The sequence below is a fragment of the Sphingomonas arenae genome (assembly GCF_016924655.1).
GTDB lineage: Bacteria > Pseudomonadota > Alphaproteobacteria > Sphingomonadales > Sphingomonadaceae > Sphingomicrobium > Sphingomicrobium arenae.
The window spans coordinates 115344-227325 of the sequence record NZ_JAFFJU010000002.1; the positions used below are offsets into that span (position 1 = coordinate 115344).

The window sequence follows — 111982 nt, forward strand, 5'->3', positions numbered from 1 at the left end:
GTGGGCGTGGCAAGGATTGAACTTGCGACCCCTGCGATGTCAACACTCACGTAGAGGCTGTATGGAATACAAAACCATACGCGCTACTATCTTGGGTCACCCCTCTGTATCGCGCTGTATGGCAACAGAAAATACAGATTGCATGACGTTGCGCCCCGTTTTGCGCGCAGTATCCGTTCTCGTAATGTCCCGTCATAGCCCGCAATTTGTTACGCCCCGTTGGGCGCTACGTTTGTAGCGCGTGCGGAGGAACGAGTAGCTAGTGCGAGAAGGCAACCAGGCGATCATCATTATGTGTCTACTTAGGGGTGGGAGTCAGAAATACTCAGACCCCGATCTGCGTGTTATGGCTGCGGGGATGTTCGCTTCAGATACGCACTTTTCACTTGCGTGATGAGGAACGCATGCCAATCACAGTCGTATGATAGCTGACACGTTGGTGCCCGACGCAGTATGGGCAGAAGCTCCTGAAGATCCAGAAGAGGCGTTTCTTCATATCGCCTTAAGCGCCTATGAGCGTTTGAAGACATTGGAACGCGACGAAGCAGCCCGAGGTGAGCACCATTTTTCTGCTTGGAGGCGGCAGTATATACACGAGCTCTGCACTATCGCCGACCAATTCGGTATCGCGGGGCTGCCGAGCGTAAGCCAGGCCGAAAGTGCGAACGAGGGCAATTTCGATACTCTGCTCGCACGCGTGATCACACGTATCAGGGCTGCGAAGCGTTTAGATCTCCGTGCAGATACTGTGGTGCTTTCGATGCACACGAAAGCCGATATTCGGCAGCATCTGGAAGAGCTTCGTTCTAAGATTAACTCGTCTAACTTAAGTGACGATGTAAGGTCCGCGCTCCACAAAAAGGTCGATGCAGTCGAAGCCGAATTGGAGCATCAGCGGACGAGCTTACGTCCGCTATGGGTGCTCTCAGGAGCTCTAACAGCCGCCTGTGCTGCTGTAAGCGGCACCGCCGATTTGCCTGCTGCCATAAAGAACTTCAATGAAGTGCTTTCCATCGTCCACCACGAAAAAGCGACTGAGGAGCTAGCCAGTCGGCGCCTCCGAGAAGGACCTTTGATCTCTAACGAGCCGCGGTTGCAAATCACCGACCAAAGCGGAGGCTCAGAGGTCCAAGAATAGGAGATCATGGATGCCTGTGACGGAGGCTAAGCTCCGCGAGATACTGCCAGTTAATGCTGCAATGATCGGTGGCGAGGCTGAGTTTGCAAGGCGCCGCTACGAGTACCTCATCGCGCGTAGGGACCAGCTGATAGATCGTATGCGCTTCGGAGCTTTGGCTCTCAACGGCGCCTCACTTGTAGCTCTTTTCGCTGCTTTAGGCGGCGAGAATAACGCGGCGACCTGGCTCGGATTCACTCAAGAGAACGCGCGTCACTCGGCAATCGCGTTCGCGGTCGGCGCCATCTTGGCGGGCGTCTCAGTCGTAATAGACTCGAACCAATACAGATCAGAAGCTGGTGATGCGTTCGCAAGGCAAGCGGCCGCTTCCAGTCTCGCGGCAAGGCTGGAGGATCGGGCTACCGATCAATCGCTGCAAACCCTTGAGCGTGAAACGTTGGAATTCCAGGCTACACCTCTCGTCGACTTTCAACATTCAATCTGGTCGATAATCCTTCTAAATTTCTCAGGTGGAGCCTGGCTAGCTGGGATCCTGATTCCACTCGCCGCAAGCCTGACCTGTCGCTAGCAAGATGCTAGATCGAGCCTTCAAGAAGTCGTCAGACGTGAGAGGCTAAATCGTAGCGCCCAGTTTTGCGCTCCCATCTGAATACATGAGTCTACGGGAGCGGCCGCTAAGCCTTTGGTTTTGCTGAGGAAAATGGTGGGCGTGGCAAGGATTGAACTTGCGACCCCTGCGATGTCAACACAGTGCTCTACCACTGAGCTACACGCCCACTGCGCGAAGCCTCTAGTCGGGCGTTTCGCGGCTTGCAACCACCTTCGTGCGGCGATTGGCCCCAGCCCTGTCAGAGCCGCCCGTGCTGGTCCTCGCTCTGGAAGAGACGGTCCACCTCGGCGACCAGATCCTTCAGGTGGAACGGCTTGGACAGCAGCTTGGCTTCCGGCGCCGTCCGCCCGCTCTGCAGGGCGACCGCCGCGAACCCGGTGATGAACATCACCTTGATCGCCGGGTCGAGCACGCCGGCCTTCTGTGCCAGCTCGATGCCGTCCATTTCCGGCATGACGATGTCGGTCAGCAGCAGGTCGAACGATTCCGACTCCAGCAACGGCATGGCCTCCGTGCCGCAGCCGACCGCCTTCACCTCATAGCCGACACGCTGCAGCGCCCGCGCGAGATACTCGCGCATGGACGCATCATCTTCGGCGAGGAGAATCTTGACCATGACCGTCCATCTATGCGCCCAACTTTTAAGATTTTCCACCCGCAACCGTCAGTTGGGGCAACGGTTGATGGGGCGTCAGCATCGGCCTAAGCAGGACATCCGTGGATCGCACGCCCCTCCCCCGACCCTTTATAGCGGCTTCGCGGTCGGATCTGCCGGTGCTGCTGTCCGTTCCGCATTCGGGCCGCGAATATCCCGCCTGGCTGCTCGCCCAGGCCCGTGGCGGTCTGCGCACGCTGGAGCCGCTCGAGGATCCGCTGATTGATCGGCTCGCCTGGCGAGCCAAGGGTTTGGGTCTCGGTGCAGTGATCGCCCAGGCGCCACGCGCGGCGATCGACTGTAATCGCTCCCCGCAGGAACTGGACCCGGGCATCATTGCCATGCCGCCGGATGGTGATCCCGGTCCGCGCGCCCGCGGTGGGCTCGGCCTGGTGCCCGGACGGACGCCGCGCGACGGCGAGCTGTGGCGGCGCAAGGTCTCCCGCGACGAGCTGGAGCGCCGGCTGGACGAGGCCTACCGCCCCTACCACCGCGCTCTTGCGGAGGAGCTCGCCAGACTCCGGCAGCAGCACGGCGCCGCCCTGCTGCTCGACTGCCACTCCATGCCTCCCCGTGGCCAGCCCCTCCCCCGGATCGTGCTCGGCGACCGGCATGGGCGCAGTTGCGGTCGGTGGCTCGGGGAACTGGCCCGCCTCACCTGCGAGCAGGCCGGCTTCAGCACCGCCTTCAACGACCCTTACGCCGGCGGATGGATCGTGGAACAGCATGGCCGTCCCGACGAGGGAATCCATGCCCTGCAGATCGAGCTGGACCGAAGCCTTTATCTCGACGCCGGCTTGCGCAAACCCGGGCCCGGCTTCGACGCGGCTGCCCGATTGCTGGCCACCCTTGCGCGGACCCTCGGTCAGGCGCTGCTGGACACCTGCCACCCGACCGCGATCGCGGCCGAATAAAAATCGGCCACCCCGTCGCGAAGACGGGATGGCCGAGGTTCAGGGAGGAACGCACCCGGTGGGATGCGCTGGCCGACCACCGCGAAGGGGGCACGCAGCCGCCGGCACGACACTAAAGTGGGAAGCGCGCCAAGGCTCCGCAAGGCTTTCGCCTCAACGACTTGACGCGCCCTGCAAACGCTCCGTCAGGCCTGCGCGGCCGCCGGCTGGCCGAGCTGCGGACCGGCGAGCGGACCCTTTCCCTGCTGCACCTGCCGGCCGAAGATCTCGCGGATCTGCGCCAGGCTGAACAGGTGGGCGAAGATCAGGACCAGCATGCCGTTCTGGTTCATCTTGCGCAGTTCGTCGCCGCGCATGTCGCGCAGCTTCTCTTCGTCGACCATCTGGAAGCCGCGATAGACGAACGGCTGCTCGCCGCCTTCCGGCTGGATGGCGACCTCGCCCTCCATCAGCAGCCCGCTCTTGGTCAGTTCCTGCATGAACAGGCCCGTGCGCTGGCCGGCCTGCTCGAACTGCTCGCAGAACTGGAGAACGGCGTTGGTGGCCTCGCTCGGCTGCCCGTCGTTGAACAGCGCCTCGCCTTCCTCGAACTCGCCAACCGCGCCCGAGGTCGGGTCGAAACACAGCGATAGCTCGTCCGTGTCGGGCCGCAGCCGGGCCAGCATGAACGGGTAACGGCGCAGGTACGCCGGGATGTAGACGTTCGGCTCCGTGATTTTGCCGTCCTCGCCGATGAAGGTGTTCACACCCTCGTTGAGGCCCATCAGCGCCAGCGGAACCGGCTCATTGCCGGAGGAGAAGATGATCGGATAATGACGCTGCGCCAGCGCGAACTCGTCAATGGTCAGCGGCACTGCATGGACATGCCCGAGCTCCGGAATGTGGGTCAGTCGGCGCACCCGCGCATTGCCGTGCTGCTGGGAATTGAGCGGCTCAAGCTGCTTATACAACAAGGGCAAGCCGCTATTCGGCGCTGCAGTCGCCATTCGTTCGTCTCTCCTGGGTGGGGTCGGCGGTGGCCGCGGCCGGCCGCCGGGCCTCCGGTTGCCCCGCGGGCTCTATGCGGGCCCGTTCGCTCTGGCAAGTCTTGGAGCGGAGGTTCATGACGCGTTAAAGCCGGGCCGACCAGACGGCAGGACAATCGAGGGCGCCTGTTCCATTGTTGTTTTCCTCCCTGACCTTCCTGCCGACGGTTCTTGCCCTGCTGGGCATCGATCAGCCGCGCCTCGGCATCACGCGGGTCGTGGTGCAGGAACAGGTCACCATTCGGGTGCCGGTGGTCCGCGCCCGGCCCACCATCCCGGTGCGCTGGGTGGAAAAGAAAGGTCCGCGCTGCATCGCCTCGGACGCGGTGCTGGCGGCAACGCTGGCGGAAGGTCGCAGCATCGACTTCCACCTGCGGGATCGCCGCCGCATCCGCGCCAAGATGGACGGTGACTGCCCGGCGCTCGACTTCTACCGCGGCTTCTATCTCCAGCCCGACGACGACCGCATCTGCGCCGGCCGTGACGAGATCCGCTCGCGGATCGGCGGTTCCTGCCAGATCGAACGCTTCCGGCTGATGGTGCCGCGCCGGCCCAAGTAGCCGATTCCTTGACTTTGCCGGTATGCTGAAGCAGGGCGCGAAGCGCCTGCGGACTCGACGCGCCGGCCCCTCTTTTCCGGACTGGACAGAATGAGTTTCGCCGACCTCGGCTTATCCGACGAATTGCTGCGCGCCATCGGCGACAGCGGCTACGACACGCCCACCCCGATCCAGAAGGGCGCGATCCCGTCCGTCCTGATGGGCAAGGACCTCATCGGCATCGCGCAGACCGGCACCGGCAAGACCGCGGCCTTTGTGCTGCCGATGATCGACATCCTCGGCCACGGCCGCAGCCGGGCGCGCATGCCGCGCTCGCTGATCCTGGAGCCGACCCGCGAACTCGCCGCCCAGGTGGCCGAGAATTTCGAGAAGTACGGCAAGTACCACAAGCTCTCCATGGCCCTGCTGATCGGCGGCGTGCAGATGGGCGATCAGGTCAAGGCGCTGGAAAAGGGCGTGGACGTCCTGATCGCCACCCCGGGCCGGCTGATGGACCTGTTCAGCCGCGGCAAGATCATGCTCAACGACTGCAACCTGCTCGTCATCGACGAGGCGGACCGCATGCTCGACATGGGCTTCATCCCCGACATCGAGGAGATCGCCTCGCGGCTCCCGAAGCAGCGGCAGACCCTGCTCTTCTCCGCGACCATGCCGCCGCCCATCCAGAAGCTCGCGGCCAAGTTCCTGACCGACCCCAAGACGATCGAGGTCGCCCGCCCGGCCACCGCCAACACGAACATCGAACAGCGGCTGATCCAGACCCGCGCCGACAAGAAGCGCGAAGTGCTGCGCGACGTCCTCCGCCACGAGGAGGTCAAGAACGCGATCATCTTCTGCAACCGCAAGACAACCGTTCGGGAGCTCGCGACCAGCCTCAAGCGCTCCGGGTTCGCGGTCGGCCAGATCCACGGCGACATGGAGCAGCCTGCCCGCATCGCCGAGTTCGATCGCTTCAAGAACGACGAGATCAACATCCTCGTCGCCTCCGACGTCGCTGCTCGCGGACTCGACGTGAAGGGCGTCAGCCACGTCGTGAACTTCGACGTTCCCTGGCAGCCCGACGACTACGTCCACCGCATCGGCCGCACGGGCCGCGCCGGCGCAAAGGGTATCGCCATCACCATCGCCACTCGCGAGGACGGCGAAGCGGTCGCTCAGATCGAGAAGCTCACGGGCATGAAAATCCCGCGCGCGGGTCAGGCCGACGCCGAGGAACCGGCCGTGGCGGACGAAAAGCCCCGGAAGGCTCCGCGTTCGACAAAACCGGCTCGCGAGAAGCCGGTTCGCGAGGAAAAGAAGCGCATTCCGGAACAAAAGCGTGAAAAAGACGCCCCAAAAGACGCGCAAGTTGTCGCTCAACGTGACTCTGAGCCCGCCGACGAAGGCGGCTGGAACGGTCCGCTGCCGGGCTTCCTGACGGTCAGCCTCAGCTAAACCCTCCTGCACGGTGAACCGCCGCCGTTCTGGCGCGTCTCACCTGTCATGGCGGCGAAAAACGGCATCTTTCCCACCTTCTTCCTGTCGGGGTTCGAATGTTCGACCTTCGACTGGAAGGACCGGGGCCGCCGCGACATGGCGGCGGAACTGCGCCACTACGCCCACGCAGATGAAGACTATGCCATGCTCCCCTCGCTCGGCATCGCCGTCGCCCGCGAAGGCATCCCCTGGCCCCTCGTCGACAAGGGGAATGGCGAGTTCGATTTCTCCTGTATTCAGCCATTTCTGGCGGCGCAGCGGCGTCACGGCGTGCTGCCGATCTGGGATCTGTGCCACTACGGCTATCCCGATGGGCTCGACCCCTATTCGGACGCCTTCCCGAAGCGCTTCGCGGCCTACGCCAGAGCCGCCGCACGCCACGTAGCGGAGCACGCCCACCATGGCCCGCTCTGCTTCACGCCGATCAATGAACCGACCTTCTGGGGCTACATGGGCGGCGAATGGGGCTGGTGCGCCCCGTTCGGCAAAACGGCCGACGCCCGTCGCCGCTTCACCCTCGCCCTGGCCCGCGCTGACATTGCCGCAGTGCAAGCCATTCGCGAGGACTTCCCTGAAGCCCGTATGGTGCACATCGACCCCCTGATCTGGGTGGTCCCACCCCGCGACCGCCCCGACCTTGCAGAGGAAGCGCACCGAGAGGCGTATGAGGACGCCTACATCGCCTGGGATGTCATCTCCGGGCTCAAGAACCCCGAACTCGGCGGCAGCCCGGAGGTCATCGATATCCTCGGCTTCAACAACTACAGCTTCGGCCAGATGGAATATGGCGGGGGCGGCAAGCCAAACACGCCGCTCGAGTCGGGCGACCCCCGCATCCGCCCCGTTTGCGACCTGCTGGAGGAGGCCTGGGCGAAGTACCGGCGCCCCTGCATCATCGCGGAAACGTCAGGGCTGCATGGTGGCCGCCCAGATTGGCTCCGAGACATGATGTGCGAGGCGCTGGCCGCAGTGAACCGCGGGGTGGACCTCCACGGGATATGCCTCTTCCCTGCCGTCGACATGACCGACTGGCACACGGGCGAGTGGCTCCACATGGGCATCGCGGATGTGGAGGAGCTTTCCACCGGCGCCCTGATGCGGAGGCCCTTTCCGCCCTATGTGGAAGAGCTCCATCGCTGGCAGCGGCGTCTCAACCGCATCGAGACGGCCGACGAGAACCCCTATGATTCCCCCGTCGACCTCCAGGACATCATCAACGCGGCTCGCGACCTCCAGCTGCAGCCGGACCCCGACTGGCACTGATCGCTAGGCGGCCGCGCCGTCCTTGCGCCTGCACATGATGTATTGAGGCATTCCGAAGGAAGTGACCGCCTTGCGATCGATGATGAAGCCGAACCGCTCGTAGAAGTGGATCGCTCGCCTATTGTGCCGCACCACATTAAGCCACATCGGCTTGTCCGTATCCAACCAATCCATTCCGGCACGCATGAGGTCGGCCGCAACGCCCCTTCCGTGGAAGTCCGGATCGACCATCAGCCAGTCGAGTTCGCGGCTGTCTGGCGAGTGCACGGTGGCAATCACGTATCCTGCGAGCCGATCCTCGATGAAGGCGGCGGCGAGCATCTGGTGCGCGTTGTCGCAGGCTCCGAAAGCCGTGGCGGCACTGAGCCGCACCACATGGTCGATCCCCTCCAGCTGACGGGGTGTCAGGTTGTCCGCAAGGAAGGTCGAAGCCGTGGCGCGCCGCGTCAGTTCGGAAATGTCGTTCTCAGTGAGGCGTTGACGGGCAGCCCGGTCGGTCAGCAACGCCATCAAGGCCGTCCCCGGTAGCGCGAGAGAAAGGTCCGCGAATGACTTTCCAGCCGACCTTCGGCGATCGCGTCCCGAAGTCCCTGCATCACGCGCTGGTAGAACCACAGGTTGTGCTCCGTCATCAACATGGCGCCAAGGATCTCGCCCGAGCGGACAAGGTGATGGACATAGGCGCGGCTCCAGCCTGAGCAGGTCGGGCATGGACATCCGGGCTCGAGCGGTTCCTGGTCTTCGGCGAACCTCGCGTTGCGGATGTTGATTGGTCCATCCGCTGTGAATGCCTGCCCGGTGCGCCCTGACCGAGTGGGCAGCACGCAGTCGAACATGTCGATGCCCCGCCGGACCGCTTCGACCAGGTCGTCCGGCTTGCCTACGCCCATCAGGTAGCGCGGCTTGTCGGCCGGGAGCTGGTCGGGCGCGAAGTCGAGGCAGGCGAGCATCGCCTTCTGCCCTTCTCCGACCGCCAGCCCGCCGACGGCATACCCATCGAAGCCGATGTCGATCAGCCCGTCCGCGGACGCCTTGCGCAGCCCTTCGTCGAGCGCGCCCTGCTGGATGCCGAACAGCGCCGCCCGCTCCGCATGCTCGCCACCCCGGTCGAACTCCTCTCGCGACCGTCGCGCCCACCGGATCGAGCGCTCCATCGCCGCCTGCTGCTGCTCGCGGGGGGAGGTCGTCGGCACCAGCTGGTCGAACTGCATCACGATGTCCGAGCCGAGCAGCCGCTGGATCTCGACCGAGCGTTCGGGCGAAAGCATGTGCCGCGCGCCGTCGAGGTGGCTCTTGAAGGCGACCCCTTCCTCCGTGACCTTGGTCAAGTCGGACAGGCTCATGACCTGGTAGCCGCCGCTATCGGTCAGGATCGGCCGCTCCCACCCCATGAAGCGATGCAGGCCGCCCAGCCGCGCGACCCGCTCGGCACCCGGCCTCAGCATCAGGTGATAGGTGTTGCCCAGGATGATGTCGGCCCCGGCGGCGCGCACGTCAGCTGGCTTGACGGCCTTCACGGTTGCCGCGGTCCCGACCGGCATGAATGCCGGCGTACGGATCTCTCCGCGCGCCATGCGGATCACGCCGGTGCGCGCCTTGCCGTCGGTGGCGGTGATGGTGAAGTCGAAGCGGCTCATGAAGCCGGGCTCCTAGCCGTCTCCGCTCACCGCCGCTACATCCGCGGCGATGATCGAGACCTGGGTCTATCCCACCCTGACCGCAGTTGCCGTCCTCACCGGCTTCATCGATGCCATCGCAGGCGGCGGCGGACTGATCATGATGCCCGCGCTGCTGTTCACGGGCATCCCGCCGTTACAGGCGCTCGCCACCAACAAGCTCCAATCGATGTTCGGCACCATGATGGCGATGATCAACTATGGCCGCTCCGGCCTGATCGAGTGGCGCCGCAACCTGCCGAGCATGCTCCTCGTCTTCGCTGGCGCCGCTGCCGGCTGCCTGGTCGTCCAGAGCATCGAGGCACGCTGGCTCAACCTCATCATCCCGGTCCTGCTGATGGCCGTCGCCCTCTACGTGCTCGTCAGCCCGCGAATGACGGACGAGGATGCGCACCATCGCGTCACCAGCCGTGGCTACGCGCCGATCGGGGGGACCATCGGCTTCTATGACGGCTTCTTCGGACCCGGCACGGGCACCTTCTTCACCACCAGCCTCGTCGCCCTGCGCGGCTATGGCCTGACCAAGGCCACCGCCCTCACCAAGCTCCTCAACTGGACCAGCAACATCGCCTCCGTCGCGCTGTTCGCTTGGGGCGGACACATGCTGTGGCTGCTGGGCCTGTGCATGGCGGCGGGCGCGATGCTGGGCGGGTGGCTCGGCTCCCACACGGCCATGAAGTTCGGCGCCCGCCTGATCCGTCCCTTGCTCGTGGCTATCAGCCTGGCCATGACCGCTCGCCTGCTGTGGGGCTATTTCGCAGCCTAGAGGGTTGCGCCCGCTGGCTCGCCTGTCCACAAGCCGCGGCATGCAGCCAGACAAGCAGATGGCCTTCATCGTCGGCGCCCCGCGCTGCGGCACCACCACCCTGTCGAGCCTGCTTCGGCAGCACCCCGAGGTCTGCTTCTCCGCCGTGAAGGAGCCGCATTTCTTTCCACGCTTCGACCTGGACGCGATGAGCGACGAGGAACTGCGCAGCCTGGTGCGGCGCGACTATCTCGACCGCTTCTTTGCCGCCTGCGGTCCCGATCAGAAGGTCCTGGCGGAGGGCTCCGTCTCCTACCTCTACGCGCCCGAGGCGATGCGTGGCGTTCTCCGCCTGTGGCCCGACGCCAGGTTCATCATCGCCCTGCGTGACCCGCTGTCGATGATTCCGTCGCTCCATGCGCGCCTGCTGATGACCGGCGACGAGACGATCACGGATTTCGCCAAGGCCTGGGCGATGGTGCCCGAGCGCGCCGCCGGCCGAGCCATCCCGCGCAGCGCCGCCGACCCGCGCTGGCTCCGCTACGACGAGGCGGGCCGCTTCGGCACTCACGTCCAGCGCTTCTTCGACGTGGTCGGGCGCGAGCGGTGCCATGTCGTCTTGTTCGACGACCTCACCAGCAATCCGCAGGGCACCTACGCCGCGCTGTGTGGGTTCCTCGGGCTGGAGCCGTTTCCCGGAACCAGCTTCAAGGCGCGCCGCCAGCACTTCGCCTATCGCTGGGGCTGGCTGCAGCGCCTGCTCAAGCGGCCGCCAAAGGCTGTGCAATCGATGCTCGCTGGGGAGAAGTTCAACCAGCGCGAGGGCCAGCAGGCGAAAAAGGGCGCGATCATGCGGGTGCGCAAGCACCTGCTCGACTGGAACAAGGTGCCGGCCAAGCGCAAGGCGCTCGACCCCGCCGTTCGCCGGCAGATCGTGGATCGCCTGCGCGGCGAGGTCGTGATCCTGTCGCGGCTTCTCGACCGGGATCTCAGCCACTGGCTCGGCGGCGTACCAGAGGCGACGGGGCGCTGACTTCGCAGGTCGGAGCGCCTATATCCCTCTTATGATCAGCCCCGCTCAGGCCAGGCGGCAGACACGCATCGGGCTTAGCCTCGCTGCGCTGATCGTCGGCGCATGGCTGGTGCTGCACATCGGGGCGGTGTTCCTGCTTCCGCTGGATGGCCCCACCCTGTTTGCAGCCCCGCTCCTCGTTGCGGTCATCTGCTGGCTGAACGTCGGCCTGTTCATTGTCGCGCATGACGCGATGCACGGCTCGCTCGCGCCTGGTCACCCCAGCGTGAATCGCTTCTGGGGACGGCTCACCCTGCTGCTCTATGCGGGCTTCTGGATGGACCGGCTCCAACCCAAGCATTTCGACCATCACAAGCATGTGGGCACCGCGCGCGACCCGGACTTCTCCGAAACACACCCAGACCGCTTCTGGCCCTGGTACCTGCAGTTCTTTCGCACCTATTTCGGATGGCGCGAGTTCGCGGTGCTGTTCGCAGTGTCCTGGACCTACATCCTCGTGCTTGGCGCCCCGATGGAGAACGTCCTCCTGTTCTGGGCACTTCCCGCCATCCTCTCCTCGCTGCAGCTGTTCACCTTCGGCACCTTTCTGCCGCATCGGCATGAGGAAGAAGAGTTTTCCGATCACCACCGCTCGCGCAGCAACGACTATGGCTGGCTCGCGTCACTGCTGACCTGCTTCCACTTCGGCTACCATCGCGAACATCACGCCAGTCCGGGCACGCCCTGGTGGGCCCTGCCCGCAGAGAGACAGCGGCTGAAAGGACAGCTACAGGCCACGGCCTGATGTCCGTTGCGTCCCGCCACATCGCGCTGATCTGCCCGCCTTTCGCGGCTCACCTCCACACTTTCCGTGCCCTCGGCGAGGAGCTGGTCCGACGCGGGCACCGCGTGACCTTCGTTCTCAACGCCGGAGCGCCCGAGCGCATCGGCGACCTGGCAGTGCGCCATGTTCCCGTCCGCCCCCGCGATCCGCGGGTGGAGCAGGTTCTCGCCAATGCCGAGAGCCCGGCGGGACTGACCGGCACGCTGCGCACCATCGCCGAGAGTGCGGCACTGACTGACCAGCTCTTCGCGGGCGGACTAGACCTGCTCGGCGAAATGAGCGTGGATGCCGTGATCGCGGACCAGCTGGAGCCGGCCGGCGGGCTCCTCGGCCGGGCATTGGGTGTTCCGGTGATCAGCCTTGCATGCGCTCTGCCGATCAACAGCGCCCCGGGGGTGCCGCTCCCATTCCTGGACTGGCCCTACACTCCGCATCGTGCCGGCCGTCTACGCCGTACCCAGAAGATCGGCGATCTGCTCAGCTGGCGTCAGCGCCGCGTGCTGGAGCGCTGGTCGAGCCGCTTCGCCCTGCCCGCCTGTCGAACCCTCGAGGATTGCCTCGGCCCTGTGCAGATTGCCCAAGTGGTTCGCGGCTACGACTTTCCGCGCCCAGACCCGCTGCCGTTCGCACCCGTCGGACCCATCCGCAGCCCGGAAGAGGAGGGGCCTGCCGGTCTCCCCTTCGCTCCGGACGCCGGTCGCCCACTGGTGTTCGCAACCATGGGTACTCTGCAAGGGGGCCGACTGGAACTCTGGCAGGCCATTGTCCGGGCCTGCCGCGACGCCGGCACGCAGATCGTGATCGCGCACGGTGGCAAGCTTACCGACGCAGAGGCCGCAGCTCTCCGGGCAGACTATGCGGCGGCCTTCCTGTCTTACCGCTCGGTCCTGCGCCGTGCCGACCTTTGCCTTACCCACGGCGGCTCCAACACCGTGCTCGACGCGCTGGCCTGCGGCGTGCCTCTCGTGGTCCGCCCGATTGCCTTCGACCAGCCGGGGAACCTCGCCCGCATCGTCCACCACGGCCTCGGCGAGCGCATGGCCCCGATCACCCGCCCCGACCTGCTCGGCGCTCAGATCAAGCGCATGCTCATGGACAAGCGCTGTCGCGAGAACGCGCGAAAAATGGCGGGGGAGATTGCAGGGGCCGGCGGCCGCACCCGAGCTGCCGACCTGGTCGAAGCCGCCCTCTAGCGCTGCGGCAGCAGCAGGCTGCCGTCCCCATAGCTGTAGAAGCGGTAGCGCTGCTGGATCGCATGCCCATAGGCGCGCTGCATTGTCTCCAGCCCCATCAGCGCGCTGACCAGCATGAACAATGTGCTCTTGGGCAGGTGAAAGTTGGTGATCAGTCCATCGACCACGCGGAACCGACAGCCCGGCGTGATGAAGATGTCGGTGTCGCCTGCAAACGCCTGCACCCGCCCATCCTGGCTCGCCGCGCTCTCCAGCAGCCGCAGGGAGGTCGTCCCCACTGCGATCAGCCGCCCGCCAGCAGCGCGCGCCGCGTTGAGCCGCCCGGCGGTCTCCGGTTCGATCCGCCCCCATTCGGCATGCATCTTGTGCTCGGCCGTGTCCTCCGCCTTGACCGGCAGGAAGGTCCCCGCTCCCACGTGCAGGGTCAGCGTCTCGCGGCCGATGCCCGCCTCGTCCAGCGCGCCGACCAGCCGCTCCGTGAAATGGAGCGAGGCGGTCGGCGCGGCCACGGCCCCGTCTTCGCGCGCGAAGATGGTCTGGTAGTCGTCGGCATCCTGCGCATCGATCGGGCGCTTGGAGGCGATATAGGGGGGGAGCGGCATGGTCCCGGCCCGGTGCAGCAGCACCTCCACCGGCTCCTCGCCCAGGAACTCCAGCAGCACTGCCCCGTCCGCGCCCTTGTCGGTGACCTCCGCCTCGACGCCGCCGCCGAACGTCACAAGATCTCCCGCCCTCAGCCTCCGCGCATTGCGCACGAACGCCCACCAGCGCCGCAGGTCCTCCCGCTTGTGCAGCGTCGCGCCGATTGTCGCCTGGCCGCGGCGGCCCTCCAGTTGCGCGGGGATGACGCGGGTATCGTTGAACACCAGCACGTCGCCGGCCCGCAGCAATTGTGGCAAGTCGAGCACGCCATGGTCGCTGATCTGCTCGCCCGCAACGCACATCAGCCGCGCACTGTCCCGCGGCCGCGCCGGTCGGAGGGCGATCAGGTCCTGGGGCAGCTCGAAATCGAAAAGGTCGACGCGCATGGCGGGCGCAATAACCAGTTCCGCTCACCCTGAGTAGCGGCGGACGCCGCGTATCGAAGGCCTCAGGTGCTTCGATACGCTGCTTAGGCGGCTACTCAGCAGGAGCGGGATTACTGCTGCGGCTGCGGCTGTGGCTGCGGTGCCTCGACCGGCGGCGCTGGGGGTAGAGGCGGAGTCGGCGCATCGCCGATGCTCGCACGCAAGATCCGCGTAGGCTGTGCCGGCGGCTCGCCGACCGCGATCTGGTCGACATACTGCATGCCCGAAACGACGCGCCCGAAAACGGTATACTTGCCGTCCAGCGACACGCGCGGCGCGAACATGATGTAGAACTGGCTGTTGGCGCTGTCCGGGCTCTCCGCCCGGGCCGCTGCCATCGTGCCACGCAAGTGCGGCAACGAGTTGAACTCCGCCTTGACGTCGGGCAGCGGCGAGCCGCCAGTTCCGTCGCCCTTCGGGTCGCCGCCCTGCGCCATGAAGCCGGGGATCACGCGATGGAAGGTCAGGCCGTTGTAGAAGCCTTGATTCGCCAGCGTGCGAATGCGCTCCACGTGCAGCGGTGCGGCGTCGGGGCGGAGCTGCACCACGACCCGGCCACCGTTCGAAAGGTCCAGCGTCAGTCGGTTCGCAGGATCGGCCGCAATCTCTGCCGGAGCGACGATCGGCAGGCGCGGCTGCACCGGCACTGCCGGCTGCTGCGCCTGCGCCGCGGCGACCATCAGGCCGGTGGCAAGCGGCAGCGCGAACAAGGTCTTGAACTTCATGGGCTTGGACTACTCCCCGGCCAGCTTGGCGGCAACGTCAGCCACCACCGCGGATGGCACGAACTTGTCGATGGCGCCGCCGTAGCGCGCGATTTCTTTCACCAGCCTTGACGCGATCGGCTGCAGCGACACGTCCGCCATCAGGAAGACGGTCTCGATCCGGTCGTTCAGCTGCTGGTTCATGCCCGCCATCTGATATTCGTATTCGAAGTCGGCGACCGCCCGTAAGCCACGGAGGATCAAGGACGCCCCCTCGCGCTCGGCGAAGTCCATCAGCAGCGAGTTGAACTCGACCACGCTGACGTTGGCGGCGTCAGCCGTCTCTCGCCGCACCATCGCCAGACGCTCTTCCAGCGAGAACATCGGCTCCTTGGAAGGATTGGTCGTCACCCCGATCACCAGCCGGTCCACCAGCCGCGCCCCGCGCCGGATGATGTCGAGGTGCCCGAGGGTCAGTGGATCAAAAGTGCCCGGATAGACGCCGATGCGCTCAGCCATGTCTCAACGGTCCCGCTCCACGGCATAGCGCGCGATTGCCCTCAGCAGGTCCGCTTCCTCGCCGTGATCGTGAAGGTGCTCGATCGCCTGCTCCACCAGCATTCCCGCCTGCTGCCGCGCGCGATCTTCCCCGAGCAAAGACACGAACGTCGCCTTGCCCATGTCCGCATCCTTGCCGACGCGCTTGCCTGCCGCCGCCTCGTCGCCCCCATGGTCGATGAGATCGTCGGCGATCTGGAAGGCCAGGCCGATGTTTCGTGCATAGCCCCGGTAGCGGGTCCGTGCGTCGTGCGGCAGCCGGGCCATGATCGTTCCGGCCTCCACCGCATATTCGATGAGCGCCCCGGTCTTCAGCTGCTGGAGGCGAGTGATGGCGCTGAGGTCGAGTTCCTGCCCCTCCGCCGTCAGGTCCATCATCTGCCCACCGGCCATCCCATGCGTGCCCGACGCACGCGCCAGTTCAAGCACCAGCTCGGAGCGAACGAAAGGGTCCTCATGAGTTTCAGGATCGGACAGAATCTCAAAGGCCAACGCGTGCAGGCTGTCGCCCGCCAGCACCGCGGCCGCCTCTCCGAATGCTTTGTGCACCGTTGGCTTGCCGCGTCGGAGGTCGTCGTCGTCCATGCACGGCAGATCATCATGGATCAGGCTGTAGACGTGGATCGCCTCCACTGCCGTCCCCACGCGAACGCTCCGCTCCTCGTCAATGGCGAACAGGCGGGATGCGGCGACGGTTAGCAGCGGGCGGAGCCGCTTGCCGCCGCCGATCGCGGCATGTCGCATCGCCTGGAACAACGTGTCACGCCCATCCCCGTGATCCGCCAGAACTTTTGCGAACAGACAATCGACCGCCTCGCCGACCCGGCGGGACTCGGCGAACAAATCGGCGTTCGGACGCTCGGTCACGTCAGCCGTCGCCAAACGGCACCGTCCCTCGCGGACTTCCATCCGGGCCGAGCGCAATCGCGTCGATCCGCGCTTGTGCGGACTTCAGCCGCTCCTCGCACAGCCGCCGCAACCGGTCGCCTTCCTGGTAGAGGTCGATCGACTGATCCAGCGGAGCCTCGCCACGCTCCAGCAGGCGCACGATCTCCTCGAGGCGGGCAAGCGCAGCCTCGAAGCTCAGCGTCTTGGTCTCTTCGCCAGCGTCCATGGTTCAGACCGTGGCCGAGGCCCTCTCCTGAATCAAGCGCGCTTGAAGGGGTCGAGAATGCCCGGCACGATCTCGCCGGGGACGCCGTGCTCGGCTTCGTGCAGCGCGGTTTCGACATCGCGCGCATGCTGCTCGCGCTCGGAGCGGAGCTGCTCGATCAGGGCGGCACGGTCGCCCTCCAGGCGATCGTCCGACGGACCGGTCGTGCCCGCGGCCTTCTGCGCCTTGGCAACGATGGCATCGAGTTCGCGCTGGCTGCACAGGCCCAGCGTCACGGGGTCCTTCGGCTGGATGTTCGCGATGTTCCAGTGCGAACGGTCACGGATCGCCGCGATGGTATTGCGGGTCGTGCCGATCAGCTTGCCGATGGCGCCGTCGGAGACTTCCGGGTGGTTACGGATGATCCAGGCGATGCCGTCCGGCTTGTCCTGGCGCTTGGAGACCGGCGTGTAGCGCGGGCCCTTGGTCCGGCGCACAGGGTCCGGTTCCTTGTGCATCTTGAGGCGATAGTCGGCATCCGCCTGACCTTTTTCGATCTCTTCGTGGGTCAACTCGCCAGAGCGGATTGGGTCGCGACCCGTCAACTTGGTCGCGGCCGTGTCGTCAGCGATCGCCTGCACTTCAAGGATGTGCAAACCGCAGAAATCCGCAATCTGCTCGAAGCTCAATGACGTGTTGTCGACCAGCCAGGCAGCGGTCGCGTGGGGCATGAGTGGCTGGGCCATGACAAGTCTCCAGACATGAAAAGGGCCGCCCCTTCACGGAGCGGCCGGTGTTGAACCGCGCTTACGCTCATGGGCGATTCAGGGCAAGAGCACGATCTTGCCGACATGCTCCCCCGCCTCCATCCGGGCGTGAGCGGCGGCCGCTTCCGCCAGCGGGAAGGTCCGGTCCATCACGGGACGAAGTTGCCCGCTCTCGACGAAGCTCCACACGTTCCGCTTGATTTCGTCCGCCACCGCGCTCTTGAACGCCACCGACCGAGGCCGCAGCGTCGAGCCGGTCAAGGTGAGCCGCCGCCGCATCACGTCCATGATGTTGACCTCGGCCGTAGCGCCCCTCTGAGTTGCGATGGAGACATGCCGCCCCTCCTCCGCCAGTGAGGCTATGTTCCGCGGGAGATAGTCGCCACCGACCATGTCCAGCACCACGGCCACTCCGCCCCCTCCGGTCAGGCGCTTCACCTCTTCGGCAAAATCCTGGTCCTTGTAATTGATCGCAGCCGCGGCACCGATCTCCTTGGCACGACTGCATTTCTCGTCCGAGCCACAGGTCACGGCGACCTTCAGCCCGAACAGCCGTCCCAGCATGATCGCCATTGTCCCGATGCCGCTCGTGCCACCATGCACCAGCACCCAGTCGCCCTCGGCCGCAAAGCCTCGCTCGAACAGGTTGGTCCACACCGTGAACAGGGTTTCGGGCAGCGCCGCCGCCTGCGTCATCGACAGCCCATCCGGTACCGGCAAGCAGGTCCCGGCGGGCGCAACGCAATATTCCGCATAGCCGCCGCCCGCCACAAGAGCGCACACATCCTGGCCCAACAAGTGCTGCGCGCCCGGACCTGCTCCGACGACCATGCCGGCAATCTCAAGACCCAGGACGTCCGGCGCTCCGGGGGGAGGCGGGTAGAAACCGCGTCGCTGCAGCACGTCGGGGCGGTTCACGCCTGCAGCGGCTACCCGGACCAGCACCTCATCCTGTCCGGGCTGTGGAACGGGTCGCTCGCTCGCGACGAGCACCTCCGGACCGCCGGGCTGCTGTGCCTCGATTGCCACCATGGTCGACGCTGTTTCAAACTGCATGGCGCGGCTTATTGACAGTGCCCGGGCCCCGGTCAACGCTGCCGACCATGGATGACGATTTCGCCCCATCCAAGCCGGACGACCCGCTGACGCTCTTGGCGAAGCAGGACCTCGACCCCATGTCCCATCATGAGCTTGAGGCCCGCATTGAAGCACTCAAGGCCGAGATAGTCCGTACCGAAACCCACATGACAGCGGCGGCCCGGCACCGGGCGCAAGCCGATGCGTTGTTCAAGCGATAGGGCTCCGCCGCGGAAGCTTCTGCGGACCCTTGATGAGGGGCCAACCCCTTACGACATATCGAATAAGTCCGCGGGGCCTCCTGCCCTCCGGCGCAGGAGTGAGTAATGCCGAGTTTTGCTCGCGAACTTGAACAGACCCTACACAATGCCCTCGGCGAGGCGAGCCGGCGGCGTCACGAATATGCGACCCTCGAACATCTGTTGATGGCGCTGATCGACGACGCGCACGCGTCCAAGGTCATGACGGCATGCGGTGTGAACCGGGACGAGCTTAAGGCCACGGTCAAGCAGTACCTGGACGGCGAGCTGGGCGCCCTAGTGGCCGACAGCGGTACCGACCCGACCCCGACCAGCGGCTTCCAGCGCGTGGTCCAGCGCGCGATCCTTCACGTCCAGTCCTCGGGCCGCGACGAAGTGACCGGCGCGAACGTGCTGGTCGCTCTTTTCTCCGAGCGCGAGAGCTATGCGGTCTACTTCCTGCAGCAGCAGGACATGAGCCGCCTCGACGCGGTCACGTACATTTCGCACGGTGTCGGCAAGGGCGAGACGGGCGAAGCTCCGCAGGCGCCCCAGGGTGCCGAGGAGCAGAAGGCGGAAGCCAAGGGCGACAAGAAGGAATCCGCCCTCAAGCAGTTCACCGTCGACCTCAACGAGAAGGCCAAGCTCGGCAAGGTCGACCCGCTGATCGGCCGCATGGCCGAGGTCGACCGCACGGTGCAGATTCTCTGCCGCCGGTCCAAGAACAACCCGCTGTACGTGGGCGATCCGGGCGTCGGCAAGACTGCCATCGCGGAAGGCCTCGCGCGCAAGATCATCGAGGGCGATGTGCCCGAGGTGCTCAAGCCCGCGATCATCTACTCGCTGGACATGGGCGCTCTGCTCGCCGGCACCCGCTACCGCGGCGATTTCGAGGAGCGGCTGAAGAGCGTTGTCTCGGAACTCGAGAAGCTCCCTCACGCCATCCTGTTCATCGACGAGATCCATACGGTGATCGGCGCCGGTGCGACCTCGGGCGGCGCGATGGATGCCTCCAACCTGCTGAAGCCCGCCCTGTCGAGCGGTGCCATTCGCTGCATTGGCTCGACGACCTACAAGGAGTTCCGCAACCACTTCGAGAAGGACCGGGCCCTGCTCCGGCGCTTCCAGAAGATCGACGTGAACGAGCCGACGGTCGAAGATACGATCAAGATCATCGCCGGCCTGCGCTCCTCGTTCGAGCAGCACCACTCAGTGCGCTACACGCCCGATGCGATCAAGTCGGCCGTGGAGTTGTCGGCGCGCTACATCCACGACCGCAAGCTGCCGGACAAGGCGATCGACGTGATCGACGAGGTCGGGGCGATGCAGATGCTGGTGCCGCCCAACAAGCGCAAGAAGGTGATCACGCCCAAGGAGATCGAGGCCGTGGTCGCGACCATGGCCCGCATTCCGCCGAAGTCGGTCAGCTCCGACGACAAGCAGGTGCTCGCCAACCTCGAGTCCGACCTGAAGCGGGTCGTGTTCGGCCAGGACCTGGCGATCGAAAAGCTGTCCTCGGCGATCAAGCTCAGCCGGGCGGGCCTGCGCGATCCCGACAAGCCGATCGGCAACTACCTCTTCTCGGGGCCGACCGGCGTCGGCAAGACAGAGGTGGCCCGTCAGCTCGCCTCGATCATGGGCATCCCGCTGCAGCGGTTCGACATGTCCGAATATATGGAGCGTCATTCGGTCAGCCGGCTGATCGGCGCGCCTCCGGGCTATGTCGGCTACGACCAGGGCGGCCTGCTGACCGATGCCATCGACCAGCATCCGCATTGCGTGCTGCTGCTCGACGAGATCGAGAAGGCGCATCCGGACCTGTTCAACATCCTCCTGCAGGTGATGGACAACGGCAAGCTGACCGACCACCACGGCAAGACCGTCGACTTCCGCAACACCATCCTGATCATGACCACCAATGCCGGCGCGTCCGACATGGCGCGTGAGAGCATCGGCTTCGGGGCCATGAGCCGCGAGGACGCTCAGGAGGATGCGGTCAAGAAGATGTTCACGCCGGAGTTCCGCAACCGCCTGGATGCGATTGTGCCGTTCGGCTACCTGCCGCCGGCCGTTGTCGCTCGCGTAGTCGACAAGTTCATCCTGCAGCTCGAGCTCCAGCTCGCCGACCGCGGGGTGCACATCGACCTCGACGACGAGGCGCGCGAGTGGCTCACCGCCCGTGGCTACGACAAGCTCTACGGTGCGCGCCCGATGGGCCGCCTCGTTCAGGAGAAGATCAAGCAGCCGCTGGCCGAGGAGCTTCTTTTCGGCAAGCTGGTCCACGGCGGTGAGGTGAAAGTTCGGATCAAGGACAACAATCCGGTGTTCGAGATCACCCCGGCGGCTCCCAAGGCGGTCAAGCCCAAGGGCAAGCGGGGCAAGGGCGCGATCACGGAGCAGCCGGAACAGCCTAAGGCCGACCCAGCGGCGGAGTAAACCTCAACGCTGTAACTGCGAGCGAAGCGAAGCAATCCAGCGGACGAAACCTCGACCGGTGGATTGCTTCCTCGCGTGCGCCTCGCGATGACGAGGCCCCTTCCCTCACGCCGTCCATCGCTGCATGGGAGTCGCAACGACCCCACGTAAGCCATGGAGCGCCCAGCGTGATTCGATTCTCCACACTCCTTCTCGCGACCACCCTCCTCGCAACGCCCATTGCTGCCCAGCAACCGCAATTTAGCGGCGCGCGAATGGAGGCGACCGTCAAGGAGATCTCCGACGATCGCTACCAGGGTCGAGGACCCGCCACGCCCGGCGAGAAGATGACCATCGACTATATGGTCAAGCAGCTGCAGGCCGCGGGCGTTCAGCCGGGTGGCGAGCTGGTCAACGGCAAGCGCCAGTGGACCCAGCGCGTTCCGCTGCTCAAGTCCGACATCGTTGGTGACCCGATCTTCACCGTGCAGACCGGCAAGACCAACTACCGCCTCCAGCAGACCGCGGACATCGCGGTGCGTGCGCCGATGAACGGCTCCAACCAGATCCGCATCACGGGCGCGCCGTTGGTCTTCGCCGGCTACGGTACCAGCGCTCCGGAGCGTCAGTGGGACGACTTCAAGGGCCAGGACGTCAAGGGCAAGATCCTGGTCGTCCTGATCAACGATCCAGACTTCGAAGGTGGCGAGGGCGACTTCGGCGGCAAGGCCATGACCTACTACGGCCGCTGGACCTACAAATATGAGGAGGCCGCGCGCCGCGGTGCCGCCGGCGTCATGATCGTGCACGAGACGGAGCCTGCGTCCTACGGCTGGAACACGGTCAAAAACTCCAACGCGAACACCATGTTCGACATTGTCCGTCAGAACCCGGCGGCCGCGCACACGCCCTTCGAAAGCTGGATCACGCTCGACACCGCGAAGAAGATCTTCGCCGATGCCGGCCTCGACTTCGATCAGATGAAGGCCGCGGCGCGCCGCAAGAACTTCCGTCCCGTCGACCTCAAGGCGACCCTGGGCGCCACGGCGAACGCCAAGACCGAGACGATCACCAGCTACAACGTCGTGGGCTTGCTCCCGGGCAAGACGCGGCCGGACGAGACCATCATCTACTCAGGCCACTACGACCATATCGGCGTTGGCGCGCCGGATGCGAACGGCGACACCATCTACAATGGCGCCGTCGACAACGCGACCGGCATCGCGCACGTCCTGGAGCAGGCCCGTACCTTTGCCAAGGAACCCCGGACCGACCGTTCGATCGTGTTCCTGGCGGTCACCGCCGAGGAGAAGGGTTTGCTCGGCACCGAATATTACGTGTCCAACCCACTTTATCCGCTCGAGAAGACGGTCGCGGTACTCAACACCGACTCCATGGGCGTGAATGGGCCGGCGCGGAACTTCTCCATCTCGGGCACCGCGCGGCTGGAGCTGCTCGACCGGCTGATCGCATCGGCCCAGACCCAGGGGCGCAGCTTCACCCCCGACCCGCGTCCGGAAGCAGGAGGCTTCTTCCGTTCCGACCATTTCCCGTTCGCCAAGCGCGGCGTCCCAGCGGTCAGCTTCCGCGCCGGAAACGACCTGGTGAACGGAGGGACGGAGCGGGGCAACGCACTCGCCGCGGAATATACGGAAAAGCGCTACCACCAGCAGGACGACGAATATCAGCCCGGCTGGGACTTCTCCGGAATGGTCCAGGACGCCCAGCTCCTGCACATGGTTGGCCGCGACCTGGCCAATTCCACCGCGTGGCCGAACTGGAGCCCCGACAGCGAGTTCCGCGCCACGCGGGACCAGTCGGCAAGCCAGCGCGGTGGCCTGGTCGATCCTGAATCCCGCGTCGACACGCCCGTCCCCGCCGCCGAACAGCCTGATGTCGGAGAGCGCGGTTGAGCGAAACTCTCGAGCCGGTCCTTCCCAAGGCGCTGGACGACAAGGCGGAACGGCTGATGAAGGCGCTATGCGAGCGTGAGCTCATGGTCGCCACGGCCGAGAGCTGCACGGGCGGCCTGCTCGCCTCGCTCCTCACCGACATCGAAGGTGCGGGTCATGGCTTCGACCGGGGCTTCGTCACCTATGAAGCGGAGGCCAAGCAGGACCTGCTGGGTCTCACGCCCGAGATGACCGAGCGCAACCAGGCCGTCACCAGCGCCGTGGCGCGTGCCATGGCGGAGGGGGCGCTGCAGAACAGCCGCGCCCACATCGCCCTGTCCGTCACCGGCTTTGCCGGTCCGGGAGGAGACGCCGCGGAAGAGGGCCTGTGCCACTTCGGCTGTGCTCGGCGGGACAAGGCGACCATGCTGCGTGAGGAACACTTCGGTCCCATTGGTCGCGGCCCGATCCGCATCAAGGCAGTCGGGGTCCTGCTGGACATGCTTGAAAGCGCACTCGAGGACGAGTAAGTTCACTTTTTGTTCTTGCCGGGGACACGGAACGATGACGGACCTCACCTTTTACACCAACCCGCAGTCGCGCGGACAGATCGTTCGCTGGATGCTCGAAGAGGTGGGGGAGCCGTACGAGACCGTCATCCTCGACTATGCGACGACCCTCAAGAGTCCGGAATATCTGGCGGTGAATCCGATGGGGAAGATCCCTGCCATTCGCCACCACGGCAAGGTGGTGACCGAGGGAGCGGCGATCTGCTGCTACCTCGCCGATGCCTTTCCCGCTGCGGGTCTTGCCCCGGCGCTGGATGATCGCGCCGACTACTACCGGTTCATCTTCTTCGCATCCGGGCCGATCGAGGCCGCGTTCAGCAACAAGGCCGTCGGGTGGGAGCCCACTCCGGAACGTCAGCGCATGTTCGGCTATGGCAACTTCGACCTGGCCATCGACACCATGGCGCAGATGCTGGACGGCCGCACCTACATCTGCGGCGACCGGTTCACGGCCGCCGATCTCTATGTCGGCTCGCAGCTCGGCTTCATGATGATGTTCGGCCTGCTGGAGCCGCGGCCTGTGTTCCAAGACTATGTCGGCAGACTCACCTCCCGAGAGGCTTACAAGCGCGCAAAGGCGATCGACGAACGCGCGGCTGAGGAGCTTAAGGCGGCCGCCAAGTAAGCACGGGCATGGTGCGGGGCGGCACTCCTAGAACGCTGCTCCGACCGACGCGGCCAGCCAGGCGGCAGGCAGAAACCCAGCAAAGGTTGCCGCGGCGAACTTGCCCTGGTGAATGGGCAGCAGGGCGCACGCTCCCGTGAGCACGAGGCTCGGCGCTCCGGCGATCCTCAGCCCAAGTACGTACCAGGCGCCGCCCCGTTCGAATGCCCGCTCGATCTTGCCCAATCGCGGCCCCAATCGAGCACGGGCTCTGTCCTGAAGTGAACGGCGCGTGAGGAGAAAGAGCGAATGGCTGCCAAGCGCGCCACCCGCCGCCACGACCGCGGCCGCGACCTCGGCATCCAAGATCGCGCCGGACGTGATCGACAGGGGCACGATGACCCCGGGCACGCCGAAGCCGATCAGTACCGCGGTCAGAAGGAACGTGCACAGCGCGACAATCATCGCCGAATTCAACGGCAAACTCGACAGACTGCCACCCAAGGCAAACAGATCCAACAGCGCTTGTTCCACTCGCGGATAGCGCCATTCCCACCCGCTTTGTTCCTGCGGCCCGGCGCAATCCGTCTGTGTTCCAATTCGGCACGCCGATAACTCGGTCTGGCCCAATGTGTTGACGCAAGAGGAACATCGCCCTCTTCTGCGGTTTCCTTGCACTTGCGACCACTGCGGACGACACTCATGGGCCGACGGTTGGCTTGCTTCGGATTGCTGCTTCTTGCGGGATCGTCCGTCTGGGCAAAGCCGCCGCAACGCGTGCAAGCGTCGCCTCCCGCCCACTCAGCCCTTCCTTTTGCCCTCTACGCACCTGCCAGGGTCGCCATGGCGTTCGGCGTGATCACGAGTGCATATCGGACTCCGGCCCACAATCGGTTCGTCGGCGGCGTTCCCAACAGCCACCACCTTTATGGCCGGGCGCTCGACGTTGCGCGGCGCCCCGGCGTCTCGCATCGCATGGTGGAAGAGGCGCTGCGCCGCGCGGGCTTTCGCCTCATCGAGTCCCTCGACGAAGGCGATCATAGCCACTTCGCTTTCGCAACCTCGCTCGCGCGGCCGCTGCCGGTCGCAGCGTTGCCGAGCACTCCGACAGCGCCGCCTGCCGCCGTGGCCGCTGCTCCGGCGAAGCCGCTGCGCCCGGTCCTTGCCGACCAGCACGGCACGCTCATGGTCGCGGATGCGACCCTTGCCGGCCCCGCAGCTGGAAACATGCTCGCACCCGGCGGCCAGTAAGCAACCCGCACCTTCAGCGAAGCTTGGCGATCTTCAATCCATCGGCTTTCGCACGGACCTTGATCGACTCCTCGCTTCGGGTCAGCGCCTTGGAAAGCGCCTTCAGGGCCATCCCCTTGCCCGCCAGCGTATGAAGCTTGGCGATCTCCTCCGAGGTCCAGGGCTGCTTGTGCCGTTCGAACCGCTCCGCCATTCCGCCTGCCTTTCGATGCGCCCGCTCACTTAGCGGACGGACGCGCCTCACCACAAAGGAAAAGGGCCCGGCAGTTGCCTGCCGAGCCCCCTCCTGTCCCTGTCCCTTCGCTTATTCGCGGTTGCCCATGAACTGCAGCAGGAAGGTGAACATGTTGATGAAGTCGAGGTAGAGGTTCAGCGCCCCCATGATCACGACCTTGCCCATCATGTCCGTTCCGGCCACGTAGGCGTACATGCTCTTGATCTTCTGCGTGTCGTAGGCGGTCAGGCCCGCGAACAGCAGCACGCCGATGGCGCTGATCGCCAGCTGCATCGCCGTCGACTGGATGAACAGGTTGAGCAGCATCGCGACGAACAGGCCGACAACGCCCATGATCAGGAACGTGCCGAACCCCGACAGGTCCTTCTTGGTCGTGTAGCCCCACAGGCTCAGGCCCATGAACGCAGCCGCAACGGCAAAGAAGGTTTGCGCGATGCTGGTCCCGGTGAACACCAGGAAGATCGAGCTCATCGACAGGCCCATCACCACCGCGAACGCCCAGTAGAGCGTCTGCAGCGTGCTGGTCTTCATGCGATTGAGGCCGAAGCTCATCGCCATGACGAAGCCGAGCGGGGCGAACATGATCACCCAGCGCAGCGGCGTGGACAGCACCTGAGCGGCAAAGCCGCTGGAGGCGAACAGCAGCGCCACGATGCCCGTCAGCAGGACACCGGAAGCCATGTAATTGTAGACGGACAGCATGTAGGACCGCAGGCCCGCGTCGCGGGCGGCACGCGGCACGCCAACGCTGGCGGCCGGCGAAGCGGTCGTCGTGCGCGGGTCAGACCAGTTCTGCATTTCAAGCTCCTTGTCGGCGGGTCAACGGGCCCGCCACGGAACACTATATCGTCGGGAGCCCGTTTTGTTTCAAGTAAAACCGGACACGAAACGACCTACTTACAAGAGAGTAGATGGTGTGAGTAGAAGCTGCCCGGCCTTGCCGTGAACTGCGCCCTGCTGCACACTGGCCGCGCCGGACCGGGGAGAGACGCTCATGGACGCAGCGCGACCGCTTGAAGGCAGGCGTATCCTTCTGGTCGAGGATGATTATTACCTTGCGACCGACGCCTGTTCGTGGCTGGTCGCCGCCGGCGCCGAAGTTGTTGGGCCATTATCCACGGCCGATGAAGCCTGCGAGAGCCTGCAGGACCAGGCTGTTGACGCGGCCGTCATCGACATCAACCTGGGCGGAGGACCGACCTACCGGATTGCAAGCGAGCTCGCCGGACGCAGCGTCCCGTTCCTCTTCGCCACGGGCTACGACGTGGTCGCGATCCCGGAAGCGTTCCGCAACTGCCCGCGTGTCGAAAAGCCCTTCTCCGGCGAACAACTGATCCAGGCGGTCCAGAAGCTTGGCTGAACCTCAGTCGCGGGGCAATTCCGAGCCCCAACCGCGTCTATCGCGCATCGCCGAACTTCTCCGCTTCGGCGCCTCGAGTGCGGCCAGCGCCCTGCTCAGCCTCGGGCTGCCGGTCCTCTTCCACGAAGGCATCGGCCTGTCCGTGCAACTGTCCGTTGGCATGAGCCAGCTGCTGATGCTGGCGGCCAACTACCTGATGCTACGCACCTTTGTGTTCCGCAGCAGGGGCCGAGTCCGCGGCGAGGCTGCTAGCTACCTTGCGAGCGCGGCTACGTTTCGCGGGCTGGAGTATCTCGCCTTTACCGCTCTCTATCAGCTTGCCCGCCTGCCCTACTTCCCCGCCCTCGTGGCCGTTCTTCTGGTCTCCACCATCGCCAAATACGCTTGGTACCGCTGGGTGTTCGGCCGCGCCGCGCGATAGCTGAGCCGCTTCCAAACGCCGGACCTTCTCCAGCGTCATCTCGATCAGCGCACGATTATGATTCGACAGGTCCGCGAGCAGCCCCAGGAAGAAGGTCAGGATCCCGATCACCAGCAGCGATGACCCGATCACCAGCGACTGGATCTTGCCCTCTCCGTCCTCGAAAAAGAAATCGAACAGGAACCGAACCATCGGGATCACCCCGATCAACGCGATGAGCAGCCCCATGGCGGTGAACACTCGCAACGGCTGATACATGGAGTACATTCGCACCAGCGTGGTGATCGAGCGCTCGACAAAGCGGAACGTGCTCTTGAACAGGCGGGAATCGCGCGTCTTCGGATTTGTTCGGATCGGAACGCTGGTGAAGGCCATGCCCTTCTTGCCGACCTGGATCAGCATCTCGATCGTATAGCTGAACGGCGAAACGATGTTGAGCTTCAGCGCCGCCTCGCGGGAGATGGCCCGGAAGCCGCTCACGGCGTCCGGCACGTTCACGTCCGAAAAGGAGCGAACGATCCAGCTGCCGAACCGCTGGAGCATTTTCTTGACCGGAGAGAAATGCGGGATGAGGTGCGTCTGCCGATCCCCGACGACCACGTCCACGCGGCCTTCGACAATCGGCTGGACCAGCTTGGCGATGTCCGCCCCACTATACTGGTTGTCCGCGTCGGTGTTGACGATGATGTCCGCACCGGCCGCGAGGCAGTAGTCGATGCCCTTGCGGAAGGTTCGGGCAAGGCCGAGGTTGCGCTTGTTGCGTAGGACGTGCTCGACGCCGAGGCTCCTCGCCACGTCCGCCGTCCGGTCGCGCGATCCGTCATCGAGCACGAGGATCTCGATGACGTCGATTCCGTCGATCTGCCGAGGAATGTCCCGGATGGTCCCGGGAAGTGTTTCTTCCTCGTTGAAGCACGGGATCTGCACGATCAGTTTCACTGAGCTTCCCCTATCTCGACGATCACTAGCCCGATCTGCGCGCTGACTTGCCTGACCCTGTCGTTTCGGAGCGTAACCCGTGTTGTCCACCCTTGCCACCTCTGTTAGCTCTCGGGTGTGACATCGGTCGTTCCACCCGCCAGCGTTGGCCCGATGGGCGATCGAACCTCCCACAAACTTCTGGACAGACAGTGGCTTGCCGTTTTGGTCACCGCTCTGGTCAGCTTGTGGCCGGCGATCCTCAACGGCGGTCCGATCTGGATGCCGGACACCCCGAGCTACCTGCGGGCAGCGGATGCCGGCTACGCCAAGCTGTTCAACGTGACGACGGACTGGACCGCGAAGTCGCAGTGGCTCATGCGCGAGGAGCGCCCACCGGCCCCCTTGGCTACAGTCTCGCCAAATCCTTCTTCGGGCGCATCCGTGTCGTCAGGCGAGCCTGCGGTCACTCTGAAGGGTCGTTCGGTTTACTATGGCGCCCTGCTCTACCTCGCCGACCTCGCCGGCTCCCTCTGGCTCGCGATCCTTGCGCAGGCGGTCGTTGCAGCAGTCGCGATCACGCTGACGCTCTCCGCCCTCCATCGCGCATCCGGAACGACGGCCAGGGCGCCGCCATCCTTGCTCATCGGGGTCGGGCTGGCGGTCGCGACCCCGCTCGGCTTCTTCGTCAGCTACCTGATGCCGGACCTTTTTGGCGCGCTGGGCCTGCTGGCGATGATGAACCTGCTGTTCCTGCGACAGCAGCTTTCACGCCGGGCCCGGGCCTTCTTCCTCGCGGTGCTCGCTTTCGCCGTTCTGTCGCACAGCGTAAACCTGACCTTCACGTTGCTGCTGCTGCTGACGATCGTGGCGGTGCGCCTCATCCTGCGCCGTGGTCCGACATCACCGGCCCTCCTAGCCGTTGCCGGCTGCGTTGCCATCGGGTTCGCCGGCCAACTCGCGTTCGACCTGACCGTGAAGCGGCTCACCGGCGCCGCACCCGTCCGTCCTCCGTTCGTGGCCATGCGTCTGATCGCCGACGGACCGGGTCTCGACTTCCTGCGTGAGCACTGCGCCAGCCAGCCCTTCATCTATTGCCGTCTCGACACCACGCGTCCTGCGCACAGCGACACGCTGTTGTGGAGCCCCGACCCACAACATTCCCTCTTCCGCGGTCTCAGCTATGCCGATCAGCGAGCCGCCGCAGCGCAGCAGACTCGTTTCGTCCTGGCCGTCGCGCAGGACCGGCCCTGGTCCGTCGTTACGGCCTTGAGCCGCGACGTGCTACAACAGCTGTTCAGCTTCGATCTCCTGGGCTTCAACTATGGCGACGGGATGCGGCAACGCTATGCGTCGGCAGTGCCCGAACGGCTGCTCGAGCCCATGCGCCAGACCGAGGCGTACAAGGGAACGCTGGCACTTCGACCGACCGAGATCGCGACTGTGCTGGTCACGATTGTATCGCTCGTCGCCATCCTGCTGTTTCTCCGTCGGAGCCGCACCGATTCAAGCCTCGGGAACCTTCGCGGCGCCTGCCTCTTCATCCTGTTCGCCGTGCTCCTCAATGCCGCACTGTGTGGAGCCCTGTCCGGTCCCAAGGGTCGGTATCAGATGCGGCTGATCTGGGTCTTGCCCGTGCTCGCGGCCGGTGTGTTCGTCACCCGCCGGAACGACGCCAGGGCCGGCCAGCACGCTGTCTGAATTCGATGCATCGCCTGTTCGCCGCCATTCGTCCGCCGGAGGTCGTCCGGGATCAGCTCATGGACCTGATGGAGGAGTCAGAGCCCCTCCGCTGGCAGGACGATGAGCAGCTTCATGTGACCCTGCGCTTCATCGGCAACGTCGAACGGCCACTTGCCGAAGACCTCGCCGCTGCGCTGGGGTCCATCCGGTTCGAGCCGTTCGAGCTGCGCGTCTCAGGGGTGGGTCGCTTCGCTAAGCGCCGGGGCGGCGCCCTGTGGGCTGGCGTCGCGCCACGAGAGGCGCTCGCGCAGCTCGCTGCGAAGGTGGACCGAGCCTGCGTCGGGTGCGGTCTCGAACCGGAGCACCGCGCCTACCACCCCCATGTCACGCTGGCGCGCTGGAACGGCCCGGAGCCTGACCTCCACCGCTTCATGGAACGGCACGGCGCCGTGTCATCCCTGCCGTGGCTCGTCGACAGCTTCATCCTGTTCGAAAGCCACTTGCTGCGGCACGGGGCCCATTACGAAGCCATCGCCTCATACCGGGCCAGCTGAGTCACGCCGTGCCGCGCACCAGCGCCTTGGCCGTGGCGAGGACCAGCAGGTAGACGAACGCCACCGGTAGATAGAGCAGCAGGAGCAGTGGCCACAGGTTGCTTCCGTCCGCGAGCGCGATCAGCGACCAGATCAGGAACCCGACCGTTCCGACCAGCGGCAGCACCGCAGCGATCCTCCAGCCGCCGTCCCAAAGCCGCGGTAAGCGGATCTGCAGGAACACGTAGCCGATCATGGACCCGAGCACCGCCAGGCCGAACAGCCAGCCAACCAGCATGTTGCCACCGGCGGAATCCTCATAGGCGCTCTGCCGCTCGGCACGGAGCCTGCTCACCCACTCCCGCGGAGAGGCGGCGCTGCGCTCCGCGCCGGTCCAGACGGCGGAAACCGGCTGCACGGTCTCGTGGACGGCATCGCCATGGTCGTTCTTCAGCGTCAGCCGGATCGCGTCGATCTGCTCACCCGGCGGAAAGCTGACCCAGGCCAGCCCCTCCCCCATTCCGCCCTTCACAGGGATCATGCCGCCGTTCTTGGAAGTGACATCGCGTCCGGCACGAAGCGCTCGGACCTCGATTAGGCCGTCCACATCGGCGCTGTAGGTCACACGCAAGTAGAGCGGCTCGTCATTTGCGAGGCTGGCAGGCAAGGCGGGGGACGTTTCCGCGATCCGCAGGCTCGGCGCGGCCACCGCAGCTACCGGAGCCAGGACCGCGGCAAGCAGGGCAAGCCAGATCAACCGCATGGTCGTTCTCCCTCCGTAACAGTCTAGCAGGCGCTTCTACCCCCGCAAACCGGAGATTGCCGCGGCGACCTTTTGTGCTTGATCATAAGGCGATCCGTCCCACATGCGTGACTTCCCGCGCGCGCTTGCGCGAATAGAACAAATCTGGAACAAACTGCATCCATGATGAAGTCAATCTCCGTGCGCGGTGCGCGCGAGCACAACCTCAAGGGCGTGGACATCGACATCCCGCGCGAGAGCCTGACGGTGATCACCGGCCTGTCCGGCTCGGGGAAGAGCTCGCTGGCGTTCGATACCATCTATGCCGAGGGGCAGCGTCGCTACGTCGAGTCCCTTTCCGCTTACGCGCGCCAGTTCCTGGAGATGATGCAGAAGCCGGACGTCGAGCATATCGACGGCCTTTCGCCCGCCATCTCGATCGAGCAGAAGACGACCAGCCGTAACCCGCGGTCGACGGTCGCCACCGTAACCGAGATCTACGACTACATGCGCCTGCTCTGGGCGCGGGTCGGGGTGCCCTACTCACCCGCCACCGGCGAGCCGATCCAGGCGCAGCAGGTCAGCCAGATGGTCGACCGCGTCATGGCCCTGCCCGAAGGCAGCCGCCACTATCTGCTCGCCCCGGTCGTCCGCGGCCGCAAGGGCGAGTACCGCAAGGAGCTGCTCGAGTGGCAGAAGGCCGGCTTCACCCGCGTCCGGGTCGACGGCCAGTTCTACGAGATCGACGAAGCGCCCGCCCTCGATAAGAAGTACAAGCATGACATCGAAGTGGTCGTCGACCGCATCGTCGTCCGCGAGGGGATCGAAAGCCGCCTCGCCGACAGCTTCGAGACTGCGCTGAAGCTGGCGGAAGGGTTGGCGTATCTTGATCCGGCGGATCCTCCGGCCGAGCCCGCTGGGACGGAGAACACCGGGGTCGCTGAAGCCCTCCACAAGGCCGCCGACCGCGCCGTCCTCGCCACCAACGCACCCCCCGGCCGCATCTGCTTCTCCGAGAAGTTCGCCTGCCCTGTCAGCGGCTTCACCATCGCCGAGATCGAGCCCCGCCTGTTCTCCTTCAACGCCCCCCAGGGTGCCTGCCCCGCCTGCGACGGCCTCGGCGAGAAGATGGAGTTCGACGAGGACCTGGTCGTCCCCAATCACGAGCTGACGCTTAAGAAAGGCGCCATCGTCCCCTGGGCCAAGAGCCAGCCGCCCTCACCCTATTACATGCAGGTGCTGGCCTCCCTCGCCCGCGCCTACGACTTCAGCCTCGACACCTCCTGGCGCGACCTCACCCCCGAACAGCAGCGCGTCATCCTCCACGGCACCGGCGGCAAGCCCGTCACCCTGCGCTTCATCGACGGCAAGAAGTCGTACGAGGTCAAGAAGCCGTTCGAGGGCGTCATCGGCAACCTCAACCGCCGCATGCTCCAGACCGAGAGCGCCTGGATGCGCGAGGAGCTGGGGCGCTACCAGGCCTCCCACCCGTGCGAGACCTGCGGCGGCGCGCGCCTCAAGGCCGAGCCGCTCGCCGTCAAGATCGCCGGCGAGGACATCAGCCACTCCACCCGCCGTTCCGTCGCCGACGCGCTCGCCTTCTTCTCGACGCTCGAGGACAAGCTCACCCCCCAGCAACGCGAGATCGCCCGCGCCATCCTGAAGGAGATCAACGAGCGCCTGGGCTTCCTCCACAACGTCGGCCTCGACTACCTCAACCTCGACCGCACCTCCGGCACCCTGTCCGGCGGCGAGAGCCAACGCATCCGCCTCGCCAGCCAGATCGGCTCCGGCCTCTCCGGCGTCCTCTACGTCCTCGACGAGCCCTCGATCGGCCTTCACCAGAAGGACAACGACCGCCTGCTCGAAACCCTCAAGCGTCTGCGCGGCCTCGGCAACACCGTACTGGTGGTCGAGCATGACGAGGACGCCATCCGCACCGCAGACCATGTCATCGACATGGGGCCCGGCGCCGGAGTCCACGGCGGCGAGGTGGTCTTCTCCGGCACCCTCGACCAGCTGCTGACCCACGAAGGCAGCCTCACCGCCGACTACCTTTCCGGCCGCCGCGCCATCCCCTTCCCCGCCAAGCGCCGCAAGGGCACCGGCAAGAAGCTCACCGTCCACGGCGCGCGCGAGAACAACCTGCGCAACGTCACTGCGAGCATCCCGCTCGGCACCTTCACCTGCATCACCGGCGTCTCCGGCTCGGGCAAGTCGAGCTTCACCATCGACACCCTCTACGCCGCCGCCGCGCGCTCCCTGAACGGCGCCCGCATCCTCGCCGGCAAGCACGACAAGGTCACCGGCCTCGAGCATCTCGACAAGGTCATCGACATCGACCAGTCGCCGATCGGCCGCACCCCGCGCTCCAACCCGGCGACCTACACCGGCGCCTTCACCAACATCCGCGACTGGTTCGCCGGCCTGCCCGAGGCCCAGGCTCGCGGCTACAAGGCCGGGCGCTTCTCCTTCAACGTCAAGGGCGGCCGCTGCGAGGCCTGCTGCGGCGACGGCGTCCTGAAGATCGAGATGCACTTCCTGCCCGACGTCTACGTCACCTGCGACGTCTGCCACGGCCAGCGCTACAACCGCGAAACGCTGGAGGTGAAGTTCAAGGGCAAGAGCATCGCCGACGTGCTCGACATGACGGTCGAGGACGCGGTCGAGTTCTTCCGCGCCGTCCCCGGCATCCGCGACAAGATGGCGATGCTGGCCGAGGTCGGCCTCGGCTACGTCAAGGTCGGGCAGCAGGCGACCACCCTGTCCGGCGGCGAGGCCCAGCGCGTCAAGCTCGCCAAGGAGCTCAGCCGCCGCGCCACCGGCAACACCCTCTACATCCTCGACGAGCCCACCACCGGCCTCCACTTCGAGGACGTCCGCAAGCTCCTCGAAGTCCTTCACGCCCTGGTCGAGCAGGGCAACACGGTGGTGGTGATCGAGCACAACCTCGACGTCATCAAGACCGCCGACTGGATCCTCGACCTGGGGCCGGAGGGCGGTGTCAAGGGCGGCGAGATCGTCGCCGAAGGCACGCCGGAGCAGGTGGCGGCGGAGGAGCGGAGCTTTACCGGCCAGTACCTGCGGCCGTTGTTGGAGCGGGGTGGCACAACCCCGCTCGTCGGGAGCGAAGTTGAAGTGCGGTCAGTTGAACGGGGAGACGGCTCGGCACCCAAGCGCACGAGGCGGCGGAAGGTAGCTGAGGCCGCGGAGTGAACTATAGCTCCGGCAAGTGCTCTCGATTGTACCACGTGCAACTTAGCTGAGTGTCTAGCCACATCATCACTGGCTGCCAGGCCCGGTAAGGAACTAAAGCGACGTACGACGCAATGAGCCACGCGCGGTCCGCAAACGCGTGTGGAAAACCGGGATTATCGTTTTCCACGGCACTCTTAACGAGATTATGCCAAGTGTCCGAGTAGAGAGGCGTTGTGACCGCCCGGCCGGCTTTTACGAGCCGAGCATCGAAGAAAGCATCAAGGGGCAAGTCAACACGTTCATGGAGCAGCTTCGAAAAAGCCTGCCAAGCGTTTCTGCAGGTCTGCTTCCAGTTCCGTTTTGCTAGCATCTGCATGAGAGTAAAGCTGAACCACGAGCGGTTCTTACTGGAGTCATCCGCGATATCAGACTCGGTGCCCAACTGCCCACCGCTATAAAGGTACAGGCATTCCTCGAAATTGTAATAAGGTGAGGGGGGCGCGGGCTCGCCGTGTCGTGCCGCTCGAACCAGCGCGATCAGCGCCCCGCGAAGCAGTTGATCTGGCATGACGGTAGGATCCAAGCGTCGCAAAGCCCAATAGCGAACTATCAGCGACGGGATCGCACCTTCGCCCCAGATTGAACCTGGCGGAACGCTCTTGCCAAGAGTCGTGATTACAAACGCCTTATCTGCTTCACTCAACTCAGCGCCCGATAGTACCAAGGTAGCGCAGACATCCGCTACAAGCCTGAGCCGCTCCTTCATGATGTCAATCTCGTCCAAAGGACTGAATTGCGCCCACGTGAATTCCGCCTCAAATGATCTCTCTTGCGCTTCTTGAATGAGATCTCGACAGTGATCGACAATTACACCATCGTATGCCCTTATAACGGCGAGACGAGACACGTCATCTGCGTACCTCAAACAGAAGATAGCCAACATCGTTGAAATCTGAAATAACACGTAGTGGTTCTCAGACGCATACCAAGGCGCTTTGATTATCTCGCCAAGCAAAAGGGCTGATGATATGCGCGAGTCTTTCTCTGGCGACCTCATGGCCAGAGTTGGAACTCCGATCGAATGCACAAGGAGATTGGATAGGGCTTCCGTATCGATCAGAGACTGACCATCGGAGGCAAATGTCTCTAGTACAAGCCTCATTCCCTCAATGTCGGTTGACCAAACATCACTCACTTTGTTCCGGAATCTTGAGAGAAGTTCGCCACGCCCCCACACCATCAAACGATCAGCGCTGCAGCTTCCTTTCTGGGTTCGTAAACCGATCTTCTCAAACTCTAGGAGCGATTCCTCTTCTACTTCCCCGTTCGTAACGATAACCGCGGCGTGCCGCTCATCCGGGTGGAGTTGGTAAGTCTCGGGAACAGGAACCTCAAGAAGCTCAAGTACTTGTGGAAGCATGCTTTGAGCTTGTGATTTGGTCAAACGAGAACCGGGATTTCCCTTCAACTGCAAAGCAACCAGCTTACCGGACGGGTCTCTCGCTATGATGTCCTTGCCGAATTCTAGCGCATTGTGTCGAGTGTTATGGAGGATACTCCAACCTTCAGCGTTCAGGAGTTGAAGCAGCGCAGATTGGTAGCGCTTCTCAGTTTGCCTATCCAGCCAAGACTCGACCAGCTTCTCGCCGGTTGTGTTCTGCACGCTTCACCTCGATTATCTGATCAATTCGCTTTTGGAAGCGATCGCCTCCACCACTCCGATCAAGTTCTTTGATGCGTTCGTATTGCTCCGGCGAAAGAACTATGGTCGGCGCCGACCAAGAACCGTCATCGTTGAAACTCATATCAATCTTTTCGAACGCTTCCAGCAGAAGCTCCAAGCTAATGGGCTGGCCTTGACCATCCACAACGTTCCCACTCTTGTCGGCAGCCTTAGATATCGTGCTGTAGAAAGCTTCGCTCATGCTCTTGGCAAACTGCTCAGCCATTGCATCGAGATGACCGTCGACGTCTTCGTGGGTGAATTCCTGAAGTGGCTGCCTCTTTATTTCGGTAGTGGCCGAATGTTCCCGAACGTCGGTTTCCTCGGCCTCTTCCCCTGGACGCACTATATCGGACGCCGCCCCTTCAAACACGAAATGAGACGCTACCTGAGCGAGCATGGGAGCCTTGCTGGCCACCAATGACTTCAGCTTGGCGCGGTTCGCCTTAGATCTACGCTGAACGACTTTTGGAAAAGTTGGCAACACTAGGAAAGCTTAGCAAGAGACGCACGAGCTCGGAAGCGTAAACACCCAAGGTCGCCGCCTTGGGAACGCCTAGGAAAGCACTGGACAGCGACAGCCTTCAAATATCGCTTGCCAAGAAATGGCATTACCGCCGGTCCGGCCTTAGCCGGCCCAAACGGCCGCACCTGCCCCGCCGCCCCGATGATCTTCGCCACCGCCATCCGCAGCTCCGCCGGGGTGTCGTCTGCGAACACCTCGGCATAGCCGATGCCCGCCCGCCGCAGCGCTTCCTTCTTCACCGCATTGCGGGCTGTCGTGGCGTTCGCGCGCCTTCGAGGCCCGACGTTTGCGAAGGATCGACTTCATCGACGATCATCGAGTATACACTTATTGACATATCAAATCTAGACAGCGATAAAGTTGCTCCTTTTCAGGTAGGAGCGATCCGAAATGTCAAAGTACTTCAATTTGACAAGCCACTTGGCCAACATGGAGGAGAACGTGTGGGAGGCGTCTCTCGACGAGATACAGGCGGTACTTGGGATGCCCCTACCGCCTAGCGCGCATCAGTATCCGGCGTGGTGGGCCAACCAGGGTCGCGCCCAAAGCTTGGCGTGGCAGGGTGCGGCTTGGGAGACTAGGCGCGTAGACTTGAAGAATGGCAAGGTGACCTTCGTCTACGTAGGCGATGGAGTTGATCGAGGTTCGGACGTGGCGAAGCTCTCCATTGCCGAGGCGAAAGCCGGTCTCGCTGCCACGTTTGGCGTTTCTCCTGACGCCGTAGAGATCACCATCCGGGGCTGAGAGCCGTCACGGAGTAAATCCGTGACGTCAGTCCTGTCGGCTTGCAGCCGCAGGCTGGCCGGCTTGTCGCGGCTCTACGCGCTGGCTCCCGGTTGCTCCGCAACCGCTCGCCTGCGCTCGGCGAGACCCGCTTACAACAACCGATAAGGCGCCGGATCACCCAGTTCGGCGATCAGGCTGCGGCGAGCTTCGTTGTGGCAGGCTTTAAACAGGGCGGGCAGGTCGACGGCCTCGTCCGGGTGGCGCTCGGCGAGGTCGGCCAGCAGGCCCTCATCGTCCTGCCGGATGGTGGCGCGGGCCAGCGCCTCCGGCTCCTCGCCCAACCGCTCCGCCAGCAGCGCGAAGCTGCGGGCGCGTAGGCGGAAGGCAAAGTCCATCAACCGCGCGGACTCCCGCTCCTCTTTCTTCAGCAACGCCCCGCGCAGGTCCCAAACCATGCCGGCAAGATGGGACGCGCACCCCACACGCGCAATCGGCTACCGTCCAACGTCCGCATGGCACCGCGCCCGCGAAGCCGGCATCCTTTACATCGTTCGCTTGTCAGGGAGGCTCCTCATGATCCGCGCCAAACTCATCCTCGCTGCCGCCGCCGTCGCCGCGACGTCGGCGGCCTCGGCTTCGACTCCGGAGGCATGGGCGCAGCTTGACCGCCAGGTGACCCGCGCCTGCCTCAACGCCGCCGGCCTCACCCGCGCCAGGATCATCCCCGACAAGGCCAGCTTCTCCGACCGCGTGCCGGTCGAGCTCCGCATCGTCGAAGGCTACAATCGCGGGGGCGTGGTGGACGTGAAGCTCTGCGCCTACGATCGCCGCACCCGGCGCGCGACCACCGTCGAGGGCGTAGGCCGGCTGGGCGTGAACCGGCGATAGCCGGGCCAAAGTTCGCCCCATTCGATCCGCGCCGAACCAAGCCCTCTCAGCGCAGACACACGGGTCCGCAGCCCCGCCGAATGCGCTAACTCGCACGCGGCAGGCAAAGCTGCTATGTTTCCCCGGTCGGAATTGCCCACTCAGGGGAGGCAAGCATGCGACGCTCCATCCTATCCACCACGTTGGTTTGCGTGATCGCACTCGCCGGCTGTCGGGAGTCCGCGCCCCGGCAGGAGGGCCTCGAACAACGGGTCGTGGCCCTGGAACAGCAGAACCGTGACCTCCGCATGAAGATGGCCGCCAGCCAGAGCCTGCTCGGCGGCCGGACGGGCCTGGAGAACTTCTTCGATGCGCCGGAGTTCTGGGAATGCACCTACGACAGCGGCTGGTCCGACTGTGCGTCGCGCTGCACCAAGCAGACTCGCGCAGGTTACCAGGCTTGCCTCAGCCGCCATCCAGAAGGACCGGCCCGGCAGCAATGCGTGACGGAGAACGCGCAGCGCGGCTCCGCCTGCCTGAACGCGTGTCCCAAGCAGACGAACCCGATCAGCCCGCCGGGCTGCTGATCACAGCCGCCTGGCTTGAGTTCGTTCCACCCCGCTCATCGGGGTAACCGATGACCCATGCCCCGCGCAGCACGCATCCTGCTGCGGGCACGGCTCGCAACGTCAGCCCTGCGGCACTCCCGCGGCTCGTCCCGCCGCCCGTCCGAACGGACCCGACTGCCCGGCCACCCCGATGATTTTCGCCACGGCCATTCGCAGCTCCGCCGGCGTATCGTCCGCAAACACCTCGGCATAGCCGATGCCCGCGCGCCGCAGCGCTTCCTTCTTCACCGCGTCCCGGGCGGCGGCCGTGCCCTGGTGATGGCCCTGCCCCTGGTACTCGATCGCGTGCCGGGGCTTCATCTCCGCATCGACCAGCAGGAAGTCGACCCGCTTGGCGTTGATCGTGTTGAACGCCTCCGTGCTGTCCGCGTCCAGCACCTCGCCCAGGCTGACCTGGGCCATGACGTGCCATCCGGGCGCCAGCTCCCTGACGATCGGCTCCAGCGCGGCGAACACCCGGCCTTCGCCCCGGTTCAACAGCCGCTTGGCCCTGAACTCGGCGCCCATGACCGTCCGCAACTGGTCCGCGGCGTCGGGCATGCGTGAGGACGTGGGCAGCGGATCGTGGCGGGGCGTGAAGCCGGGCCTCGGCCCCCGCCTCCCACGCTCAACCCACTCGCCCCGCGCCTTCTTGCGCGCCTTCCACGCCTCGCGACGTTGCTTGCTGACGATCTGTTCGATGGTCATCCCGAACAGCGCGCCGACGAACAGGACGGCGGCGAGCGACAGGGGCTTGTCGATGAGGGCGAGGATCTCCGGAGGCATCCGCCAAGGCTATCGCGAGACACTTACCTCGCGGTTACCGGGCGGCTCGGCGGTAGGAACCGAATTGCGTCCCATGCGCTCCACTCCCGTAGGAGAATCAGCATGTTACGTCGTCTCTTGTTCACCGTTGGCATCGGCTATCTGATGCGCCGCCTCACCGGCCGCGGCCGCCGTGCGGGCTTCCGCTACTAGGCTGCAAATGGCGGGAGGTCAGGCCAGCTTGATCTCCCGCAGCCGCTCCAGCAGGTAGTCGTGGCTGCTGATCGGTGGCCACTTCGGCTCCTCGCCAGCCGGCACCGTGCCCGGCAGCGCCTCGATCATGAAGTCGGGGCGGAAGTGCAGGAAGAAGGGCATGGAATAGCGCGCATGGCTCGCCCGGTCCGGCGCGGGGTTCACGACCCGATGCGAGGTCGAGCGCAGCTTGCCGTTAGTCAGCCGCTGCAGCATGTCGCCGATGTTGATGACCAGCTCGCCCGGCTTGGGTGAGACCGGGATCCAGCGGCCGTCCCGCGTCAGCAGCTCCAGCCCCGCCTCCTCCGCGCCGAGAAGCAGCGTGATCGTATTGATATCCTCGTGCGCCCCCGCGCGGATGTGCTCGCCGGTCGGCTCCGGCTGCGGCGGGTAGTGGAGCAGGCGCATGACGCTGTTTCCGTCGCGTACCGTGTCGGCGAAGTAGTTCTCGTCCACACCCAGGTAGCGGGCGATGGCGGACAGGATCTTCAGGCCGGTACGGTCGAAGGTGGCGTAGAGTTCCTGGAAGGTCTCGCGGAACCCCGGCACCTCCTTGGGCCAGACGTTGGGCGGCATGACTTCGGAGAACGGATGTCCCTCCGGCAGGTCGCGGCCGACGTGCCAGAACTCTTTCAGATCATGCGCCTTGTGTCCCTTCGCCGTCTCAATCCCGAACGGCGTGTAGCCACGCGCACCGCCCTGCCCGAGCGCATACTTGCGCTTGGTTTCCTCCGGCAGCGCGAAGAACGCCTTTGCCTTCTCCTCCGCCCGCGCGATCAGCTCCTGCGGGATGCCATGGTCAGCGATAACGGCGAAGCCATACTCCTCGAAGCTGCGGCCCAGTTCCTGGGCGAAGGAGTCGCGGTCGAGGTCGGCCCTGGCGAGGGACACGGAAGCAATGGTGTCGGCGGTGAGAAGGTCGGTCATGCAAGAAATCCGCTCATGCTGAGTAGCCACTGAGCGAAGACGAAGTGGCGTATCGAAGCATGTCCTCGATACGGGCCCTCGGCTCCGCTAGCTCCGCTCAGCCTGTACTCAGGACAAGCGGCAAATGGAATTGCGCTGGATCAAGCCGGCAGCATGATCCCGGCCAGCGCCGCGCTCATCAGGTTGGCGAGGCTGCCCGCGATGAGCGCCCTGATACCCAGCTTGGCGATTACCGGCCGCTGGTTCGGAGCCAATCCGCCCGTCACGGCCATCTGGATCGCGATCGACGAGAAGTTGGCAAAGCCGCACAGCGCAAAGGTCACGATCGCCCGGCTGCGATCGCTCAAAACGGCCGCGGAACCCTGCGCGTTGCCGAGGTCGATGAACGCCACGAACTCGTTGAGCACGATCTTGGTCCCGAACAGCCCACCTGCGACGCCGGCCTCGTTCCAGGGCACGCCGATCAGGAACATGAACGGCTGGAAGATGTAACCGACCAGCCGCTGAAAGCTCAGTCCCTCGACCCCGACCAGGTTGCCAGCCCCGCCGAGCAAGCCGTTCGCCAGCGCGACGAGCGCCACGAATGCCAGCACCATGGCGCCTACGGCCACCGCCAGCTTGACGCCGGTCTGCGCGCCCTGTGCCGCGGCCATGATGATGTTGGCCGGCCGCTCGCCCTCCTCGAAGGTCTCGGCGATCTCCACCGTCTCGGCCGGCGGACCGGCCGTTGCGACAGCGTCGGCATCACTTGGCGCAGGCACGGGCTCGCGCGGGTCGGGCATGATGATCTTGGCCATCAGGATGCCGCCGGGCGCCGACATGAAGGCCGCGGCGAGCAGGAAGGGCAGATAGCGCTCCCCGAGGAGGCTGGCGTAGGCCGCAAGGATCGTCCCCGCAACGCCCGCCATGCCGACCACCATCAGCGTGAACAGCTTGGCCGGAGGCAGAGCCGCGAGGTACGGCCGCACTACCAGAGGACTTTCCGACTGGCCGACGAAGATGTTCGCCGCTGATCCCAGCGCCTCGACCCGGCCAACCCCCGTGATCCAGCCGATCGCACCGCCGACCCAGCGCACGACCCGCTGCATGATCCCGAGATAGTACAGGATCGAGACCAGCGCCGCGAAGAAGATGATTACCGGCAGCGCCCCCAGTGCGAAGGTGTTCCAGAGCGCCGGGTTGGCCTCCTTCGGTCCGAACAGGAAGGCGGTTCCTTGCGCCGCATAGCCGAGCAGGTTGGATACGCCCTGCGCCATCCCACCGATCGCCGCGCGGCCCCATGGCGTGTAGAGCACCAGGAACGCGATCGCCGCCTGCAGTGCGAATGCCGCGCCGACTACTCGAAAGCGGATCGCCCGCTTGTCGCTCGACAGCAGAAAAGCGAGCAACAGGATGGCGGCGATGCCGACCAGGCCGAACAGCTGATTCATTCGTGTGAGGGCCTCCCCGCCCCTACCAGACCATGCCCTGCGTAGCGGCTGCTGCCGCCGCGTCCAGCCGGTCGATCGCTTCCGCCGGGGTGTGCGCCAGAAGCAACTGCTCACGCCGCGCCTCCGACAGGAACCCGCTGCCGCTGACATGGTCCATGAACAGGTCCAACCCGCGCCAGAAGCCATGCACGTCCAGCAGGCAGAAGGGCTTGGCGTGATAGCCGAGCGCATTCCAGGTCCACGCCTCAAACAGCTCGTCGAGCGTGCCAATACCGCCCGGCAGCGCGACGAAGCCGTCGCACAGCTCTGTCATCTTCGCCTTGCGCTCGTGCATGCCGGCAACCTGGTGAAGCTCGGTGAGTCCAGTATGCGCCACCTCCTTGTCGACCAGCGCGGCGGGGATCACCCCGTAAGCCTTGCCGCCGGCCTCGAGCACCGCGTCAGCCACCACGCCCATCAGGCCGAGCCGTCCGCCGCCGTAAACGAGGTCGATGTTCCGCGCGACCATCTCCTGCGCCAGGCTGCGCGCCATCTCTGCAAAAGTTGGGTCCGCGCCCATGGCAGAGCCGCAGTAGACGGCGAGGCGCTTGATCATGCCCGACCTCCGTTCGGTCCGAGCGAACCCGAGGACCACCGCCGAGCGAAGCCAAGGCTCGGTCTCGTCTGCGCTCGACCTCGCGTCTCGACGTCGCTCGAAGCGAACGGAGCTAGTAGGCAGATCACAGCTTCACCAGCTCCATTAGGTCCGCCACCGGCCGAGCACCGAAGTGTCCGATCACCTCCGCCGCAGCGATCCCACCCGTCAGCAGCTGCCGGTCGATGCCATGCCCCTTCGCCCGCGCAGCGAGGAAGCCGGCAGCGAACAGGTCCCCTGCGCCGGTCGTATCGATGACCTTCTGCACCTGCACGGCTGGCACGTCCGTTCGTGCACCCTGTTCAACCGCCAAGGCACCGCCGGCACCGCGTGTGATCACCAGAGTCGGCACTTTGTGGCGCAGTGCCGCGATCGCTCCATCCACATCCGCCGTGCGCGTCAGCATCATCGCCTCTTCCTCATTGGCGAAGAGCAGGTCGATGCCGCCACCTTGGATCATCGCGTTCAGCCCGTCTCGGCGACCGTCCAGGACTACGCTGTCCGAGACTGTGAATGCCACCTGGTTGCCGGCAGCATGGGCAATTTCGACGGCACGCATCATCGCGCGCCTGGGAAGCTCCGGCCCGAACAGATATCCCTCGAGGTAGAGGATCGAAGCCTCCGCGATCCGTGTCTCGTCCAGCGCGTCGGGCGCAAGCTGGTGAGAGGCGCCGGGGCAAGTATTCATGGTGCGCTGGGCGTCGGGTGTGACCAGGATGAGGCACCGCCCCGTCGGCAGCTCACTATCCAGTGGCCGCGTCTCGAAGTCCACACCCAGCGCGCGGATATCGTGGGAGAAAATCTTGCCCAGCTGATCGTTCGCGACCTGCCCGATGAAGCCCGCGCGACCACCCATCGCGGCCACTCCGGCCATGGTGTTCGCCGCCGATCCGCCGCTCGTCTCCCGCGCCGATCCCATCTGATCGTAGAGGCGATCGGCCTCGACCGGACTCAGCAGCTGCATGGAGCCCTTCGGAAGCCCATGCGCCTGCAGGAAGTCGTTATCGCACGTGGCGATGACGTCGACGATGGCGTCGCCGATGGCGATGATGTCCAGGCTGCGGGAGGTCACGAGTCGGCGCGGTTAAGGTTCGCAAGCGATGCGGTCAATCCGCTGCCGTCGGCAGGCTTGCGCAATGCCGCAAACCCGTTACCCCACCGCCTCCATGACGACCGACACCGCGCCGGCCCACGGCTTCATCTCCCGTTCCCTGTTCGCCTTCGCCATATTCTACGGCGGCATGGTCTGCATTGCGGGCGTGCTCGGCAACAAGCAGGTGGCGCTGGGACCCTTGGCGGTCGAAGCGGGAATCTTCGCCTTCCTGCTGCTGGTCGTCACGTCCAGTTCGGTGGCCGAGCTTCACGGGCGGCAGACTGCCAACAGGCTGGTGCTGTGGGGCTTCGTCCCCCTGCTCGTGAGCCTGGCGTTGACGATCGTGGTTCTGGCAGTACCCGCGGCTGCGGAGATGGACCCGGCGCGACTGTCCGCGTTCGAAACGATGATGACGGGCACTCCGCGCATCTGGCTTGGCGGCATCATCGCCTATGGCGTCTCGACCTTCCTCAACGTGACCATCTTCACGCGCCTCAAGGGTCGTGAAGGGTCTCGCCTGCTGTGGCTTCGCTCCGCCGTGGCGAGCGTCCTGTCCCAGATCGTCGACACGCTGATCTTCATCACCATCTCATTCTACGGCGTATTCCCGATCGGCGAGCTGCTCGTGGGGCAGATGCTCGCCAAGGTCGTGCTGTCGATTGTGCTCGTTCCGCCACTCATTTACATTTTTGTAGCTTTGGGGCGACGGCTGGATCTCAGCCCGGCTTGATTACCGTTCGCTAACCTGCTGTTAGCCCGCCCGAGTCGCGGGGGTGGCGACCGGCAAACGTGTCTTTTCCGCAACGTGGAACGAGCAATGGGTGATCCCTCATGCGGGAGTCACCCTGTCGTCTTATTCCAGCCCTAGCGACCCCTGCGCCTGACAATGAGTTCGGGTCTTCATCACATTGGGGTTCAACGTGAAAAAGCTGATTTTGCTCTGCTCGACGGCTGCCATCTTTGCGCCGGCGACCGCTTACGCCCAGTCCACGGGTTCGGTGGAATTCGAAGAAGAAGCCATCGTCGTCACCGGTAGCCGCGCTCAGGACGTGGGTGGCATTCAGACGCCCGATAGCCCCAAGGCGAAGGCGGTGATCACGCAAGACCTGATCTCCCGAACCGGACCGGGCCAGACCGTTCTGGACGCGATCAACGTCGTGCCGGGCGTCAGCTTCCAGAATAACGATGCTTACGGCAACTCCGGCGGCACCCTCACGGTCCGCGGCTTCGACTCCACCCGTGTCAGCTACACCCTGGACGGCGTCCAGCTGAACGACAGCGGCAACTACAGCATCTATTCCAACTTCTCGATCGACCCGGAGCTGATCGAGCAGGTCAACGTGAGCCTCGGTTCGACCGACGTCGACTCTCCAACCGCGTCCGCGGTCGGCGGCACCATCAACCAGCGCACCCGCACCCCGTCTAAGCAGATGGGCGGCCTGATCAACGTGTCGCTCGGTGAGTTCGACTACCGCCGTTTCTTCGGCATGTTCGACACCGGTGAGATCGGACCTTGGGGAACCCGCGCCTTCTTCGCGGCCAGCACCTCGAAGTACGACAATCCGTACAACAACTACGGCAAGCTCGACCGTCAGCAGTATAATGCGAAGATCTGGCAGCCGGTCGGCGACAACGGCGATTTTGTCTCCCTTGCAGGCCGCTATAACCAGGATCGCAACAACTTCTTCGGCTCGCTGCCGCTCCGCTGGGACGCCGATCGCGTGGTGGGCTCCGGTACGGGCAACCGCTTCCCGCGCAACAATGACGAGCGCGAGTACGACATCAATTATCCCTGCACGGTCGATGTCCCGCAGGCCGGCGTAGCCGACAGCGCCAACAGCTGCGGCACGGAGTTCGACCGCCGCTACAACCCGTCGAACAGCATCAGCATTCGCGGCAACTCGCGCTTCACGATCGCCGAGAACCTCGTGCTGACGGTCGACCCCAGCTACCAATACACGAAGGCCAATGGTGGCGGCACGTCGACCGCTCGCGAATTCGGGTACGACATCAACCCGGCCGGGCCCGTTGCAGGCGTTACCAATCGCGCGAACTGTTCCACTACGGCGGACGGTCCGCTCGTGACCTGCGTGCCTGGCTACTTCGGTGGCAGCCCCTACTTCGGTGGTGTCGACCTGAATGGAGACGGTGACGAACTCGACCAGGTCACGGTGCTCACGCCCAGCCAGACCCGGACGCGTCGGTATGCGCTTATTGCTGGCCTCCGTTACGACATCAGCGACCAGCACAGTGTCCGTGTCAGCTACACCCATGACCGGTCCAACCATCGGCAAACTGGCGAAGTCGGCCTAATCGATGAGACTGGCGAGCCGCTCGACGTGTTTCCGGTCAACGACCCGCTCGAAGGCTCGAACGGCTTGGCTCTGCAGAAGCGTGACCGCCAGTCCTACGCGATCCTGAACCAGGTTTCCGGTGAGTATCGCGGCGAGTTCGGTAACCTGACGGTGAACGTCGGGGCCCGTCTTCCGTTCTTCAAGCGTGACCTTGAGAACTACTGCTACACATCCTCGGCCAGCGGCTTCGTGGAGTGCAGCGGTGGAAGCGCAACCATCGATGAGCAGATCGGCGACCTGAACCCGGCCTTCTCGCCGCCGGACCGACGCGTGCTGAAGTACAACAAGCTGCTCCCGAACATCGGCCTGATCTACGACTTCACGCCGCAGATCTCCGCCTTCGCCAGCTACTCGAAGGGGCTTTCGGTCCCGAGCACGGACAATCTCTACAACGCCTTCTTCTTCGCCGAGGACGAGCCGGGCGCCAAGCCGAAGCCGGAAACGACCGATAGCTTCGACGGCGGACTGCGCTACCGCAGCAGCAAGATCCAGGCGCAGGTGGCCGGCTGGTTCACGAAGTTCGATAACCGCACCGCTTCGGCCTACGATCCGGAGCTGAACGCCTCGGTGTTCCGGAACCTTGGTCGGGTCGACAAGTGGGGCATCGACGGCTCCATCGCGTACGAGCCGATCCGCGCGCTGACTCTTTATGCGTTCGGTTCGTGGAACAAGTCGAAGATCAAGGATGACACCCAGGTCGGCGCCCTGCCGGTCGTCGATGGAGTCCAGCTGACCTGTGACGATGACCTGACGCCATCTCAGCAGGTCCGCAGCTGCGCTTACCTCTCAGGCAATCGGGAGTCCGGTTCACCCAAGTATACCTACGGCTTCTCGGGCGTGGGACGGCTTGGCCTGCTGGAGCTTGGTGTGACCGCGAAGAAGACCGGCTCCCGCTACGTCTTCGACACTAACCTGCCGGTCTACACCGGGACTATCGCCAACCTGGACGACACCAACGCGGCGAACGATCCGACGGTCGTGTTCCCGGCAAAGGTTCCTTCTTACTGGCTGGTCAACCTCGACGCGCGGTTCAACCTGAAGATGCTGCCGGGCGGGTTCGACAAGAGCTACTTCCAGCTCAACGTCTACAACCTGTTCGACAAGTTCTACGTCGGCGGCTTCGGTGGCGGCCTGACCCAGGCGCTCAACACTGCAGGTACGCAGTACGGCAACCCACCCTTCGTTCAGATCGGCGCGCCGCGCACGATCTCTGGGACGTTGAGCCTGGCCTTCTAAGGCGCACCTCGAGTAACAGAAGTCAGGGGGGCGTCGCTCGAGAGAGCGGCGCCCTTCTTCTTCAGCGTATCGCCGGTTGACCCGCCGCCGTCCCCTATGGCAATCGCCCTCTACCCTTAGCGGGTATGATGTAATGGTAGCCTGTCAGCTTCCCAAGCTGAACGCGCGGGTTCGATTCCCGCTACCCGCTCCAACTCGGGCAAGAAGAGCCCGTTCGGTATCGCTGCGTCCCCTGCATGTGCGTCACGGCGCCTTGTGGAGCTCCAGGCACGTTTAGAGGGATCCACCATCGCCCGCGCCTGGCTCGACTCACGCGCAGTGGTCGTAAGCACTGACGACGCCTGCGCACCGGACGATCCCAAGATGAAAACTGGTACCTACGGGATCAAACCCGGCAGTACTCCCATGAGCAACTGGACTGGCTGGGGCGGCAGGATTCGAACCTGCGAATGCCGGTACCAAAAACCGGTGCCTTACCACTTGGCGACGCCCCAGCAGGCGGGCGGCTTATAGCGGGGTGACTGCCGGGGGGAAGTCCAAACCGCGCTCCGGCCGCCTCATCACCGCACCCGTCATGCGTTCGGCAGACGCCCGTTGACGAGGTCGTCGTAGTCGCGCCCCAGCTGCCGGGAGATCTCGCCGACTTCAAAGCTCCACGGGCCGGCCGAGCCGACGAACGTCACTTCGGCTGCGCTGCCGGTCACGAAGAACTGCTGAAAGCTCTCCAGCTCCTCCGGCCAGATGGCCCGCTCAACGACCTCGATCCCCCGCCGGCGGGCAAGGTCGATGATCGTCTGCCGGGTGATGCCGTTCAGGAAGCAATCCGGGGTCGGCGTATGAATGACGCCGTCGCGGATGAAGAACGCGTTCGCACCCGTCGCCTCGGCCACCTGTCCGCGCCAGTCGAACATCAGCGCGTCGTCGAATCCCCGCGCATCGGCGTGCTGCTTGGACAGGCTCGCGATCATGTAGAGGCCGGCTGCCTTGCTGTGCACCGGCGCGGTATACGGGGCCGGCCGGCGATAGGGCGCGATGTCGAGGCGGATGCCCTTCTCCGCCTTCGCGGGATCGAAATACTTGCCCCAGGTCCAGGCGGCGATCGCCAGGTGCGGCTGGGTGCCCTTGGGGCTGACGCCCATCTGCTCGGACCCGCGCCAGGCAACCGGGCGCACATAGGCGTCGGTCAAGCCGTTCGCCTTCAGCACCTCGTAACAGGCTGCGTCGATCTCCTCGGCCGTCCACGGGATCTCGAACCCGAGGATGCGAGCGCTGTTGTGCAGCCGCTCCGAATGCTCGCGCAGCTTGAAGATGACCCCGTTATACGCCCGCTGCCCTTCGAACACGGAAGAAGCGTAGTGCATGGCGTGGGTGAGGATGTGCACGTTCGCCTCACGCCACGGCACCAACTGGCCATCAAACCAGATGAAACCGTCGCGATCGTCGAAATTCGGCACGTGCGTCCCCTGCGAAAAGTTGTGCGCGGCCTAGGCGACCGACGGGGGCGAATCAATGGCACGAGCCGCTTCCGCCAGCTCCCGGCCCCGCCGCTGCGACGCTTCCAGGGTTCGGGCGAGCAGGCCCTGCAGTGCATCCTCACCATCGAGAACCGAGAGGCCCGCTTCCGTCGTCCCGCGCGGACTTGCGACCCGCCGAGCGATACTCGCCATATCCTCGCAGCGGCTCTGGGCCATGGCGGCTGTCCCAGCCACAGTTCGAAGCGTCAGGTCGAGCGAGAAATCTCCCTCGAGCCCCAGCCCCTCCCCGGCTTTCGCGAGCGCCGCGATGAACCGCGCCACAAAGGCCGGTCCCGATCCCGCCACAGAACCGATCGCGCCGAACTCCGCCTGCGTCTCGCACCAATGCGCCAGCCCGAGCAGCCCGATCCAGTCGCCGACCTCCGTTCGAAGATCCTCGTTGGCGTCCTCGCTGTAGAGTGCCGTCACCCCCATGCGCTCGCTGACCGGCAGGTTCGGCATCGCGCGGATGATCGCACGAACCTCAGGGAAGCGTCCCCGCAGGCTCTTCGCTTCGGCCCCGGCAAGCAGAGAAATGACGATGGTCTCCGGCCCGAGGCGTGCGCGCAGTTCCGGAGCCACCTCGTTGAGCTTCTGCGGCTTGAACCCGAGCACGACCAGCCGGGGCGCGGGACCCTCGGGAAGCGCTGCCACGGTGCGGACCCCTTCCACCGGCGTGCCGCTGGGGCGGATCGCGACGGCATTTGAGAAATCGAACCCGCTCTTGCGCCAGCCCTCCACCATGGCTCCGGCCATGTTGCCGCAGCCGACGAACCAGATGGCGGTCACTCGCTCAGGCCTCGCCCGCGGTATCGATCAGCGCCGCGGCAATGGCTTCCGTCGGAGACTTGCCGCCCCACAGCACGAACTGGAACACGGGGTAGAAGCGCTCGCACTCTTCCAGGCCGGCTTCCACCATCGCCTCCGCCTGTTCGAAGGTCAGTCCGTCATCCTCCCCCGCGTCGATCAGTGCGGAGTAGCGGAACACCACCAACCCAGACGACGACCAGAGTTCGAAATGCCCGAGCCACAGCTGCTCGTTCACCAGGCCTAGCGTCTCGTAGATCGCCAGCCGCTTGTCGGCCCCGACCTTGACGTCCGGGAACGCCAGGAACTGCAGCACCTGGTCGTCCGGTCGCCACACACCGCGGAGTTCGTACTGCGCCCAACTGCCCGGCGCGGAGGCGATGATCTCCCCCTCGCCGGACCGCTCGCACACCCAACCGCGCGCATCGAAATAGGCCTCGAGCACCTCGATCGGTGCGCCGTCGTCGCGTTCCTCGTGGGCGTCGTCTTCGCTCAACAGCGCACTCACTCTTCTGGCGTCTCGACACCGGTCACGCCGGCGGGCGGCGGCTTCACCTCCCCCGTCGAAGCCGCGCGAGTGTCGAGCGCATCGAGGCGCGCGCGCAGGGCCTCGACCTCGTCTCGCGCCGCGGCGGCCATCGCCTTCACGGCCTCGAACTCGTCGCGCGACACGAAGTCCATTCCGCCGACGAACTCCCGCATCCGCTCCCGCATGCCCTCCTGGGCCTCCCGGGTCATGCCGGCGAAGGTGCCGGCCGCGCCGTTCATCATCTTCACGAAGTCGTCGAACAGGCGGTTCTGCGACTGCATCTCTATTCTCCCGTGATCCCTAGCGGCGCGCGATCGGCACCGGGGTTGAGCCTGCCGGTCTCATGGTTGAGCGCGGTCGCCAGGCACAGCCAGACCAGATACGGCAGCAAGAGCACTCCCGCCAGTGGCTTCACGCGCCAGAAAGCAATGATCGTAGCGGTGACCAGCACGTTCATCGCCATGATGATCAGGAAGGCCACGTCGATCATTCCGCTACCGAAGAAGACCGGCGACCAGCTGTAGTTCAGGACCAACTGCACCCCGAACAGCGCGAGTCCCCGGTTGCGCGGAGTCGACCGCGGCGCGGTCCAGACCATCGCCACTGCGATGCCCATCAACGTGTACAAGATCGTCCAGACCACGCCGAAGGCCCACCCCGGCGGCTGGAAGCTCGGCTTGTCGAGCGGCGCGTACCAGTTGTTCTCGAACCCACTCTGCGAAAGATAGCCGGACAGGGAGCCCAGCAGGACGATCACCGGCACCGTCACCAGCGCGACCTTCCACCATCTCCGGCTATGCCCACGATCAGCCATTGTCGCCATGCGCAGTCTCCTTCCGAGCTCCCAGCAGGAATTCCACGTTGCCCTCCGGCCCGGTGATCGGGCTGGTCGTTACGCCCTCAACACGCCAGCCTCGACTGGTGATCCATTGCGCGGCCTCTTCGCAGACCCGCTGGTGCACCGCCGGATCGCGGACGACCCCGCCCTTGCCGACCTCCTCCCGCCCAGCCTCGAACTGCGGCTTCACCAGCGCCACCATGGCTGCACCCGGCCGAGCAAGGTCCAGCGCCGCGTCGAGCACCTTGGCGAGGCTGATGAAGCTCGCATCGCAGACGATGATGTCGATCGCATCCGGGATGATGTCGGGGGTAAGGGTTCGCGCGTTCGTCTGCTCATGCACCACCACGCGCGGGTCCTGGCGCAGCTTCCAGGCGAGCTGGTTGGTCCCCACGTCCACGGCATGGACCTTGGCCGCGCCCCGGCTCAGCAGAACATCCGTGAACCCGCCGGTCGATGAACCGACATCAAGCGCGACCGCACCGGTCACGTCGAAGCCGAAGTGGGCCAGCCCATGATCCAGCTTGATCCCTCCGCGCGAGACCCAGGGATGATCCTTTCCGCGAACCTCCAGCGTGGCGTCCTCCGCGAGCTGGTCCCCCGCCTTGCCGATCTTGCGCTCACCGCTGAAGACCACGCCCGCCATGATCAGCGCCTGCGCCCGTGTGCGGCTGTCGGCCAGCCCGCGCGCGACCAGCAGCTGGTCGACCCGCACCTTCACAGCGCATTCTCCTCGCGCATCTCCTCGGCGCCATCCTTCAGCTGATCGACCGCATCCTCACGGACTTCCTCGGGAATGGTGGTGGGTGTCAGCCGCCGCTCGGCTGCCCGCGTCAGGCACAAATCGAACAGCATCGGGAAGTGATCGGAACCGATATCCGGCAGCCGCCGCATCCCCATCAGCGACCAATGGGAGGTGACGAACACATGGTCCAGCGGCCAGCGGAGCCAGGGCATGGCGACCGGGAAGGTCGGCGTCGGCCCCCGCCCCACTCGCGGATCGAGCATGCCTCCAACCTTGCGGAACAGCCGCGAAGTATTGCTCCAGGCCACGTCGTTGAGATCACCCAGCACGATCGCCGCCCGTCCGCTCGCCCGCACGTCGCGGCCCACCAGCACCAACTCGGCATCCCGCTCCCCGCTGTCGTCGCCGGGCAGCGGCGGCTCCGGGTGCACCCCGTGAAAGTCGACCAGCTCCCCCGACCGAAGCCGCAGGCCAGCGCGGATGGACGGAACCTGAGGCTGCACCCGGTGCAGGATTTCGGCATTCTCCAGCGGCAGCTTCGACAGCAGCATGATGCCGTAGGTGTTTGGGATCGGCTGCCCGATGCGGAACGGGTAGCGCGCGTAGAGCGGGTGCATGGCGCTCTCCCACTCCGGCCCCGGTTCCAGGAGCAGGATCAGGTCGGGGTCGGTGCGCTCCACCAATCGGCGCAGTTCGGGATAACGCTCGTTGTCGAGCAGCACGTTCGCGTTCAGAAGGCGGATGCTCCGGCCCTCGCCGCAACGTGTCGCGCTCGCCACCTGCTTCGGCCAGCCCGGCAAGTACGGGGCGATCTGCAGCAGCTGCCATCCGATCGCCGCCACCCCTGCCGCGACGACTGCAACCGTCACTCGGTCGCGCCCGGTGAACAGCAGCACCACCACGCCCAGCAGCAGCCCGGCCGCGATCTGCACCCGGGGATAGTCCCACAGGCGCACCCACCACTCATCCCCTTCGAAAATGGGCAGGACCGTCAGCAGGACCAGCAGCAGGACGATGGTAAGCGCGATTGCTCGCAGTGCCTTCATCCCGGCGGATGTCCGGCGGCCCCTGTCGAGACTCAGGCGCGTGCACCTTCTCCAAGCGGAACCCCGACGCTGTTGCGGCGGAGCGCCCTCAGCACCGTGTCGACGATATGCGGAGCGTTGAGGCCGGCCTCGTCATATTGCTTTTCGGGCTTGTCCTGGTCCTGGAACACATCGGGTAGGCGCATGGTCCTGAGTTTCAGGCCGGCGTCGATCAGTCCTTCGTCGCTCGCCAGCGTGAGGACGTGGGCCCCGAGGCCGCCGATCGCCGCTTCCTCGATGGTCACCGCGACCTCATGGGTCGTCAGCAACTTGCGGATCAGCGCCTCGTCGAGCGGCTTGGCGAAGCGCAGGTCCGCAACCGTGGCGGACAGCCCCATCGCCTCCAGCTGGTCCGCGGCCTTTTCCGCTTCCTCCAGCCGCGTTCCCAGCGACAGGATCGCGACGCTTTTGCCCTCGCGGACGACACGGCCCTTGCCGATCTCCAGCCGCTGCGGCTCCGCCGGCATGGCCAGGCCACGACCGTTCCCGCGCGGATAACGCACCGCGATCGGGCCGCTGTCGTGGAGCGCCATGGTATGCACCATGTGCGTCAGTTCGACCTCGTCCGCCGCGGCCATCACCACGAAGTTCGGCAGGGTGCAGAGGTACGCAAGGTCGAACGAGCCCGCATGGGTCGCACCGTCGGCTCCGACCAGGCCGGCGCGGTCCATCGCGAAGCGTACCGGCAGGTTCTGGATGGCGACGTCATGGACCACCTGGTCGTAGGCGCGCTGCAGGAACGTCGAGTAGATGGCGCAGAACGGCCGGTAACCCTGCGCCGCAAGCCCAGCCGCGAACGTCACCGCATGCTGCTCGGCGATACCGACGTCGAAGGTTCGATCCGGGAACTTCTGCTGGAACTTGTCGAGCCCGGTTCCCGACGGCATCGCAGCCGTGATCGCCACGACCTTGGGATCGCGCTCCGCCTCCCCGACCAGCGCGCTCGCAAACACCGCGGTATAGCTCGGCGGTCCCGCCGGCGCCTTGTCCTGCTTGCCAGAGATCACGTCGAACTTGACGACGCCATGATACTTGTCCGCCGCCGCTTCGGCTGGGGCATAGCCCTTGCCCTTCTGCGTCACGGCATGGACCAGCATCGGCCCCTCCGCCGCGTCACGGACGTTTTCGAGCACCTCCACGAGGCCGATGATATCGTGCCCGTCGACCGGACCGACGTAGTAGAAGCCCAGCTCCTCGAACAACGTGCCGCCGGTCGCCATGCCGCGCGCATATTCCTCGAGTCGCCGCGAGGCCCGGTGCAGCTTGCCGGGAAGCCGACGCGCCACCCGGCGGGCAAGGTTGCGGACGCCGAGATAACCGGCGGAGCTGACCAGCCGCGCCAGGTAGAGCGACAATCCGCCGACCGGTGGCGCGATCGACATGTCGTTGTCGTTGAGGATGACGACGAGGCGATTGCCCGCGGCCTCGGCGTTGTTCATCGCCTCATAGGCCATGCCGGCACTCATGGCGCCGTCGCCAATCACGGCGATCGCGCGGCCGGCGGCGTCGTCCAGCTTGCTCGCCACGGCAAAGCCCAGCGCGGCGCTGATCGACGTGGAGCTGTGTGCGGCTCCGAACGGATCGTACTCGCTTTCGCTGCGCTTGGTGAACCCGCTGAGGCCCCCACCTTGCCGCAAGGTCCGGATCCGGTCACGCCGGCCGGTCACGATCTTGTGCGGGTAGCACTGGTGACCGACGTCCCAGATCAGCTTGTCGCCTGGCGTGTCGAACACATAATGGATGGCCACCGTCAGCTCGACCACGCCCAGGCCGGCGCCCAGGTGTCCGCCCGTGACGGAAACGGCCGAGATGACTTCCTGGCGAAGCTCGTCGCACAGCTGCGGCAGCTGCTCCCGCTTCAGTTTACGGATGTCGGCGGGGCTGTGGACCGAGTCCAGCAGCGGCGTCACAGGACGATCGGACATCCTCTGGCCCTAGCGCGGCTCAGCGCCCATGTCGAATAGGGTGTTGTGATGTACGCGCTTTCAGGAACAATCGCCGCACTTGCCGCGAACCTCGATCACCGGCCGCGTCGGGGCAAAACCCGCGCTCTCCGCCGCCTCCCGAACGCCGTCGGCCAGTCGATCGTTGTCGATATGCGTCGTCTGGCCGCACGCATCGCAGATCAGGAAGATGCAGTCGTGCAGGCAGCCTGGGTGGGCGTTCGCCACATAGGCGTTCGCACTCTCCACCCGCATCGCCAGGTTTGAGGTCACGAACAGGTCGAGGATGCGATAGACGCTGTTCGCCGCGACCCGCCGCCCCTGCGCCTTGGAGACCGCCTCGGCGATGTCGTAAGCGCTCGCCGGTCGCTCGAAGCTCGCCAGGGCATCGAAGACGGCCTGGCGCATGTCGGTCCACTGCTCGCCTTCGGCGGTCAGCTGGGCCTTGGCGGCGTCACGGAGCGATTCGCCCGCGTGCAGGTGGTGTGCGTGGCTCCCCATGGATCATGAGATAGAATTGCAGCGCCTCCGGAACAAGCACCGGCGTGCTTATCGTTCCGCCACCCGAAACGATCTGGTCGGGAGATCTCAGGCCGTCGTGCGCCGTGACCCGAAGGGATTGGTGGTGCCCCGGCGGTTCAGGTCGTGCCCAAGCGCCAGGATCAGCACACCAATGATGGTCGCTCCGGCCTCGCTGCCGTCATGCGGCATGCTCAATGCACCCGCCATCACCCCCAGGCCCAGGCCGCCAACGGCGCTCGGCATCATGAACCCATGCTCCTGGATCCCGCGCCCGAGAGCGAAGGCGCCCAGGATCATCGCCAGGGTCAGGCCGACCTCGTGGATCCAGTGTGATCCCAGGATCCCGCCAGCAGCCGATAGGACTGCCAGCAAAACGGTCGTGGCGATGCAATGCACCAGGCACAAGCCGGACAGGCTGATCGCCAGACGGTCGAGCCGGTGAGTCGGAATGCTGAGCGGTGACATTGCCCGGCCCATATACTGTGGAGCGTTCGGCGTTACAACATTACATTCGCGCCCATGGACCTCCGGCCAGCTTGTTGCGGAATGCCAGAGCGGCCATATGGCGCGCCATCATGAACGCTCCCTTCGATCCGGCACTCCCCGCGGGTTCAGCTCGCCAGGACAGCCTCGCGCGCCCACTCGCGGTCGCGAACTGGCTGTTCTTCGTCGCGGGGCTGATCTTTGTCATGGTGATCGTCGGCGGCATTACCCGGCTGACCGAAAGTGGGCTTTCGATCACCCAGTGGAAGCCCGTCTCCGGCGCCGTTCCTCCCCTGACGGAAGCCGACTGGCTGCGCGAATTCGACCTTTATCGGCAGACGCCAGAGTATCTGGAAGTCAACCGCGGGATGTCGCTGGCCGACTTCAAGTTCATCTTCTTCTGGGAATATCTCCATCGCCTGCTCGGGCGGGTGATCGGGCTGGCCTTCCTCCTCCCGCTCATCTGGTTCGCGGTGAAGAAGGCGATCCCGTCAGGCTATGGCAAGCGCCTGACCATTCTGTTCCTGCTCGGCGGCCTCCAGGGCGCGATCGGCTGGTGGATGGTCGCCTCGGGCCTGGTTGACCGGACGGACGTCAGCCACCTCCGCCTCGCCGTGCATCTGCTGACCGCGCTGCTGATCTTCGGCGCGATCTTCTGGACCGCTCTCGACCTCCGCAGCCCGGGTGCCATGCGCCAGCGGATGCCGACATTCGCCATCTGGGCGCTGAGCGTGCTCGCCCTGCAACTCCTGTTCGGCGCTTATGTCGCGGGCCTGGATGCGGGTTATGCCTTCAACACCTGGCCGCTGATGGGCGATGAGCTCTACCCAGCGGCTGCGCCCTGGCTCGAGCCGGCCCTGCGCAACTTCGTCGACAATCCGATCACCGTCCAATTCGTGCACCGCTGGCTGGCTTTCGGCGTCCTCGCCATGGCGATCCTTCTCGCCATCAAGGTGAAGCGTGCCGGTGGCCGGCGTGAATCCCTCTTCCTCCATGCCGCGGTGGGCCTGCAAATCCTGCTGGGCATCGCCACCTTGCTGACCGGCGTCCACCTGCACGTCGCAGTTGCCCACCAGGGCATGGCCGTGGTGGTCATCGCCGCCTTCCTCCTTGCCGCTCACCGCCTCGCCATCCTGCAGGGGGCGGCGCGCGCCAAGGCATGAGCGTCGTCTCCGTCTACTGCATCTTCGCCTCCGCCGAGGAAGCCGAGCGCATCGGCCGCACGCTCGTGGAGGAAAGCCTCGCCGCCTGCATCAACATCCTTGGGCCCTGCCGCAGTATTTATCGCTGGCAGGGCAGGATCGAGGAAGCGGACGAGGCCCCCGCCATCCTCAAGACGAGCGCCGACCGCGTCGACCGCCTGATCGATCGCATCACCAGGCTCCACAGCTACGAGGTGCCCGCAATCGCCGTCTGGCCAGTGCTCAAGCTGCCCGAATCCTATGCGGAGTGGGTCGAGATGCAGACCCGGTCAGACCCTAGGGTATGATTTTACCCGTCCCGAAGTCCGCTGTTTGCTTGACTTTTTGACGCTCACCGTCAATTAGCCGCCCGCAAGCGCTGCCCGCCGGGATGACTTGGGGGCGGCGTTTTCATGTTTTTAGCAAAGGTCCAAGCTCCATGAAGGCGCTGATGAAGACCACCAAGTCGGCCAAGCCGGCGGAGGTCGAACGTAAGTGGCATCTGATCGATGCGGACGGGCTGGTCGTCGGCCGCGTCGCAACGATCATCGCCAACCTGCTGCGCGGCAAGCACAAGCCGAGCTTCACCCCCCACGTCGATTGCGGTGACCATGTCATCGTCATCAATGCGGACAAGGTGCGGTTCACCGGCCGCAAGCTGCAGCAGAAGCTTTACTACAAGCACACCGGTTATGCCGGCGGCTTGAAGGAAGTCCGCGCCGACAAGGTGCTGGAAGGCCGCTTCCCCGAGCGCGTGCTCGAAAAGGCGGTGGAGCGCATGATCCCGCGCGGCCCGCTCGGCCGTGAGCAGATGCGCCACCTGCACCTCTACAATGGCACGGATCATCCGCATGCCGGTCAGGAACCCGGTGTTCTCGACGTCGCGTCGATGAACCGCAAGAACAAGGTGGGCGCATAACATGGCCGACAAGAAGTCCCTCTCCGACCTTGGCGAGCTGACCAGCCAGGCCCCTGCGCCGGCGCCGGCTCCTGCCGCTCCGGAAGCTGCTGCCGGCGAAGCCGAAGCGTCGGCTCCGGCCCCGGTCCAGCCCCCGCAGCCCGAGGCTCCGCTGCGCGAGCAGCAGCTCGACAAGTACGGCCGCGCCTATGCGACCGGCCGCCGCAAGGACGCCGTTGCCCGCGTCTGGCTGAAGCCCGGCACCGGCAAGATCGAGGTCAATGGCCGCGATCAGACGGTCTATTTCGCGCGTCCGACCCAGCGCCTGGTCATCAACCAGCCGTTCGGCATCACCGACCGTGACGGCCAGTATGACGTGGTCGCCACCGTCAAGGGCGGCGGTCTGTCGGGCCAGGCAGGCGCGGTGCTGCACGGCATCGCCCAGGCGCTCAGCCGTTACGAGCCGGCCCTGCGCACGGCGGTGAAGCGTGCCGGCTTCCTCACCCGCGACCCCCGCGTCGTGGAGCGCAAGAAGTACGGCCGCGCCAAGGCACGCCGCAGCTTCCAGTTCAGCAAGCGCTAAGCCTGTCCTGAGCGCCTGCCTTGGCAGGCAGTCGAAGGGCGAGTACAGCGAAGTCGACGCAAACAGTCGCCGGAGCAGTACGAAGACTTGGCGCTGCCGGACGGCCTGCCGCGAAGCGGACAGGACCGACGTCATGGAATTCACTTCCATGACTGCTGCCGCGAGACAAGAAACGGCGGTCCCCACGGGCCGCCGTTTTCTTTTGCTCGCCGCCCATTAGAACCGCGTCATGACCGACAAGGACCAGCGCCCCGCCACCCGCCTGATCACCGCCGGCCGGCGCAAGGAGTGGCTCGGCGGCATGGTGAACGTGCCGCCCGCTCGCACCTCGACCGTCCTGTTCGACACCGTCGCCGATATGCACGCGGCCTACCCACCCCGCGACGGCACGCTCAACTATGGTCGGAACGGCACGGCCGTGCATTGGGCCCTGGCCGAAGCCCTCACCGCGCTGGAGCCTGGCGCCGCGGGTACGCGCCTCTTTCCCTCAGGTGCCTCCGCCGTCGCCATGGCGCTGACCAGCGTCCTCGAACCCGGCGACGAGCTGCTGATGGTTGACAGCGCCTACGGCCCAACCCGCGCCTTCTGCGACCAGGAACTCACCCGCCGCGGGATCGTCACCCGCTACTACGACCCGCTCGTTACCCCGGACGCCCTCCGTGCCCTGATCGGCGAGCGGACCCGCGCGCTGTATCTCGAGAGCCCCGGCTCGCTCACCTTCGAAGTGCAGGACGTCCCCGGCCTGTGCGCGGTCGCCAAGGAGCATGGCCTCGTGGCCCTCATGGACAACACCTGGGCCACCCCGCTGTTCTTCCCGGCGATCGCCGCGGGCGTGGACCTCAGCATCGTCGCGTGCACCAAGTACATCTCAGGTCATTCGGACGTGATGCTCGGCTCCGTCACCGCCTCGGGCCAATGCTGGGAAGCACTCGACCGGACCGCTCGCCTGTACGGCAACGCGGTCGGGCCCGACGACGTCTACCTCGGCGCGCGCGGCCTGCGCACGCTGGGCATCCGCCTGAACCAGCACCAGGCCAATGCTCTCGAGGTCGCCCGCTGGCTCTCCGCGCACCCCAAGGTCGCGCGAGTCCTCCACCCCGCCCTACCGACCTGCCCCGGCCACGATCAGTGGCAACGCGACTTCCACGGAGCGAGCGGCCTCTTCTCCTTCGTCCTGCGCGGGGGCACCCGCGCGGAGCGGGATGCGTTGATCGACCGCCTGGAACTGTTCGGCATCGGCTTCAGCTGGGGCGGGTTCGAGAGCCTGGCCGTCCCCGTCAACCTCGAGCGCATGCGCACCGCCCGCGCCCCGTCCTACGAAGGTCCGCTCGTCCGCCTGCAGATCGGTCTTGAGGACCCCGCCGATCTCATCGCCGACATCGACCAGGCACTCGCCGCCTACCCCTGAAGTCCTCTCCCCCTGAGTAGCGGTGTAAGCCGCGTATCGAAGGTGCTTTGGTACGGGCCGCACGACCCTACTCGGCATGAGCGGCGTCGCGCTAACTCTCCTTGGTGAACATCAGCTGCCGCTCACCCGCCGACAGCGGCGCCTTGGGCGTGCCGAACAGCCGCGGATCGACCTGGCCCAGCTCCTGCTGAGGACCGAGTGCCGGCGGCTTGTCGATGTAGGTGATCTCGCCCTTGCCATCCATCGACGGGCCCGTCGCCCAGCGCCCAGCAGCGCTCTCCGTCCCTTCCGAATGGTTCAGGAAGACATAGTTGAACTCCTGGTTCTCCAACTCCTGCGGGAAGTTGGACGGGCACGGCGTCTCCTCGAAGCCCTCTTCCTCCAGCTCGCGAATGGCGGCGAGCCACTGGTTCTGGTGCATGGTGTCGCGCGCCAGCAGGTAGGACAGCATTTTCTTGACGCCCGGGTCGTCGGTTAGGTTGTACAACCGCGCCACTTGCAGCCGGCCCTGGCTCTCGGCCGTCACGTTGAAGCGGAAGTCGGCCAGCAGATTGCCGCTCGACACAATATACTTGGCCGACCAATGGTTGCCGTTGGCGTCGGAGGCCGTCGCTCCTCCGCCCGACACGATCGCATGGTGCGGGTTCATGCCCGCCAGGATCACGTCCTGGATCTTGGCGCCGCCCAGCACCGCCCCCACCAGACCGTCCTTGGCCGCACCTTCCTGCGTCTCGACCGGGCTCTTCTCCAGCAGTCGCGCGATGCAGGTTGCAAGCATTTCGACGTGGCCGATCTCCTCGGTCCCGATGTCCATGATCATGTCCTTGTACTTGCCCGGCGCACGGCAGTTCCAACCCTGCATCAAGTAGCCGAGCATGACGCTGATCTCGCCCCACTGACCGCCGAGCACCTCCTGCAACTGGCGCGCGAAGACAGGGTCGGGTTTCTCCGGCGTGCAATGGAATGCCGTTTCCTTGACTCGGAAGAACATGGGAGGTCTCCTTGGGGATGATCCGCCACCAATGGTCGGGCGATCGGGATCGTTGCGTCCCAATCGCAGGCGAAACGACGGACCCCGCTTCCCTGTCGCCTTGCTCCCGAGGGGCCGCGTGGCACGGCCTTTGGACCAGCGGGCGGAACCTCTGGGCCCGTCGTCTTTTCCGCATGTCGCAGGTGGAACGAACAAAGCTGGAGACCCGATGCCCGTTGCCTTCACTCGCGGTGTGAGCCCGCGCCTCTCGAACTGCGAACTGACCCACCTCGACCGCCAGCCTATCAACCCCGATCGCGCCGCGGCCCAGCATGCAGCCTATGAGCAGGCGATCGCCAATGCCGGCTTCGACCTCGTCCGTCTGCCGGAGCTTCCCGACCATGCCGACGCCGTGTTCGTCGAGGACACTGCGATCCTGCTGGGCGAACATGCGGTCATCACCCGTCCGGGCGCCGCGAGCCGCCGCGCCGAGGCGGAATCCACGGCGACGGCCTTGGCCGACCGTTTCACCGTCCATCGGATCACCCGCGGCACCATTGATGGCGGCGATGTTCTGCGGATCGGACGCACCATCTACGTGGGCCAGTCGAGCCGGACCGATTGCGCCGGAGCCGTGGCGCTCGCCAACATCGCGGCACGGCTCGGTTACGAGGTGGTCCCGGTTCCGCTCGACGCGTGCCTTCATCTGAAGACGGCCGCCACCTACGCCGGTTTCGACGGAGCAGGCCGCGAAGTCGTGCTGCTCAATCGGGACTGGATCGACCCGGCGGTCTTCGGAGGGCTGGAGATCGTCGCCGCTTCCCCGCGCGAACCCTTCGCCGCCAACGCGCTGCGCGTCGGTGGCAAGCTGGTCGTCGCGGCCGGCTATCCGGAAACCTCCGAGCGCTTGCGCGCCTGCGGCTTCGAACTCGACGAGATCGACGTCAGCGAACTGGAAAAGGCCGAGGCCGGTCTCACCTGCATGAGCCTCATTGCGGAAGAAGTGGCCTAGCCTCGCCATCGTTCGCCGCACTTGCGCGCCGCTAGCTGATCCTTATCGTCACCGCCTCCGAGCTGATGGGGGCGTTCGACATGAGACTGACAGTGGCGTGCGTTGCAGCAGCGCTGGTCGTATCCGCACCTGCCGAGGCGCAGATGGCCAAGGGCAGCTTCGCCGGAACGCTCGAGCCCGCGCCCGGCACGAAGCTCCGGCTGGTCCTGCACCTGCAGGAAGCTCAGGAAGGCGGCGGTCTCGTCGGCAGTCTCGACAGCCTGGATCAGGGCGCGCGCGGAATTGCCCTCAGCGCCATCGACCTGTCCGCTGACACGCTGCGCTTCTGGGTTCCCGCGGTCGGCGGAAGCTATGAGGGCAAGTGGGACCCCGCAGGCAACAAGTGGGTCGGCAACTGGTCACAAGGTGGCGCAGGCCTGCCCCTGGCTTGGACCCCTCTCCCAACCAGCACGCGACCGCCGCTGGCCGCGACGAAGAACTGGACCATGCCGTCCCCCGCCGCGCTGGCGGAGGCCGCGGTCGCGAACCGCCCTGCGCTGGCGCTCGGCGTCGGGACCGTCGACGGATCGCGCATCCAGACGACGGTTCGTGGCGGGGCTGCTCATTCCGCCTCGGATGCAACCCGGTTCGAGATCGGGTCGATCACCAAGGTGCTGACCGACCTTCTCCTCGCCGACATGGTCGTGAAGGGCGAAGTGCGCCTGGATCAACCCGTCCGCGACCTGTTGCCCGCCGGGGTGCTGAGCGACGGCGGAAATCGTCCGATCACCCTTCGCGACCTGGCGACCCACTATTCCGGGTTGCCGCGGCTGCCGTCCAACCTCGCGCCGACTGATCCGTCCGACCCTTATGCCGACTACGGCCAGGCGAAGCTCTACGCTTTCCTCAAGAGCTGGTCGCCCGACCGCAAACCCGGGGCGATGTTCGAGTACAGCAATCTCGGCGTGGGGCTGCTCGGTCATGCCCTCGCCCTGAAGGCCGGCAAGCCCTACGAACAGCTGCTGACCGAGCGCATCCTGCTGCCATTGGGGATGAAGGACAGCGACTTCTCGGACCGCAATCTGGCCGTACCCCACGGCCCGGACGGAAAAGCGACAAAGGCGTGGAAGCTCTCCGCCCTCGCAGCGGCTGGCGGCCTGCGCTCGACAACCGCCGACATGACCCGCTTCGCCGCGGCGCTGCTTGACCCGCCCGCGCAGCTTCGCGCGGCCGTCCGCATGATGCTGGACCATCCCCTCAAGCCCACGCAGGACTTCAGCCAGATCCGCCTGGGGCTGCTCACGGTGCCCACCAGCGAAGGCCTGCTCCTCAACCATGACGGTGGAACGGGAGGAATGCGCTCGAGCCTGTTCCTTGATCAGCCACGCAAGCGTGCGGTGGTGGTCCTCAGCAACAGCGTCGGCGAGCCCGCTCCAACCGCGGTGGCGCTGGAAGCGATCGCCGGCGTGAAGATGCCGGCTCCGCCCGCCGGCAGCGGGCAGCGCTGAGCCTCAGTCCGCGACGACGTGCGGCCCGCGCGAGGCCTGGCCCTTGCGCATCAGCAGGATCAGCGGCAGCGCGGCGAAGGTCAGGATCATCATCAGCTTGAAATCGTCGAGGTAGGCGATGAACAGCGCCTGCCGGTTGATCTCCGCATCGATCACGGACAGCAGCGTCCCGCCCTGCGCTCCCAACCGCTCCATCAACGATGGGTCGACGGTTGGGATGATCTCCGACGTCACGTTCGACGCCATGTCGGCATGAGCGATCTGCGTGTTCCGCACCAGCTGGGATCCCACCAGCGCGATGCCCACCGACCCGCCGATGTTGCGCGACAGGTTGAGGAGGCTCGCCGCGTTGGTCCGCAACTGCGGCGCCAGCGTCGCAAAGGCGAGGCTCTGCATGGTCACGAAGATCAGCCCCAGCCCCAGCCCCTGGACGATGCCGCTCCAGATCACCGGCCCGGCCGGCTGGTCGAGCGCGAAGCCCGTCATCATCCACAGGCTCGCGCCCATCAGGACGATGCCGATCGCCACCAGCAGGCGCATGTCGACCTTGCCGATCAACCGGCCCGCCAGCAGCATGCTGATCAGCGTCCCCACGCCGCGCGGCGCGGTCAGGATGCCTGACTGCAGCACGGAATAGCCGTAAAGCCGCTGCAGCAATGGCGGCAGCAGCGCCAGGCCCGCCAGCAGCAGCACGCCCGTCACGCCCATGAACAGCAGGCCCGTCGCGAAATTGCGGTCGGCGAACATGCTCTTCTCGAAGATCGGATCGCGGGCGGTCAGCGTATGGACGACGAACATCCAGAAGAAGGCGATCGCCAGCCCGGCTTCCGCGATGATCTCCCAGCTCTCGAACCAGTCGAGCTGCTCGCCCCGATCCAGGAACATCTGGAGCGATCCCAGCGCAATCGCCAGCAGCGCAAAGCCCATCAGGTCGAATGATCGACGCCGCACCTCGCCCGTCGGCATGTAGCGCAGCAGCATGACCGTCGCGAGCACGCCCACGGGCAGGTTCACCAGGAACACCCAGCGCCAGTCGAAGCTATCGGTCAGCCAGCCGCCGAGCACCGGTCCCAGGATCGGCCCGATCATCACGCCGCCGCCGAACAGCGCCATCGCTTGCCCATGCTTCTCGGGCGGGTTGATGTCGAACAAAGTCGCCTGTGCCAGCGGCACCAGGAACGCCCCGGTGATCCCCTGCAGGATGCGAAACGCGACCATCTCGGGCAGACTGGTGGCGATCGCGCACAGCATGGACGCGGCGGTGAAGCCCACCACCGCCCACAGCATCAGCTTCCGGCGCCCCACCCGGTCGGCCAGCCAGCCGCTGATCGGAATGGCGATGGCGCTCGCCACGATATAGCTCGTCAGCACCCAGTTGATGCTGTCCTGCGTCGCCCCCAGGCTCGCCTGCATGTGCGGCAGCGCGACGTTGGCGATGGTCGTATCCAGCACCTGCATCAGCACCGCCAGCATCACGGCGATGGTGACCAGCAGCCGCTCGCTCTTGTCGAGCGCAGGGGCTGCTGCACTGGCGGGAATCGCGGCGCTCGCCATTACTTGCCCTGACGCAGGTCCACGGTGACGTCGGCGGACAGGCCCGCGATCATCGGCCGCGACGGCGGCTGGTCGAAGGCAATCCGCACCGGCACGCGCTGCGTAACCTTGACCCAGTTGCCGTTGGCATTCTGCGCCGGGATGATCGCAAACTCGCTCCCCGTGCCCGCGCCGATGCTCGAGATATGTCCCTCGAGCTCGAGCCCCGGATACGCGTCGATCTCGATCGTCGCCTTCTGGCCTGGCACCATCCGGGCGAGGTCCTTCTCCTTGAAGTTCGCCTCGACCCACGCCTCGCCGCTGCGCACGACCGAGACCATGCCGATCCCCGGCACGACCTGCTGGCCGACCAGCAGCCGATCGGCGTTGGCGATCACGCCGTCCGTTGGCGCGCGCACCTCCGTGCGGGCAAGATCGAGCCGCGCCTTCGCGATGGCCGCCCGCGCGGCCGCCTCGCTCGGCTGGTCGCCGCCCGGCGCAATCGCCGCCTGCTTGTTCGCCGCCTGCGCCCGCGCCTCCGCCAGGGCAGTCCGCGCCTGCGTCACCTGCGCCAACGCCGCGTCATAGCTCGTGCGGGTGGTGAAGCCCTGCTTCAAGAGGTCCGCCTGGCGCGCCAGAGCCCGCTCCGCAATCGTCAGCTGCCCTTGCGCCCCGACGATATCCGCCGTCGTGCCCGCGGCCTCCGTAACCACCTGCCGTTCGCTCAGCCGCGCCGACGCGAGCTGCGCCTCCGCCTGGAGCAGCGCCACCCGATAAGGAGCCGGGTCGATGCGGAACAGCACCTGGCCTGCCTTCACGCGGTCGCCCTCGCGGACCAGCACCTCCGCGATCGGCCCGCTCACCTGCGCCCCGACGGACGTGATGTCCTGCTTCACCTGCGCATTGTCGGTCGACACGTAGTTGCCGCTCACCTGCCAGTACCACAGACCCGCGGCGAGCAGCGCCAGCGGAACCACCAGCATCAGCGCCAGCCGACGAACCCGGCCCGGCCGAGTCACTGCGATGGGCTCACCCGTGATGGGTTCTGACGTCATCTTGTTCATGCACTTGCCTTCACATCTCGCGCTGCATCCACATTGGCTCGCACCCGGGCCAGCGCTTCACGCATCATGGTCCTGTCCTTCTCGGAAAGGCCGGCGAACGCCTCGGCGCTCAGTTCCTCCGCCATGCCGTGGAGCTTGCCGAGCAGCGGCTCCGCCCCCGCCTTCAGGTACAGCTGCCACGCGCGCCGATCGCCGGGATCGCGGCGGCGCTCGACCAGCCCCGCTTCCTCCAGCCGGTCAACAATGCGGCAGAGTGTGATCGGCTCTACGTCCAGCCGGTCGGCAAGCTCCACCTGCCGCTGTCCGGGCTTCCGCTCCAAATGCGCAAGCACCCGCCACTGGGCGCGGGTCACGCCCATCGACGACGCACGCCGATCAATCGCCCGCCGAAGCGCGTGCGCCGTTTCCCCTATTTCCCATCCGAGTAATTCCATGAACCGCCATATAGTGAGGATGCTTACTATCAGCAAGCGTGCTGGTAGTCAGTTTCTTCCCAGCCCCGGGGCGCGTAAGCTGCAATGCCATGGACCAAGGCCTCCGCACGCTGCTCCAGATGCTGACCCCGCGTCAGCGGCGTCGCATCCTGCTGCTGCTCGCCCTGATGCTCGTCGGTGGCGTCTCGGAACTCCTGACCATTGGCGCCGTCGTCCCGTTCCTGGCCCTGCTTGCCGACGCGGACGCCGTCACCCGCTTTCCCGTGCTTGGGGAGACGCTGTCCCTGCTCGGCGCAACCAGCCGCGGCGACCAACTCCTCGCGCTCACGCTCGCCTTCATGGCCGCGACCCTGGTCGCCGCCGCCCTGCGCATCCTGCTCGCCTGGGGGACGCAGCGTTTCGCCATGCGGTTCGGCCACCATCTCGCGGCCGAGATCCACCGCAGGACCCTGCTGCAGCCCTATTCGTGGCACGTGCGCCACCGCTCCAGCGTCACCATCTCGACCCTCGATCAGGTCCAGCAGTTGCTGTTCACCGTCATCCTGCCGTTGCTCCAGGGCCTGTCCGCTACCCTCATCGCCCTGTTCATCGTCGCCGCCCTGATCGCCGTCGATCCGCTGACCGCCTTCAGCGCCGCGGCCGGCGTCGGCACGCTCTACTTCGGCATCTCCATGCTGACCCGCAGCCGCATCCGGCGCGCCGCGCGGATCATCGGCAAGGCCCACGTCGAGCGCGTCCGCCTCGTCCAGGAGAGCCTCGGCGGCATTCGCGACATCATCATCGACGGCAGCCAGGATCGCTACCACGACGCCTTCCGCACCGTCGACCTGCGCTTGAACAAGGCGCGTGCGCGTTTGAGCGTCATCGCCCAGACCCCGCGCTTCCTCATCGAGGCGGTCGGCATGATCGCCATCGCCGGCCTTGCCCTGCTGCTCGCGGGCCGTGCGGGAGGCATCGCCGCCGCCCTGCCGGTCCTGGGCGCCCTGGCCCTCGGCGCACACCGGCTGCTCCCGCTCATCCAGCAGATCTACCAGACCTACACGAACCTCAGCGGCAACAGCCAGATCGTGGGCCAGGTCGCACAGCAACTCGCCCTGCCGCTTCCACCCGCCCAGGCGGAGCCGGCCAAACGCCTCCCCTTCCACGACCGGATCGAAATCCGGCAGGTCGCCTACAGCTACCCGACCCGCCCGGTGCAGGTGCTGCGCGGCATCGACATGACCATTCCCCGGGGCGCCAAGTTCGCGCTCGCCGGGCGGACCGGCAGCGGAAAGAGCACGCTCGCCGACCTCGTCATGGGCCTGATCGCGCCCGACGAAGGCAGCATCCTGGTCGACGGCATTCCGCTGACCGACCGCAACGTGCGCGCTTGGCAAAACAACATCGCCCATGTCTCCCAAACCATCTTCCTCAGCGACGCGAGCATCGCCAGCAACATCGCGCTCGGACGGCCGGACCAGCTCGACACGGAGCGCGTCCGCGCCGCGGCGCGGGAAGCCGCTCTCGACGACTTCATCCAGTCCTTGCCGGAAGGCTATGAGACGCAGGTCGGCGAACGCGGTGTCCAGCTCTCCGGCGGCCAGCGCCAGCGCCTGGGCCTCGCCCGCGCCCTCTACAAGCAGGCGCCCTTTCTCGTGCTCGACGAAGCCACCAGCGCGCTCGATCCGGAAACCGAGGCCGCGATCCTGGGCGCGCTCGACGGCTACGTGGCTAAGGGCGGCACCCTGCTGCTGATCGCGCACCGCTCCAGCACGCTCGCCGCCTGCGACCTGATCGTCCGGCTCGAGGCAGGCCGGATCGTCTCGGTCCAAAGCACCGGTGATCCGGAACGGCGCGCCCTGCCTTAGCCGCGCTGCTCCCGCAGCCACGCCTGGAACATCAGCACCGCCCACAACGCCGGCGTCGACTCGCTCTGCCCGGACAAGTGCTGCGTCCAGCGCCGACGGATCGCTGCGGCATCGAAGTGGCCTTCCTCCGATAGCCTCGATGCATCAAGCAGATCCTCCGCCCAGTCCCGCAGCGGACCCTTGATCCACTGCCCAACCGGCACGGCGAACCCGCTCTTCGGTCGGTCGATCAGCTCCCTAGGCACGTGGCGGTAGAGGATCTCGCGGAGGATGTGCTTGCCGCGACCATCCCGGACCTTCATCGACGCCGGCACACGCGCCGCGACCTCCGCCACCCGGTGATCGAGGAAGGGCACCCGCGTCTCCAGGCTCACCGCCATCGACGCACGGTCGACCTTGCACAGGATATCGTCCGGCAGATAGCCGACCGCATCGGCGAAGCACATGCGCTCGACCTCGCCCGCATCCACGGCCAGGTCGGGCACGGGCGCGCCCTCCCCTCCGATCACCGGCGAGCGCTCCGTACTCCATTCATCGAGGAAGCTTGCAAACACGTCGCCCGCCGAGCGTGCTTCGGCCGCGACCCTCAAGCCCTTCTGCAGCCGCGCCCCCGCATGCGGCGGCTGGTGCCCCGGCAGCATTCGAAGCGCCTCCGACCAGAAGCGGCTGGACACCCGCCCCAATGCCCGGCCAGCCACTGTCCGCAGTGGCGTCGGTACTCGGGAGAGCTTCTCCCACAGCGCTGGAGCCATGACATGGCGATTGTAGCCCGCGAACAGTTCGTCCCCGCCGTCCCCTGTCAGCGCCACCGTCACCTCCCCCCGGGCGAAGCGGCTGACCAGGAAGGTCGGGATCTGCGAACTGTCGGCGAAAGGCTCGTCGTACATCGACGGCAGCAGCGGAATGACGTCCTGCGCCTCGCGCACCGTGACGACATGCTCGTGATGAACGGTCCCGAGGTGCTGCGCCACCGCGCGCGCATGGTCGGCCTCGTTATACCCCTCCTCCTCGAAGCCGATCGAGAAGGTCCGCGCCGGTGAGGACGCCTGCCGCTGGTACAGCGCCACGACCGTCGAACTGTCGATCCCGCCCGACAGGAAGGCGCCCACCGGCACGTCGGCCATCGACTGCCCCGCCACCGCCGCGCTCAGGGCGGCCTCTGCCGCTTCCATCGCCTCCCGCTCGTCGCCGATCGGATCGCGCCCGCCCCGCTCGACCACCTCGCGATAAGACCAGTAGCGCCGCAGCGACACGCCCCTGTAGGCTCCCCCAACCTCCGGCGGAGCGCTCAACGGCATCGCCACCGCCGGATCGATCGTCAGGATGCATCCGGGCAGCAGCTTGAAGATTCCCGGATAGATGGAGCGCGGGGCCGGGATGTACGTGCGGGCCGCAAAGTGGCCCAGCGCCACCCGGTCGATCTCGCCCCGGAAGTCCGGATGCGCTCGAAGCGCCTTCAGCTCGGACGCGAACACCAGGTCTCGCCCCGCCCAACCGTAGTAGAGCGGCTTCTCCCCGAAGCGGTCCCGCACAAGGTGCAGCCGCCGCTCCCTCCGGTCCCACAGCGCGAAGGCGAACATGCCGACCGCCTCCGCCAGCGCGGCTTCCAGTCCCCAGCAGGCAATCGCCTGCAGCAGCGTCTCCGTATCCGAACGGCCGCGCCAGCCACCCTCCGGCGCCTGACCCTGCGCCTCCAGCCGTCGCCGCAGCTCCGCATGATTGTAGATCTCGCCATTGTAGCTCAGCACCCACCGGCCGTCGGCGGAGTGCATCGGCTGGTGACCGCAGGCACTCAGGTCCACGATCGCCAGCCTCCGGTGCGCGAGGCCCACCCGGCTCTGCTCCTCGATCCAGAAGCCTTGATCGTCGGGTCCGCGATGCCGCAACGCATCGGCCATCGCGCGCAGCGTGCCTTCGTCCGCCCGCTGTCCGACCACCCCCGCTATGCCGCACATGCTTCCGCCACCCGTCCCGCCTTCAGGCGTCGGCCATAGCGTTGCACCATTGCTCATGCGCGAAGAAAATCGTGGGCTCTCGTCGCCCGGCCGCTATCCGCGACGTATCCCCCGCGGCTATGACCCTTGGCGGGGTGGAACGACGATGACCTATACACTTCCGGCCGGCTGCGCGCTTGTCGACCTGGCGATCAGGGGCGACGATCGCGGGAGCCTCATCGCGCTCGAGGGCGACCGTAACCTGCCGTTCGCCGTCGCCCGCGTCTATTACGTCTTCGGCACTAAGGCCGGGGTCAGTCGCGGCTTCCACGCGCACCGCAAACTGAACCAGCTCGCCGTCGCGGTCAGCGGCTCCTGCACCATGCTGGTGGACGATGGTTCGCGCCGTACCGCCTTGCCGCTCGACCGCCCCGACCAGGGCCTGCTGCTCGGCCCGATGCTCTGGCGGGAGATGCACGACTTCTCGCCCGACTGCGTGCTGCTCGTCATGGCCGACACGCCCTATGACGAAAGCGATTATGTCCGCGACTACCAGGCCTTCCTTCGAGAGGTCCGGGCGGCGGCGTGACCATCCCGTTCCTCGACCTGGGCGCCGCCACGGCGGAGCTCCGGTCAGACATCGACGCCGCCATCGCCCGGGTGCTCTCATCCGGCCGCTACATCGGCGGGGAGGAGGTCACCGCCTTCGAGCGCGAGTTCGCCGCTTACGTCCACGCGCAACATGCCGTCGGCGTCGGCAACGGCCTCGACGCCCTCCATCTCGCCCTCCGCGCCGTCGATATCGGCCCGGGCAACGAGGTGATCGTCGCCAGCAACACCTTCATCGCCACCTGGCTCGCCGTCACCATGGCCGGCGCCACGCCGGTCCCGATCGAACCCGATCCCCGCACCCACAATCTCGACCCCGCCCGGATCGAGGCCGCCATCACCCCCCGCACCCGCGCCATTCTCCCCACCCACCTGTACGGCCAGCCCGCCGACTTCGCGCCCATCCTCGCCCTCGCGGAGCGTCACGGCCTGAAGGTGATCGAGGATGCCGCCCAAGCCCACGGCGCCCGCTATCGCGGCAAGCACATCGGCGCCCACGGCCACGCCGTCTGCTGGAGCTTCTACCCCGGCAAGAACCTCGGCGCGCTCGGGGACGCCGGCGCGGTGACCACAAACTATCCGGAGGTCGCGGAACGTGTCCGCCTCCTCGGCAACTACGGCTCCCGCACCAAGTACGTGAACGACGTCGCGGGCGTGAACTCCCGCCTAGACCCGCTCCAGGCCGCCGTGCTCCGCGTCAAGCTCCGCCACCTCGACGCCTGGAACGCCCGCCGCGCCGCCATTGCCGCCTTCTACCTCGACCAGCTCGCCGACCTTTCCCTCACGATGCCGTTCGTCCCCGACTGGGCCGACCCCGCCTGGCACCTGTTCGTGGTTCAGTCCGACCGCCGCGACGCACTCCAGGCCGCCCTTCGTTCCGGCGGCGTCGAAACCCTGATCCACTACCCTATCCCGCCGCATCTCCAGGGCGCCTACGCCCACATGGGCCTGCACCCAGGCAGCCTGCCTGTCGCCGAACACCTCGCCGCTTCCGTCCTCAGCCTGCCGCTCGGACCCCACCTCTCCCTCGACCAGGCCGGCCAGGTCGTCACCGCCCTCCGACACGCACTCCAGTGAACCCTTCCGCGCCAAGCTCCCACCGCGACATCCTGCGCTCCTCAACCATTGTCGGCGGCGCGTCCCTGGTGAACGTGGCGCTCAGCCTCTTCCGCATGAAGGCCGCCGCCCTGATCCTCGGCCCGGCCGGCGTCGGCCTCATCGGACTGCTCCAGAACCTGATCGCCACGGGCTCCACATTCGCCGCGCTCGGCCTTGGTGGAGCCGCCACCCGACAGCTCGCGGCGGAAGGACTCGAGCGCCAGGCGGACATCCGCCGCGCCCTGTTCTGGGCCGGCCTCTGGCTCAGCGCCGCCACGATCCTCCTGCTCCTCGCCTTCCGCGAGCCGCTCGCCCGCCTGCTCCTTCCCGACGCGGGCTGGTCGTCAGCCATGCCATGGATCGCAGCCGGGACCGCGCTCGCCCTCATCGCCTCACTCCAGCTCGGCATCATCACCGGTCTGCGCCGCATTGGCGACGTCGCCCATATCAACATCCTTTCCGGAGCCGCCGCCACGGTCGCCGGGGTTGCCGCCCTCTTCATCCTCGGAGAGCAGGGCATTCCCATCTTCGTCCTCTCGGTCCCCCTCGCCGGAGCCCTCCTCGGCTGGCACTTCCTCCGCCGCCTGCCCGCCGCCCCCGCCGCCCCCGCCGCCCAGCGAACCCCCGTGGCACACCACTGGCGCCAGATGGTCCCGCTCGGCGCCGCGATCATGATCGGTGGCCTGCTCACCACCGGCAGCCAGCTCGCCGTCCGAGCCATGGTCGGCGACCAGCTCGGCCTGCCCGCGCTCGGGCACTTCCATGCCGCCTGGACCATCTCGATGACCTACCTCGGGCTCGTGCTCCAGGCGATGGGCACCGACTTCTACCCCCGCCTGTCCGCCCGCATAGCCGACCGCCCCGCCGCGAGCCGCCTCGTCGCGGAGCAGGCCGAAGTCGCGCTCCTGCTCGGCGCCCCCATCCTCCTCGCCATGATGGCCGCCGCCCCGCTCGCTCTCCAGCTCCTCTACGCCGCCGAGTTCCGCGAAGCCGCCGCCACCCTGCGCTGGCAGATCCTCGGCGACCTCCTCAAGGTCGCCGCCTGGCCGCTCGGCTTCGTCCTTCTCGCCGCCAGCCGCAGCCGAGCGCACATCGCCCTCGAGGCCCTCGCCCAAGCCGTGTTCGTCGGCGCCACCGTCGCCCTCCTCCCGCGCCTCGGCCTGCAGGCGAGCGGCATCGCCTTCTTCCTGATGTACGCCGTATACCTGCCCGCGGTCGCCTTGGCCGCGCACCGGACCCTTGGCTCCTCGACGCACCTCCGCGCCCTCCAGCCGCTGCTATGGCTCACCCCCGCCCTGATGCTGGTCATGGCCGCCACATGGATCAGCCCTGTGATCGCGCTGCTGGTCGGAGCCTTGCTTGCCCTCGCCAGCGCGGCGCACGCCTACCGCCGCCTTCACCACGCGCTCCCCGCCCCGCTGACGCGCTTCATCGAAGACCTCCGTCGCCCGAGTGCGAGCACCGAGTGACCCTGCCCCGCGTCTCCTTCGTGCTGATCGCCTTCCGCCAGGAAGCCTATGTCGAGGCCGCCGCCCGCGCCGCGCTCGCCCAGGATTATCCCAATCTGGAGATCGTCCTCAGCGACGACGGCTCCCCCGACGGCACCTACGCCGTCATGGAACGGCTCGCCGCCGATTATGCAGGCCCCCACCGCCTGATCCTCAACCGCACGGGAGGCGGCAAAGGCACGCTCGCCCACGTCCTCGACGCCACGGCCAGGAGCAGCGGGGAGCTGATCGTCATCGGCGCCGGCGACGACATCTCCTACCCGCAGCGCGTCAGCCGCCTGGTCGCCGAATGGCAGCGGACCGGAGCGCAGGCCGTCTTCTCCGCCTTCCACCGGATCGACGACAGCGGGCGCAAGCTTAGCGAAGAGGCAGTCCTCGCACGCGAGGACTACGACCCCGCCCCCTTCTTCACCCCCCATCGCGCCCGCCAGATCGCCGGGGCCACTGCCGCCTACGACCGCCGGCTGCTCGACGCCATCCGCCTGCCCGAAGAGCCGATCTTCGCCGAAGATTATTTCCTCAGCCTCGTCCTCGGCTGGCGCAGCGGCACCGCGGCCCGCATCGACGACCCGCTGATCGCCTACCGCATCCACGGCGGCGCCATGACGTCAGCGGGCGAGGACCTCCTCGGCGTTGAGGCCTTCGAGCAGACGAGCGCCAGGTCGGCAGCCATGACGCGCGACGCGCTGCGCGCGTTCGAACGCATGGTCCGCCAGCAGGAGGGGATCGAAACGGCGTACGGGCATCCTGCCAAGGTCCGCCTCGACCGCATCAAGAGGGAGATCGAATATCTCGACTATCGCGCGCGCTGGCTGGACCTTTCGTTTGCAGGGCGTGCCGCTGCGAGCCTCCGGCTGCAGGGCAGAGATCAGTGGCGCTGGGCACTTCCCCGGCTGTTCGGCCCGCGTCTTCTTGCCATCTTCAAGCAGCCCTGATCACCCGAGAAGAAGCTGCAGGTGCCGCTCCATGCTCCGTGCCCCGGCAAGTTCTTCCGCGCGATTCCGAAGAAGTTCTGGGTCCACCGGCGCACCCAGAGCGGCGTCCATGGCCCTCGCCAGCGCCTCCGCATCCCCGACCGGCACCAGCGCACCGTACCGCCCGCCCTCCAGCATCTCCCAGGGACCATGCGCGCAGTCGGTACTGACAACCGGCAATCCGCTGCCCATGGCTTCCAGCAAGACCAGAGGCTGCCCTTCCAGCCGCGAGGCGAGCACAAATAGGTCGGCCGACGCGTAGAAGGGCCAGGGATCGAGACGGAACCCCGCCCAGACCACGCGCGCCTCGATCCCAAGCTCGCGGCTCACGTCCTCCAGCTCGCTCCGAAGCGCTCCATCCCCCACGATCATCAGCCGCGCTTCGGGCCTTGGCAGCTTGGCAAAGGCGCGGATCAGGGCCCGATGGTCCTTGGTCTCCTTCAGCGAACCCACGGTGAGGATGCGCTCGCCCGCAGGAACACCCCACAAAGCCTCCACCTCAGCCGAGGTCCTCTGAGCGAGCGACACATCGACCGGATTGGGCACCACCTCAATGCTTTGCCGGTCAATCCCCGACAACATCGCAAGGTCGTCCGCCGCCCCAACCGATACGGCAACCCGCGCGTCCGCCAGCGGATACACCCGCCCGATGCTGACCCGCATGGCGGCCCGCTCCCGACGCCCACTCGCATGCTCGGACAAGGTCGTATGGTCACTGACCACCACCCGCGCGGGCACCCGCGCTAGCCGCTGCGCCACCACGGCAATCACCGTCAGCGGCCACATGAAGGCGTGCAGCGCGGCCAGCCGCTCCCTCCTCAGGTATCGGACCAGCGGCAGCAGCGACCGCCAGATCCGACCGCCCCCCAGTTCCACCACCCGAGCTCCCTCGGGCACCAGCGGCAGCAGCTCCCCTTCGCGCCGCACGAGCAGCAGGTCCACGGCGCAGCCCCGCTCCACCAGCGCCCCCGCGATGCCAAGCGCCACCCGCTCCGCCCCGCCTCCCGCCAAGTTCGGCAGGAACAGCGCCACTCTGCGTTTTTCCATCACGCCGGGCTTTGCATCGCTGCTCCCGACCCGTCTAGGGCAGGCGGGTGAACGCGCGAGGCATGGCAAACGGCAGCAGGGTCCTGTACCTGTCCTACGACGGCATGACCGACCCGCTCGGCCGGTCGCAGGTCCTGCCATATCTGGTCGAGCTCTCCGCGATGGGCCACGACATCACGGTCGTCAGCTTCGAAAAGCCGCACCGCCGCAGCGCCATGGACCACGTCCGCGCGATCTGCGCCGAAGCCGGCCTCCACTGGAACCCGCAAACCTACACCAAGCACCCCCCGATCCTTTCGACCTGGCTCGACATCGCCCGCATGAACGCGGTCGCGGAACACCTGCACGCCGAGCGCCCCTTCGACCTCGTGCACTGCCGAAGCGATCTTCCCGCGCTCGCCGGCCTTCGGCTGAAGCGCCGTCACGGCCTGCCGTTCCTGTTCGACATGCGCGGCTTCTGGGCAGACGAGCGAGTGGACGGCGGACTGTGGAACCTCCGCAACCCGCTGTACCGGGCGGTCCACGCCTACTTCAAACGGCAGGAGCGCGCCTTCATGCGCGATGCGGACGCGGTCGTCAGCCTTACCCATGCCGCGGAGGCGCCCATCGCTTCCGAGGCTCCCGGGATCGCCGTCGACGTCATTCCCTGCTGCGCCGACCTCGCCCTGTTCACGCCTCCCACGGCTCAGGAACGAAGCGCCGCCCGGGCCAGTCTCGGCATTCCACAGGAAGTGCGGGTCCCGGTCTATCTCGGCTCCATGGGCACCTGGTACATGCTGGGCGAGATGCTGGATGCCTTCGCGGTCCAGCGCGCCCGCTCCCCCGGCGCGACCATGCTGTGGGTGACGCCGGACTCGCCCGACCTCATCCATGCCGAAGCAAGCCGGCGTGGCCTTCAGCCCGGCAGCCTCGTGATCCGGTCAGCCACCCGGAACGAAGTCAGGGGCCTTCTCGCCGCCGCCGACTATGGCCTGTTCTTCATCAAGCCGGCGCCATCCAAGGTCGCAAGCTCACCCGTGAAGCTGGGCGAACTGCTCGCCATGGACCTGCCGGTGCTCACCAACGGCGGCATTGGCGATGTTGAGGCCATCCTTCGTGAAAGCGGCGCCGGCGTCACCATCGACCGCTTCGATCCCGCCACGTACGCCAATGCCTTGGAGCGGCTGGAGGGCCTCCGCCCCGACCCAGTGCAGGCTGCGGACACCACCCGCCGCTGGTTCGACCTCGACGAAGGCGTGCGCCGCTACGACGCCATTTACCGCCGCGTCAGTCTAGGTAACCGGCGTATCGCTCCGCTAGATATTCGCTGAGGCACTCCCGCCAGTCCCGCATCCGGTACAGTCCCCGCAGCTGCAGCTTCTTCGGGATCAGCCGTTCCGACGCCGGCCGGGGCGCGTAGAACTCCTGCGCAAAATACTCCGATCCAACCGGCGTGATCGTGACCTTGTCTGCCAGCCCCACCGCCTCAACCAGGTGCCGCGCTACATCCAGCCGGCTGGTGATCCCCGCACAGACGAGGTTGTACACGCCCCACAACCGTTCCTGCAGCAGCAACTCGACGTTCCGGGCAAAGTCGATCGTGTAGGTCGGCGTGCCCAGCTTGTCGTCGACCACCTTCAGATCGGTCGCGCCGGCCTTCAGCTGCGCCATCAATTTCTGGACGAACTTCTTGTCCTTCGCCGGCCCCCCGCCCATCATCCAGCCCGCGCGGCAAACCAGGTGCTGCCGGCAGTTCTGCGTCACGAACAGCTCGCCCATATATTTGCTGCGCGCATAGTGGCCGAGCGGATTGGGCTGGTCCCAATCGTCGTACGTGTCCTGCGCCCCGTCGAAGATGCCCGCCGTGCTGATGTAGAGCAGTGGAATGTCGAGCTCATTCGCGATGTGCACCGCATTCTCGACCGCCAGCGTGTTGGTCGCGTAAGCGTCGTTCGGGTTTTCCTCGCAATATTCCAGGCTCGTGTGCGCGCCGAGGTGGAACAGCATGTCCGGCCGGAACTCCAGAACGTCGCGCCGGTACGCCTCTCGATCCCGGAAATCGAGAAAGCTCAACCAGTCCGCGTTCACGTCCTTGTCCGTGCAGCGCAGCTCGTGCCGCTCCCCGAACACCTGGTGAAAGGCCTCGCCCAGCATCCCGCCGCTGCCGGCCATGTAGATCCGCATCGCTCTGTGTCAGTCCTTCGCTAGCGTGTCGGCCAGCACCCGCCGATAGTCGCCGGCGATAGCGTGAAGCGAGTAGCGCGCAACCGCGTCCTCCCGCGCCTGCTCGCCCAGGCGCCGCCGCAGGTCCGGCTCGTCGATCAGCCGCCGCAGCGCCAGCAGCCACTCATCGATGCTCCGCACCAGCAGCCCATTCTCCCCATCCCGGATGATGTCCGGCGTGGTCCCGACCGCCGTCGCCACGCACGGAATGCCGAACGCCATATACTGGATCGCCTTGAGCCCGCTCTTGCCGGTCACCCAATCGTCGTCCGTCAGCGGATAGACACCTATGTCCAGCGCCTGCAGGTCCTCGACCTCCCGTTCCGCGGTCCAGCGCACCACGTCCAGGTCCACCCCCGGCAGCTCGTAGTCGAAGTTCCCGATCACCCGCAGCCGGAAAGTCCGCTCCCGGGCCAAGTCCTGGAACACCGGCCGCAACAGGTCGAGGTACCCGCGCGAGCTGAACGTCCCCGTCCACCCGATCGTCACCGGTCCCTCGCTCCGCGCCACCGCCGGCACGAACCGGTCCGTGTCCACCGATGACGAAATGTAGGCGCACGCTCCCGCCCGGTTCAGCGCCAGGCATTTGGCGTTCAGCGCCGGCGAGCTCGTCACCACATGGTCCGCCCTCTCCACCAGCAGCCGCGCCTTGCCAGTCCCGCGCAGCCAGCGCAGCAGCGGGTTCGGGTCCGCCGCCCCGCGCTCCTGCTCGCCCAGGACCACGTTGTCCTCCACGTCGAACACCAGCCGCTTCGCCAGCGCCCGCGTCCACCGCTCGAACAGCGACCCGCCCACCGGCGTCACCCACATGAACACATAGACGAGATCGTACCGCCCCACCCGCGTGAGGTCCCGCACTCGTCGCGCAAAGCCCTTCAGCGTCCCCCACGCCTTCGCCGCCAGATGCCCCGGCCGATACGCCACCTCCCACAGCGCCATGTCCATGAAGGGCGAGACAGTCACCTCGTACCCCACCGCCCGCCAGTCGCCGTAATATTGCTCGAACTTCAGCCGCTGCCCCGCACCCGTGTTCAGGGGATAGGGGCACAGCACCAGGATGCGCCGGCTCATGGCGCCGCGCGATATCCCAGGGCGACCCAGTAAGGCTCCCGCTCACTGAAGCGGATGTCGGTCAGCCCCGCCGCGGCCATCATCGCCGCGATCTGATCACGGCTGAACCGTTGCTCCAGCCGCGTTCCGAACCGGTCGAGCGCATCCGTCCGCATCGTGTAGAAACTCGTGTGCCGGTAGGAACTGAGCGGCAGTCCCGACACATCCCGTCCAAGCCGCTCGGCGGCCCGGGCGCCCCGCGCCAGCGGCCAGTACACACCCGCCGCGAGCGCCGTCGTCGCCGCCTTCCGCAGCGGAAACGGCAGCCGATGCACTCCCCTCCGCAGCCAGTCGCTCGCCTTCCACAAGCCTCGAAACCACCCCGGTCGCCCGTCGAGCGCATAGTACAGATACAGCAGGAACGGCGCGTCGGGCTTCAGCTTGCGCACGCAATCCGCCAAAGCCCGGCCCGTGTCCGGCACATGGTGCAGCACCCCCAGCGAGTAACCGAAGTCCTGACTCCCGTCCGAAACCGGGATCGTGTCCGCAGCGGCCTCGTGGAACCGCACATTCCCCCGCCCGCCGAGCCGCTCCCGCGCAACCGCCAGCGCCTCTGCCGAGGGGTCCACACAGTGCAGCAGCCCCACCCGCCGCGCGACCCCGTCCGCCCACCGCCCCGATCCGCAGCCCAGGTCGAAGCCCTCGGCGTCGGCTGGCAGCCGCTCCCACGGAAACAGGTGGAAATAGCGGTCGAACAGCTCGGCATACTCGCCCCCGGTCAGCGCACGCTGGTCGAACGCACTCCACTCCCTCCCGAAGCCCTCGACCGTCCGCGCATCGATGTTCCGCGCACCCGTCATGCGGGATCCCGCAGCAATCTCGCGACCACCTCCGGCAGCGCATCGCTCCAGCGCCGCATCGGCCAGTTGAACTCCCGCTCGAACGTGCCGCAGTCCAGCACGCTGAACATCGGCCGCCTGGCCGGTGTCGGAAACTCAGAGGACGGGATCGGCACGACCTCGGCGCTCGGCCCAGCCTGCGCCGCGCTGACAGCGAAGATCGCCGACGCGAACTCGGCCCAGCTGCACGGCCCCGCGCCCGCGACATGCATGGTCTCCCCCAGCCCTTCGCTGCCCCCCGCCCGCCAGCGCTCCGCCACCGCAAGGATCGCATCCGCAAGGTCATCTGCAGGGGTCGGACAGCCCCGCTGGTCGTCCACCACCCGCACCACGTCCCGCTCCCTTGCCAGCCGCAGCATGGTCGAGACAAAGTTGCGCCCGTGCCCGCCGAACACCCACGACGTCCGCAGGACCAGATGCTCCGGGTTCGCCGCCCGCACCTGCTCTTCGCCTGCAAGCTTCGACGCGCCGTAGACGTTGAGCGGACCCGTCGCGTCGTCCGGCCGCCAAGGCCACTCTCCGAGACCCGGAAAGACATAGTCGGTGGAGATCTGGATGACCCGAGCCCCGACCTCCCGCGCAGCCGCCGCGACCTCTCCAGCCCCGTCAGCATTGACCCGGAACGCCCGCTCGGGCTCCTGCTCAGCCTGATCCACCGCGGTGTAAGCGGCGGCGTTCACGACTAGGTCCGGCCGAATCTCTCGAATGACCGCCGCCGCACGCCCGGGCTGCTCCAGGTCCAGCTCCGGCCGCCCAATCGCATGGACCTCCAGCCCCCTCACCTCCGCGGCGCGTTCGACCAAACTCCGCGCCAGCTGGCCCTCTCGCCCGGTGATCAGCAGTCTCACTTCGCGGTTCCCAACCGACCCCCGGCATAACGCTCGCGTAGCGGCCGCCACCACCAGTCGTTCGCCAGATACCAGTCGACCGTCTCCGCCAGCCCCTGCTCGAACGTCCGGCCGGCCTTCCAGCCAAGCTCCCGTTCCGCCTTCGCTGGATCGATCGCATAGCGCCGGTCATGCCCCGGCCGATCCTCGACGAAGGTGATCAGTTCCCGCCGAGACCCGCTCCCACTCAGCGGCCGGCGCTCGTCCAGCAGGTCGCAGATCGCCTCCACCACCTGCAGGTTCGTCCGCTCCGCCCGGCCCCCGACATTGTAGCTCTCGCCCACTCGCCCCCGGGTCAGCACCAGTTCCAGCGCCGCCGCGTGATCGTCCACGAACAGCCAGTCCCGAACATTCTCGCCGCGTCCATAGACCGGCAGCGGCTTGCCCTCGAGCGCATGCAGGATGGTCAGCGGGATCAGCTTCTCGGGAAAATGGTAAGGCCCGTAATTGTTCGAGCAGTTCGACAGCACCACCGGCAGCCCATAGGTCTCGTGCCACGCCCGAACGAAGTGGTCGGACGCGGCCTTCGAAGCCGAATAAGGCGACGACGGCGCATAGGGGGTCTCCTCCGTGAACACGCCGCTGTCGAACGGCAGGTCCCCGAATACCTCGTCGGTGGAGATGTGGTGGAAGCGAAATGCCGCCCGCGCCCCCCTATCCAACCCCCGCCAATAGGCCAGCGCGGCATTCAGTAATCGGAACGTGCCGACCACGTTCGTCTCCACGAACACGCCCGGCCCGTCGATCGAACGGTCGACGTGGCTCTCGGCGGCGAGGTGCATGATGCCCTCGATCCGCTCCTCCGCCAGCAGCGCCCCGATCCGATCCGCGTCCGCGATGTCGGCCTGCACGAAGCGGTAGTTCGGAGCCTGCTCCACATCCCGCAGCGACGTCAGCGTGCCCGAATAGGTCAGCTTGTCCACGTTCACGACGCGATAGCCGGCAGCGACCAGCCTGCGGACGACCGCGCTGCCGATGAAACCGGCCCCACCGGTGACCAGGACGCGCTTCACCTTCTCAGAACCCCGTATCGGCTTGGGCCAAGAGTGGAGCCGCCTGGTCCTTGGCCGACAGCGTCAGCTCCGCCTCTTCCAGCGGCCACTCGATCCCGATCGCCGGATCGTTCCAGCGGATCGCCCGGTCATGCGCGGCACTGTAGGGAGCCGTCACCTTGTACTGCACCTCGGTGTCGGGCTCGAGCGTCAGGAAGCCATGCGCGAAGCCAGCGGGCACCAGCACCTGATTCCACGCCTCCGCCGACAGCACGACGGACACCCACTGCCCGAACGTCGGCGATCCGCTCCGGATATCCACGGCCACGTCGAACACCGATCCGCGCGTCACCCGAACCAGCTTCTCCTGCGCGAACGGCGGCGACTGGAAGTGCAGCCCCCGCAGCACGCCCCTCGCGCGCGACAGTGAGTGATTGTCCTGCACGAACTGGAGCTCCAGCCCCGCTTCCCGCCACGTCTCCGCGTTCCAGACTTCCGAGAAGAAGCCGCGTTCGTCGGCAAAGCGCCGGGGCCGGATCTCCCGCACGCCCAGGCCAAGGTCGCGGACCTCAAGCACCGGTGATCTCGTGCGCGCGGCGGCGGAGGTAATCGGCATATTCCGTCTTGCCCAGCCGATCCGCCCGGGCATGGACCTGCTCCGCCGTCAGATAGCCGAGCTCGAGCCCGATCTCCTCCAGGCACATGATCTTCAGCCCCTGCCGGCGCTCAATGGTCCGGACGAAGGAGGACGCGTCGTGCAGGCTCTCGTGCGTGCCGGTGTCCAGCCAGGCATAACCCCGCCCCAGCCGCTTCACCTGCAGCGTTCCCCGCTCCAGATAGGCGCGGTTGATGTCGGTGATCTCCAGCTCGCCCCGTGCTGACGGCGTCAGTCGGGCCGCGATCTCCACCACCTCCCGATCGTAGAAATAGAGCCCGGTCACAGCCCAGGTGGACTTGGGTGCGGCGGGCTTCTCCTCGATGGACTGCGCGCTGCCAGTGGCGCTGTCGAACTCGACCACGCCATAGCGCTCCGGATCCTCCACCGAGTAAGCGAACACCGTCGCTCCGCTCTGTTGGCTGGCGGCGTCACGCACCAGCTCAGGCAAGCCCGCGCCATAGAAGATGTTGTCGCCCAGGATCAGCGCGACCGACTGCCCCCCGATGAACTCGCGTCCGATCAGGAAGGCTTCGGCCAGGCCATTGGGCTGCGCCTGCTCGGCATAGGACAGGCTCACGCCATAATCGCTGCCGTCTCCCAGCAGCGCCTGGAACCGCGGCAGGTCCGTCGGGGTCGAAATGATCAGGATGTCGCGGATGCCGGCGAGCATCAGCACGCCGAGCGGATAATAGATCATGGGCTTGTCGAAGACGGGCAGCAGTTGCTTCGACACGGCCAGGGTCGCCGGGAACAACCGGCTCCCGCTGCCACCCGCCAGGATGATCCCTTTCAACGCCCCACCTCGCCGCTCCAGCCCGCTTCACGCTTGCGCAAGCATGGCACAGGCCTGCTCACAAGGGGTAAAGGCGATAGGGCACCCAATATTGTGCGTGGGTGGCGAAGTTCAGCCACACGAACTGCACGGCCAGCGCATAGAGCACCACCAGAGCCCGGCCGAAGCCTTGCGTCGTGAACACGCTCGTCGCCCGGGCAAACACGGCCACCTGCAAGGGTAGGAGGTAGAGCGCCAGCCGGTCCACTGCGGTCGAGGACGGCAGGACGAACAGCAGCACCAGGCAGGCGATCGCCGCAAAGGAAAACAGCCGCCACATCCTCCGCTCCCGCGGACTGAAGCCGAACGCCGACGGTCGCAGCAGGAACAGCACGGCGGGGATGACGCTCATCGCGATGCGGATCGCCGCGCCCTGGGAGCTGTACTCCGCCTCGATGTAGTTGCGCACGAAGCCCTCCACGGCTGGCGCCAGCATCAGGTCGTACAGCAGGATGAAGCAGGCCGTGCCGGCGATCAGGTTCAGCAGCCGGTTGCGCTCGGCGGCGAAGATCACCAGCGGCAGGACCGCGATCGCCGTCCGGTGGAAGACCGCGGCGACCAGCGCATAAACTGCGAAGCGCAGCACCGAACCACCCCGGATCACGCTCGCCAGCCCTGCCATCAGCACGCCCAACGCCATGGCTTGGCGGGTGTAGCCCATGCCCACGACGATGATCAGGTAAGGCACCGCCACCACCATGGCCAGCCACGGGTCCGACTGGGCTTGGGCGAAGCGCACCAGCCCCCAGGCGAAGACCGCCGCCGCCACCAGGTTCACCAGCCACAGCCCACCGCCGACCTGCTGCACCGTCCAGTTCAGCAGCTGGTATCCAGGGTCGCCGAAGTTCAGCACCCGCTCCAGCCGGACATAGCCTGTCCAGGCGAACATCTGCCGGTAGGATTCCCAGTCCGCCCCGACCTGGAACCGCAATCCGATCATCAGCGCGACCAGCAGCCCGCCGAGCAACAGCAGCGGCCGGCTGGTCCGCTCCGCCTCGACCGCGCTCCGCCCCGTCGCGAGCAGCGCTCCGGAGGCAAAGAAACCGAACAGGAGCCAATAGGGAAACATGCTTGCCCGCCGGGATAGGTTCGGCACCCCCGCCCGTCCAGCACCTCTCGCCCAATCCGCGGCGGGCATGTATCGCCAGCCCCATGGACGACGTTCGATACCGCCGGAACCCCGAGGTGCTGTTTGGAGAGCTTGGCGAGGACATTGTCGCGCTCAGCGTGGCGCGCGGGCTCTGCTACGGAATGGAAAATGTGACCGCTGAAGTCTGGTCGCTGCTCGAACAGCCGAAAACGCGCGCGGAACTGTGTTTTGAGCTCATGAATCGCTACGAAGTCGACGAAAAGCGGTGCGAAAAAGACGTGTTTGTGTTACTCAACGAGATGCAAACCGAGGGCCTGATCGAGCGCTGCCCCGCCGCTTAGCCCGGGAACTCCGCCGCGAGGAATGCCGCCACGGCCAGCGTCGGCAGCAGCTTGTTGCGATACTCGTCCTCCACCCGCGCGAACCGCTTGGGATCGGTCATCCACCCCGTCCCGCGAGGCCAATCTTCTACCATCTTTTCAACAACTTGCATGTCGATGAGCTCCGCCACGATCGGGTTGGCGGAGTAACGCCGAAAGGCACCGAGCACCTGATCGGGACGAAACTGCTCAAACCAGTCCGCCTGCTGGTAGGCGCGGTCCCGATTTTGAATAACGGCCTGAGGCAATCGATCCGAAAACGCGAGCGAAAAGGCCGGACGATCCTCCTCTCCGAACAACGCTTTAGCAGGAAAGCTTAACACCAATTCTACCAAGCGCCGGTCGGCAGTCGGATCCCGTACGTCCAGTCCGTACACCGCCCCGCTGATCCGCTCCGCATTGTCGATCTGCAGCAGACTTTCCCGCAGAAAAGCGCGGTAATTGGCCGGCGGCCGGTGATCCGCCATCCTTGCTCGACGCAACCCTTCCGCCCTCGCCCGCCACGGCTCCCGCAGCAGCGGCAGGCTGACCTCGATCTCCGTTCCGCCCCTCACCCACGAACGCAATCCATCGTAGAGCCATCCAGGCACCAGCGGCCCCAGCAGCCGGGTTCCGGCATTCCGCACGCCCCGCTCCCGCACGAACCGTACCCCCGCAGCCGCGAACGCCCTCCACTCTCGCTCGTGCGCCAGGTCACGGACCGCCGACGGCCCGCCGGCGCTCACCGAGAAGTTCCCGACCTGCCCCGTCAGGAGCACCGTCACGCCGTCCCGCGCCGCCTGCGCATTGATCGCTGCCCACCAGGGCAAGTTCGATGGCGTCAGCAAAGGCGCGACCTGCGCCTCCTGCAGGCGCTCGAGCAACGCCAGGGGATCGTCGCCTTGCGATCTGCAGATCTTGTGCCGGAGGTTCGGATGAAGCGTCGCCGTCGCACTGGCGAGTTCGCTCTCGTCGATCGGCAGCCCGGACGGCGCGCGCTCTGCTAATCCCTCGGACGGCGCTCCGGTGTAAGCGAGGACCTCCTCCCCTTGTTCACGCAGCAGGCGAGCAGCCGTCGCGGCAACGACCCCGCTATCCCGCCCCCCACTCAGGTGAGCCGCGACCGCCCCGCGCTCCCGACGAAGCTGAGCACCGACCGCGCGGTCGAGTTCGGTCCTGAATGCCTCCGCACACTCCTGGACGGATCTGAACTGGCGAGGTTCGGTCGGCGGGCTCCATAGCGGGACGACGCCCTCAGTGCTGTCCCCGATCAGAACGGCATGACCCTGCGGCACGGATCGGATGCCTTTGAACAGGCTACCAGCCGTCCCCACGTAGGTTCCGCCAGCGAGGATCGCGACAAGAGCCTCATCGTCCAGCTGTCGTGGTCCCTTGGCCGCGAGTAGCCCCCGAATCGACGAGGCGAACCCCACTGCCCTCGCATCGCTGCAGAAGAAGAGGCTCCTCATTGAGAGGGGGGAGCGAGCAAGGCAAAGCCGCCGAACATCACCCTCCCAGGCTGCCAGCGCATAATCGCCAAGCAGGTGATCGAGGCAGCTGATGCCCCAACGCCGCCAGGCCCGGACGACCAACCCGCAATCTCCAAGCGTACTGCCGAGGGGCAAATCCAGTCCCAGGCGGTCGACGACCTCGTCACGATTGTCGATCCGGCCGTCGAACACCAGCAGGCCTTCGAAGGACGCCCGAAGAACCTGCGGGCGCCGGGCATCCTGTGAAGGGACGGAACCAGAAAGGCAGCCGAATGCGACGTCAGCCGCACTCGCAAGCTGCGGCGCATCCTGCCCAACCCGTTGATGCGCCTGCAAGATCGTCGCGCAGGCGCGGGCCGGTTCGACGTCTCCGGACCGCCGCCAGTAGCCGGCGATGGGCGTCATTCAGGTGGGCGGTGGCAAATCAGGAGCGCTTGTTGTTGGCCCCGGGAGTCCCGTCGTTCGGGTTGCCCGGCCCGGCCTCCGCAGCCCCCGCTTTCATGCGCCGGAGCGTCGGCGTGGTCCAGGTCTTCTTCTCGGTCTTGTTGGTCATGCCCACGCGGCCCCTTCGATCTATCGGGAGCTTAGTGACCAGCACCTTCCTTCGCAATTCTCTCATCAAGGAGGCCGCGACAAAACGTCGCCATGCGCGCAACCAGCTCCGGGAGGGCCGCGAGGTCCCGCTGGATTTCCAATTCGAAGACCGGCGTGGACGAGGCGATTTCGAGACACCTGCGCCAATGCCGGTCGAGACTCCCGGTCACTGCTGCCCAACTTCCCCGATAGATGTTTTCCACCAAGGCGTTCATCGCTGCGGCTCCACCAAGTGAGCGGATCCCGGGAGCATCGCCACTCACCAGGATGAAGACACCCCCAAGCTGGCGGGCCTTCTGCTGGACTGGGCGAAGCGGGACGTCGAATTTGTCGTATCCCGGGTCCCCAGCGTAGGATCGAGGATAGTCACCTGGTTCCAGCTCGAGAGCAGCGAGGGTGTTCCTCCACAAACGTACGCGCGGCAGTCCGGGGCCGATCCATGCCCAGCCGTCAGATCCCAGCGTCACCGCACAGACATCGTCGGCGAGGACGCGCGCTCCGTACTGGTTGAAGTAAGCGGCCAGCGTGGACTTCCCCGCACCAGGGGGCCCCATGAAGGCGAAGGCGGTTCCGTCGATGTCGATCGCGTTCGCATGGAGCGGCAGCACTCCGCGCTGGTGCAGCAGCAATCCCATCGCCGATCCGAGCAGATAAAGGCGGACGTTCGCCTCCACCGCTCCGGCAGCTGGGTCCACGATGATCTCCCGCCCGCCCGCGACGGAGTAGCTTCCGACACCAGGAACGCGGAATCCGGCGCCGTTCGGCAGCAGGCAGATGTCCTCGGAGGAGCCAGCGGGCACGTCGCTGCGGCCAAGCCGCACGGTTACATCCGGCCTATCCACCCAATCCCCCTCGCTCAGCCGATGCAGTTCGGGCAGCGCGAGTTCACTCCGCACGCTCAGGCCATAAAGAGAGTAGGCGTGGGTCAAGATGGCCGGAGCTGCTGCGCTGGGGGTCCAGCGGACGAGCGCATCTCCCGTAGCAGCCACTCCCGAAAACGTTTGATCTTCGGAACATTCAGGCGCTCGGGCGGGGTCACGAGCCAGTAGGCGTAGCCGGCCGTGGAGGTCTGCTCGAATGGCTGGACCAGGCGCCCGTTGGCCAGATCGCCGCGCCAGAGAAATGGCGTCAACAGGGCGAAACCCTGGCCCGCCATGGCCGCATGTCCTTCGTTGGCCTGATTGTCGAGGCGGATGCCGCCGCGCCGGCGGGAGTTGTCATAAGGGACGCCGGCGTCCTTGAACCAGATCGTCCACCATTCGTCCTGCGCCCCGATCAGGGTGAGGTCCGGGAGGTCCGATGGACGCACGTTGCGGCCATACTCGCGTTCCAGCTGCCTCAAACAATCCGGGCTGCACATGGGCGTGAAGTCGGACCGCATCAGCAGCTCGCAGTGGAGCCCTTCCCACCGGCCGTCACCGGCCCGGATCGCCAGATCCGCGTCGCCGCCGCGCAAGTCGGCGAGGCCGTTGCTGGTCTCGAGCCGCACAGCAAGGTCGGAATGCTGCATCTGAAATGAACCCAGGGTCCAGACGAGCCAGGTATTGGCAAAGGTGTAGGTTGTCGTGACGGTGAGCGTGGCCTCGTCTTCCTGTCGAGTGATCGCGAACGCCGCCTCCATGGTGTCGAAGGCTTGCGTCAGGGACGGCAGCAGCCTCTGCCCCAAGGGTGTCAGTCGCGCCCTTCCCTTCTCGCGGACGAACAGCGGCGCACCAACCCGGTCTTCCAGCGCTTTGACCTGGTAGGAGACTGCCGCCTGCGTCATGCCGAGCTCGCCCGCGGCGAGGGTGAAATTCTCATGTCGCGCAGCCGCTTCGAAGACTCGGATCGCAGCAAGGGGAGGAAGCCGCCTCATCAACTCACCTGATAAACCTGGCTTATGGATGTTGTCCATCCTTCGATTGGCGAAACGGCTGCGCAACGACTAATTCGAGATCAGCGCCGGCGGTGGCTCCATCCCCTCAGCCAAGCCTCTCGCCGGCGCCTACGACAGGGAAGGAGAACATTGTCATGGCTTATGGCCTGAGCACCCGCATGCACCTTGTCGACGAGCCCGGTTCGAGGGTCGTCGACAGGCCCCACCGGTCCACCTCCGCGGCTTACGCAGCGGCCTGGACAAGACTTCGCAACGAAGAGCGGCTCGCACTTGTCGAACGCCACCTCAACAAAGCCGCTTAAGCGGCTACGTAAACAGGAGAAAAGCCATGCGTGACGAACTCTTCGATCGCGACTTCCAGGCCGGCCGGGCCGACCTGTTCGCGGGCGTGGACCGCCTCGTCCACTCGGTCGCACTCGCTTTCGAGTACCTGCACCAGCGGCAATGGGATGCCCCCTGGAAACACGACCGCCGCCGCAGCAAGAAGGCCGGAGTGGCGTGAGGGCCGCTCAGCCGCCTCAATTGCACAGGCGTGATCCCTCGCTTATAGGCGCTGCATCGCCCCGGCCCTCGCGTCGACTCATCGACCCTTGTGGCCGGGGCGCCGTCTTTTCAGCGCGAGGAAACACGCATCCATGGCTCGCCGCCGCCAGATCTACGAGGGCAAGGCCAAGATCCTCTACGAGGGTCCGGAGCCGGGAACGCTGATCCAGTATTTCAAGGATGACGCCACAGCATTCAACGCCCAGAAGCGTGGCACGATCAGTGGCAAGGGCGTCATCAACAACCGCATCAGCGAGCATATCTTCACCTCGCTCGCGAGCATCGGCGTCCCCACGCATTTCATTCGCCGTCTCAACATGCGCGAGCAACTCATTCGTCAGGTGGAGATCGTTCCCATCGAGGTGGTGGTCCGCAACGTGGCCGCCGGCAGCCTCAGCAAGCGGCTCGGCATCGAAGAAGGCACGCAACTGCCTCGGACGATCATCGAATATTACTACAAGGACGATGCGCTGGGTGATCCGATGATCGCCGACGAACACATCGCCTGCTTCGGTTGGGCAAGCCAGGAAGAGATGAACGACATCGCCGACATGGCGATTCGCGTGAACGACTTCATGAGCGGCCTGTTCGCCGCGATCGGAATCCGGCTGATCGACTTCAAGCTGGAATTCGGCCGCGTTTGGGAAAACGACTACAGCCGGATCATCCTGGCGGACGAGATCAGTCCGGACGGCTGCCGCCTGTGGGACATGAAGTCTGGCGAAAAGCTAGACAAGGACCGCTTCCGCCAGAGTCTCGGCGGCGAGGCCGAGGCCTACCAGGAGGTCGCGCGCCGTCTCGGCCTGCTCGAAGGCGAGGAGAACGCAGTTCTGGACTTTGACAGCCACCGCAAGAAGCGCGGCAAATAACGGGTCGGTTCGCGGCAGCCCTCTGATGCGCCTCGACGAGGTACCGCGCTGCTCCGTGGATTGCTTCGTCGCTACCCTGCTCGCAAAGACGATCCGATGCCCCTCCCCCGCGTTCGTGTCGTCACTCTCAACGCCGCTCTCGGTCCGCTCGACTACCGCGTCCCGGACGGCCTGGTCGTCGAGGCCGGCAGTGTCGTCGTGGTGCCGCTTGGACCCCGGCAGCTGGTGGGGGTCGCGTGGGAGGCTGAGCGGCTACCCACCGAAGAGGTCGGCGACAATCGCCTACGCCCACTAGCCGGGGCGCTCGATGTCCCGCCGATCCCCGCTCCCTTACGCAGACTGACCGAGTGGACGGCAGATTATTATCTTGCACCACTACCCGCCGTTCTGCGGATGGTGCTGCCTTCGTCTTCCGCGCTGGAGGGCTCCCGGCAGCTGATCGAGTATCGCTCGACCGGGCTCGTGCCGGGCCGGCTCACACCTCAGCGTCAGCAAGCGCTGGAGAGGCTTCAGGGTCGGCAGGGCACCATCCGGGAACTCGCGCAGCACGCAGAGGTGACCGACGCCGTCCTCCGCGGCCTTGTCCAAGCCGGCGCACTGGAGCGGATCGCCGTCAACGCCGACCAGCCGCTCGACTGTCCCGATCCGGACTTCGCGCCGCCGACCCTCAATTCCGACCAGAGGAGTGCGGCCGACACACTCTGCGCCAGTGTGGGGCGCGGCTTCGATCCCGTGCTGCTCGACGGCGTGACCGGCTCCGGCAAGACGGAAGTCTATTTCGAGGCGATCGCCGAGTGCCTGCGGCAAGGAAGGCAGGCGCTGGTCCTCCTGCCGGAGATCGCGCTGACCGAGCCCTTCCTCAAGCGCTTCCAGGTCCGATTCGGCTGCTTGCCGAATGCCTGGCACTCCGGCTTGCGCTCGTCCCAACGCCGGACCGCCTGGCGTGGAATCGCGAGCGGCGAGGCAAAGGTCACCGTGGGCGCCCGCTCAGCGCTTTTCCTACCTTACGCGAACCTCGGCCTCATCGTGGTGGACGAGGCCCATGAGCCCACCTTCAAGCAGGAGGACGGGGTCCAGTATCATGCCCGCGACGTCGCGGTGATGCGGGGCAAGTTCGAGGACATTCCGGTGATCCTGTCCTCCGCGACACCGGCGATCGAGACGCGCCACATGGTCGAGATCGGGCGCTACCGTGAGGTGAAGCTGGAGAGCCGGTTCGCCGGTGCCCAGCTGCCCCAGATGAGAACGGTGAACCTGACGCAGGATCCTCCGCCGCGCGGGCGCTGGCTGGCCCCGACCCTGGTGACGGAGATCCAGGCGAACCTGGAGGCTGGCGAGCAGAGCCTTCTGTTCCTGAACCGCCGGGGTTTCGCGCCTCTGACGCTTTGTCGAAACTGTGGCCATCGCTTCCAGTGCCCCAACTGCACGGCCTGGATGGTCGAACATCGGCTGATGCATCGCCTCGCCTGCCACCATTGCGGCCACGTCATGCCCCCTCCCCGCCTGTGTCCCGAGTGCGGCGAGGAAGACAGCCTGGTCGCATGCGGGCCCGGCGTGGAGCGGATCGCGGACGAGGTGCAGGCCATCTTCCCAGAGGCGCGGACAGCGATCGTGACCAGCGACACCATTTGGTCGCCGGCCAAGGCTGCCGAGTTCGTCGCTCAGATGGAAGAGGGAGCCATAGACATCGTCGTCGGCACGCAGCTGGTCACGAAAGGCTATCATTTCCCCAGCCTGACGCTGGTCGGCGTGGTCGATGCCGATCTGGGCTTGCAGGGCGGAGACCTGCGTGCGGCCGAGCGCACGTTCCAGCAGGTCGCCCAGGTCGCTGGGCGCGCAGGTCGCGGCGACAAGCCCGGTCGCGTGCTGGTGCAGACCCACGATCCTGGCGCAGCCGTGATCGAAGCACTGGTCAGCGGGGACGCGCCGGCCTTCTACGCGGCCGAGACACAGGCCCGTCACGAAGCGGCCATGCCGCCGTTCGGCCGGCTGGCAGCAATCATCGTCTCGTCCGAGGATCGTGAGGAGGCCGAAGCCGTGGCTCGCCGCTTGGGACAGGCCGCACCCCACGTCGAGGGCATGGCGGTCTTCGGCCCTGCACCAGCTCCGCTCGCGATGTTGCGGGGCCGCCACCGTCAGCGGCTCCTGGTTCACGCCGCTCGCAGCCTCGACGTGCAGGACGTCATTCGCAACTGGTTATCGAAAGTGGAATGGGGTGCGAAGGTCCGGGTGGCGGTGGATGTCGACCCCTACAGCTTCCTGTGATCGCGATACAGAGAGCACCCAATCAGGCCAGTTCCGCGACCCGGCTGATCGATGACTGGGCGAGCGTTTCCTCAACCAGCCGCGGGCTCAGCCCGAACTCCTCCAGCGCGTAGCTGTGGCCGCGATGTGCCGTTGCACGGCCCGCATAGCGCTGCATCCTGTTCATGGTCTCAGGCGCCAACGGTATTTCCAGAAATGCGTAGATGCGTCGAATCTGACTGAGCCAGTCTCGGCTGACCTCATCGAAGTCAACGTCCAGCCGTGGCACCTGGGGATTGGCCCCCCGGAACCTTGCTACCCGCTCAGCACGGAAGCGGGTCTTGCGCAGCCATTCGCGTCCAATCGCGTGCGGGTCGACGTGTTCGCTATGGATGCACCGCTGCTCCCTCACGAGTGACGCCGATGATCCCACGACGTCCGCGTACCGGCGGTGAAGAAACAGAAAGCGAGCGTTCGGAAAGACTTGCAGGAGGCTCTCAAGGTCCGCCGTGAATTGAGGGCACTTGAGCAACCATGGTCGCTCCGCCTTCTCGCGGCGGGCCCAACGCGTGATCTGAACCAGTGTGCGGAACTCCGCGTAAGCCGAACCTGTGTCCCGTTCCTCACAGAGGTGCGCGAAGCCCGGAACGCTCCACTGAACCTCGAACTGCGCCCCATGAAAGGAGAAGCTGTTGAACCCGAACTCTTCCTCCGGTCGCAGTGGGCCGGTGGGATGTACGCGCTGAGTCGCCGGATTTGCCAGCCGCAGAAAGGCCGTCACCGCTGCTCCAAGTGGCAGCCTGCGGTCATGCCCACGGCTATAAGGGATCGGCTCCAAGCTTTCGAATAGGCGCGTATGCGCGAAGTTCGGATCGCAAGAGAGCAGGCGGTGCAGCCGCGTCGTGCCCGATCGCATCTGACCGACGATAATTACGGGCTCTCCGAGGGGCTGCTCCAGAATCTCGGGCTTTCGAAGGAGTAGGCGTTCAGCCCTGATGCGCCCCCTCAGCAGCTTCACCATCTGCCCATTCGCGATGACCCGCCCGAGCGGACTCAGCTGGGATTGCCGCTCGAGATCGTCGAGCAGGACTGAATAAGCTTCTCGCCAGTGGCGCCCCGGCACGCGGGTCACGCCTTCCTTTCGGCTGGCGTAAGCTTCAATGGCGTCCGGATTCAACGTGGGTGGCTGCCAACGTCCCGTACGCCAGGCCGCATGCAGCGCCTTGTTGATGGCGGCAACGATGGGAAGGTGCTTGCTCAATCCGCCAGTTGCAACGAACCTTGTGCCGATACGGTTTCGGCCTCGAGCAGACGCCGCTTTCGGTCGAGACCATAAGCGTAACCGCCGAGCGAACCGTCGCTGCGGACGACCCGGTGACATGGGATCAATACAGCCACGTTGTTGGCCCCGTTGGCAGACCCGGTCGCCCGGACCGCACCGGGCGCTCCAACTGCCGCAGCAATCTGTGCGTAGGAACGCGTCTGCCCTGGCGGGATCTTCCGCAACTCCTGCCAGACCTTCTGTTGAAAAGCCGTCCCGGCGACATCAAGCGGAAGATCATGTGCGGCGGCAGGCTGCTCCACTGCGCGAATTGCGCCTTCGATCAGTGTGGCCATGCTGCCGTCGTCGGCAACAATCGTCGCGTGGGGGAATCGGCGGCGAAGCTCGGACTCGTCCTCGTCGAACGACAAACGGCAGATGCCCTTCCTCGTGGCTGCCACCAGCATGCGGCCCAGGGCACTCTCGACGACGGCGAACCGGATCGTTTCGCCCCGACCGCCGTCACGCCACGCTGATGGCGTCATCCCCAGCCGCTGGTCAGCGTCCTCATAAAAGCGGCTCGGCGCCGAATAGCCCGCATCATAGATTGCATCAGTCACCCGCTCCGCCCCACGCAGACCATTTTCCGCGCGCCGTACTCGAATAGCCCGGCCGTAAGCCGCTGGGGATATTCCGAGGTCACGGGTGAAGATTCGCTGGAAGTGATGAGGCGCGTAGCCGACGGCAGCAGCAAGCTGATCCAGCCGCGGAAGATCCTCGGAACTCTCGATCATCCGAACTGCGACCTCGACCGCCTGCTTGTCGCGCGCTACCTGGTCAGGCTTGCAGCGCAGGCAAGGCCGGAAGCCGGCAGCGCGGGCACCCGCTTCTTCCACGAAGAACTGCACGTTCTCCCGCTTGGGCCGGCGCGCTGCGCAGGATGGCCGGCAATAGATCCGTGTGCTGCGGACCGCGATCAGGATCCTTCCGTCCCACGATCGGTCACGCGATTCGAACGCCTCCCACGCGCGCTGCTCGTCGATAGCTATAGCCATGGCTCAGTCTCTCACGATTCGAGCCGAGAAACACCCGGCCGCCGCGTTGTGGGCGTGGATCTCTGCAACATCTTGGTCCTTCAGCATGTCGCGGATGCGGAGATCGGCCTCACCGGGCATCGCCAGCAAACAGGCTTTCAGCATGCCGTGGTAATCGAATCCACGGAGGCTCAGCGCTCGGGTGCGCATCACAGGCGGCGGCTCATCCACGAATGATGCGGCCTCCTCTGCGCCCTCCGTCACGTAGATGGCATGTGACGAACGGAACGGCGTGTCCAAAGGCTGGCTCACATGATTGAGGAGCAGGAGCTGCGTTCCCGGTTCCGCCTCTTCAAGGGTGATCCGGCACGGGAAGCCGGGCCCATCCGCGGTCACCCGCAGCACTCCCCTGGAGAATAACTCCGCTTCACTCAGCCCATAGAGATGGGCGAACTGCTGGGCTGCAAGCCCTTCGATCCGGTAGCTCATGCGTCGTTCCTTTCATCGGCCTTCTGCCATGCCGCTCAAAGGAGGCCTTCCCGAACCTTGCGGTCAAAACCCGTGAAATGTTCACCTGTGTCACCAGAACTACCCGAAGGTATCCCAGGCCGATGGAAATCCTGACGATATACGAAGGCGAACTCGCCCGCCCTGACGTGCAGCAGCTTCTAGCCCTGCATGTTGCCGCCATGCGGGCTGCCTCCCCGGCGGACGCATGTCACGTCCTCCCCGGTGCCGCGCTGGAGGACCCGTCAATATCTGTCTTCACCGCACGCAATGGCAGTCAGCTCGTCGGGATCGGCGCATTGAAGCAGCTCGATCCCACCCACGGCGAGATCAAGTCGATGCGGGCACATCCGGACGCAACTGGCCAGGGGGTGGGCCGCTTGATCCTCGATCACCTGATCGCAACCGCTCGCGATCGGGGATACCGGCGCATCAGCCTGGAGACCGGCAGCACGGATGAGTTCATCCCGGCGCTTCGCCTGTATGCCCGTGCCGGCTTCACCATTTGCGGAGCTTTCGGGGGCTATCCGGCAACGCCTTTCACGCGATTCCTCGCGCTCGATCTATGAGCCCGCCTTGCATCCCCGCGGACCCCCTGCTAGGGGCGCGCCAACCCGGCTGGGGCGAGCGGTTTCACAAGCCGCAGCGCCCCGCTTTGCATATCTTTTCGGAGCTTTGGGCGCGTGGAGACATCCGGCGGCATTCGAGCCAGCTTAGCAGGGCGCTACGCGTCGGCGCTATTTGAACTGGCCCGCGACGAGCGGCAGATCGAGGCGGTGGCGAGCAGCCTGCGAGCGATCCGCGAAACGTTGGAGACTTCGCCCGACCTCCGGGCTGTGACGACCTCCCCGCTTATCGATCGGGCGGAGGCCCACAAGGCGGTTGCCGCTACTGCCGCCGCGCTCAAGCTCGACGGCACCACCACCAACTTCCTGGGCGTGCTCGCGCGCAACGGGCGGCTGCGGCAGCTGCCGGAGGTCATCCGCCTGTTCTCGCGGCTGGCGTCCGACCATCGGGGCGAGACCACGGCCGAGGTCGTGTCGGCCCGGCCGCTCGACGATGACCAGGTTGCAGCCCTGAAGCAGCAGCTCGGGGCGCGCGTGGGTCGGGACATCAACATCGACGCGCGCGTCGATCCCTCCATTCTCGGCGGTATCGTCGTCCGGCTCGGAAGCCAGATGATCGACGCCTCCATCCGCACGAAGTTGAACACTCTAGCTACGGCTATGAAAGGCTGAACATGGACATCCGCGCCGCTGAAATCTCCCGCGTCATCCGCGACCAGATCGCGAACTTCGACGCCGACGCGCAGGTCTCCGAGGTTGGACAGGTGCTGTCGGTCGGCGACGGCATCGCGCGCATCTACGGCCTCGACAACGTCCAGGCCGGCGAGATGGTCGAGTTCGAGAATGGCACCAAGGGCATGGCCTTGAACCTCGAAGCCGATAACGTCGGTGTCGTGATCTTCGGCTCGGACTCGGAGATCAGCGAAGGCTCCACCGCCAAGCGCACCGGCACCATCGTCGACGTGCCCGTCGGCCGCGGGCTGCTCGGCCGCGTGGTCGACGCGCTCGGCAATCCGATCGACGGCAAGGGCCCGATCGTCACCGAGGGGCGCAGCCGCGTCGAAGTGAAGGCCCCCGGCATCATCCCGCGCAAGTCGGTGCACGAGCCGGTGCAGACCGGCCTCAAGGCGCTCGACGCCCTGGTTCCCGTTGGCCGCGGCCAGCGCGAGCTGATCATCGGCGACCGCCAGACCGGCAAGACCGCCGTCGCGCTCGACACGTTTATCAACCAGAAGCAGGCGAACGCCGGGACGGACGAGAGCCAGAAGCTCTATTGCATCTACGTCGCGGTCGGTCAGAAGCGCTCCACGGTCGCGCAGATCGTTCGCGCGCTCGAGGAGAACGGCGCGATGGAATATTCCATCGTCGTCGCCGCGACCGCGTCGGAGCCTGCTCCGCTGCAGTTCCTCGCACCCTACACCGGCTGCGCCATGGGCGAGTATTTCCGCGACAACGGCATGCACGCCGTGATCGTCTACGACGACCTGTCCAAGCAGGCGGTCGCCTATCGTCAGATGTCGCTGCTGCTCCGTCGTCCCCCGGGCCGCGAAGCCTATCCGGGCGACGTCTTCTATCTCCACAGCCGCCTGCTCGAGCGTGCCGCGAAGATGAACGACGCCAACGGCAACGGCTCGCTGACCGCTCTCCCGGTCATCGAGACGCAGGCCGGGGACGTGTCGGCCTACATTCCGACCAACGTCATCTCGATCACGGACGGCCAGATCTTCCTCGAGACGGACCTGTTCTATCAGGGCATCCGTCCGGCCATCAACGTCGGCCTCTCGGTCAGCCGCGTCGGCTCCGCCGCGCAGACCAAGGCGATGAAGAAGGTCGCGGGCTCGATCAAGCTGGAGCTGGCGCAGTATCGCGAGATGGCGGCATTCGCCCAGTTCGGCTCGGACCTCGATGCCTCGACCCAGAAGCTGCTGGCCCGTGGCGCGCGCCTTACCGAGCTACTGAAGCAGCCGCAGTTCCAGCCGATGCCAGTCGAGGAACAGGTCGCGTCCATCTACGCCGGTACGCAGGGCTTCCTCGACACGGTCGAGGTGCGCGACGTTACGCGCTACGAAGCTGCCATGCTGAGCTATCTTCGCTCGGAGAAGCCAGAAGTGCTCGCCAAGATCCGCGACACCAAGGCGCTTGACGATGAGACGGCGGCCGCGCTGAAGAGCGCGCTGACCGACTTCGGCAAGCAGTTCGCGTAAGAGGAATAATCGCGCTCTCCCTGAGCTTGTCGAAGGGTGGGTGGTAACGCTTCGACAAGCTCAGCGTGAGCGCAATTCAGCTCATCACGAGTTAACTAGGGTTCGGAATGGCATCGCTTAAAGCCCTCAAGCTTCGCATCGGCTCGGTAAAGTCGACGCAGAAGATCACCAAGGCGATGAAGATGGTCGCTGCGGCGAAGCTGCGCCGAGCGCAGTCGAACGCCGAGTCCGGCCGTCCCTACTCGCAGCGGCTGTCGGACGTGGTGAGTTCGCTCGCCGCGCGCGTCACCGTCGGTCCGCAGAGCCCGAAGCTCATCGCCGGCACGGGCAGCGACCAGCGGCATCTGATCGTCGTTGCGGCGAGTGACCGCGGTTTGGCGGGCGCCTTCAACACCAACATCGTCCGTGCGGTACGCCGCGCCGCCGACGACCTCATCGCACAGGGCAAGGACGTCCAGTTCTTCATCGTCGGGCGGAAGAGCCGTCCGGTATTGCAGCGTTTCTTCCCCGGGCGCATCGCGGGCCAGTACGACACCAGCGAGATGAAGAACCCGGCCTACACAGACGCGCAGGCGATCGCGGCGGAGATCATGAGCCGGTTCGAGGCGGGCCAGTTCGACGTGGCCCACCTCGCCTACTCCAACTTCCGCTCGGTCCTGCTGCAGGAGCCGACCGTTGAACAGATCATCCCGGTTAAGCCGACCGCACCTGCCGCCAACGACAGTGGCAAGGTCGCGGCTGCGGCGGTCGAGTATGAGCCCGACGAGGAAGCCATCCTCGCCGACCTTCTACCGCGCAACGTCGCCATACAGATCTATCGTGCGCTGTTGGAAAACCAGGCGGGCTTCTATGGCTCACAGATGACGGCGATGGACAATGCCACTCGCAACGCGGGCGACATGATCAACCGCCTGTCGATCCAGTACAACCGCCAGCGCCAGGCCGCGATCACCACCGAACTCGTCGAGATCATTTCGGGCGCCGAAGCGCTCTAAGACATCCAGAAGGCAAGGAACGAGACCATGGCCACCGCCGCCGACACCCTCGCCCCCCAGGGCACCTCCAGCAACCTGACCGGGCGCGTTGCGCAGGTCATCGGCGCCGTCGTCGACGTCGCCTTCGACGGTGAACTGCCGCCGATCCTGTCCGCGCTAGAAACCGAGAATAACGGGAACCGTCTCGTCCTCGAGGTTGCGCAGCACCTGGGCGAGAACCTGGTCCGAACCATTGCGATGGACTCGACCGACGGCCTGACCCGTGGCCAGCCGGTTCGCGCCACCGGCTCGCAGATCCGCGTGCCGGTCGGCCCCAAGACCCTCGGCCGCATCATGAACGTGGTCGGTGAGCCGATCGACGAGCGCGGCCCGATCGGTCACACCGAAACGGCTCCGATCCATGCCGAGGCCCCGCTGTTCGTCGACCAGTCGACGGAGACCAGCATCCTCGTCACCGGCATCAAGGTCATCGACCTCCTCGCCCCCTATGCAAAGGGCGGCAAGATCGGCCTGTTCGGCGGCGCCGGGGTGGGAAAGACTGTGCTTATCCAGGAGCTGATCAACAACATCGCCAAGGGCCACGGCGGCACCTCCGTGTTCGCCGGCGTCGGCGAGCGCACCCGCGAGGGCAACGACCTCTATCACGAGTTTCTCGACGCGGGCGTCATCGCCAAGGACGCGGACGGCAATCCCACGAGCGAAGGCTCCAAGGTCGCTCTCGTGTTCGGCCAGATGAACGAGCCGCCGGGAGCCCGCGCGCGGGTCGCCCTGTCTGGCCTCACGCAGGCCGAATACTTCCGCGATGTCGAGGGCCAGGACGTGCTGTTCTTCGTCGACAACATCTTCCGCTTCACCCAGGCGGGTTCGGAAGTGTCGGCGCTGCTTGGCCGTATTCCTTCGGCCGTGGGCTACCAGCCGACCCTGTCGACCGACATGGGCGCGCTGCAGGAGCGCATCACCTCGACCAACAAGGGCTCGATCACCTCGGTGCAGGCGATCTACGTGCCGGCGGACGACTTGACCGACCCGGCCCCGGCTACCTCTTTCGCCCACCTCGACGCCACCACCGTGCTGTCGCGCGCCATTTCGGAGCTCGGCATCTACCCGGCCGTCGACCCGCTCGACTCCACCAGCCGCGTGCTGACCCCGTCGGTAGTCGGCCAGGAGCATTATGAGACCGCTCGTGCCGTCCAGGAGACGCTGCAGCGCTACAAGTCGCTGCAGGACATCATTGCCATCCTAGGCATGGACGAGCTGTCGGAAGAGGATAAGCTGACCGTCGCTCGCGCTCGCAAGATCCAGCGCTTCCTGTCGCAGCCCTTCCACGTCGCCGAAGTGTTCACCGGCATTCCGGGCAAGTTCGTTCCGGTGGAAGAGACGGTGCGCAGCTTCAAGGCGGTGGTGGACGGCCAGTACGACCACCTCCCCGAAGCCGCCTTCTATATGGTCGGCGGCATCGACGAGGCGATCGCCAAGGCTGAGAAGCTGGCGGCGGCTGCCTGAGCTTGACCCGATTGCGCCTCGAGGAAAGCGTCAACGAGACTTGCCCCTGGTCGGGCAAGCCGGTCAGCCCGGACTCGCTGACGCTCTATCGAGGCGCCGTGGTTGGGTTCTGCAACCCCGGTTGCCGGGACCAGTTCGAGACGGCGGCACGGGCATTCGATGCCGCCATGGAGAAGAAGAGCAATGGCTGAGTTGCGGTTTGAACTGGTCACGCCAGAGCGGCAGGTCCTTTCGACCGACGTTCACATGGTCGTCGTCCCTGGCAGCGAGGGTGAGTTCGGCGTGATGGCCGGCCACGCACCCTTCATGACCACCCTCCGCGACGGTGATCTGACCGTGTATAGAACCGCAGGAGCGCAGCCCGAACGCATTCGCGTCAGCGGCGGCTTCGCGGAAGTTGGCGACCGCGGCTTGACCGTCCTTGCGGAAAGCGCCGGCGAGTAGCCCTCACTCGGCTCGCGGAACGAAGGTCCATCTCTGCTTACGGCTCCCGTCGGGTCCGCTGATCTCAGCACTGATCCCGTAGGGTTCGCGCCGATAGACAATCCGGGTTGGGTAATCATTCGCGGGATTCTCGAACGCGACCTCCCCCTCGTTAGCCGCAACGGATTGGAAGCAGGCACCGGCTCTTCCCTGCGGCATGGCGCAGAACTTCAGCCCGGCATCCGACCGCTCGATACGCATATGTTCGAAGAAGCCGAGGGTATCGCCCGTTCCGCTCCGGCTGCCTCCGAGCATGAGACCGGCCCGAGGGGTCGTCCACCACTCCTCGGTCCAGTCCGCTTCCCGGGCCGGCGTCGTCCAGGCCCCTGCCAGCCAATCCGGCATGAGTCCCGGCTGGGGATGAAGTTGAGGCAGCTGAGCATTCAGAAGCAGCATAGCCGCCAACCCAAGCGCCATCGCCAGCACCCCTTGCAAGTCTCCGCGGACGTGTAACCGGGATTAGGTTTTCTTAAAAGTTTGCCGCTTATTCACCACGTCATCCGGGAAAACGGGACGACAGTGAGTATGAACGCATTCGGCAAGCGCGGTGGTCTCAGCGGTGGTCAGCGGCCATCCTTCGGTGTGGCCCGGCCGATGAAGGGTGGGCCATCTTCCGCACCGCAAGGCGGCGAGCAATTCCCGCCCCTGGATGAACTGACCCCGTCCGCAGACGCCCCCCCATCTGCCGATCCCAGCATGCCCGTCGGGGCGATGGATCGCCTCAACAATCGCATGAACGCGAGCGGCGAGCAGGGCAGCAGCAAGGCCGAAGGCTTCGAAGCCAGCGTCCACCGCATCAAGGAACAGGTGCTTCCGCGCCTGCTGGAGCGGGTCGATCCGGAAGCTGCCGCCACGCTCGGCAAGGATGAACTGGCGGAAGAGTTCCGGCCGATCATCTCGGAGGTGCTCACCGAACTGAAGATCAACCTCAACCGACGCGAGCAGTTCGCGCTGGAAAAGGTGCTGGTCGACGAACTGCTGGGTCTCGGCCCGCTCGAAGAACTGCTCGCCGACCCGGCGGTCAGCGACATCATGGTCAACGGCCCCGATCAGACCTTCGTCGAGCGAAAGGGCAAGCTCGAACTCGCTCAGATCCAGTTCCGCGACGAAGAGCATCTCTTCCAGATTGCGCAGCGGATCGTGAACAAGGTCGGCCGCCGCGTCGACCAGACCACGCCACTCGCCGACGCGCGCCTTCAGGACGGCAGCCGCGTCAACGTCATCATCCCGCCGCTGTCGCTTCGCGGCACCGCCATCTCCATCCGTAAGTTCTCGGAGAAGCCGATCACGCTCGACATGATGCGCGGATATGGATCCATGTCGGAGAAGATGGCGACCTGCCTGAAGATCGCGGGCGCGTGCCGGATGAACATCGTCATCTCGGGCGGTACCGGCTCGGGCAAGACGACGATGCTGAACGCCTTGTCGAAGATGATTGACCCCGGCGAGCGCGTGATCACCATCGAGGACGCGGCCGAACTGCGGCTGCAGCAGCCGCACTGGCTGCCATTGGAGACGCGCCCACCGAACCTCGAAGGTCAGGGCGCGATCACCATCCGCGACCTCGTCATCAACGCGCTTCGTATGCGCCCGGACCGCATCATCCTTGGCGAAATTCGTGGCCAGGAATGTTTCGACCTTCTGGCCGCCATGAACACGGGTCACGACGGCTCGATGGCCACGCTCCACTCCAACAGCCCGCGCGAATGCCTGGCGCGTATGGAGAACATGGTGATGATGGGCGACATCAAGATCCCGAAGGAGGCGATCAGCCGACAGATCGCGGACTCCGTGGACCTCATCGTGCAGGTGAAGCGCCTCCGCGACGGCTCGCGCCGCACGACCAACATCACCGAAGTCATCGGCATGGAAGGCGAGGTCATCGTCACGCAGGAGTTGTTCAAGTTCGAGTATCTGGACGAAACTCCGGACGGGAAGATCATCGGCGAGTACCGCTCCATGGGCCTGCGCCCGTACACGCTGGAGAAGGCCAAGCAGTTCGGCTTCGACCAGCCTTACTTGGAGGCCTGCCTCTAAGGGCGGTATTGCCGTTCGCGCACGGTCGGGTCATGGCTCCTTGCACCAACAGGGAGACTGACATGTTTCGCCGAGCCGCTTTCGTGATTACAGCCACCCTGGTCAGCGCGACTCCGGCATCAAGCCAGTTGTCCGCACCGCACAGCGCGGCCCTTCAGCAGGCAGCCAGCGCCTCCAGCCGGACTCCGGCAAACGTTGCCCGCGACCGCTATCGCAATCCCGTCCAGACGCTCAGCTTCTTCGGTGTGAAGCCCACCGACACTGTGGTCGAGATCTTCCCTGGTCGCGGATGGTACAGCGAGATCCTGATCCCCTACGTCACCGCCGGCGGTGGTACCTACTATGCTGCCGCACCGGAGCGAGGGCTCGTCGGCTTTCGCGCCTTCCAGCAGACCAAGCCGGAGCTTTATGGGCGAGCAAAGACAGCAGTCTTCCCGGTCAGAGCCGCGACCCACGCTGGAGTACCCGACGGCACGGCCGACGTGGTCCTGACCTTCCGCAACGTTCACAACTGGATGATGGGCGAAGAGCCCTACGCCGAGCTCGCCTTCAAGCAGATCTTCGCCATGCTCAAGCCCGGCGGAACCCTGGGCGTCGTCGACCACCGCCTGCCGGAAGCCGCCGACAGCGCTCGTGAGAAAACCAGCGGCTATCTCAAGACATCGACTGTTCGCCGCCTGGCCGAGCAGGCAGGCTTCCAACTCGTCGGCTCGTCGGAGATCAACGCCAACCCCAAGGATACGACCGACCACCCGGAGGGCGTGTGGACCCTCCCCCCGACCCTCGAACTCGGCGATAAAGATCGCGAGAAGTATCTGGCGATCGGGGAAAGCGACCGAATGACTCTCAAATTCGTGAAACCGGCGGGCGTACCTTCAGCCGGCAACTGACCGGCCCGTCGGAACGAGCCCGCTCTTCCCTCCGTTAGGCCACGTGAGGAGAAGCTGGCATGAACTACAAGAAACTTGGATTTGGTCTGGGAATCTTCAGCATTGGGCTGGGCGCCTTCGAGATCGCTGCGCCCGGCCGCATCGCACGCGCGCTGGGTCTGGACGAGGACGGACCTGCTCGGAAGACCATCTTCGCATTCGGCCTCAGGGAGATCGCCGCTGGTGTCGCTCTCCTGCGCGGCCCTGCGGTCAGCACCAACGTCTGGAACCGCGTGATCGGCGACACTCTGGACCTGGGGGCGCTCGTTCTGGCCCTCGGATCGTCGAACAAGCCGCGTGCGGTCGCAGGCGCGCTCGCCTTCGTGGGCAGCGCCACGGCGCTCGATGTCTATACGGCGCGCGGGCTCGACGAGCAGACGGGCAGGACCTTCACGACCACTCATGGCCAGTCGGACCTGGCACCCGCCTGACGTCAGCGCGGTGAAGCGGACTAGCTCGGCTTGGCTCCACCAAGAACGGCGCAAGCCACGCGGTCGCCGCTGTTGCCGCTGGGATCGGTACGATAGTCGTCGGCCTTGGCGTGGATGACCAGGGCTGCACCGTCGGCGTCGAGCAGGGGGTTCTGCCCACTGTCGAGCTCGATCCCGCTAAGCGTCAAGGTCGCGCCACCTGAGCCGTTCTGGCCGATCGTCAGATTCTCCAGATCCCCGGCATGAGCACCTTGCGGGTTCTGGGTGCCGTGCTGCTTGTTCTCAGGGTTCCAGTGGGGACCCGCACTCTCGAACTTCGGACCCTCGCACTTGCCCACCGCATGGACATGCATGCCGTAAGTTCCGGGCTGCATCCGATTGACATCCACGGTCAGCACAACCGAACCAAGCTCTCCTCGCACGTTGGCAGTTCCGATCTGCTGTCCGTCGGCGGTGCGCAGGGCAGCGGTCTGCAGCGCACCCGCGCCTGTCGAGGTCGCACCCATGGCTTCCATGCCGCCGTTTGCAGGAACGGCCTGCCCGTCATTCTCCATGGCGAGAACGTCCTCGGCGGCTTCCTGATTCTGTGCCTCACACGCTGCAAGGGTCATCGCACTGCCGAGCAGCGCCAAGCTCATGATGGTCCGCATGTCGTATCTCCCATTCTCGTGCAGCCTAAACGGCATGGGAGGGCGTCGGTTCAGAAGTCGGCCTTTGTGCCGTAATGCGCTCAATCGGGGCTGATTGGCTTTAGGTAGTCACCCTTGTCCGAAGTGGCGAGAAGATAGGCTGTAAAGCCCGCAAGCGCAGCCAGGCCTGAAAGCAACGGCACGGAATTGTAAGCCACCACCGAATATAGAGTGCCGTGTGCGGCGCCCTCCGCCGCGATCGGCAAGGCGCACCTGCGCTCATCGTCCCGGCGACTCTCGTGACCCGGCTGGTTCCGCTCCCGGCAGAGCTCCCGGCTCGAAGCAGGGCTCGCCGAAGCGCTCAGCAAGACCCAGGGCGACACCGATGCGGTCGCAGCTGCCGACGCCGGTGCGGCCAAGCCGAGCGACAGTGCCGCCATTCCTGCTGCAATCCTGGCTGACAGGTAACGCATCCGTCATTCCCTTCGTCGACCGTGCGAGGTCTATCGCAAGGCGCCTTCCGCATCCACTCTCGTAGATCAACGATCCTTACGGTTCGTTGATCTCCGTTGCCATGCCGCAACAAACATTGGAGGACTTGATGTCAGCATCTGGCTCGCTCGAGTTGAGAGAGTAAGAGGTCGGCATGGACCGACCTCCTGCTCGAGCGCACATCATGCTGTGTGCAAACGATCTCTGGAACGTGTCCAATTTCCGCCTGCGGCTGATCGAGTCGATCGAGGCTGAAGGTCACAGGGTAACGGTAGTGGGCCCGCCGAACCCGGCGCTCGAAATACGGCTTCAGACCTCCTCGCGCCGGATCGTCACGGTACCGATGCGCAAGGAGGGCACTAGGCCTTGGGAGGAAGGCGCGCTGCTCGCTCGCCTCCTCGGGGTGATGAAGCGCGAACGGCCGGACGTGCTGCTGACGTTTACGCCCAAGCCGAACATCTATGGAGCGATCGCTGCTTCGCTCCTTAGGATCCCAGCTCTTCCCAACGTCAGTGGACTCGGAACTGCCTTCATCCAGGGCGGTGTCCTGCGCCACGTGGTCAGCGTCCTGTACGCCCTCGCCTTTCGTCGTGTGCCGCGTGTGTTCTTCCAGAATGAGGAGGATCGGCGGCTGTTCATCCGCTCGCGTATGGTGCGTAGCGAGCAGGCGATTGTCCTTCCTGGCTCGGGGGTCGACCTGGCCTACTTCCGTCCGCGATCCGGCCGGAGTCCCGATTCAGCAACGCGTTTTCTCTTTGTTGGCAGGCTTCTTGGCGACAAGGGGGTGCGCGAGCTGGTGGAGGCAAGCCGGCTCATTCGAGCCCGATACCCGCATGTCCGCAGCCAATTGCTCGGCTTCGTCGATGCCGAGAACCGGACAGCGATCACGCGAGCCGAGCTGGACAGCTGGGTTGCCGAAGGCGCGATCGAATATCTCGGGACTGCGGAGGACGTGCGGCCTCATCTTGCGGCAGCGGATGCCGTAGTCCTGCCCTCCTATCGCGAGGGGCTCCCGCGATCACTTCTGGAGGCCGCGGCCATGGCGAAACCGCTGATCGCCACGAATGTGCCGGGCAACCGCTCCCTGGTAGAGGATGGAGTGAACGGACTGCTGTGCAAGGCCAGGAGCGCGGCTTCCCTCGCGGAGGCGATGGAGCGTTTCATCTTTCTTCCGATGGCCGACCGCGACGCCCTAGGCCAACGAGCCCGCGAGAAAGTCGTAGAGGGATTCAGTGAAGCGAAGGTAATCCAGGTCTACAGGGATGCCATTCAACGGCTGATCACCACCGGGGCACACGCGTAAACATGCTTTCTTTCCTCCGAACTCGTCGAGCCGGCTCGCGGCGGCCCCAAGGGCCAGCCGGCTGCCGCGCCTATGCGATCGGGGACGTGCACGGACGTCTCGATCTCCTGCGCAATCTCCTCGAACGCATCGAGGAGGATGCTGCGAGCAGGCCAGCCGCACGCACGCTGATCGTGTTCCTCGGCGACCTTGTGGATCGCGGCCCCGACAGCGCCGGCGTACTTGAGTTCCTGCGGCATTATCGCCCACCGACCTTGGAACCCGTCTTTCTCTTCGGCAATCACGAGGAAGTGATGTTGCGGGTTCTCGGAGGTGAGCGAGGCGGCCTGCTTGATCGATGGCTGCACTATGGCGGTGCGGATGCCCTCTCGAGCTACGGGCTGCCGGCCGCGCGCATCCATGACCTCCCGGAACGGCACGCACTGGAGCAAGTGATGGAGGCGGTTCCCCCAAGCCATACCGCTTTCCTGGAGAGCTTCGCCGACACCTTTCGGTTCGGCGATTACCTGATGGTTCACGCCGGCATTCGACCAGGCGTACCGCTGCACAACCAGACGCAGGAGGATCTGCACTGGATCCGCGAGCCCTTCCTCAGTGATTCGCGAAATCATGGTTTCGTGGTTGTTCACGGCCATACCATCTGCGAGGACATCGACGAGCGCCCAAACCGCATCGGCATCGATACGGGCGCCTATCGGTCAGGTCGCTTGAGCGCGATCGGCATTGAAGGGACGAACCGCTGGTTTCTGCAGGAGCAGGGCGAGCCGGCGATTGACCCTTTGGCAAAGCCGGTCGAAACGGCCGCGCCATGACTCACCTCCTTCCCAACGATTTCGCCCGGCAGATCGCCGGAACGAAGGCCACGTGGCTGGTGACCGGCGCTGCCGGCTTCATCGGCTCCAACCTGATCGAAGCCCTGCTCGACCTGGGGCAGCACGTGATCGGCCTCGATAATTTCATGACCGGGCACCGCCGGAACCTCGAGGAAGTCCGCGGCAAGCTTGGCGAGGACGCCTGGGCACGCTTTCGCTTCATCGAGGGCGATATCCGCGACCGCGCCGCGTGCGAGCTTGCCGTCGACGGCGTGGACATCGTGCTCCACCAAGCGGCACTCGGGTCCGTTCCCCGCTCGATCGCCGATCCGCTCACCAGCCATGACGTCAACGTCACCGGCTTTCTCAACATGCTGGACGCGGCTCGTCGCGCTGGCGTCCCGCGGTTTGTCTATGCTGCCTCCAGTTCGACGTACGGCGACGAGCCGAACCTTCCCAAGCAGGAAGAGCGCATCGGCAACCCGCTGTCCCCTTACGCCGTGACCAAGCTCGTCAACGAAATCTACGCAGCAGTCTATGCCCGCAGCTACGGCTACCGCGCGATCGGGCTCCGCTATTTCAATGTGTTCGGACCCCGGCAGGACCCCAACGGTCCTTATGCCGCGGTCATTCCGAAGTGGACGGCTGCCATGATCGCGGACGAGCCGATCGTCATCAACGGTGATGGATCGACCTCCCGCGACTTCTGCTTCGTGGCGAATGCCGTGCAGGCCAACCTCCGGGCAGCTGTCGCTCCCGACGCCGCCCTCGGGGAAGTCTTCAACGTTGCCGTTGGGCAGCGCACAACTCTGAACGAGCTCTTCAGTCTCCTGCGCGACTCGCTCGGACGGCGGCAGGTTCATTATGGGCGCGAACCGCATCATGCCGAATTCCGGGCGGGCGACGTCCGTCATTCGGAAGCGGACGTCGGCAAGGCAGTCCGGATGCTCGGCTATGCACCGACACACGCCATCCGCGACGGCGTCGAAGACGCACTGCCGTGGTATCTCGAGTCCGCTCGAACGATACAAACAAGCTGAACATCAACGCTTTTTGTCGACGCGTTGCCCAAAAAGCGCGGCTCACATCTTTGTCTGCCGACGCTCCCTTGCTACCGTCCGGTCGGTGGGAGGGACAAGGACGATGGCGCTCGGGCGCTTTGGGCGGGGCTGCGCCCTGGTTGCAGCATTTGCAGCTTTAGGCGCGGCCGGCTGCGCGGACAGGCGCGGTGGCCCGATCCCTTATGACGTGTCGCTGGCCCAACCGGACCGCGTGATGCCGGCGCCGCTCGAGGCCAACTACCGCATTGCTCCACTCGATACGCTCTCGATCAAGGTATTTCGGATGCCCGAGCTGTCAGGCGACTACGAAGTCGACCTCACAGGCCAAGTCTCGCTCCCCCTGATCGGCAGCGTCGCAGCGGCCGAGTTGACCACGGCGGAACTCGACCAGAAGCTGACCGGCCTGTTCGGCTCCAAATACCTTGAGAATCCCGACATCAGCGTTGGTGTGAAGGCCTCGACACGCCGGAGCATCACCGTGGACGGTGCGGTTCGCACGGCTGGCTCCTTCCCGGTGAGCGCCCCATTGACCCTGATGCAGGCCGTCGCTCTGGCAGGAGGGACGGCGGAGGACGCGAATACTCGCCGGGTGGCGGTCTTCCGCACCATCGGCGGCAAGCGGCAGGCTGCTGCCTTCGACCTGGCCAGCATCCGGCGCGGCGAGTCGGAAGATCCGGCGGTCTATGCGGGCGACATCGTCGTGATCGACGGATCGCGCATCAAGGCCGCACAGAAGCAACTGCTCAGCAATATCCCGCTCCTGTCGATCTTCCGACCTTTTTAGGCCGGCGAGGGGGCAAAAGATGGAAATGGGACGCCGATGAACAGGGACCTGGCCATTGTGCCCGAGGGACGTGCGCTCAGCGATCGCGTGAGGGTCGGGCGCGATACCCAGGATGCACGCCATTTCAACACTCCTCAGCTCGACTTTGCGACCCTGGTCCGGATCGTAAGGGACTGGCGTTGGATGATTGCCGCAGCGGCGGTGCTGGGGATCATCGCTGGAATTGTCCTCACCCTCCTCACGCCGCAGCAGTATCGGGCGTGGATCACGTTGGAGGTGAATCCTCCCAGCGTGGAAATCATGGACGAGCAGACGCGAGATCGAAGCCAGGGAGCCACCAGCTGGGACCATATGGTGACCCAAATTGGGCTGCTGCAGAGCCGCACGTTATCGGAGCGGGTCGCCCAGGACCTGAACCTCGCCTCCAACCCTGCCTTTGTCGACCAAGCCGGGGACGGATCGGCGCGGTTGAGGGCCGCAGCCGACCGGGTCGCCGGCGGGCTCAAGGTCGAGCTTCCGGAAGATGGGCAGCTCATTCGCTTCAGCTATTCGACGACCTCGCCCGAGATGGCGGCGACCGTTGCCAACGGCATCGCGGAAGGCTTCATCAATGCCAACCTCCAGCGGCGGTTCGAAGCCTCGGCCTACGCCCGGCAATTCCTAGAGCGCCAGATCACGAAGACCCGGACCGATCTGGAGAAATCCGAGCGGCAATTGACAGAATATGCCCAGCGGCAGGGCATCATCAGTCTCTCTCCCACGAGCAATTCAGGCGTATCGGATGCGTCGAACTCACTGCAGGGCGACTCGCTGGCTGCGCTCAACCGCGCGCTTGCGGAGGCGACAGCCCGTCGCGTCGCCGCGGAAGGCGCCTACCGGCAGGCCCGAACCTCCGGTCCCACTGTGGAAGTGAACACCAGCACGCAGGCGATGCGGCAATCCCGCGCCGCCCTGGAAGCGGAATATCAGGACAAGCGCACCCTGATGAAGCCGGAGCACCCCGAGATGCTCAGCCTGCGATCGCGGATCGACGAACTCGACCGCCAAATCGCCCGGGAGACTGCGCAGGTCAGCGGAGGGCGGGCAAACTCCCTGGCTCAGGAGTATCGCGCGGCTCTCGCGGCCGAACGCGCTCTGCAGGGGCGGGTGAGCCAACTCAAAGGGTCGGTTCTCGACCTGCGTGGCCGGACGGTGCGGTACAATATCCTGCAACGTGAGGTCGACACCAACCGCGGTCTCTATGATGCTCTCCTGCAGCGCTACAAGGAGATCGGCGTTGCGGGTGGAGTCGGAACTGCTCCCGTATCGATCGTCGATCGTGCGGAGGTGCCGGGGGCGCCCTTCACGCCGAGCTTGCCCAAGAACCTGCTCATGGGTCTGGGTATCGGACTGCTCGGCGGCCTTGGCGGAGCCCTTGCCTTCGAGTTCCTCAACGATCGGATCCGTACTCGGGAAGACGTGCGCAATAAGCTTCAGCTACCTTGCCTGGGTGCCGTCCCCCGTGCCCCGGGCGACAGCTTCGCGGATGAGCTGAAGGATCCCGGATCTGGGGTCAGCGAGGCCTACTCCGCAGTCGCCGCGGCCTTGCATTTCTCGACTGCAGATGGAGCGCCCAAGGCTCTCCTCGTGACAAGCAGCCAGCCTGCGGAAGGGAAATCGTCCACCGCGCTGGCACTGGCGCAGAACTTCGCTCGCCGCGGCCAGCGCGTGCTGCTCGTTGACGCCGACCTCCGCAAGCCTAGCTTCAAGGCCGCAACCGATACAATCGGGGTCACCCAGCTCCTCACAAAGCACGGGGAACTGGCCGATCATGTCACGGCGACCCAGTACGAAAGCCTTTGGCTCCTGCCATCCGGGCCGCTGCCGCCCAATCCGGCGGACCTTCTCGCTACCGCGCGCTTCAGCACCCTGGTGGAGGAGGCTGTGGATGCGTTCGACCTGGTCATCATCGACGCGCCGCCGGTCCTCGGGCTTGCCGACGCCCCTCTCCTCGCGGCGTCCGCGGGAAGCGTGCTGTTTGTGGTCGAGAGCGGCGAGACGCGAACACGTGCCGCTATCGAGGCCCTGAACCGCGTCGAAGCTTCGGGCGCCCATGTCCTGGGTGCTGTGCTAGCAAAGGCGAAGGAGCGGGACGGCGCCTACGCCTCTTACAAGTACCGCTACGGCTCGCTGGAGGAGCGTAGCCGGGAAAAGATTGCCTTGATCCCCCATCAAGCCGTCGAGTGATCACGTTTCCTTCGTGGGCCCGAGGGCTCCGCTCGGTCCTTGTTCTGCTCATGGTCTCCGTCGTCGCTCTTACGGCGATCCGCAGCGCCGCGGTGCGAGCCTGGGCTGATGATCGACCATCATCGGCATCCGCCATCTGGGCGACTCATCCCAACGCGATGTTCTCCTCGGCCCTCGCAGAGATTGGGCAAGCGACCGGCGAGGGTCAGGCTCCCGAGCCCGGAACGCTCGCGAAAGTCGCTGCCGCTGCCCGGCGGGCCCCGCTGGCGAGCGAACCCTTGCTCATCGCGGGCACACAAGCGCTGGCCTCGAGTCGAACCGGGCGGGCGGAAGCCTTGCTGCTGGAGGCACGCCGTCGCGACCCGCGTGCTCCCGCTCCCCGCCTCCTGTTGACCGATTTGTATCTGCGACGAGGTGCGATCGCGCAGGCCCTTCAGGAAATAGCCGCTCTCTCCCGGCTCTCCCCCGGCGGGCCAGCTCCGGCCATTGGCGCCCTCGCCGCGTACGCT

General features: G+C 65.7%; 115 protein-coding genes, 3 tRNA genes and 1 pseudogene (1 of these 119 running past the window's edge). 60 read left to right on the top strand and 59 right to left on the bottom strand.

What is annotated here, in order from left to right; genetic code table 11:
- The first annotated feature begins 439 nt into the window (after positions 1-439).
- Both JT720_RS06685 and JT720_RS06690 read left to right on the top strand, forming a co-directional pair.
- On the top strand, positions 440-1138 hold the full coding sequence (locus JT720_RS06685; RefSeq protein ID WP_205480341.1) for a hypothetical protein: 699 nt from the start codon (positions 440-442) through the stop codon (positions 1136-1138).
- A gap of 10 nt (positions 1139-1148) precedes the next feature.
- On the top strand, positions 1149-1706 hold the full coding sequence (locus JT720_RS06690) for a hypothetical protein (protein ID WP_205480342.1): 558 nt from the start codon (positions 1149-1151) through the stop codon (positions 1704-1706).
- Between the two features lie 133 nt (positions 1707-1839).
- On the opposite strand, the gene JT720_RS06695 is transcribed toward JT720_RS06690, so the two are convergent.
- Positions 1840-1914: transfer RNA gene (locus JT720_RS06695), tRNA-Val, on the bottom strand.
- A gap of 72 nt (positions 1915-1986) precedes the next feature.
- Positions 1987-2364 carry a cell cycle two-component system response regulator CpdR gene (gene cpdR, locus JT720_RS06700; RefSeq protein WP_205480344.1) on the bottom strand — a complete coding sequence of 126 codons (378 nt, stop codon included), beginning with the start codon at positions 2362-2364 and terminating at the stop codon, positions 1987-1989.
- Between the two features lie 101 nt (positions 2365-2465).
- On the opposite strand from cpdR, the gene JT720_RS06705 reads away from it, so the two are divergent.
- Complete coding sequence (locus JT720_RS06705; RefSeq protein ID WP_205480346.1) at positions 2466-3317, top strand: N-formylglutamate amidohydrolase; 852 nt, start codon at positions 2466-2468, stop codon at positions 3315-3317.
- 185 nt (positions 3318-3502) lie between these two features.
- Here the strand turns inward: JT720_RS06705 and JT720_RS06710 are convergent, their stop codons facing one another.
- Entirely contained in the window at positions 3503-4303 is an 801-nt protein-coding gene (locus tag JT720_RS06710) for a SapC family protein (RefSeq protein ID WP_205480348.1), read from the bottom strand.
- Positions 4304-4476: 173 nt separating this feature from the next.
- On the opposite strand from JT720_RS06710, the gene JT720_RS06715 reads away from it, so the two are divergent.
- The 3 genes from JT720_RS06715 to JT720_RS06725 all read left to right on the top strand — a co-directional run bounded on the left by JT720_RS06715 (position 4477) and on the right by JT720_RS06725 (position 7641).
- On the top strand, positions 4477-4902 hold the full coding sequence (locus tag JT720_RS06715; protein WP_205480350.1) for a hypothetical protein: 426 nt from the start codon (positions 4477-4479) through the stop codon (positions 4900-4902).
- Positions 4903-4992: 90 nt separating this feature from the next.
- Complete coding sequence (locus JT720_RS06720; protein WP_205480352.1) at positions 4993-6336, top strand: DEAD/DEAH box helicase; 1344 nt, start codon at positions 4993-4995, stop codon at positions 6334-6336.
- A gap of 48 nt (positions 6337-6384) precedes the next feature.
- A complete protein-coding gene (locus JT720_RS06725; protein WP_205480353.1) occupies positions 6385-7641 on the top strand; it encodes a glycoside hydrolase family 1 protein in 1257 nt (418 codons plus the stop codon).
- A gap of 3 nt (positions 7642-7644) precedes the next feature.
- Here the strand turns inward: JT720_RS06725 and JT720_RS06730 are convergent, their stop codons facing one another.
- Positions 7645-8151 (bottom strand): GNAT family N-acetyltransferase, encoded by a 507-nt coding sequence (locus JT720_RS06730; protein WP_205480354.1) that lies wholly within the window; start codon positions 8149-8151, stop codon positions 7645-7647.
- Entirely contained in the window at positions 8151-9278 is a 1128-nt protein-coding gene (gene tgt / locus JT720_RS06735) for a tRNA guanosine(34) transglycosylase Tgt (protein WP_205480355.1), read from the bottom strand. Before tgt ends, JT720_RS06730 begins: the two co-directional genes overlap by 1 nt.
- Positions 9279-9327: 49 nt before the next feature.
- Here tgt and JT720_RS06740 point away from each other — a divergent pair, with 49 nt between their 5' ends.
- The 4 genes from JT720_RS06740 to JT720_RS06755 are packed head-to-tail and all read left to right on the top strand — an operon-like array spanning position 9328 to position 13111.
- Positions 9328-10083 (top strand): TSUP family transporter, encoded by a 756-nt coding sequence (locus JT720_RS06740; protein WP_205480356.1) that lies wholly within the window; start codon positions 9328-9330, stop codon positions 10081-10083.
- 40 nt (positions 10084-10123) lie between these two features.
- Positions 10124-11095, top strand: coding sequence for a sulfotransferase family protein (locus tag JT720_RS06745; RefSeq protein ID WP_205480357.1), 972 nt, complete (start codon positions 10124-10126; stop codon positions 11093-11095).
- A 31-nt stretch (positions 11096-11126) separates the two neighbouring features.
- A complete protein-coding gene (locus tag JT720_RS06750) occupies positions 11127-11879 on the top strand; it encodes a fatty acid desaturase (protein ID WP_205480358.1) in 753 nt (250 codons plus the stop codon).
- Entirely contained in the window at positions 11879-13111 is a 1233-nt protein-coding gene (locus tag JT720_RS06755) for a glycosyltransferase (RefSeq protein WP_205480359.1), read from the top strand. Before JT720_RS06750 ends, JT720_RS06755 begins: the two co-directional genes overlap by 1 nt.
- Here JT720_RS06755 and queA read toward each other — a convergent pair.
- The 7 genes from queA to JT720_RS06790 all read right to left on the bottom strand — a co-directional run bounded on the left by queA (position 13108) and on the right by JT720_RS06790 (position 18356).
- Positions 13108-14139, bottom strand: coding sequence for a tRNA preQ1(34) S-adenosylmethionine ribosyltransferase-isomerase QueA (gene queA, locus JT720_RS06760; RefSeq protein ID WP_205480360.1), 1032 nt, complete (start codon positions 14137-14139; stop codon positions 13108-13110). The genes JT720_RS06755 and queA overlap by 4 nt on opposite strands.
- A gap of 110 nt (positions 14140-14249) precedes the next feature.
- Positions 14250-14903, bottom strand: coding sequence for a peptidylprolyl isomerase (locus JT720_RS06765; RefSeq protein WP_205480361.1), 654 nt, complete (start codon positions 14901-14903; stop codon positions 14250-14252).
- 9 nt (positions 14904-14912) lie between these two features.
- Positions 14913-15401, bottom strand: coding sequence for a pantetheine-phosphate adenylyltransferase (gene coaD / locus JT720_RS06770; RefSeq protein WP_205480362.1), 489 nt, complete (start codon positions 15399-15401; stop codon positions 14913-14915).
- Between the two features lie 3 nt (positions 15402-15404).
- Complete coding sequence (locus tag JT720_RS06775; RefSeq protein WP_336511961.1) at positions 15405-16307, bottom strand: polyprenyl synthetase family protein; 903 nt, start codon at positions 16305-16307, stop codon at positions 15405-15407.
- Position 16308: 1 nt separating this feature from the next.
- On the bottom strand, positions 16309-16554 hold the full coding sequence (locus tag JT720_RS06780) for an exodeoxyribonuclease VII small subunit (RefSeq protein ID WP_205480365.1): 246 nt from the start codon (positions 16552-16554) through the stop codon (positions 16309-16311).
- Between the two features lie 32 nt (positions 16555-16586).
- Positions 16587-17279, bottom strand: coding sequence for a DUF1013 domain-containing protein (locus tag JT720_RS06785; protein ID WP_205480367.1), 693 nt, complete (start codon positions 17277-17279; stop codon positions 16587-16589).
- A gap of 78 nt (positions 17280-17357) precedes the next feature.
- Positions 17358-18356 carry an NAD(P)H-quinone oxidoreductase gene (locus tag JT720_RS06790; RefSeq protein WP_205480369.1) on the bottom strand — a complete coding sequence of 333 codons (999 nt, stop codon included), beginning with the start codon at positions 18354-18356 and terminating at the stop codon, positions 17358-17360.
- 47 nt (positions 18357-18403) lie between these two features.
- Here JT720_RS06790 and JT720_RS06795 point away from each other — a divergent pair, with 47 nt between their 5' ends.
- The 5 genes from JT720_RS06795 to JT720_RS06815 all read left to right on the top strand — a co-directional run bounded on the left by JT720_RS06795 (position 18404) and on the right by JT720_RS06815 (position 24117).
- Positions 18404-18598, top strand: coding sequence for a DUF1192 domain-containing protein (locus tag JT720_RS06795; RefSeq protein ID WP_205480370.1), 195 nt, complete (start codon positions 18404-18406; stop codon positions 18596-18598).
- Positions 18599-18703: 105 nt separating this feature from the next.
- The gene (clpA, locus tag JT720_RS06800) at positions 18704-21052 is read left to right on the top strand and encodes an ATP-dependent Clp protease ATP-binding subunit ClpA (RefSeq protein ID WP_205480371.1); all 2349 of its coding nucleotides are present in this window, start codon (positions 18704-18706) and stop codon (positions 21050-21052) included.
- Between the two features lie 167 nt (positions 21053-21219).
- Complete coding sequence (locus JT720_RS06805) at positions 21220-22944, top strand: M28 family metallopeptidase (RefSeq protein ID WP_336511962.1); 1725 nt, start codon at positions 21220-21222, stop codon at positions 22942-22944.
- Complete coding sequence (locus JT720_RS06810) at positions 22941-23453, top strand: CinA family protein (RefSeq protein ID WP_237219848.1); 513 nt, start codon at positions 22941-22943, stop codon at positions 23451-23453. The genes JT720_RS06805 and JT720_RS06810 overlap by 4 nt, the downstream gene beginning before the upstream one ends.
- A gap of 34 nt (positions 23454-23487) precedes the next feature.
- Positions 23488-24117, top strand: a complete 630-nt coding sequence (locus tag JT720_RS06815; RefSeq protein WP_205480372.1) for a glutathione S-transferase family protein — start codon at positions 23488-23490, stop codon at positions 24115-24117.
- 27 nt (positions 24118-24144) lie between these two features.
- On the opposite strand, the gene JT720_RS06820 is transcribed toward JT720_RS06815, so the two are convergent.
- Entirely contained in the window at positions 24145-24630 is a 486-nt protein-coding gene (locus JT720_RS06820; RefSeq protein ID WP_205480373.1) for a VTT domain-containing protein, read from the bottom strand.
- Between the two features lie 309 nt (positions 24631-24939).
- Here JT720_RS06820 and JT720_RS06825 point away from each other — a divergent pair, with 309 nt between their 5' ends.
- Positions 24940-25347 carry a D-Ala-D-Ala carboxypeptidase family metallohydrolase gene (locus JT720_RS06825; protein ID WP_205480374.1) on the top strand — a complete coding sequence of 136 codons (408 nt, stop codon included), beginning with the start codon at positions 24940-24942 and terminating at the stop codon, positions 25345-25347.
- Positions 25348-25360: 13 nt separating this feature from the next.
- Here the strand turns inward: JT720_RS06825 and JT720_RS06830 are convergent, their stop codons facing one another.
- Positions 25361-25540: a hypothetical protein gene (locus tag JT720_RS06830; RefSeq protein ID WP_192587148.1), complete on the bottom strand. Its 180-nt coding sequence runs from the start codon at positions 25538-25540 to the stop codon at positions 25361-25363.
- 111 nt (positions 25541-25651) lie between these two features.
- Positions 25652-26380 carry a Bax inhibitor-1/YccA family protein gene (locus tag JT720_RS06835; protein ID WP_205480375.1) on the bottom strand — a complete coding sequence of 243 codons (729 nt, stop codon included), beginning with the start codon at positions 26378-26380 and terminating at the stop codon, positions 25652-25654.
- A 196-nt stretch (positions 26381-26576) separates the two neighbouring features.
- On the opposite strand from JT720_RS06835, the gene JT720_RS06840 reads away from it, so the two are divergent.
- Together JT720_RS06840 and JT720_RS14230 are read left to right on the top strand one after the other, a co-directional pair.
- A complete protein-coding gene (locus JT720_RS06840) occupies positions 26577-26942 on the top strand; it encodes a response regulator (RefSeq protein ID WP_205480376.1) in 366 nt (121 codons plus the stop codon).
- Positions 26935-27363, top strand: a complete 429-nt coding sequence (locus JT720_RS14230; protein WP_205480378.1) for a GtrA family protein — start codon at positions 26935-26937, stop codon at positions 27361-27363. The genes JT720_RS06840 and JT720_RS14230 overlap by 8 nt, the downstream gene beginning before the upstream one ends.
- Positions 27364-27819: 456 nt before the next feature.
- Here the strand turns inward: JT720_RS14230 and JT720_RS14235 are convergent.
- Positions 27820-28476: pseudogene (locus tag JT720_RS14235) on the bottom strand (glycosyltransferase family 2 protein); the annotation flags it as partial.
- 87 nt (positions 28477-28563) lie between these two features.
- Between JT720_RS14235 and JT720_RS06855 the strand changes: the two are divergent.
- Together JT720_RS06855 and thpR are read left to right on the top strand one after the other, a co-directional pair.
- Positions 28564-29982 carry a hypothetical protein gene (locus tag JT720_RS06855; RefSeq protein WP_205480379.1) on the top strand — a complete coding sequence of 473 codons (1419 nt, stop codon included), beginning with the start codon at positions 28564-28566 and terminating at the stop codon, positions 29980-29982.
- A 5-nt stretch (positions 29983-29987) separates the two neighbouring features.
- On the top strand, positions 29988-30518 hold the full coding sequence (gene thpR, locus JT720_RS06860; RefSeq protein WP_205480380.1) for an RNA 2',3'-cyclic phosphodiesterase: 531 nt from the start codon (positions 29988-29990) through the stop codon (positions 30516-30518).
- A gap of 1 nt (position 30519) precedes the next feature.
- On the opposite strand, the gene JT720_RS06865 is transcribed toward thpR, so the two are convergent.
- Positions 30520-31260, bottom strand: coding sequence for a hypothetical protein (locus tag JT720_RS06865; protein WP_205480381.1), 741 nt, complete (start codon positions 31258-31260; stop codon positions 30520-30522).
- Between the two features lie 162 nt (positions 31261-31422).
- On the opposite strand from JT720_RS06865, the gene uvrA reads away from it, so the two are divergent.
- On the top strand, positions 31423-34455 hold the full coding sequence (gene uvrA / locus JT720_RS06870) for an excinuclease ABC subunit UvrA (protein ID WP_205480382.1): 3033 nt from the start codon (positions 31423-31425) through the stop codon (positions 34453-34455).
- A 1-nt stretch (position 34456) separates the two neighbouring features.
- Here uvrA and JT720_RS06875 read toward each other — a convergent pair whose 3' ends face one another.
- Positions 34457-36100 carry a hypothetical protein gene (locus JT720_RS06875; RefSeq protein ID WP_205480383.1) on the bottom strand — a complete coding sequence of 548 codons (1644 nt, stop codon included), beginning with the start codon at positions 36098-36100 and terminating at the stop codon, positions 34457-34459.
- Positions 36054-36578: a hypothetical protein gene (locus tag JT720_RS06880; RefSeq protein ID WP_205480384.1), complete on the bottom strand. Its 525-nt coding sequence runs from the start codon at positions 36576-36578 to the stop codon at positions 36054-36056. The genes JT720_RS06875 and JT720_RS06880 overlap by 47 nt, the downstream gene beginning before the upstream one ends.
- 498 nt (positions 36579-37076) lie before the next feature.
- On the opposite strand from JT720_RS06880, the gene JT720_RS06885 reads away from it, so the two are divergent.
- Complete coding sequence (locus tag JT720_RS06885) at positions 37077-37430, top strand: DUF7662 domain-containing protein (protein WP_205480385.1); 354 nt, start codon at positions 37077-37079, stop codon at positions 37428-37430.
- Between the two features lie 131 nt (positions 37431-37561).
- Here JT720_RS06885 and JT720_RS06890 read toward each other — a convergent pair whose 3' ends face one another.
- Complete coding sequence (locus JT720_RS06890; protein ID WP_205480386.1) at positions 37562-37867, bottom strand: hypothetical protein; 306 nt, start codon at positions 37865-37867, stop codon at positions 37562-37564.
- 118 nt (positions 37868-37985) lie between these two features.
- Between JT720_RS06890 and JT720_RS06895 the strand changes: the two genes are divergently transcribed.
- Together JT720_RS06895 and JT720_RS06900 are read left to right on the top strand one after the other, a co-directional pair.
- Complete coding sequence (locus JT720_RS06895; RefSeq protein WP_205480387.1) at positions 37986-38300, top strand: hypothetical protein; 315 nt, start codon at positions 37986-37988, stop codon at positions 38298-38300.
- 155 nt (positions 38301-38455) lie between these two features.
- Positions 38456-38866, top strand: a complete 411-nt coding sequence (locus JT720_RS06900) for a hypothetical protein (protein ID WP_205480388.1) — start codon at positions 38456-38458, stop codon at positions 38864-38866.
- 102 nt (positions 38867-38968) lie between these two features.
- On the opposite strand, the gene JT720_RS06905 is transcribed toward JT720_RS06900, so the two are convergent.
- The 5 genes from JT720_RS06905 to JT720_RS06925 all read right to left on the bottom strand — a co-directional run bounded on the left by JT720_RS06905 (position 38969) and on the right by JT720_RS06925 (position 43967).
- Complete coding sequence (locus tag JT720_RS06905) at positions 38969-39673, bottom strand: DUF2726 domain-containing protein (protein WP_205480389.1); 705 nt, start codon at positions 39671-39673, stop codon at positions 38969-38971.
- A gap of 210 nt (positions 39674-39883) precedes the next feature.
- The gene (locus JT720_RS06910) at positions 39884-40831 is read right to left on the bottom strand and encodes an isopenicillin N synthase family dioxygenase (RefSeq protein ID WP_205480390.1); all 948 of its coding nucleotides are present in this window, start codon (positions 40829-40831) and stop codon (positions 39884-39886) included.
- Between the two features lie 140 nt (positions 40832-40971).
- Positions 40972-42261 (bottom strand): NupC/NupG family nucleoside CNT transporter, encoded by a 1290-nt coding sequence (locus tag JT720_RS06915; protein ID WP_205480392.1) that lies wholly within the window; start codon positions 42259-42261, stop codon positions 40972-40974.
- A gap of 22 nt (positions 42262-42283) precedes the next feature.
- Positions 42284-42853, bottom strand: a complete 570-nt coding sequence (locus tag JT720_RS06920) for a TIGR00730 family Rossman fold protein (protein ID WP_205481362.1) — start codon at positions 42851-42853, stop codon at positions 42284-42286.
- A gap of 127 nt (positions 42854-42980) precedes the next feature.
- Positions 42981-43967, bottom strand: coding sequence for an adenosine kinase (locus tag JT720_RS06925; RefSeq protein WP_205480393.1), 987 nt, complete (start codon positions 43965-43967; stop codon positions 42981-42983).
- A gap of 94 nt (positions 43968-44061) precedes the next feature.
- Between JT720_RS06925 and JT720_RS06930 the strand changes: the two genes are divergently transcribed.
- The 3 genes from JT720_RS06930 (at position 44062) to JT720_RS06940 (ending at position 47771) form a co-directional block, all read left to right on the top strand.
- Complete coding sequence (locus JT720_RS06930; RefSeq protein ID WP_205480395.1) at positions 44062-44718, top strand: queuosine precursor transporter; 657 nt, start codon at positions 44062-44064, stop codon at positions 44716-44718.
- Positions 44719-44908: 190 nt separating this feature from the next.
- Positions 44909-47578: a TonB-dependent receptor domain-containing protein gene (locus tag JT720_RS06935; RefSeq protein WP_205480396.1), complete on the top strand. Its 2670-nt coding sequence runs from the start codon at positions 44909-44911 to the stop codon at positions 47576-47578.
- Between the two features lie 119 nt (positions 47579-47697).
- Positions 47698-47771: transfer RNA gene (locus JT720_RS06940), tRNA-Gly, on the top strand.
- Between the two features lie 226 nt (positions 47772-47997).
- Here JT720_RS06940 and JT720_RS06945 read toward each other — a convergent pair.
- From JT720_RS06945 to JT720_RS06995, 11 genes are all read right to left on the bottom strand, one after another.
- Positions 47998-48072 (bottom strand) — tRNA-Gln (locus tag JT720_RS06945).
- Between the two features lie 78 nt (positions 48073-48150).
- Positions 48151-49032 carry a branched-chain amino acid aminotransferase gene (locus JT720_RS06950; protein ID WP_205480397.1) on the bottom strand — a complete coding sequence of 294 codons (882 nt, stop codon included), beginning with the start codon at positions 49030-49032 and terminating at the stop codon, positions 48151-48153.
- Between the two features lie 30 nt (positions 49033-49062).
- A complete protein-coding gene (locus tag JT720_RS14125; protein WP_205480398.1) occupies positions 49063-49881 on the bottom strand; it encodes a pyrroline-5-carboxylate reductase dimerization domain-containing protein in 819 nt (272 codons plus the stop codon).
- A 4-nt stretch (positions 49882-49885) separates the two neighbouring features.
- Entirely contained in the window at positions 49886-50398 is a 513-nt protein-coding gene (locus JT720_RS06960) for a type III secretion system chaperone family protein (protein ID WP_419555405.1), read from the bottom strand.
- A gap of 5 nt (positions 50399-50403) precedes the next feature.
- The gene (locus tag JT720_RS06965; protein ID WP_205480400.1) at positions 50404-50709 is read right to left on the bottom strand and encodes an accessory factor UbiK family protein; all 306 of its coding nucleotides are present in this window, start codon (positions 50707-50709) and stop codon (positions 50404-50406) included.
- Between the two features lie 2 nt (positions 50710-50711).
- Positions 50712-51251 carry a TspO/MBR family protein gene (locus JT720_RS06970; protein ID WP_205480401.1) on the bottom strand — a complete coding sequence of 180 codons (540 nt, stop codon included), beginning with the start codon at positions 51249-51251 and terminating at the stop codon, positions 50712-50714.
- Positions 51235-51987 carry a TlyA family rRNA (cytidine-2'-O)-methyltransferase gene (locus JT720_RS06975; protein WP_205480402.1) on the bottom strand — a complete coding sequence of 251 codons (753 nt, stop codon included), beginning with the start codon at positions 51985-51987 and terminating at the stop codon, positions 51235-51237. Before JT720_RS06975 ends, JT720_RS06970 begins: the two co-directional genes overlap by 17 nt.
- Positions 51984-53057, bottom strand: coding sequence for an endonuclease/exonuclease/phosphatase family protein (locus tag JT720_RS06980; protein ID WP_205480404.1), 1074 nt, complete (start codon positions 53055-53057; stop codon positions 51984-51986). Before JT720_RS06980 ends, JT720_RS06975 begins: the two co-directional genes overlap by 4 nt.
- Positions 53058-53089: 32 nt before the next feature.
- On the bottom strand, positions 53090-55021 hold the full coding sequence (gene dxs, locus JT720_RS06985) for a 1-deoxy-D-xylulose-5-phosphate synthase (protein WP_205480405.1): 1932 nt from the start codon (positions 55019-55021) through the stop codon (positions 53090-53092).
- Positions 55022-55081: 60 nt separating this feature from the next.
- Positions 55082-55540 (bottom strand): Fur family transcriptional regulator, encoded by a 459-nt coding sequence (locus JT720_RS06990; protein ID WP_205480407.1) that lies wholly within the window; start codon positions 55538-55540, stop codon positions 55082-55084.
- A gap of 87 nt (positions 55541-55627) precedes the next feature.
- Entirely contained in the window at positions 55628-56026 is a 399-nt protein-coding gene (locus tag JT720_RS06995) for a MerC domain-containing protein (RefSeq protein WP_237219846.1), read from the bottom strand.
- Positions 56027-56136: 110 nt separating this feature from the next.
- Here JT720_RS06995 and JT720_RS07000 point away from each other — a divergent pair, with 110 nt between their 5' ends.
- The 5 genes from JT720_RS07000 (at position 56137) to metC (ending at position 60114) form a co-directional block, all read left to right on the top strand.
- Positions 56137-57207 (top strand): COX15/CtaA family protein, encoded by a 1071-nt coding sequence (locus tag JT720_RS07000; RefSeq protein WP_205480409.1) that lies wholly within the window; start codon positions 56137-56139, stop codon positions 57205-57207.
- Positions 57204-57533, top strand: coding sequence for a divalent-cation tolerance protein CutA (gene cutA, locus JT720_RS07005; protein WP_205480410.1), 330 nt, complete (start codon positions 57204-57206; stop codon positions 57531-57533). The genes JT720_RS07000 and cutA overlap by 4 nt, the downstream gene beginning before the upstream one ends.
- Before the next feature lie 131 nt (positions 57534-57664).
- Positions 57665-58144, top strand: coding sequence for a 50S ribosomal protein L13 (rplM, locus tag JT720_RS07010; protein ID WP_205480411.1), 480 nt, complete (start codon positions 57665-57667; stop codon positions 58142-58144).
- 1 nt (position 58145) lies between these two features.
- Complete coding sequence (rpsI, locus tag JT720_RS07015; protein ID WP_205480412.1) at positions 58146-58706, top strand: 30S ribosomal protein S9; 561 nt, start codon at positions 58146-58148, stop codon at positions 58704-58706.
- 229 nt (positions 58707-58935) lie between these two features.
- On the top strand, positions 58936-60114 hold the full coding sequence (metC, locus tag JT720_RS07020; protein WP_205480413.1) for a cystathionine beta-lyase: 1179 nt from the start codon (positions 58936-58938) through the stop codon (positions 60112-60114).
- A 91-nt stretch (positions 60115-60205) separates the two neighbouring features.
- Here metC and JT720_RS07025 read toward each other — a convergent pair whose 3' ends face one another.
- The gene (locus JT720_RS07025; protein ID WP_205480415.1) at positions 60206-61105 is read right to left on the bottom strand and encodes a manganese catalase; all 900 of its coding nucleotides are present in this window, start codon (positions 61103-61105) and stop codon (positions 60206-60208) included.
- Between the two features lie 208 nt (positions 61106-61313).
- Between JT720_RS07025 and JT720_RS07030 the strand changes: the two genes are divergently transcribed.
- Complete coding sequence (locus JT720_RS07030; RefSeq protein WP_205480417.1) at positions 61314-62096, top strand: dimethylarginine dimethylaminohydrolase family protein; 783 nt, start codon at positions 61314-61316, stop codon at positions 62094-62096.
- Between the two features lie 80 nt (positions 62097-62176).
- Positions 62177-63583, top strand: a complete 1407-nt coding sequence (locus JT720_RS07035; protein WP_205480418.1) for a serine hydrolase domain-containing protein — start codon at positions 62177-62179, stop codon at positions 63581-63583.
- Between the two features lie 3 nt (positions 63584-63586).
- Here JT720_RS07035 and JT720_RS07040 read toward each other — a convergent pair whose 3' ends face one another.
- The 3 genes from JT720_RS07040 to JT720_RS07050 are packed head-to-tail and all read right to left on the bottom strand — an operon-like array spanning position 63587 to position 66614.
- Entirely contained in the window at positions 63587-65137 is a 1551-nt protein-coding gene (locus JT720_RS07040; RefSeq protein WP_205480420.1) for a DHA2 family efflux MFS transporter permease subunit, read from the bottom strand.
- Positions 65137-66180: an HlyD family secretion protein gene (locus tag JT720_RS07045; RefSeq protein WP_237219845.1), complete on the bottom strand. Its 1044-nt coding sequence runs from the start codon at positions 66178-66180 to the stop codon at positions 65137-65139. Before JT720_RS07045 ends, JT720_RS07040 begins: the two co-directional genes overlap by 1 nt.
- Positions 66177-66614: a MarR family winged helix-turn-helix transcriptional regulator gene (locus tag JT720_RS07050; RefSeq protein ID WP_205480421.1), complete on the bottom strand. Its 438-nt coding sequence runs from the start codon at positions 66612-66614 to the stop codon at positions 66177-66179. The genes JT720_RS07045 and JT720_RS07050 overlap by 4 nt, the downstream gene beginning before the upstream one ends.
- A gap of 89 nt (positions 66615-66703) precedes the next feature.
- On the opposite strand from JT720_RS07050, the gene JT720_RS07055 reads away from it, so the two are divergent.
- The gene (locus JT720_RS07055; RefSeq protein ID WP_205480423.1) at positions 66704-68461 is read left to right on the top strand and encodes an ABC transporter ATP-binding protein; all 1758 of its coding nucleotides are present in this window, start codon (positions 66704-66706) and stop codon (positions 68459-68461) included.
- On the opposite strand, the gene asnB is transcribed toward JT720_RS07055, so the two are convergent.
- Positions 68458-70473, bottom strand: coding sequence for an asparagine synthase (glutamine-hydrolyzing) (gene asnB, locus JT720_RS07060; RefSeq protein WP_237219844.1), 2016 nt, complete (start codon positions 70471-70473; stop codon positions 68458-68460). The genes JT720_RS07055 and asnB overlap by 4 nt on opposite strands.
- A gap of 88 nt (positions 70474-70561) precedes the next feature.
- Here asnB and JT720_RS07065 point away from each other — a divergent pair, with 88 nt between their 5' ends.
- From JT720_RS07065 to JT720_RS07080, 4 genes are read left to right on the top strand one after another with little or no spacing between them, the layout of a single operon-like run.
- The gene (locus tag JT720_RS07065) at positions 70562-70984 is read left to right on the top strand and encodes a sugar 3,4-ketoisomerase (RefSeq protein WP_205480424.1); all 423 of its coding nucleotides are present in this window, start codon (positions 70562-70564) and stop codon (positions 70982-70984) included.
- On the top strand, positions 70981-72081 hold the full coding sequence (locus JT720_RS07070) for a DegT/DnrJ/EryC1/StrS family aminotransferase (RefSeq protein WP_205480425.1): 1101 nt from the start codon (positions 70981-70983) through the stop codon (positions 72079-72081). Before JT720_RS07065 ends, JT720_RS07070 begins: the two co-directional genes overlap by 4 nt.
- Positions 72078-73571 (top strand): oligosaccharide flippase family protein, encoded by a 1494-nt coding sequence (locus JT720_RS07075; protein ID WP_205480426.1) that lies wholly within the window; start codon positions 72078-72080, stop codon positions 73569-73571. Before JT720_RS07070 ends, JT720_RS07075 begins: the two co-directional genes overlap by 4 nt.
- Positions 73568-74545: a glycosyltransferase gene (locus JT720_RS07080; protein ID WP_205480427.1), complete on the top strand. Its 978-nt coding sequence runs from the start codon at positions 73568-73570 to the stop codon at positions 74543-74545. The genes JT720_RS07075 and JT720_RS07080 overlap by 4 nt, the downstream gene beginning before the upstream one ends.
- Here the strand turns inward: JT720_RS07080 and JT720_RS07085 are convergent, their stop codons facing one another.
- The gene (locus JT720_RS07085) at positions 74546-75631 is read right to left on the bottom strand and encodes a glycosyltransferase (protein ID WP_205480428.1); all 1086 of its coding nucleotides are present in this window, start codon (positions 75629-75631) and stop codon (positions 74546-74548) included.
- A gap of 62 nt (positions 75632-75693) precedes the next feature.
- On the opposite strand from JT720_RS07085, the gene JT720_RS07090 reads away from it, so the two are divergent.
- On the top strand, positions 75694-76941 hold the full coding sequence (locus JT720_RS07090; RefSeq protein ID WP_205480429.1) for a glycosyltransferase: 1248 nt from the start codon (positions 75694-75696) through the stop codon (positions 76939-76941).
- On the opposite strand, the gene JT720_RS07095 is transcribed toward JT720_RS07090, so the two are convergent.
- From JT720_RS07095 to JT720_RS07130, 8 genes are read right to left on the bottom strand one after another with little or no spacing between them, the layout of a single operon-like run.
- Positions 76898-77794, bottom strand: coding sequence for an SDR family oxidoreductase (locus tag JT720_RS07095; protein ID WP_205480431.1), 897 nt, complete (start codon positions 77792-77794; stop codon positions 76898-76900). The two genes, JT720_RS07090 and JT720_RS07095, sit on opposite strands and share 44 nt — an antisense overlap.
- A 9-nt stretch (positions 77795-77803) precedes the next feature.
- The gene (locus JT720_RS07100; protein ID WP_205480433.1) at positions 77804-78904 is read right to left on the bottom strand and encodes a glycosyltransferase family 4 protein; all 1101 of its coding nucleotides are present in this window, start codon (positions 78902-78904) and stop codon (positions 77804-77806) included.
- The gene (locus tag JT720_RS07105; protein ID WP_205480435.1) at positions 78901-79743 is read right to left on the bottom strand and encodes a class I SAM-dependent methyltransferase; all 843 of its coding nucleotides are present in this window, start codon (positions 79741-79743) and stop codon (positions 78901-78903) included. Before JT720_RS07105 ends, JT720_RS07100 begins: the two co-directional genes overlap by 4 nt.
- Complete coding sequence (gene rfbD, locus JT720_RS07110; protein ID WP_205480437.1) at positions 79740-80630, bottom strand: dTDP-4-dehydrorhamnose reductase; 891 nt, start codon at positions 80628-80630, stop codon at positions 79740-79742. Before rfbD ends, JT720_RS07105 begins: the two co-directional genes overlap by 4 nt.
- Positions 80627-81682 (bottom strand): dTDP-glucose 4,6-dehydratase, encoded by a 1056-nt coding sequence (gene rfbB, locus JT720_RS07115; RefSeq protein WP_205480439.1) that lies wholly within the window; start codon positions 81680-81682, stop codon positions 80627-80629. Before rfbB ends, rfbD begins: the two co-directional genes overlap by 4 nt.
- Before the next feature lie 4 nt (positions 81683-81686).
- Positions 81687-82238, bottom strand: a complete 552-nt coding sequence (gene rfbC, locus JT720_RS07120; protein WP_336511964.1) for a dTDP-4-dehydrorhamnose 3,5-epimerase — start codon at positions 82236-82238, stop codon at positions 81687-81689.
- Positions 82231-83112 carry a glucose-1-phosphate thymidylyltransferase RfbA gene (gene rfbA / locus JT720_RS07125; RefSeq protein WP_205480443.1) on the bottom strand — a complete coding sequence of 294 codons (882 nt, stop codon included), beginning with the start codon at positions 83110-83112 and terminating at the stop codon, positions 82231-82233. Before rfbA ends, rfbC begins: the two co-directional genes overlap by 8 nt.
- A 58-nt stretch (positions 83113-83170) precedes the next feature.
- The gene (locus tag JT720_RS07130) at positions 83171-84220 is read right to left on the bottom strand and encodes an EpsG family protein (RefSeq protein ID WP_205480445.1); all 1050 of its coding nucleotides are present in this window, start codon (positions 84218-84220) and stop codon (positions 83171-83173) included.
- Positions 84221-84303: 83 nt separating this feature from the next.
- On the opposite strand from JT720_RS07130, the gene JT720_RS07135 reads away from it, so the two are divergent.
- A complete protein-coding gene (locus JT720_RS07135) occupies positions 84304-84582 on the top strand; it encodes a PqqD family peptide modification chaperone (protein ID WP_205480447.1) in 279 nt (92 codons plus the stop codon).
- Here JT720_RS07135 and JT720_RS07140 read toward each other — a convergent pair.
- The 4 genes from JT720_RS07140 to JT720_RS07150 are packed head-to-tail and all read right to left on the bottom strand — an operon-like array spanning position 84579 to position 88539.
- Positions 84579-86495 carry an asparagine synthetase B family protein gene (locus tag JT720_RS07140; protein WP_205480449.1) on the bottom strand — a complete coding sequence of 639 codons (1917 nt, stop codon included), beginning with the start codon at positions 86493-86495 and terminating at the stop codon, positions 84579-84581. The genes JT720_RS07135 and JT720_RS07140 overlap by 4 nt on opposite strands.
- A 19-nt stretch (positions 86496-86514) precedes the next feature.
- Entirely contained in the window at positions 86515-86643 is a 129-nt protein-coding gene (locus tag JT720_RS14035; protein WP_272873180.1) for a hypothetical protein, read from the bottom strand.
- Positions 86644-86674: 31 nt separating this feature from the next.
- Positions 86675-87613 (bottom strand): phosphoenolpyruvate carboxykinase (ATP), encoded by a 939-nt coding sequence (locus JT720_RS07145; RefSeq protein WP_205480450.1) that lies wholly within the window; start codon positions 87611-87613, stop codon positions 86675-86677.
- Positions 87610-88539 carry a LysR substrate-binding domain-containing protein gene (locus JT720_RS07150; protein ID WP_205480451.1) on the bottom strand — a complete coding sequence of 310 codons (930 nt, stop codon included), beginning with the start codon at positions 88537-88539 and terminating at the stop codon, positions 87610-87612. The genes JT720_RS07145 and JT720_RS07150 overlap by 4 nt, the downstream gene beginning before the upstream one ends.
- Positions 88540-88888: 349 nt before the next feature.
- Between JT720_RS07150 and JT720_RS07155 the strand changes: the two genes are divergently transcribed.
- The 3 genes from JT720_RS07155 (at position 88889) to JT720_RS07165 (ending at position 92237) form a co-directional block, all read left to right on the top strand.
- Positions 88889-89062 (top strand): hypothetical protein, encoded by a 174-nt coding sequence (locus JT720_RS07155; RefSeq protein ID WP_205480452.1) that lies wholly within the window; start codon positions 88889-88891, stop codon positions 89060-89062.
- A 133-nt stretch (positions 89063-89195) separates the two neighbouring features.
- Complete coding sequence (gene purC / locus JT720_RS07160) at positions 89196-89972, top strand: phosphoribosylaminoimidazolesuccinocarboxamide synthase (protein WP_205480453.1); 777 nt, start codon at positions 89196-89198, stop codon at positions 89970-89972.
- Positions 89973-90068: 96 nt separating this feature from the next.
- On the top strand, positions 90069-92237 hold the full coding sequence (locus JT720_RS07165) for a primosomal protein N' (RefSeq protein WP_205480454.1): 2169 nt from the start codon (positions 90069-90071) through the stop codon (positions 92235-92237).
- A gap of 22 nt (positions 92238-92259) precedes the next feature.
- On the opposite strand, the gene JT720_RS07170 is transcribed toward JT720_RS07165, so the two are convergent.
- From JT720_RS07170 to JT720_RS07180, 3 genes are read right to left on the bottom strand one after another with little or no spacing between them, the layout of a single operon-like run.
- A complete protein-coding gene (locus tag JT720_RS07170; RefSeq protein ID WP_205480455.1) occupies positions 92260-93477 on the bottom strand; it encodes a sulfotransferase family protein in 1218 nt (405 codons plus the stop codon).
- Positions 93474-94532: a bifunctional DNA-binding transcriptional regulator/O6-methylguanine-DNA methyltransferase Ada gene (ada, locus tag JT720_RS07175; protein WP_205480457.1), complete on the bottom strand. Its 1059-nt coding sequence runs from the start codon at positions 94530-94532 to the stop codon at positions 93474-93476. The genes JT720_RS07170 and ada overlap by 4 nt, the downstream gene beginning before the upstream one ends.
- A gap of 3 nt (positions 94533-94535) precedes the next feature.
- Positions 94536-95000: a DUF1203 domain-containing protein gene (locus tag JT720_RS07180; protein ID WP_205480459.1), complete on the bottom strand. Its 465-nt coding sequence runs from the start codon at positions 94998-95000 to the stop codon at positions 94536-94538.
- A gap of 122 nt (positions 95001-95122) precedes the next feature.
- On the opposite strand from JT720_RS07180, the gene JT720_RS07185 reads away from it, so the two are divergent.
- The 7 genes from JT720_RS07185 to JT720_RS07215 all read left to right on the top strand — a co-directional run bounded on the left by JT720_RS07185 (position 95123) and on the right by JT720_RS07215 (position 100730).
- Positions 95123-95587, top strand: coding sequence for a GNAT family N-acetyltransferase (locus tag JT720_RS07185; protein ID WP_205480461.1), 465 nt, complete (start codon positions 95123-95125; stop codon positions 95585-95587).
- A 114-nt stretch (positions 95588-95701) separates the two neighbouring features.
- Entirely contained in the window at positions 95702-96256 is a 555-nt protein-coding gene (locus JT720_RS07190) for a F0F1 ATP synthase subunit delta (RefSeq protein WP_205480463.1), read from the top strand.
- 2 nt (positions 96257-96258) lie between these two features.
- Complete coding sequence (gene atpA, locus JT720_RS07195) at positions 96259-97788, top strand: F0F1 ATP synthase subunit alpha (RefSeq protein ID WP_205480465.1); 1530 nt, start codon at positions 96259-96261, stop codon at positions 97786-97788.
- Between the two features lie 107 nt (positions 97789-97895).
- Positions 97896-98783, top strand: coding sequence for a F0F1 ATP synthase subunit gamma (locus JT720_RS07200; RefSeq protein ID WP_205480467.1), 888 nt, complete (start codon positions 97896-97898; stop codon positions 98781-98783).
- Positions 98784-98810: 27 nt separating this feature from the next.
- Complete coding sequence (atpD, locus tag JT720_RS07205) at positions 98811-100286, top strand: F0F1 ATP synthase subunit beta (protein ID WP_205480469.1); 1476 nt, start codon at positions 98811-98813, stop codon at positions 100284-100286.
- 2 nt (positions 100287-100288) lie between these two features.
- A complete protein-coding gene (locus tag JT720_RS07210) occupies positions 100289-100477 on the top strand; it encodes a glutathione S-transferase (RefSeq protein WP_205480471.1) in 189 nt (62 codons plus the stop codon).
- A complete protein-coding gene (locus tag JT720_RS07215) occupies positions 100470-100730 on the top strand; it encodes an ATP synthase F1 subunit epsilon (protein ID WP_205480473.1) in 261 nt (86 codons plus the stop codon). Before JT720_RS07210 ends, JT720_RS07215 begins: the two co-directional genes overlap by 8 nt.
- Positions 100731-100733: 3 nt before the next feature.
- Here JT720_RS07215 and JT720_RS07220 read toward each other — a convergent pair whose 3' ends face one another.
- On the bottom strand, positions 100734-101114 hold the full coding sequence (locus JT720_RS07220; RefSeq protein WP_205480474.1) for a DUF6265 family protein: 381 nt from the start codon (positions 101112-101114) through the stop codon (positions 100734-100736).
- A gap of 180 nt (positions 101115-101294) precedes the next feature.
- On the opposite strand from JT720_RS07220, the gene JT720_RS07225 reads away from it, so the two are divergent.
- The 3 genes from JT720_RS07225 (at position 101295) to JT720_RS07235 (ending at position 104166) form a co-directional block, all read left to right on the top strand.
- Positions 101295-102806, top strand: a complete 1512-nt coding sequence (locus JT720_RS07225) for a TadA family conjugal transfer-associated ATPase (RefSeq protein WP_205480475.1) — start codon at positions 101295-101297, stop codon at positions 102804-102806.
- Positions 102807-102868: 62 nt separating this feature from the next.
- Positions 102869-103696, top strand: coding sequence for a class I SAM-dependent methyltransferase (locus JT720_RS07230; protein WP_205480476.1), 828 nt, complete (start codon positions 102869-102871; stop codon positions 103694-103696).
- Positions 103697-103755: 59 nt separating this feature from the next.
- Positions 103756-104166: a hypothetical protein gene (locus tag JT720_RS07235; protein ID WP_205480477.1), complete on the top strand. Its 411-nt coding sequence runs from the start codon at positions 103756-103758 to the stop codon at positions 104164-104166.
- Positions 104167-104186: 20 nt separating this feature from the next.
- Here JT720_RS07235 and JT720_RS07240 read toward each other — a convergent pair whose 3' ends face one another.
- Positions 104187-104816 carry a superoxide dismutase family protein gene (locus JT720_RS07240; RefSeq protein WP_237219843.1) on the bottom strand — a complete coding sequence of 210 codons (630 nt, stop codon included), beginning with the start codon at positions 104814-104816 and terminating at the stop codon, positions 104187-104189.
- 625 nt (positions 104817-105441) lie between these two features.
- On the opposite strand from JT720_RS07240, the gene JT720_RS07245 reads away from it, so the two are divergent.
- The 6 genes from JT720_RS07245 to JT720_RS07270 all read left to right on the top strand — a co-directional run.
- The gene (locus JT720_RS07245; RefSeq protein WP_205480478.1) at positions 105442-106590 is read left to right on the top strand and encodes a glycosyltransferase family 4 protein; all 1149 of its coding nucleotides are present in this window, start codon (positions 105442-105444) and stop codon (positions 106588-106590) included.
- Positions 106591-106592: 2 nt separating this feature from the next.
- The gene (locus JT720_RS07250; RefSeq protein ID WP_205480479.1) at positions 106593-107402 is read left to right on the top strand and encodes a metallophosphoesterase family protein; all 810 of its coding nucleotides are present in this window, start codon (positions 106593-106595) and stop codon (positions 107400-107402) included.
- Positions 107399-108442, top strand: a complete 1044-nt coding sequence (locus tag JT720_RS07255; protein WP_205480480.1) for an SDR family oxidoreductase — start codon at positions 107399-107401, stop codon at positions 108440-108442. Before JT720_RS07250 ends, JT720_RS07255 begins: the two co-directional genes overlap by 4 nt.
- Positions 108443-108545: 103 nt before the next feature.
- Positions 108546-109247 carry a polysaccharide biosynthesis/export family protein gene (locus JT720_RS07260; RefSeq protein WP_205480482.1) on the top strand — a complete coding sequence of 234 codons (702 nt, stop codon included), beginning with the start codon at positions 108546-108548 and terminating at the stop codon, positions 109245-109247.
- Positions 109248-109283: 36 nt separating this feature from the next.
- Complete coding sequence (locus JT720_RS07265) at positions 109284-111473, top strand: GumC family protein (RefSeq protein ID WP_205480483.1); 2190 nt, start codon at positions 109284-109286, stop codon at positions 111471-111473.
- Between the two features lie 50 nt (positions 111474-111523).
- Positions 111524-111982 carry the 5' portion of a tetratricopeptide repeat protein gene (locus tag JT720_RS07270; protein WP_205480484.1) on the top strand. 675 nt of this gene lie beyond the right edge of the window, so the window shows 459 of its 1134 coding nt (coding positions 1-459); its start codon is at positions 111524-111526; its stop codon lies beyond the right edge, outside the window.

Bases quoted from the DNA above. Each gene is read 5' to 3' on its own strand.
- JT720_RS06690 (WP_205480342.1), top strand. From the start codon at position 1,149: ATGCCTGTGACGGAGGCTAAGCTCCGCGAGATACTGCCAGTTAATGCT.
- cpdR (WP_205480344.1), bottom strand. From the start codon at position 2,364: ATGGTCAAGATTCTCCTCGCCGAAGATGATGCGTCCATGCGCGAGTAT.
- JT720_RS06710 (WP_205480348.1), bottom strand. From the start codon at position 4,303: ATGGCGACTGCAGCGCCGAATAGCGGCTTGCCCTTGTTGTATAAGCAG.
- JT720_RS06720 (WP_205480352.1), top strand. From the start codon at position 4,993: ATGAGTTTCGCCGACCTCGGCTTATCCGACGAATTGCTGCGCGCCATC.
- JT720_RS06725 (WP_205480353.1), top strand. From the start codon at position 6,385: ATGGCGGCGAAAAACGGCATCTTTCCCACCTTCTTCCTGTCGGGGTTC.
- JT720_RS06730 (WP_205480354.1), bottom strand. From the start codon at position 8,151: ATGGCGTTGCTGACCGACCGGGCTGCCCGTCAACGCCTCACTGAGAAC.
- tgt (WP_205480355.1), bottom strand. From the start codon at position 9,278: ATGAGCCGCTTCGACTTCACCATCACCGCCACCGACGGCAAGGCGCGC.
- JT720_RS06740 (WP_205480356.1), top strand. From the start codon at position 9,328: ATGATCGAGACCTGGGTCTATCCCACCCTGACCGCAGTTGCCGTCCTC.
- JT720_RS06745 (WP_205480357.1), top strand. From the start codon at position 10,124: ATGCAGCCAGACAAGCAGATGGCCTTCATCGTCGGCGCCCCGCGCTGC.
- JT720_RS06750 (WP_205480358.1), top strand. From the start codon at position 11,127: ATGATCAGCCCCGCTCAGGCCAGGCGGCAGACACGCATCGGGCTTAGC.
- JT720_RS06755 (WP_205480359.1), top strand. From the start codon at position 11,879: ATGTCCGTTGCGTCCCGCCACATCGCGCTGATCTGCCCGCCTTTCGCG.
- queA (WP_205480360.1), bottom strand. From the start codon at position 14,139: ATGCGCGTCGACCTTTTCGATTTCGAGCTGCCCCAGGACCTGATCGCC.
- JT720_RS06765 (WP_205480361.1), bottom strand. From the start codon at position 14,903: ATGAAGTTCAAGACCTTGTTCGCGCTGCCGCTTGCCACCGGCCTGATG.
- coaD (WP_205480362.1), bottom strand. From the start codon at position 15,401: ATGGCTGAGCGCATCGGCGTCTATCCGGGCACTTTTGATCCACTGACC.
- JT720_RS06780 (WP_205480365.1), bottom strand. From the start codon at position 16,554: ATGGACGCTGGCGAAGAGACCAAGACGCTGAGCTTCGAGGCTGCGCTT.
- JT720_RS06785 (WP_205480367.1), bottom strand. From the start codon at position 17,279: ATGGCCCAGCCACTCATGCCCCACGCGACCGCTGCCTGGCTGGTCGAC.
- JT720_RS06790 (WP_205480369.1), bottom strand. From the start codon at position 18,356: ATGCAGTTTGAAACAGCGTCGACCATGGTGGCAATCGAGGCACAGCAG.
- JT720_RS06795 (WP_205480370.1), top strand. From the start codon at position 18,404: ATGGATGACGATTTCGCCCCATCCAAGCCGGACGACCCGCTGACGCTC.
- clpA (WP_205480371.1), top strand. From the start codon at position 18,704: ATGCCGAGTTTTGCTCGCGAACTTGAACAGACCCTACACAATGCCCTC.
- JT720_RS06815 (WP_205480372.1), top strand. From the start codon at position 23,488: ATGACGGACCTCACCTTTTACACCAACCCGCAGTCGCGCGGACAGATC.
- JT720_RS06825 (WP_205480374.1), top strand. From the start codon at position 24,940: ATGGCGTTCGGCGTGATCACGAGTGCATATCGGACTCCGGCCCACAAT.
- JT720_RS06830 (WP_192587148.1), bottom strand. From the start codon at position 25,540: ATGGCGGAGCGGTTCGAACGGCACAAGCAGCCCTGGACCTCGGAGGAG.
- JT720_RS06835 (WP_205480375.1), bottom strand. From the start codon at position 26,380: ATGCAGAACTGGTCTGACCCGCGCACGACGACCGCTTCGCCGGCCGCC.
- JT720_RS06840 (WP_205480376.1), top strand. From the start codon at position 26,577: ATGGACGCAGCGCGACCGCTTGAAGGCAGGCGTATCCTTCTGGTCGAG.
- JT720_RS06855 (WP_205480379.1), top strand. From the start codon at position 28,564: ATGCCGGACACCCCGAGCTACCTGCGGGCAGCGGATGCCGGCTACGCC.
- thpR (WP_205480380.1), top strand. From the start codon at position 29,988: ATGCATCGCCTGTTCGCCGCCATTCGTCCGCCGGAGGTCGTCCGGGAT.
- JT720_RS06865 (WP_205480381.1), bottom strand. From the start codon at position 31,260: ATGCGGTTGATCTGGCTTGCCCTGCTTGCCGCGGTCCTGGCTCCGGTA.
- uvrA (WP_205480382.1), top strand. From the start codon at position 31,423: ATGATGAAGTCAATCTCCGTGCGCGGTGCGCGCGAGCACAACCTCAAG.
- JT720_RS06885 (WP_205480385.1), top strand. From the start codon at position 37,077: ATGTCAAAGTACTTCAATTTGACAAGCCACTTGGCCAACATGGAGGAG.
- JT720_RS06890 (WP_205480386.1), bottom strand. From the start codon at position 37,867: ATGGTTTGGGACCTGCGCGGGGCGTTGCTGAAGAAAGAGGAGCGGGAG.
- JT720_RS06895 (WP_205480387.1), top strand. From the start codon at position 37,986: ATGATCCGCGCCAAACTCATCCTCGCTGCCGCCGCCGTCGCCGCGACG.
- JT720_RS06900 (WP_205480388.1), top strand. From the start codon at position 38,456: ATGCGACGCTCCATCCTATCCACCACGTTGGTTTGCGTGATCGCACTC.
- JT720_RS06905 (WP_205480389.1), bottom strand. From the start codon at position 39,673: ATGCCTCCGGAGATCCTCGCCCTCATCGACAAGCCCCTGTCGCTCGCC.
- JT720_RS06910 (WP_205480390.1), bottom strand. From the start codon at position 40,831: ATGACCGACCTTCTCACCGCCGACACCATTGCTTCCGTGTCCCTCGCC.
- JT720_RS06915 (WP_205480392.1), bottom strand. From the start codon at position 42,261: ATGAATCAGCTGTTCGGCCTGGTCGGCATCGCCGCCATCCTGTTGCTC.
- JT720_RS06930 (WP_205480395.1), top strand. From the start codon at position 44,062: ATGACGACCGACACCGCGCCGGCCCACGGCTTCATCTCCCGTTCCCTG.
- JT720_RS06965 (WP_205480400.1), bottom strand. From the start codon at position 50,709: ATGCAGTCGCAGAACCGCCTGTTCGACGACTTCGTGAAGATGATGAAC.
- JT720_RS06970 (WP_205480401.1), bottom strand. From the start codon at position 51,251: ATGGCGACAATGGCTGATCGTGGGCATAGCCGGAGATGGTGGAAGGTC.
- JT720_RS06980 (WP_205480404.1), bottom strand. From the start codon at position 53,057: ATGAAGGCACTGCGAGCAATCGCGCTTACCATCGTCCTGCTGCTGGTC.
- dxs (WP_205480405.1), bottom strand. From the start codon at position 55,021: ATGTCCGATCGTCCTGTGACGCCGCTGCTGGACTCGGTCCACAGCCCC.
- JT720_RS06990 (WP_205480407.1), bottom strand. From the start codon at position 55,540: ATGGGGAGCCACGCACACCACCTGCACGCGGGCGAATCGCTCCGTGAC.
- JT720_RS06995 (WP_237219846.1), bottom strand. From the start codon at position 56,026: ATGTCACCGCTCAGCATTCCGACTCACCGGCTCGACCGTCTGGCGATC.
- JT720_RS07000 (WP_205480409.1), top strand. From the start codon at position 56,137: ATGAACGCTCCCTTCGATCCGGCACTCCCCGCGGGTTCAGCTCGCCAG.
- cutA (WP_205480410.1), top strand. From the start codon at position 57,204: ATGAGCGTCGTCTCCGTCTACTGCATCTTCGCCTCCGCCGAGGAAGCC.
- rplM (WP_205480411.1), top strand. From the start codon at position 57,665: ATGAAGGCGCTGATGAAGACCACCAAGTCGGCCAAGCCGGCGGAGGTC.
- rpsI (WP_205480412.1), top strand. From the start codon at position 58,146: ATGGCCGACAAGAAGTCCCTCTCCGACCTTGGCGAGCTGACCAGCCAG.
- metC (WP_205480413.1), top strand. From the start codon at position 58,936: ATGACCGACAAGGACCAGCGCCCCGCCACCCGCCTGATCACCGCCGGC.
- JT720_RS07025 (WP_205480415.1), bottom strand. From the start codon at position 61,105: ATGTTCTTCCGAGTCAAGGAAACGGCATTCCATTGCACGCCGGAGAAA.
- JT720_RS07030 (WP_205480417.1), top strand. From the start codon at position 61,314: ATGCCCGTTGCCTTCACTCGCGGTGTGAGCCCGCGCCTCTCGAACTGC.
- JT720_RS07035 (WP_205480418.1), top strand. From the start codon at position 62,177: ATGAGACTGACAGTGGCGTGCGTTGCAGCAGCGCTGGTCGTATCCGCA.
- JT720_RS07040 (WP_205480420.1), bottom strand. From the start codon at position 65,137: ATGGCGAGCGCCGCGATTCCCGCCAGTGCAGCAGCCCCTGCGCTCGAC.
- JT720_RS07045 (WP_237219845.1), bottom strand. From the start codon at position 66,180: ATGAACAAGATGACGTCAGAACCCATCACGGGTGAGCCCATCGCAGTG.
- JT720_RS07050 (WP_205480421.1), bottom strand. From the start codon at position 66,614: ATGGAATTACTCGGATGGGAAATAGGGGAAACGGCGCACGCGCTTCGG.
- JT720_RS07055 (WP_205480423.1), top strand. From the start codon at position 66,704: ATGGACCAAGGCCTCCGCACGCTGCTCCAGATGCTGACCCCGCGTCAG.
- asnB (WP_237219844.1), bottom strand. From the start codon at position 70,473: ATGAGCAATGGTGCAACGCTATGGCCGACGCCTGAAGGCGGGACGGGT.
- JT720_RS07065 (WP_205480424.1), top strand. From the start codon at position 70,562: ATGACCTATACACTTCCGGCCGGCTGCGCGCTTGTCGACCTGGCGATC.
- JT720_RS07085 (WP_205480428.1), bottom strand. From the start codon at position 75,631: ATGGAAAAACGCAGAGTGGCGCTGTTCCTGCCGAACTTGGCGGGAGGC.
- JT720_RS07090 (WP_205480429.1), top strand. From the start codon at position 75,694: ATGGCAAACGGCAGCAGGGTCCTGTACCTGTCCTACGACGGCATGACC.
- JT720_RS07095 (WP_205480431.1), bottom strand. From the start codon at position 77,794: ATGCGGATCTACATGGCCGGCAGCGGCGGGATGCTGGGCGAGGCCTTT.
- JT720_RS07100 (WP_205480433.1), bottom strand. From the start codon at position 78,904: ATGAGCCGGCGCATCCTGGTGCTGTGCCCCTATCCCCTGAACACGGGT.
- JT720_RS07105 (WP_205480435.1), bottom strand. From the start codon at position 79,743: ATGACGGGTGCGCGGAACATCGATGCGCGGACGGTCGAGGGCTTCGGG.
- JT720_RS07130 (WP_205480445.1), bottom strand. From the start codon at position 84,220: ATGTTTCCCTATTGGCTCCTGTTCGGTTTCTTTGCCTCCGGAGCGCTG.
- JT720_RS07135 (WP_205480447.1), top strand. From the start codon at position 84,304: ATGGACGACGTTCGATACCGCCGGAACCCCGAGGTGCTGTTTGGAGAG.
- JT720_RS07140 (WP_205480449.1), bottom strand. From the start codon at position 86,495: ATGACGCCCATCGCCGGCTACTGGCGGCGGTCCGGAGACGTCGAACCG.
- JT720_RS14035 (WP_272873180.1), bottom strand. From the start codon at position 86,643: ATGACCAACAAGACCGAGAAGAAGACCTGGACCACGCCGACGCTCCGG.
- JT720_RS07150 (WP_205480451.1), bottom strand. From the start codon at position 88,539: ATGAGGCGGCTTCCTCCCCTTGCTGCGATCCGAGTCTTCGAAGCGGCT.
- JT720_RS07155 (WP_205480452.1), top strand. From the start codon at position 88,889: ATGCGTGACGAACTCTTCGATCGCGACTTCCAGGCCGGCCGGGCCGAC.
- purC (WP_205480453.1), top strand. From the start codon at position 89,196: ATGGCTCGCCGCCGCCAGATCTACGAGGGCAAGGCCAAGATCCTCTAC.
- JT720_RS07165 (WP_205480454.1), top strand. From the start codon at position 90,069: ATGCCCCTCCCCCGCGTTCGTGTCGTCACTCTCAACGCCGCTCTCGGT.
- ada (WP_205480457.1), bottom strand. From the start codon at position 94,532: ATGGCTATAGCTATCGACGAGCAGCGCGCGTGGGAGGCGTTCGAATCG.
- JT720_RS07180 (WP_205480459.1), bottom strand. From the start codon at position 95,000: ATGAGCTACCGGATCGAAGGGCTTGCAGCCCAGCAGTTCGCCCATCTC.
- JT720_RS07185 (WP_205480461.1), top strand. From the start codon at position 95,123: ATGGAAATCCTGACGATATACGAAGGCGAACTCGCCCGCCCTGACGTG.
- atpA (WP_205480465.1), top strand. From the start codon at position 96,259: ATGGACATCCGCGCCGCTGAAATCTCCCGCGTCATCCGCGACCAGATC.
- JT720_RS07200 (WP_205480467.1), top strand. From the start codon at position 97,896: ATGGCATCGCTTAAAGCCCTCAAGCTTCGCATCGGCTCGGTAAAGTCG.
- atpD (WP_205480469.1), top strand. From the start codon at position 98,811: ATGGCCACCGCCGCCGACACCCTCGCCCCCCAGGGCACCTCCAGCAAC.
- JT720_RS07215 (WP_205480473.1), top strand. From the start codon at position 100,470: ATGGCTGAGTTGCGGTTTGAACTGGTCACGCCAGAGCGGCAGGTCCTT.
- JT720_RS07220 (WP_205480474.1), bottom strand. From the start codon at position 101,114: ATGCCGGATTGGCTGGCAGGGGCCTGGACGACGCCGGCCCGGGAAGCG.
- JT720_RS07225 (WP_205480475.1), top strand. From the start codon at position 101,295: ATGAACGCATTCGGCAAGCGCGGTGGTCTCAGCGGTGGTCAGCGGCCA.
- JT720_RS07230 (WP_205480476.1), top strand. From the start codon at position 102,869: ATGTTTCGCCGAGCCGCTTTCGTGATTACAGCCACCCTGGTCAGCGCG.
- JT720_RS07235 (WP_205480477.1), top strand. From the start codon at position 103,756: ATGAACTACAAGAAACTTGGATTTGGTCTGGGAATCTTCAGCATTGGG.
- JT720_RS07240 (WP_237219843.1), bottom strand. From the start codon at position 104,816: ATGCGGACCATCATGAGCTTGGCGCTGCTCGGCAGTGCGATGACCCTT.
- JT720_RS07245 (WP_205480478.1), top strand. From the start codon at position 105,442: ATGGACCGACCTCCTGCTCGAGCGCACATCATGCTGTGTGCAAACGAT.
- JT720_RS07250 (WP_205480479.1), top strand. From the start codon at position 106,593: ATGCTTTCTTTCCTCCGAACTCGTCGAGCCGGCTCGCGGCGGCCCCAA.
- JT720_RS07255 (WP_205480480.1), top strand. From the start codon at position 107,399: ATGACTCACCTCCTTCCCAACGATTTCGCCCGGCAGATCGCCGGAACG.
- JT720_RS07260 (WP_205480482.1), top strand. From the start codon at position 108,546: ATGGCGCTCGGGCGCTTTGGGCGGGGCTGCGCCCTGGTTGCAGCATTT.
- JT720_RS07265 (WP_205480483.1), top strand. From the start codon at position 109,284: ATGAACAGGGACCTGGCCATTGTGCCCGAGGGACGTGCGCTCAGCGAT.